This is a genomic window from Thalassospira sp. MBR-102 (assembly GCF_040549275.1).
Classification (GTDB): domain Bacteria; phylum Pseudomonadota; class Alphaproteobacteria; order Rhodospirillales; family Thalassospiraceae; genus Thalassospira; species Thalassospira xiamenensis.
Genome location: NZ_JBEPTC010000003.1, coordinates 1 through 115343 on the forward strand (window position 1 = coordinate 1; position 115343 = coordinate 115343).

At 53.4% G+C, this 115343-nt stretch carries 107 protein-coding genes, 4 tRNA genes and 1 riboswitch (1 of these 112 running past the window's edge); of the genes, 42 read left to right on the top strand and 69 right to left on the bottom strand.

Annotation, left to right across the window (positions count from 1 at the left end; translation table 11 throughout):
• Window positions 1–1035 (top strand): IS1182 family transposase (locus ABIE64_RS06550; protein WP_354376932.1); only part of this gene is annotated, 1035 nt, incomplete at its 5' end.
• A gap of 116 nt (window positions 1036–1151) precedes the next feature.
• On the opposite strand, the gene ABIE64_RS06555 is transcribed toward ABIE64_RS06550, so the two are convergent.
• From ABIE64_RS06555 to argS, 14 genes are all read right to left on the bottom strand, one after another.
• Window positions 1152–2246, bottom strand: a complete 1095-nt coding sequence (locus ABIE64_RS06555) for a peptidoglycan DD-metalloendopeptidase family protein (RefSeq protein WP_247643560.1) — start codon at window positions 2244–2246, stop codon at window positions 1152–1154.
• Between the two features lie 57 nt (window positions 2247–2303).
• The gene (locus ABIE64_RS06560; RefSeq protein WP_354376933.1) at window positions 2304–2957 is read right to left on the bottom strand and encodes a protein-L-isoaspartate(D-aspartate) O-methyltransferase; all 654 of its coding nucleotides are present in this window, start codon (window positions 2955–2957) and stop codon (window positions 2304–2306) included.
• Complete coding sequence (gene surE, locus ABIE64_RS06565; RefSeq protein WP_354376934.1) at window positions 2954–3721, bottom strand: 5'/3'-nucleotidase SurE; 768 nt, start codon at window positions 3719–3721, stop codon at window positions 2954–2956. The genes ABIE64_RS06560 and surE overlap by 4 nt, the downstream gene beginning before the upstream one ends.
• Before the next feature lie 9 nt (window positions 3722–3730).
• The gene (serS, locus tag ABIE64_RS06570; protein ID WP_354376935.1) at window positions 3731–5008 is read right to left on the bottom strand and encodes a serine--tRNA ligase; all 1278 of its coding nucleotides are present in this window, start codon (window positions 5006–5008) and stop codon (window positions 3731–3733) included.
• Between the two features lie 112 nt (window positions 5009–5120).
• Window positions 5121–6119, bottom strand: coding sequence for a twin-arginine translocase subunit TatC (gene tatC, locus ABIE64_RS06575; RefSeq protein ID WP_354377171.1), 999 nt, complete (start codon window positions 6117–6119; stop codon window positions 5121–5123).
• 2 nt (window positions 6120–6121) lie between these two features.
• Complete coding sequence (tatB, locus tag ABIE64_RS06580; RefSeq protein WP_354376936.1) at window positions 6122–6535, bottom strand: Sec-independent protein translocase protein TatB; 414 nt, start codon at window positions 6533–6535, stop codon at window positions 6122–6124.
• A gap of 35 nt (window positions 6536–6570) precedes the next feature.
• A complete protein-coding gene (gene tatA / locus ABIE64_RS06585; RefSeq protein WP_007089633.1) occupies window positions 6571–6801 on the bottom strand; it encodes a twin-arginine translocase TatA/TatE family subunit in 231 nt (76 codons plus the stop codon).
• 165 nt (window positions 6802–6966) lie between these two features.
• Window positions 6967–8010: an ABC transporter ATP-binding protein gene (locus tag ABIE64_RS06590; protein ID WP_354376937.1), complete on the bottom strand. Its 1044-nt coding sequence runs from the start codon at window positions 8008–8010 to the stop codon at window positions 6967–6969.
• Between the two features lie 135 nt (window positions 8011–8145).
• A complete protein-coding gene (gene scpB, locus ABIE64_RS06595) occupies window positions 8146–8916 on the bottom strand; it encodes an SMC-Scp complex subunit ScpB (RefSeq protein WP_354376938.1) in 771 nt (256 codons plus the stop codon).
• Window positions 8906–9814, bottom strand: a complete 909-nt coding sequence (locus ABIE64_RS06600; protein WP_354376939.1) for a segregation and condensation protein A — start codon at window positions 9812–9814, stop codon at window positions 8906–8908. Before ABIE64_RS06600 ends, scpB begins: the two co-directional genes overlap by 11 nt.
• Window positions 9815–9840: 26 nt before the next feature.
• Complete coding sequence (locus ABIE64_RS06605) at window positions 9841–10524, bottom strand: site-2 protease family protein (RefSeq protein ID WP_354376940.1); 684 nt, start codon at window positions 10522–10524, stop codon at window positions 9841–9843.
• A 14-nt stretch (window positions 10525–10538) separates the two neighbouring features.
• Window positions 10539–11606 carry a beta-N-acetylhexosaminidase gene (nagZ, locus tag ABIE64_RS06610; RefSeq protein WP_354376941.1) on the bottom strand — a complete coding sequence of 356 codons (1068 nt, stop codon included), beginning with the start codon at window positions 11604–11606 and terminating at the stop codon, window positions 10539–10541.
• Entirely contained in the window at window positions 11593–12438 is an 846-nt protein-coding gene (locus ABIE64_RS06615; protein ID WP_354376942.1) for an SPOR domain-containing protein, read from the bottom strand. Before ABIE64_RS06615 ends, nagZ begins: the two co-directional genes overlap by 14 nt.
• A 5-nt stretch (window positions 12439–12443) precedes the next feature.
• Window positions 12444–14195 (bottom strand): arginine--tRNA ligase, encoded by a 1752-nt coding sequence (gene argS / locus ABIE64_RS06620; protein ID WP_341364008.1) that lies wholly within the window; start codon window positions 14193–14195, stop codon window positions 12444–12446.
• Between the two features lie 269 nt (window positions 14196–14464).
• On the opposite strand from argS, the gene erpA reads away from it, so the two are divergent.
• Both erpA and xth read left to right on the top strand, forming a co-directional pair.
• Window positions 14465–14806 (top strand): iron-sulfur cluster insertion protein ErpA, encoded by a 342-nt coding sequence (erpA, locus tag ABIE64_RS06625; RefSeq protein ID WP_007089641.1) that lies wholly within the window; start codon window positions 14465–14467, stop codon window positions 14804–14806.
• 76 nt (window positions 14807–14882) lie between these two features.
• Window positions 14883–15710: an exodeoxyribonuclease III gene (xth, locus tag ABIE64_RS06630; protein WP_341364007.1), complete on the top strand. Its 828-nt coding sequence runs from the start codon at window positions 14883–14885 to the stop codon at window positions 15708–15710.
• A 202-nt stretch (window positions 15711–15912) separates the two neighbouring features.
• Here xth and ribB read toward each other — a convergent pair whose 3' ends face one another.
• From ribB to ABIE64_RS06680, 10 genes are all read right to left on the bottom strand, one after another.
• On the bottom strand, window positions 15913–16581 hold the full coding sequence (gene ribB, locus ABIE64_RS06635) for a 3,4-dihydroxy-2-butanone-4-phosphate synthase (RefSeq protein ID WP_341364006.1): 669 nt from the start codon (window positions 16579–16581) through the stop codon (window positions 15913–15915).
• A gap of 119 nt (window positions 16582–16700) precedes the next feature.
• Window positions 16701–16851: riboswitch (FMN riboswitch) on the bottom strand.
• 132 nt (window positions 16852–16983) lie between these two features.
• A complete protein-coding gene (locus ABIE64_RS06640) occupies window positions 16984–18261 on the bottom strand; it encodes an EAL domain-containing protein (protein ID WP_037992632.1) in 1278 nt (425 codons plus the stop codon).
• Between the two features lie 57 nt (window positions 18262–18318).
• Window positions 18319–19185: an aminotransferase class IV gene (locus tag ABIE64_RS06645; protein WP_071240063.1), complete on the bottom strand. Its 867-nt coding sequence runs from the start codon at window positions 19183–19185 to the stop codon at window positions 18319–18321.
• A complete protein-coding gene (locus ABIE64_RS06650) occupies window positions 19182–19775 on the bottom strand; it encodes an anthranilate synthase component II (protein ID WP_007089647.1) in 594 nt (197 codons plus the stop codon). Before ABIE64_RS06650 ends, ABIE64_RS06645 begins: the two co-directional genes overlap by 4 nt.
• A 54-nt stretch (window positions 19776–19829) precedes the next feature.
• Window positions 19830–21263: an aminodeoxychorismate synthase component I gene (pabB, locus tag ABIE64_RS06655; protein ID WP_247643561.1), complete on the bottom strand. Its 1434-nt coding sequence runs from the start codon at window positions 21261–21263 to the stop codon at window positions 19830–19832.
• A gap of 151 nt (window positions 21264–21414) precedes the next feature.
• Window positions 21415–24081, bottom strand: coding sequence for a valine--tRNA ligase (locus ABIE64_RS06660; protein ID WP_354376943.1), 2667 nt, complete (start codon window positions 24079–24081; stop codon window positions 21415–21417).
• A gap of 89 nt (window positions 24082–24170) precedes the next feature.
• The gene (locus ABIE64_RS06665; protein WP_007089650.1) at window positions 24171–24779 is read right to left on the bottom strand and encodes a DUF2497 domain-containing protein; all 609 of its coding nucleotides are present in this window, start codon (window positions 24777–24779) and stop codon (window positions 24171–24173) included.
• A 112-nt stretch (window positions 24780–24891) separates the two neighbouring features.
• Window positions 24892–26244 (bottom strand): TolC family outer membrane protein, encoded by a 1353-nt coding sequence (locus tag ABIE64_RS06670; RefSeq protein WP_063094069.1) that lies wholly within the window; start codon window positions 26242–26244, stop codon window positions 24892–24894.
• 142 nt (window positions 26245–26386) lie between these two features.
• Window positions 26387–26710 (bottom strand): rhodanese-like domain-containing protein, encoded by a 324-nt coding sequence (locus tag ABIE64_RS06675; protein WP_082822697.1) that lies wholly within the window; start codon window positions 26708–26710, stop codon window positions 26387–26389.
• 95 nt (window positions 26711–26805) lie between these two features.
• Window positions 26806–27459: a protein-L-isoaspartate O-methyltransferase family protein gene (locus ABIE64_RS06680; RefSeq protein ID WP_354376944.1), complete on the bottom strand. Its 654-nt coding sequence runs from the start codon at window positions 27457–27459 to the stop codon at window positions 26806–26808.
• Between the two features lie 294 nt (window positions 27460–27753).
• On the opposite strand from ABIE64_RS06680, the gene ABIE64_RS06685 reads away from it, so the two are divergent.
• The 6 genes from ABIE64_RS06685 (at window position 27754) to ABIE64_RS06710 (ending at window position 32513) form a co-directional block, all read left to right on the top strand.
• A tRNA-Cys gene (locus ABIE64_RS06685) sits at window positions 27754–27827 on the top strand.
• A 4-nt stretch (window positions 27828–27831) separates the two neighbouring features.
• A tRNA-Asn gene (locus tag ABIE64_RS06690) sits at window positions 27832–27907 on the top strand.
• A gap of 105 nt (window positions 27908–28012) precedes the next feature.
• The gene (locus tag ABIE64_RS06695) at window positions 28013–28936 is read left to right on the top strand and encodes an aldo/keto reductase (RefSeq protein WP_354376945.1); all 924 of its coding nucleotides are present in this window, start codon (window positions 28013–28015) and stop codon (window positions 28934–28936) included.
• A 169-nt stretch (window positions 28937–29105) separates the two neighbouring features.
• Window positions 29106–29181, top strand: a tRNA-Asn gene (locus ABIE64_RS06700).
• 82 nt (window positions 29182–29263) lie between these two features.
• The gene (locus tag ABIE64_RS06705) at window positions 29264–29581 is read left to right on the top strand and encodes a hypothetical protein (RefSeq protein ID WP_354376946.1); all 318 of its coding nucleotides are present in this window, start codon (window positions 29264–29266) and stop codon (window positions 29579–29581) included.
• Between the two features lie 241 nt (window positions 29582–29822).
• Window positions 29823–32513, top strand: a complete 2691-nt coding sequence (locus tag ABIE64_RS06710; protein ID WP_354376947.1) for a bifunctional acetate--CoA ligase family protein/GNAT family N-acetyltransferase — start codon at window positions 29823–29825, stop codon at window positions 32511–32513.
• A gap of 83 nt (window positions 32514–32596) precedes the next feature.
• On the opposite strand, the gene ABIE64_RS06715 is transcribed toward ABIE64_RS06710, so the two are convergent.
• Both ABIE64_RS06715 and ABIE64_RS06720 read right to left on the bottom strand, forming a co-directional pair.
• Window positions 32597–33034 carry a MerR family transcriptional regulator gene (locus tag ABIE64_RS06715; RefSeq protein WP_007092176.1) on the bottom strand — a complete coding sequence of 146 codons (438 nt, stop codon included), beginning with the start codon at window positions 33032–33034 and terminating at the stop codon, window positions 32597–32599.
• Window positions 33035–33160: 126 nt separating this feature from the next.
• Window positions 33161–34663, bottom strand: a complete 1503-nt coding sequence (locus ABIE64_RS06720; protein WP_354376948.1) for a right-handed parallel beta-helix repeat-containing protein — start codon at window positions 34661–34663, stop codon at window positions 33161–33163.
• Between the two features lie 108 nt (window positions 34664–34771).
• On the opposite strand from ABIE64_RS06720, the gene ABIE64_RS06725 reads away from it, so the two are divergent.
• From ABIE64_RS06725 to ABIE64_RS06760, 8 genes are all read left to right on the top strand, one after another.
• Window positions 34772–35215, top strand: coding sequence for a hypothetical protein (locus ABIE64_RS06725; RefSeq protein ID WP_354376949.1), 444 nt, complete (start codon window positions 34772–34774; stop codon window positions 35213–35215).
• A gap of 115 nt (window positions 35216–35330) precedes the next feature.
• The gene (gene secD / locus ABIE64_RS06730) at window positions 35331–37904 is read left to right on the top strand and encodes a protein translocase subunit SecD (protein WP_354376950.1); all 2574 of its coding nucleotides are present in this window, start codon (window positions 35331–35333) and stop codon (window positions 37902–37904) included.
• A 166-nt stretch (window positions 37905–38070) separates the two neighbouring features.
• Window positions 38071–38856: a DUF4198 domain-containing protein gene (locus ABIE64_RS06735; protein WP_354376951.1), complete on the top strand. Its 786-nt coding sequence runs from the start codon at window positions 38071–38073 to the stop codon at window positions 38854–38856.
• A 207-nt stretch (window positions 38857–39063) separates the two neighbouring features.
• The gene (gene cbiM, locus ABIE64_RS06740) at window positions 39064–39687 is read left to right on the top strand and encodes a cobalt transporter CbiM (RefSeq protein ID WP_354376952.1); all 624 of its coding nucleotides are present in this window, start codon (window positions 39064–39066) and stop codon (window positions 39685–39687) included.
• A gap of 3 nt (window positions 39688–39690) precedes the next feature.
• The gene (locus ABIE64_RS06745; protein ID WP_354376953.1) at window positions 39691–40359 is read left to right on the top strand and encodes a NikL family nickel/cobalt ECF transporter subunit; all 669 of its coding nucleotides are present in this window, start codon (window positions 39691–39693) and stop codon (window positions 40357–40359) included.
• Entirely contained in the window at window positions 40356–41132 is a 777-nt protein-coding gene (gene cbiQ / locus ABIE64_RS06750) for a cobalt ECF transporter T component CbiQ (RefSeq protein ID WP_354376954.1), read from the top strand. The genes ABIE64_RS06745 and cbiQ overlap by 4 nt, the downstream gene beginning before the upstream one ends.
• Window positions 41114–41773, top strand: coding sequence for an energy-coupling factor ABC transporter ATP-binding protein (locus ABIE64_RS06755; protein ID WP_063094044.1), 660 nt, complete (start codon window positions 41114–41116; stop codon window positions 41771–41773). The genes cbiQ and ABIE64_RS06755 overlap by 19 nt, the downstream gene beginning before the upstream one ends.
• A gap of 62 nt (window positions 41774–41835) precedes the next feature.
• Window positions 41836–42378 (top strand): DUF924 family protein, encoded by a 543-nt coding sequence (locus ABIE64_RS06760; protein WP_354376955.1) that lies wholly within the window; start codon window positions 41836–41838, stop codon window positions 42376–42378.
• Between the two features lie 71 nt (window positions 42379–42449).
• Here the strand turns inward: ABIE64_RS06760 and ABIE64_RS06765 are convergent, their stop codons facing one another.
• Complete coding sequence (locus ABIE64_RS06765) at window positions 42450–43514, bottom strand: glycosyl transferase family protein (protein ID WP_007092166.1); 1065 nt, start codon at window positions 43512–43514, stop codon at window positions 42450–42452.
• A 21-nt stretch (window positions 43515–43535) separates the two neighbouring features.
• A complete protein-coding gene (gene yaaA / locus ABIE64_RS06770) occupies window positions 43536–44309 on the bottom strand; it encodes a peroxide stress protein YaaA (RefSeq protein ID WP_071240079.1) in 774 nt (257 codons plus the stop codon).
• Between the two features lie 196 nt (window positions 44310–44505).
• Here yaaA and ABIE64_RS06775 point away from each other — a divergent pair, with 196 nt between their 5' ends.
• Complete coding sequence (locus ABIE64_RS06775) at window positions 44506–44826, top strand: peptidylprolyl isomerase (RefSeq protein ID WP_007092164.1); 321 nt, start codon at window positions 44506–44508, stop codon at window positions 44824–44826.
• 79 nt (window positions 44827–44905) lie between these two features.
• Here the strand turns inward: ABIE64_RS06775 and ABIE64_RS06780 are convergent, their stop codons facing one another.
• The 3 genes from ABIE64_RS06780 to ABIE64_RS06790 all read right to left on the bottom strand — a co-directional run bounded on the left by ABIE64_RS06780 (window position 44906) and on the right by ABIE64_RS06790 (window position 46624).
• Window positions 44906–45256, bottom strand: a complete 351-nt coding sequence (locus ABIE64_RS06780) for a DUF1491 family protein (RefSeq protein ID WP_007092163.1) — start codon at window positions 45254–45256, stop codon at window positions 44906–44908.
• Window positions 45256–46050, bottom strand: a complete 795-nt coding sequence (locus ABIE64_RS06785; RefSeq protein WP_071240080.1) for a peptidoglycan DD-metalloendopeptidase family protein — start codon at window positions 46048–46050, stop codon at window positions 45256–45258. Before ABIE64_RS06785 ends, ABIE64_RS06780 begins: the two co-directional genes overlap by 1 nt.
• A gap of 88 nt (window positions 46051–46138) precedes the next feature.
• Window positions 46139–46624, bottom strand: a complete 486-nt coding sequence (locus ABIE64_RS06790) for a hypothetical protein (protein WP_007092161.1) — start codon at window positions 46622–46624, stop codon at window positions 46139–46141.
• 216 nt (window positions 46625–46840) lie between these two features.
• Between ABIE64_RS06790 and ABIE64_RS06795 the strand changes: the two genes are divergently transcribed.
• Window positions 46841–47518 carry a DUF599 domain-containing protein gene (locus ABIE64_RS06795; protein ID WP_071240081.1) on the top strand — a complete coding sequence of 226 codons (678 nt, stop codon included), beginning with the start codon at window positions 46841–46843 and terminating at the stop codon, window positions 47516–47518.
• Window positions 47519–47556: 38 nt separating this feature from the next.
• On the opposite strand, the gene ABIE64_RS06800 is transcribed toward ABIE64_RS06795, so the two are convergent.
• Entirely contained in the window at window positions 47557–48744 is a 1188-nt protein-coding gene (locus ABIE64_RS06800) for an MFS transporter (RefSeq protein WP_071240082.1), read from the bottom strand.
• Window positions 48745–49130: 386 nt separating this feature from the next.
• Here ABIE64_RS06800 and thrS point away from each other — a divergent pair, with 386 nt between their 5' ends.
• The 6 genes from thrS to msrA all read left to right on the top strand — a co-directional run bounded on the left by thrS (window position 49131) and on the right by msrA (window position 54981).
• Window positions 49131–51068, top strand: coding sequence for a threonine--tRNA ligase (thrS, locus tag ABIE64_RS06805; protein ID WP_354376956.1), 1938 nt, complete (start codon window positions 49131–49133; stop codon window positions 51066–51068).
• 261 nt (window positions 51069–51329) lie between these two features.
• Window positions 51330–51791, top strand: a complete 462-nt coding sequence (locus ABIE64_RS06810; protein WP_354376957.1) for a tetratricopeptide repeat protein — start codon at window positions 51330–51332, stop codon at window positions 51789–51791.
• A 113-nt stretch (window positions 51792–51904) separates the two neighbouring features.
• Window positions 51905–52291 carry a hypothetical protein gene (locus tag ABIE64_RS06815; RefSeq protein WP_247643562.1) on the top strand — a complete coding sequence of 129 codons (387 nt, stop codon included), beginning with the start codon at window positions 51905–51907 and terminating at the stop codon, window positions 52289–52291.
• Between the two features lie 167 nt (window positions 52292–52458).
• The gene (locus ABIE64_RS06820) at window positions 52459–53787 is read left to right on the top strand and encodes an SPOR domain-containing protein (protein WP_139192105.1); all 1329 of its coding nucleotides are present in this window, start codon (window positions 52459–52461) and stop codon (window positions 53785–53787) included.
• 215 nt (window positions 53788–54002) lie between these two features.
• The gene (locus ABIE64_RS06825; RefSeq protein ID WP_139192106.1) at window positions 54003–54335 is read left to right on the top strand and encodes a hypothetical protein; all 333 of its coding nucleotides are present in this window, start codon (window positions 54003–54005) and stop codon (window positions 54333–54335) included.
• Window position 54336: 1 nt separating this feature from the next.
• Window positions 54337–54981 (top strand): peptide-methionine (S)-S-oxide reductase MsrA, encoded by a 645-nt coding sequence (gene msrA / locus ABIE64_RS06830; RefSeq protein ID WP_063094020.1) that lies wholly within the window; start codon window positions 54337–54339, stop codon window positions 54979–54981.
• Window positions 54982–55038: 57 nt separating this feature from the next.
• On the opposite strand, the gene ABIE64_RS06835 is transcribed toward msrA, so the two are convergent.
• The 5 genes from ABIE64_RS06835 to moaB all read right to left on the bottom strand — a co-directional run bounded on the left by ABIE64_RS06835 (window position 55039) and on the right by moaB (window position 59554).
• Complete coding sequence (locus ABIE64_RS06835; RefSeq protein ID WP_007092152.1) at window positions 55039–55800, bottom strand: IclR family transcriptional regulator; 762 nt, start codon at window positions 55798–55800, stop codon at window positions 55039–55041.
• 71 nt (window positions 55801–55871) lie between these two features.
• The gene (locus tag ABIE64_RS06840; RefSeq protein WP_071240087.1) at window positions 55872–56678 is read right to left on the bottom strand and encodes a hypothetical protein; all 807 of its coding nucleotides are present in this window, start codon (window positions 56676–56678) and stop codon (window positions 55872–55874) included.
• A 213-nt stretch (window positions 56679–56891) separates the two neighbouring features.
• Window positions 56892–57953 carry a methyl-accepting chemotaxis protein gene (locus ABIE64_RS06845; RefSeq protein WP_071240088.1) on the bottom strand — a complete coding sequence of 354 codons (1062 nt, stop codon included), beginning with the start codon at window positions 57951–57953 and terminating at the stop codon, window positions 56892–56894.
• Between the two features lie 249 nt (window positions 57954–58202).
• A complete protein-coding gene (locus ABIE64_RS06850) occupies window positions 58203–58973 on the bottom strand; it encodes a sulfite exporter TauE/SafE family protein (RefSeq protein ID WP_071240089.1) in 771 nt (256 codons plus the stop codon).
• A gap of 50 nt (window positions 58974–59023) precedes the next feature.
• The gene (gene moaB, locus ABIE64_RS06855) at window positions 59024–59554 is read right to left on the bottom strand and encodes a molybdenum cofactor biosynthesis protein B (RefSeq protein WP_007092148.1); all 531 of its coding nucleotides are present in this window, start codon (window positions 59552–59554) and stop codon (window positions 59024–59026) included.
• A 427-nt stretch (window positions 59555–59981) separates the two neighbouring features.
• Between moaB and ABIE64_RS06860 the strand changes: the two genes are divergently transcribed.
• From ABIE64_RS06860 to ABIE64_RS06885, 6 genes are all read left to right on the top strand, one after another.
• On the top strand, window positions 59982–61934 hold the full coding sequence (locus tag ABIE64_RS06860; RefSeq protein WP_354376958.1) for an acetoacetate--CoA ligase: 1953 nt from the start codon (window positions 59982–59984) through the stop codon (window positions 61932–61934).
• Between the two features lie 533 nt (window positions 61935–62467).
• A complete protein-coding gene (locus ABIE64_RS06865) occupies window positions 62468–63487 on the top strand; it encodes an amino acid ABC transporter substrate-binding protein (protein ID WP_007092146.1) in 1020 nt (339 codons plus the stop codon).
• A 115-nt stretch (window positions 63488–63602) separates the two neighbouring features.
• Window positions 63603–64799: an amino acid ABC transporter permease gene (locus ABIE64_RS06870; RefSeq protein ID WP_007092145.1), complete on the top strand. Its 1197-nt coding sequence runs from the start codon at window positions 63603–63605 to the stop codon at window positions 64797–64799.
• 1 nt (window position 64800) lies between these two features.
• Window positions 64801–65904 carry an amino acid ABC transporter permease gene (locus tag ABIE64_RS06875; RefSeq protein ID WP_354376959.1) on the top strand — a complete coding sequence of 368 codons (1104 nt, stop codon included), beginning with the start codon at window positions 64801–64803 and terminating at the stop codon, window positions 65902–65904.
• 18 nt (window positions 65905–65922) lie between these two features.
• Window positions 65923–66711 carry an amino acid ABC transporter ATP-binding protein gene (locus ABIE64_RS06880; protein WP_037987528.1) on the top strand — a complete coding sequence of 263 codons (789 nt, stop codon included), beginning with the start codon at window positions 65923–65925 and terminating at the stop codon, window positions 66709–66711.
• Window positions 66712–66858: 147 nt separating this feature from the next.
• Complete coding sequence (locus ABIE64_RS06885) at window positions 66859–67683, top strand: ABC transporter ATP-binding protein (RefSeq protein WP_071240092.1); 825 nt, start codon at window positions 66859–66861, stop codon at window positions 67681–67683.
• A gap of 20 nt (window positions 67684–67703) precedes the next feature.
• Here the strand turns inward: ABIE64_RS06885 and ABIE64_RS06890 are convergent, their stop codons facing one another.
• A complete protein-coding gene (locus ABIE64_RS06890; protein ID WP_037987529.1) occupies window positions 67704–68468 on the bottom strand; it encodes a DeoR/GlpR family DNA-binding transcription regulator in 765 nt (254 codons plus the stop codon).
• 106 nt (window positions 68469–68574) lie between these two features.
• Window positions 68575–70134 (bottom strand): SLC13 family permease, encoded by a 1560-nt coding sequence (locus ABIE64_RS06895; RefSeq protein ID WP_354376960.1) that lies wholly within the window; start codon window positions 70132–70134, stop codon window positions 68575–68577.
• 293 nt (window positions 70135–70427) lie between these two features.
• On the opposite strand from ABIE64_RS06895, the gene ABIE64_RS06900 reads away from it, so the two are divergent.
• Window positions 70428–72059: a GMC family oxidoreductase gene (locus ABIE64_RS06900; protein WP_354376961.1), complete on the top strand. Its 1632-nt coding sequence runs from the start codon at window positions 70428–70430 to the stop codon at window positions 72057–72059.
• A gap of 81 nt (window positions 72060–72140) precedes the next feature.
• On the opposite strand, the gene deoA is transcribed toward ABIE64_RS06900, so the two are convergent.
• The 8 genes from deoA to ABIE64_RS06940 form a co-directional block, all read right to left on the bottom strand.
• Window positions 72141–73481 carry a thymidine phosphorylase gene (deoA, locus tag ABIE64_RS06905; protein WP_354376962.1) on the bottom strand — a complete coding sequence of 447 codons (1341 nt, stop codon included), beginning with the start codon at window positions 73479–73481 and terminating at the stop codon, window positions 72141–72143.
• 58 nt (window positions 73482–73539) lie between these two features.
• Window positions 73540–74346 carry a purine-nucleoside phosphorylase gene (locus ABIE64_RS06910; protein ID WP_037987533.1) on the bottom strand — a complete coding sequence of 269 codons (807 nt, stop codon included), beginning with the start codon at window positions 74344–74346 and terminating at the stop codon, window positions 73540–73542.
• Entirely contained in the window at window positions 74343–74762 is a 420-nt protein-coding gene (gene cdd / locus ABIE64_RS06915) for a cytidine deaminase (RefSeq protein ID WP_037987534.1), read from the bottom strand. Before cdd ends, ABIE64_RS06910 begins: the two co-directional genes overlap by 4 nt.
• Before the next feature lie 26 nt (window positions 74763–74788).
• Entirely contained in the window at window positions 74789–75226 is a 438-nt protein-coding gene (locus tag ABIE64_RS06920) for a BMP family lipoprotein (RefSeq protein ID WP_354376963.1), read from the bottom strand.
• A 163-nt stretch (window positions 75227–75389) separates the two neighbouring features.
• On the bottom strand, window positions 75390–76361 hold the full coding sequence (locus ABIE64_RS06925) for an ABC transporter permease (RefSeq protein ID WP_354376964.1): 972 nt from the start codon (window positions 76359–76361) through the stop codon (window positions 75390–75392).
• Window positions 76361–77479: an ABC transporter permease gene (locus ABIE64_RS06930; RefSeq protein WP_354376965.1), complete on the bottom strand. Its 1119-nt coding sequence runs from the start codon at window positions 77477–77479 to the stop codon at window positions 76361–76363. The genes ABIE64_RS06925 and ABIE64_RS06930 overlap by 1 nt, the downstream gene beginning before the upstream one ends.
• Window positions 77476–79050, bottom strand: a complete 1575-nt coding sequence (locus tag ABIE64_RS06935; protein WP_354377172.1) for an ABC transporter ATP-binding protein — start codon at window positions 79048–79050, stop codon at window positions 77476–77478. The genes ABIE64_RS06930 and ABIE64_RS06935 overlap by 4 nt, the downstream gene beginning before the upstream one ends.
• A gap of 49 nt (window positions 79051–79099) precedes the next feature.
• Entirely contained in the window at window positions 79100–80095 is a 996-nt protein-coding gene (locus tag ABIE64_RS06940; RefSeq protein WP_037987537.1) for a BMP family lipoprotein, read from the bottom strand.
• A gap of 601 nt (window positions 80096–80696) precedes the next feature.
• Here ABIE64_RS06940 and ABIE64_RS06945 point away from each other — a divergent pair.
• Window positions 80697–82292, top strand: coding sequence for a bifunctional metallophosphatase/5'-nucleotidase (locus ABIE64_RS06945; protein WP_354376966.1), 1596 nt, complete (start codon window positions 80697–80699; stop codon window positions 82290–82292).
• Window positions 82293–82437: 145 nt separating this feature from the next.
• The gene (locus tag ABIE64_RS06950) at window positions 82438–83388 is read left to right on the top strand and encodes a carbohydrate kinase family protein (RefSeq protein WP_341363978.1); all 951 of its coding nucleotides are present in this window, start codon (window positions 82438–82440) and stop codon (window positions 83386–83388) included.
• Here ABIE64_RS06950 and ABIE64_RS06955 read toward each other — a convergent pair.
• From ABIE64_RS06955 to ABIE64_RS06985, 7 genes are all read right to left on the bottom strand, one after another.
• The gene (locus ABIE64_RS06955) at window positions 83385–84242 is read right to left on the bottom strand and encodes a type 1 glutamine amidotransferase (protein ID WP_354376967.1); all 858 of its coding nucleotides are present in this window, start codon (window positions 84240–84242) and stop codon (window positions 83385–83387) included. The two genes, ABIE64_RS06950 and ABIE64_RS06955, sit on opposite strands and share 4 nt — an antisense overlap.
• A gap of 46 nt (window positions 84243–84288) precedes the next feature.
• Window positions 84289–85458, bottom strand: coding sequence for an iron-containing alcohol dehydrogenase (locus ABIE64_RS06960; protein WP_354376968.1), 1170 nt, complete (start codon window positions 85456–85458; stop codon window positions 84289–84291).
• 29 nt (window positions 85459–85487) lie between these two features.
• A complete protein-coding gene (locus ABIE64_RS06965; protein ID WP_354376969.1) occupies window positions 85488–86879 on the bottom strand; it encodes an aldehyde dehydrogenase family protein in 1392 nt (463 codons plus the stop codon).
• 84 nt (window positions 86880–86963) lie between these two features.
• Complete coding sequence (locus ABIE64_RS06970; protein WP_354376970.1) at window positions 86964–88331, bottom strand: glutamine synthetase family protein; 1368 nt, start codon at window positions 88329–88331, stop codon at window positions 86964–86966.
• A gap of 256 nt (window positions 88332–88587) precedes the next feature.
• On the bottom strand, window positions 88588–89640 hold the full coding sequence (locus ABIE64_RS06975) for a TRAP transporter substrate-binding protein (protein ID WP_007089880.1): 1053 nt from the start codon (window positions 89638–89640) through the stop codon (window positions 88588–88590).
• Window positions 89641–89809: 169 nt separating this feature from the next.
• Window positions 89810–91135, bottom strand: coding sequence for a TRAP transporter large permease (locus tag ABIE64_RS06980; protein WP_354376971.1), 1326 nt, complete (start codon window positions 91133–91135; stop codon window positions 89810–89812).
• Window positions 91132–91641, bottom strand: coding sequence for a TRAP transporter small permease subunit (locus ABIE64_RS06985; protein WP_037987544.1), 510 nt, complete (start codon window positions 91639–91641; stop codon window positions 91132–91134). Before ABIE64_RS06985 ends, ABIE64_RS06980 begins: the two co-directional genes overlap by 4 nt.
• Before the next feature lie 508 nt (window positions 91642–92149).
• Here ABIE64_RS06985 and ABIE64_RS06990 point away from each other — a divergent pair.
• Together ABIE64_RS06990 and ABIE64_RS06995 are read left to right on the top strand one after the other, a co-directional pair.
• Entirely contained in the window at window positions 92150–93025 is an 876-nt protein-coding gene (locus tag ABIE64_RS06990) for a MurR/RpiR family transcriptional regulator (RefSeq protein ID WP_071240222.1), read from the top strand.
• A gap of 97 nt (window positions 93026–93122) precedes the next feature.
• Window positions 93123–93365, top strand: coding sequence for an Lrp/AsnC ligand binding domain-containing protein (locus ABIE64_RS06995; protein ID WP_007089884.1), 243 nt, complete (start codon window positions 93123–93125; stop codon window positions 93363–93365).
• 81 nt (window positions 93366–93446) lie between these two features.
• Here ABIE64_RS06995 and ABIE64_RS07000 read toward each other — a convergent pair whose 3' ends face one another.
• Complete coding sequence (locus tag ABIE64_RS07000) at window positions 93447–93926, bottom strand: hypothetical protein (protein ID WP_247643563.1); 480 nt, start codon at window positions 93924–93926, stop codon at window positions 93447–93449.
• 150 nt (window positions 93927–94076) lie between these two features.
• A tRNA-Ser gene (locus ABIE64_RS07005) sits at window positions 94077–94169 on the bottom strand.
• Window positions 94170–94456: 287 nt separating this feature from the next.
• On the opposite strand from ABIE64_RS07005, the gene ABIE64_RS07010 reads away from it, so the two are divergent.
• Window positions 94457–94678: a hypothetical protein gene (locus ABIE64_RS07010; RefSeq protein ID WP_071240155.1), complete on the top strand. Its 222-nt coding sequence runs from the start codon at window positions 94457–94459 to the stop codon at window positions 94676–94678.
• Between the two features lie 146 nt (window positions 94679–94824).
• On the opposite strand, the gene ABIE64_RS07015 is transcribed toward ABIE64_RS07010, so the two are convergent.
• The 7 genes from ABIE64_RS07015 to ABIE64_RS07045 form a co-directional block, all read right to left on the bottom strand.
• Entirely contained in the window at window positions 94825–96000 is a 1176-nt protein-coding gene (locus tag ABIE64_RS07015) for an MFS transporter (protein WP_071240156.1), read from the bottom strand.
• Window positions 96001–96052: 52 nt separating this feature from the next.
• Complete coding sequence (locus tag ABIE64_RS07020) at window positions 96053–97093, bottom strand: GlxA family transcriptional regulator (RefSeq protein ID WP_083379349.1); 1041 nt, start codon at window positions 97091–97093, stop codon at window positions 96053–96055.
• Between the two features lie 165 nt (window positions 97094–97258).
• On the bottom strand, window positions 97259–98947 hold the full coding sequence (locus tag ABIE64_RS07025) for a hypothetical protein (RefSeq protein ID WP_063092965.1): 1689 nt from the start codon (window positions 98945–98947) through the stop codon (window positions 97259–97261).
• 277 nt (window positions 98948–99224) lie between these two features.
• Entirely contained in the window at window positions 99225–99833 is a 609-nt protein-coding gene (locus ABIE64_RS07030) for a PqiC family protein (protein ID WP_278371614.1), read from the bottom strand.
• A gap of 8 nt (window positions 99834–99841) precedes the next feature.
• Window positions 99842–101527 (bottom strand): PqiB family protein, encoded by a 1686-nt coding sequence (locus tag ABIE64_RS07035; protein WP_037987548.1) that lies wholly within the window; start codon window positions 101525–101527, stop codon window positions 99842–99844.
• Window positions 101524–102810 carry a paraquat-inducible protein A gene (locus ABIE64_RS07040; protein WP_354376972.1) on the bottom strand — a complete coding sequence of 429 codons (1287 nt, stop codon included), beginning with the start codon at window positions 102808–102810 and terminating at the stop codon, window positions 101524–101526. Before ABIE64_RS07040 ends, ABIE64_RS07035 begins: the two co-directional genes overlap by 4 nt.
• A 151-nt stretch (window positions 102811–102961) precedes the next feature.
• On the bottom strand, window positions 102962–103861 hold the full coding sequence (locus tag ABIE64_RS07045; RefSeq protein ID WP_354376973.1) for a LysR family transcriptional regulator ArgP: 900 nt from the start codon (window positions 103859–103861) through the stop codon (window positions 102962–102964).
• Between the two features lie 283 nt (window positions 103862–104144).
• Between ABIE64_RS07045 and ABIE64_RS07050 the strand changes: the two genes are divergently transcribed.
• The gene (locus ABIE64_RS07050) at window positions 104145–104771 is read left to right on the top strand and encodes a LysE/ArgO family amino acid transporter (protein WP_354376974.1); all 627 of its coding nucleotides are present in this window, start codon (window positions 104145–104147) and stop codon (window positions 104769–104771) included.
• A gap of 60 nt (window positions 104772–104831) precedes the next feature.
• Here ABIE64_RS07050 and ABIE64_RS07055 read toward each other — a convergent pair whose 3' ends face one another.
• Window positions 104832–105410, bottom strand: coding sequence for a thymidine kinase (locus ABIE64_RS07055; RefSeq protein ID WP_341363966.1), 579 nt, complete (start codon window positions 105408–105410; stop codon window positions 104832–104834).
• Between the two features lie 78 nt (window positions 105411–105488).
• On the bottom strand, window positions 105489–106400 hold the full coding sequence (locus tag ABIE64_RS07060; protein WP_354376975.1) for a LysR family transcriptional regulator: 912 nt from the start codon (window positions 106398–106400) through the stop codon (window positions 105489–105491).
• A 110-nt stretch (window positions 106401–106510) separates the two neighbouring features.
• Between ABIE64_RS07060 and ABIE64_RS07065 the strand changes: the two genes are divergently transcribed.
• Window positions 106511–107191 (top strand): type 1 glutamine amidotransferase domain-containing protein, encoded by a 681-nt coding sequence (locus ABIE64_RS07065; RefSeq protein WP_354376976.1) that lies wholly within the window; start codon window positions 106511–106513, stop codon window positions 107189–107191.
• A gap of 70 nt (window positions 107192–107261) precedes the next feature.
• Window positions 107262–107462, top strand: a complete 201-nt coding sequence (locus tag ABIE64_RS07070) for a heavy-metal-associated domain-containing protein (RefSeq protein WP_007089898.1) — start codon at window positions 107262–107264, stop codon at window positions 107460–107462.
• 66 nt (window positions 107463–107528) lie between these two features.
• Here the strand turns inward: ABIE64_RS07070 and ABIE64_RS07075 are convergent, their stop codons facing one another.
• Window positions 107529–108734 (bottom strand): MFS transporter, encoded by a 1206-nt coding sequence (locus ABIE64_RS07075; protein WP_354376977.1) that lies wholly within the window; start codon window positions 108732–108734, stop codon window positions 107529–107531.
• A 135-nt stretch (window positions 108735–108869) separates the two neighbouring features.
• Between ABIE64_RS07075 and ABIE64_RS07080 the strand changes: the two genes are divergently transcribed.
• Window positions 108870–109628: an AraC family transcriptional regulator gene (locus tag ABIE64_RS07080; protein WP_354376978.1), complete on the top strand. Its 759-nt coding sequence runs from the start codon at window positions 108870–108872 to the stop codon at window positions 109626–109628.
• Between the two features lie 202 nt (window positions 109629–109830).
• Here ABIE64_RS07080 and ABIE64_RS07085 read toward each other — a convergent pair whose 3' ends face one another.
• Window positions 109831–111495: a methyl-accepting chemotaxis protein gene (locus ABIE64_RS07085; protein ID WP_354376979.1), complete on the bottom strand. Its 1665-nt coding sequence runs from the start codon at window positions 111493–111495 to the stop codon at window positions 109831–109833.
• A 653-nt stretch (window positions 111496–112148) separates the two neighbouring features.
• On the opposite strand from ABIE64_RS07085, the gene ABIE64_RS07090 reads away from it, so the two are divergent.
• Window positions 112149–112583: a helix-turn-helix domain-containing protein gene (locus tag ABIE64_RS07090; protein ID WP_354376980.1), complete on the top strand. Its 435-nt coding sequence runs from the start codon at window positions 112149–112151 to the stop codon at window positions 112581–112583.
• 175 nt (window positions 112584–112758) lie between these two features.
• Here the strand turns inward: ABIE64_RS07090 and gatB are convergent, their stop codons facing one another.
• Together gatB and gatA are read right to left on the bottom strand one after the other, a co-directional pair.
• Complete coding sequence (gene gatB / locus ABIE64_RS07095; RefSeq protein ID WP_354376981.1) at window positions 112759–114213, bottom strand: Asp-tRNA(Asn)/Glu-tRNA(Gln) amidotransferase subunit GatB; 1455 nt, start codon at window positions 114211–114213, stop codon at window positions 112759–112761.
• 3 nt (window positions 114214–114216) lie between these two features.
• Window positions 114217–115343 carry the 3' portion of an Asp-tRNA(Asn)/Glu-tRNA(Gln) amidotransferase subunit GatA gene (gatA, locus tag ABIE64_RS07100; RefSeq protein ID WP_354376982.1) on the bottom strand. The gene runs 352 nt beyond the window's last position, so only the last 1127 of its 1479 coding nucleotides appear in the window; the start codon falls outside the window, past its right edge; it ends in the stop codon at window positions 114217–114219.

Sequence of the window (115343 nt, forward strand, 5' to 3'; positions counted from 1 at the left end):
CAGAACCGGCGGCGTCGATATCATGATGCCAGTGTTGCGCAGGATATTTTTGACGAGATCGTCGAGCAGGCGATCAGGTACGGGCTGGTGGATGGTAAGGTTCTCTATACCGACAGCACGCATTTGAAGGCCGATGCCAACAAGAACAAATGGGACCGCGAAGTGGTTGCCAAATCGCGCGCGGCCTATTGGGATGATCTGGATCTGGCGATTGAGGAAGACCGGACGGCTCATGCGAAAAAGCCGCTCAAAGCCAAGGAACGCCAGCCGGTTGAGAAAGAAACCAAGATCAGCCGAACCGATCCCGACAGCGGATATATGGTGCGCGACGGTAAGCCCAAGGGCTTTTTCTATCTCGATCACCGCACGGTCGATGGCAAGCTTGGGATCATTACCGACAGTTACGCCACCCCGGCCAATCTGCATGACAGCATTCCCTATCTCGACCGTCTTGACCGACAAAGGCAGCTTGATGTTATCGCCGTCGGACTGGATGCGGGCTATGCGACCGCCGCGATTGCCAAAGGCCTTGAAGATCGTGACATCCTTGGCGTGACGGGCTATCGCCGCCCGAACCTTCGGGAAGGCTACATCCCCAAACGCAAATACGTTTATGACCCTGAACGTGATGCTTATCGCTGCCCCGAAGGTCAGCTTCTGTCTTATGCGACAACCGACCGAAATGGATACCGCCATTATCACAGCGACCCGGAAAAATGCCGCACCTGTCCTGTGCTGGCTTCCTGTACCGCCAATGCCCACCACCGAAAAACTGTCACGCGCCATGTCTGGCAAGACGCCAGAGACCGGGCTGACGCCTATCGTCTGACAGAGTGGGGCAAGCGGGTTTACAAGCGCCGAAAAGAGACGGTCGAACGCTCTTTTGCAGATGCCAAACAGCTTCACGGTCATCGATATGCAAGGTTCCGGGGACTGATCAATGTCAAATGCCAATGTCTGCTGGCCGCCGCCGCCCAAAACATCAAGAAAATAGCCCTGGCTTTGGGCCCCAAGGGGCCAATCGCCGAGGCATAATCCCCTCGGCACACTCAAGCCAGCTTTCAAACACCTCTAAAAGAAAAACCCCGCCAAAATATGACGGGGTTTGTCAGCGGTCTGACGCCCGGAACATCAAGGTCCGGGCGTTTTGTTTATCGCGATACCATCATCTGTGGCAGGTATTTCATCGGGTCGGTGGATTTTCGTCCACGACGGATTTCAAAATGAAGTTGTGGCTGGTTAACGGCACCCGTGCTGCCGACACTTGAAATCTTCTGACCGCGCTCGACAACGTCGCCGCGTGCGACCATCGGATTTTCCGTATGGGCATAGGCTGTCACATAATCATCGGCATGCTTGATCAGGATCAGATTGCCAAAGCCGCGCAACTCATTCCCGACATAGGTCACAACGCCATTATCCGCAGCAAGGATCGGCGTACCACGCGCAGCCCTGATGTTGATTCCGTCATTGTAAAGACCGCCCGTGCTGGCACCGTATTTAAGAACGATGTCACCGCGAACCGGCCAGACAAAGCCCTTGCGATTGTCGGGTTCGGCAATAACGACATTCTTACGAACTGCACTGCCTTGCCCCGCAACCGGTGTTGCTTCGGGCATCTGGCGGGTATCGTTATTCCAGCTATTGGCAGATGCGTAACGCTGTTCGGCGCGCGCAGCGAAATCCTGTGGCTTCAGGCCTGGCGTCGGGATGCTGCCGCCGTTATTCGGACTAATACGCGCGGTTTGAACCGTTGACGAGCGTTCGGGTGCTGCCGCCGTTTCAGATGTACCAAGCGGCACACTGACAACTTCGCGCTTGCCGCCGATGGTGACGGTCTTACGCGGCGCGGAGCTTGTTGAACTTGGTGTCGTCGATGACGACCGGCTCGCAACTGCAGTCTGGCTGTTGCTGTCATAAGACGGATCCCAAGGCGGCAGCACAAGCCGCTGCCCCGGATAGATCACATAAGGCTTCGCCAATTTGTTTCGCTCGGTAAAACGGCCAAAATCGGTGCGATACCGGTTGGCAAGCCCCGAAACAGTATCACCCGGTTCAACCGTAATAACCCGCTCACCATTTTTAAGCTTGGGCATGCTATAGGGGCTGTAAGTCGCACCTTCGCCGTAAACTACTGGCACAGGGACGGAATTAAGCAAACAGCCGCCAAGCGCTGCGGTTGTCCCACAGACAAGCGCCAGCGTCCGTATTCTTCGAACTGCCTGTTTGACACTATTTTCCATCATAGAAAACATTGTCTGCGATCAGCCGTTAACAATCCGTAATCAGATGCAGCAATCGGCTCAGAATTCTTCGGTACCCGGCAACATCGGAACGAAACGGACCGGCATCAGTTCTGTTACATCAATCCCGGTGGGGGTACGCAAAACCCGCAAAAGCAGTTGCGTATGGGATACCTCGCCCACCGGCACGACCATGATCCCGCCAATCGCCAACTGATCGACCAGCACAGGCGGCACATCTTGTGCTGCCGCAGTCACGATAATACGATCAAACGGTGCCTGCGCCTTCCAGCCAAGCCCGCCATCACCATGCAGGGTCGAAATCGTATGCAACCCCAATTCGCGGAATTTGTCTTCCGCCTCACGCAGAAGCGGCTTGTGCCGTTCAAGCGTGTAAACCCGGCGTGCCAGCTTGGCGAGGATGGCGGCCTGATAGCCCGATCCGGTACCGACCTCAAGCACCTTCATCCGGTCATTCAGCTCAAGCGCCTGCGTCATCAGGGCGACGATATAGGGCTGTGAAATCGTCTGGCCCTTGCTGATCGGAAGGGCGACATTTTCCCATGCCCGGCTGACAAACGGCTCGGCGACGAAAATTTCGCGCGGGATGCTGGCCAGCGCACGTAAAACGTCCTCGTCATGGATCCCGTCATTGCGCATGATCGCAAGCAGATGTTCGATTTCAGCTTCTCGGGCAATGACAGGCTCGTTCACGGAAATGCCTTCGTCAGTTTTGCGTGCGTCTCGTAATGCGTGAAATCGAGACTGATCGGAGTTACCGAAATATCGCCCCTCTCAATGACCCGCAAGTCCGCATTTTCATCTTTGGGCAATTCCGACTTGATTGCACCAATCCAATAATAAGGCTCTCCGCGCGGATCAAGGCGTTCGGCAATATGATCGCCAATCTTGCGCTGTCCCTGTCTGGAAACCTCGATACGGGCTCCGCCGTCACGTTCGGCTTCCGGAAAATTGACGTTAATCAGAACGCCACGTGGCCAAGTCGTGTGAATAAGGGTTTCCGCAACCGGTAAAAGATGCTTTTCCGCAACCGACCAGTCGATCAGATTGCCGGAAAAAAACTGGGAAAAGGCAATTGCAGGCACATTCAGCAACGTTGCTTCCATCGCGGCAGCAACCGTACCGGAATAGGTTACATCCTCGCCAAGGTTGCCACCCCGGTTGACCCCCGAAAGAACAATATCGGGCGGACTGTCACGCATGATTTGCTGAAGGGCCAGCAGAACGCAATCGGTTGGCGTTCCGTCGACAGAAAAATGTCGCTCGTCACGTTTGCGTATCCGCAACGGATGGCGCAGGGTAAGCGAATGCCCGGCCCCGCTTTGCTCGGTCGTCGGTGCGACAACCCAGACATCATCGGAAAGCGAACAGGCAAGCTTTTCCAAAAGCCGAATCCCCGGCGCATCAATCCCGTCATCGTTGCTGATCAGGATGCGGGCATTTTTCAGATCGACCATATCGCCCCCCTATCCGCGCGGTGAAATCACCTCGACACCGCCCATATAGGGCCTCAATTCATCCGGTACACGAATTGAACCATCTGCCTGCTGATAGTTTTCCATCACCGCAATCAGGCAACGTCCAACAGCAAGCCCCGACCCATTCAGGGTATGAACAAAACTGGTTTTCTTGTCGCCAGCGGCACGATAACGCGCATTCATGCGCCGTGCCTGGAAATCACCGGTGTTAGAACAGGATGAAATTTCACGATATTTACCCTGCCCCGGAAGCCAGACTTCAATATCAAATGTTTTGCGCGCGGCAAAACCGATATCGCCTGAACACAGAACCACCGTCCGGTAGGGAAGACCGAGACGTTCAAGAACGGTCTCCGCACAACGGGTTTTTCGATCAAGTTCCTCGTTCGATTTTTCGGCGGCCACAACCGACACCATTTCAACCTTTGAAAACTGATGCTGGCGGATCATGCCGCGCGTATCACGCCCGGCCGAACCGGCTTCCGAACGGAAACACTGGGTCAATGCGGTATAGCGCAGCGGCAATGCGGCTTCGTCGATAATCTCGCCCGCGACCTGATTGGTAAGCGTCACTTCCGACGTCGGGATCAGCCACATGTCATTGGTGGTTCTGAACGAATCTTCGGCAAACTTCGGCAACTGACCGGTGCCAAACATCGCATCATCGCGTACCAGCATCGGCGTGATGGTTTCTTCATAACCATGCTCGTTTACATGCAGGTCCAGCATGAACTGGCCCAATGCCCGTTCAAGCTTTGCCAGGCCACCACGCAGAATAACAAAACGCGAACCCGAAAGTTTAGCCGCAGTTTCGAAATCCATCATGCCAAGCTTGTCGCCGATCTCGAAATGCTCAAGCGGCTTGAAGTCAAATTCGCCGGGAGTTCCCCATTTGCGAACTTCAACATTGTCTTCTTCGCTTTCGCCTGCCGGAACTTCCGCATCGATAACGTTCGGAAGCGACGACAGCAAAAGATCAAGCTGCTCGTTTAAACCGGCCTGCCCGTCTTCGGCATCCTTGATCCGGTCTTTGAGCTTACCCATCTCGGCCATCAGTTCGTCAGCATCGCCGCCACTCTGGCGCAATTTGCCAATTTCACCGGAAATGGATTTGCGGCGCGCCAGCATTTCCTGATGTTCAGTCATCAGGCGACGACGGTCTGCATCGATATCGATCAGACGCTGGGCGGTCATTTCGACCTTGCGCGCGGTCATCGCCGCGTCAAAGGCCTCGGGGTTGTCACGAATCCATTTAATGTCGTGCATGAAACGGCACCTTGTTATTCAGCTATGCGGGCAATTATTCGGGCTTTTATACGATGGGGTGGACGCTTGGTCCACCCCGTCAGATCGATCATTCGAGAACGGGACAATTCAATCAGCGCGCGCTGTTGAAATCATCCTCGTCATCGTCGCCTTTCGCGGATCCCAAAGATCGGGATGACGAAGGCGTATCAGATTTTGGCGCAGAACCTGCAAGCGCTTTGAAATCGGTCTTGTCATCTGCTTTGCCATCATTGTCCCCGTAATCAGCAGCTGCCGCAGCCGAACTCTGGGTATCGACGTCGTCTTTATTGTGATCGGTATCCTCATCGTCACCGTCAAGCTCGGCATCTTCGTCAGCTTCGCGCAGGGCACGTTTACGTTCCGACATCCGCGCCATCAGGATCGAAATTTCATAAAGAATGATGATGGGGATCGCCAGGCCAACCTGCGAAATCAGATCCGGCGGCGTCAGCACTGCAGCAAACACAAAGGCGATCACAACCGCATATTTGCGCCGCTTGGCAAGCGAAGATGCGGTTACGATGCCAGCGCGCGCCATCAGTGTCAGCAATACCGGTAGTTGGAAACTCAGGCCAAACGCAAAAATAAGCTTCATCACCAGCGCAAGATATTCGCCGACCTTGGCTTCAAGCTGAATGGCAAGTCCCGATGCCCCGCCTGCACTTTCGAAACTGAGGAAGAATTTCCACGCCAGCGGCATGATCAGGTAGTAAACCAGTGCCCCGCCCGCAAGAAACAGGATCGGCGTCGCAAACAGGAACGGCATGAATGCCGAACGTTCATTCTTGTATAGTCCCGGCGCGACAAAGGCCCATAACTGGCCAAGAAAGACCGGTGCGGAAACAAAACAGGCCGCAAAGAACGAGACCTTCACATAGGTGAAGAACACCTCGGTCAATGCGGTATAGATCATGCGCCGGTCCGGCCCCATGACGTCAGCAAGGGGCTTTACGAGGAACCCGTAAATATCTTCGACGAAATAATAACAAATACCGAAAGTAATAAAGAGTGCCAGAACCGCCCATGTCAGACGGTTCCGAAGCTCGATCAGATGCTCCATGATCGGCATCTGCTTGTCATCCGACTGCATGTTCACGCCTGGCTCTCCGGATGATCAGTCTTCTTATCCGCAGCAGCAGGTTTTGCCGATGCCGCGGCATCGGTCTTCGGTGCCGTGGTTTTGGTTTCCGATTTGTTGTCGGTTTCGCTTTCGGCAGTTTTATCTGCCGGTTTTGCCTGTTTTGGCTTGGTTTTCGGCTCGGCAATCTTGTTTTCGATGAAGTCTGATGTGCTCGAACGTGTATCGGTGACCTGCTTGCGCAGATCATCAAGTTCGGCTTCACGAATCAGATTATCGATACCGCCCTGAAATTCGCGCGCCATACCGCGCACTTTTTTCCAGTACCCGGCAAGCTTGTAAAGCACATGGGGCAAGTCCTTGGGGCCGACGACGAACAACGCGACGACGGCCACAAGTGCCATTTCGGTCCAGCCGATATCAAACATGGAACACGCCTATCTGAAGGAAATCCGACAGACGATCAGGATTTCACGGAATCCTTGTCTTTGCTTTCAGCAGAAACCGAAGCAGACGTGTTGTTTTCGATGGTTTTGGCCGAAGCAGCGCTGTCTTCGTCTTTTTCGTTTATGCCTGCTTTGAAGCTCTTGATCCCTTTACCCATGTCACCCATGACTTTCGGCAGTTTGCCGGCACCAAAGATGATCAGGACAATCGCCAGAATCAGAACGATTTGCCAAACGCCAATACCCATAACTTCTATCTCCAAAGATCCAATCTGCCATCCGGCGAGAATGCCCGGATAATGGCAGAAAGCCCCCCACTGTGCAATGCAACGATTGTGAATATACCGTGCACCGCTACGAACCTGTATGTTTGTTTCTTAGTCTCATCGGACCTGTTTCGCGTTGAAATTGGCCTAATTCATAGGAAACACAAAGGTCATGTCAGGATCAAGCGTAATAGCGACCGACCCCTGATTTACTGACGAAAGTCTGCGTGGCACGCGCGCATGGACATGCCCGCCCGCATGAAGCGATAAATGCATCAGACTGATTTCACCAAGTGACCGCACAGCATCAACCCGCGCCAGAATATCATGTCCATTCATGGCATCGGCAATCTGCAATCCTTCCGGGCGCACCAGAACTTCAACCTGTGTTCCGTCATCAAGATCACCCTGCGCCACATCACCAAGCGGCGTCGTCACAATCCCACCCTGCACTGTTCCGGGGAAACGGTTAACCTCGCCAAAGAAAGATGCAACAAAACGATTTTGCGGATTGAAATAAAGGTCTTCGGGGGTGCCATCCTGCATCACCTGCCCTTCATTCATGATGATAATCCGATCCGCCATATACATCGCTTCTTCCGGATCATGGGTCACCATGATGGTTGCGATCCCGGCATTTTTCAAAACATGCAGCGTGGTATCACGAAGTTCGGCCCGGCGTGCGACATCAAGCCCCGAAAACGGCTCGTCCAGCAGCATCACGCGCGGTGTTGGCGCCAGAGCTCGGGCAAGTGCAATCCGCTGTTGCTGCCCACCGGATAATTCGTGGGGATAGGCATTGTAATAATCTGCCATACCGACCTGCCGAAGCGCACGTTCGACCGCTTCCTTGCGTTCAATCTCATTTGATGAACGCAGACCGAACCCGATATTCTTGGCAACGCTCAGATGCGGAAACAGGGCGTAATCCTGAAACACCATACCGACACCGCGTTTTTCGGGTTCAAGATATTCCCCGGGCCGGGCTACAAGCTGATCATTAATGGAAACGCTGCCTTGCTGAAGCTTTTCAAGCCCTGCGGCAATACGCAATGCAGTAGTCTTGCCACATCCCGAGGGCCCCAAAAGACAAACCAGTTCGCCGGGCGCAACGTCAAAGCTTATGTCTTTGAGAACCTTGGTACTGCCGAAATCATGGCTGACATTGGACATTCTCAAGCCGTCGGGCATCAGATCTCTCTTTATTCTTTTGCCGGGAAACCCTGCAATTAAGTTGCAAAATCTTTCCCAGATTTAATCCTACCCAACAGCGCATGCAAGAAGCTGGATCAAAGAAGCACGATAAAAGATGTGAATGGACCCGATTTAACGGTTCTCCGCGTCGTATTCTTCTTCCAGATTGGGATTATCGCTGTAGATGGTTTCATCAAGATCGGCCAGATTACGGGTCGTAAGAGCTTCTTCGACAACAGCATCGGTAACTTCGCCATCATCAACCAGATCGGGCAATGCTTCCTCGTCGGAACTGGCACCGTATCGGCCCATGCCAGGACGGCTATCAAGCAATCCAGCGGCTTTCAAATCGGCAAGTCCCGGCAGATCGTCACGATGTTCAAGTCCGAAATGATCCAGAAAATCATCCGTCGTCGCCCAAAGAACCGGACGGCCCGGCACACGTTTGCGCCCCTTCGGACGGATCCATTTCGCTTCCAGCAGAATATCAAGCGTCCCCTTGGACAGGGCCACACCACGAATTTCTTCAATTTCGGAACGTGTAACCGGCTCGTGATAGGCAATGATCGCCAGCGTTTCGAGCGTTGCACGCGTCATTTTCTTTGCTTTTTCGACCTCGATATGAAGATCACCTGCAAGGTCGGCCGCTGTGCGAAACGCCCATTTCTCGCCAACGCGGTTCAAATTTATTCCGCGTTCTGAATAATTTGCCTGTAATTCTTCAAGCAAAAGGGAAACATCTGAACCTTCGGGCAAACGCGCAGCAAGAACCCGTTCACTGACCGGTTCCGCAGACGCAAACAGCACAGCTTCAACAATTCGAAGGTGCTGAAAGTCGATTTGAGGACCGTGTTCGATACCATCGATTTCAAACTGCGGGTCGGTTACTGTCTCAGTCACCATTATTATCCATCCCTGCCCCGGATTTGGCTCTTAGCTTGTCCATATCGCTGTAATCCCCGGATGTGATGTTCAATTCAGGATCGCGTCTTTTTTGCGGTGACCTCAGCATGATCGGGCCAAACACCTGCTCTTGCGAGATTTCCAATTCGCCATCGCGGCACATTTCAAGGCTGGCAACAAAGTGCGCAGCCAGTGCCGACCGTGCCTTCAAAGGCGTGCCAAGACCATGTGGCATGAATTCCAGAAGCTTTGTCCATGTCGGTACAACCCGACGCCCGAATAGATCGCGCAACCTCCGGATTGCATCGTCCATCGCATAAAGATCGAATGCCTCAATCTCTAATGTCTTGGATTCAGATGTCAGCATGATCTGTGCATAGGCTCTCAACAGGTCATAAAGCGACGCATCATAAACCGACGCCGTCGTGACCCGGACTTCCTCCGGATCACCCCGGCCAAAGAAATCACGCCCGAGGTTGGGCCGCTCCAGCAGTTTCTCACCGGCCGCTTTCATCGCTTCCAGCCGCTTCAGCTGGAAGGCCAGAAGCTCTGCCATTTCCTCTGCACTGAGCTCTTCCTCATCGGACTCCTGCTTTGGCAGCAACAACCGAGATTTCAGATAAGCCAGCCACGCCGCCATCACCAGATAATCGGCCGCCAGTTCCAGTCGCAATTCACGCGCGGTATTAATGAAAATCAGATACTGCTCGGCAAGCTCCAGGATCGAAATCCTGATTATGTCGACTTTCTGGTCGCGTGCCAGCTCCAGCAAAAGGTCAAGCGGCCCTTCAAACCCGTCCAGATCCAGCATAAGGCGTTCAGCAAGACTTGGCCCATCATCAACGGGTGCCTTGTCAAATACCTCGTCCGGAATATCGAGTTCGAACTGTTTGGCCATAATCCCCCCGGGCCGTCCGCCTCATATCAGGCGAAAATACCGGCCAGAAAATCAACAAGTGCAGATGCAGGCTCAATCACCAGCCATTGGAATATCGGTAGATTAACGCCAAGAAGCCCCGTGACATAGGGCAACAGGAAGATCAGCGCAATCAGAAGGATCATGCCGGTTTTTTCCATGCGCGCCAAGACCCGCGCAATTGGCATTGGCGATATCGCTGTCAGAACCCGCCCTCCATCCAATGGCGGGATTGGCAGCATGTTAAACACCGCCAGAATGCAGTTCAGCCAGATCGACTGCTGTAACGTCTTTGCCAGCCAGTCATTGACCGCCGGCGAAAATGACGGCAACCCGACCAGTAATAGAATTGATGCAATTGCCAATGCGACGTTGGTTGCGGGCCCGGCAACCGCCACCCCGATTACGCCAAGACGTTGCGGATGCAAACGATGGAACGCGACCGGGACCGGCTTGGCATAACCAAACAGGAACGGCGCACCAGTCAGCAACAGCAAACCGGGAATCAGAATAGTCCCCACCGGATCAATATGGCGGATCGGGTTCAGGCTAAGCCGCCCGGCGCGTTGCGCTGTATCATCCCCGAACAGCTTGGCTGCAAAGCCGTGCGCGGCTTCGTGCAAAGTCACCGCCAGCAATACCGGCAACACCCACGTAGACGCGGAAATGATAATCTCGATAATGTCGTTCACCTATTCAGCTTCCCTTACGCCTGCTCGCCAGCCGACCAGACCGGTGATAGCAATTCAGCCAGTCGAGCCTGCCAATCGGCAATCTGCGCCGAGGGTGGCTGTGTAATATTAAAACCTGCGATCTGATTGCTCAGCAATTGCGAACGTGTCAGCGCCTCACCGGCAAGTTTCGGGGCCATGGATACGACTTCCTCCATTTCCGTGCGCTTGCCATTGCAATGAAGAGCAATGTCGCACCCGGCGGCAAGGCATTCGTGAGTCCGGCTAGCAATCGATCCACCAAGCGCTTCCATTGATAGATCATCACTGATCAGAAGGTTTTCAAACCCGATATCACCGCGGACAATTTCGGAAATGACCTTGGCCGATACGGTTCCCGGGCGTTGATCATCAATCGCGGTAAACAGCAAATGGGCCGACATCGCTACAACCACATCCTTCATCTGACGGAACGGTTCGAAATCAAGGCGACTCAGTTCTTCGCGCGACGCGGTCACGATCGGCAAATCCTTGTGACTGTCGACCGATGCACGCCCGTGACCTGGAATATGTTTGATGACCGGTGCGATCCCGCCGTCCAGCAACCCGGCGGCAACCGCACTTGCCAATGGCACAATCTGTTCCACCGTCGAACCATAGGAACGGTCGCCAACCACGTCGCTCATACCAGGGAATCGGATATCAAGTACCGGCGCACAGGTGATGTTAAACCCCGCACCACGCAAATCTGCCGCCATCAGGCGCGCATTAATATATGCGGCTTCGCGGGCATTTTCAGGTGCTGTTTCAAACAATTTACCAAACACACCCGCCGCAGGGATTTTGCGCCAGTGCGGCGGCTTGAGGCGCATGACGCGCCCACCTTCCTGATCGACAAAAATCGGCACATTGATATTGCCGACAACTTCGCGCAGTTGATTGTTCAACGCCTTGACCTGCTTCAGATCCGTGACATTACGGGCAAACAGGATAAAGCCATAGGGATCAGCTTCACGAAAGAAGCCCTTCTCCCAATTGCTTAACTCTGTACCTTCAACACCCAGAATACAGGCACGCGGTTTTCTTACCTCAAGGCCGGACAATCAGACACCCCACATTGCGTTGTTTCAAGTTGCGACAAAGCGTTTCAGCCGCAGCAGCGTCCGGCAAAGGACCGGCTTGCAAACGATAGAACACACCCTTGTCACCAAGGTCTGCACGTTTCAGATACATCTGAAGACTGCCAAGCAAGTCCTTGTTTTTAGAAGACAATCTTTTCCATTCCGCTTCGGCCCCCGACGTATCGCGAACTGAAGCCAACTGAATGCGGAAGTCTTTCTCCGATATGCCGCTGGCGCTGGTGGCAGCCGGTGCTATGGCCTGTTCCTTGGCCTTGGCAACAGCGATTGCTTTTTCTGCATCGCTTGGTGCGACAATTGCTGTTTCAGCTGGAGTTATCGCAGACGCATTTACATCTTTGCCCGAACCGATCTGCGCTGCATTTGCGACAATCTCGGCCTCCGGTGTCTGTTCGATCACCGCTGGTTCTCCCGTATTATCGGGGGATGGTATGACATCGGGCACCTTTGGCATATCAGGCAGTTCCTGAAGAACCACCTGATCCTCGGGCTGGTTACTATCAAGCTGTTCATAAATCGTTGTATCCCGGTGGGGAACTTCCATTCCGCCGGGATCATCCGGTCGCAACTTGATCGGCAGTGGATCTGGCAAAAGGATTGGCAATTTGCCTTCTTCCTGTGCTGGCTGCCCCTGATTATATAACCAGTAACCGGCCCCGCCCAGACCACCACCAATAATCACAAGACCAAGAACGATGGTTCCCACCCCTTTCGCCAAGCCGCCGCCTGGGGCTTTTTTGCCAGCCCCTTGATAACGCTGCTCCGCTCTAAGGCCGAAACCCTGTTCTTCGTTCATCGTGATTACATCTCCTCGACCGGGGCAACGCCCAGGACATCAAGACCGGACGCAATAACCAATGCGGCAGCACGGATCATGGCAAGGCGCGCCTGCGTCACCGCCAGATCATCGGCAACGATGAAACGCAATGCGGTATTGTCACGCCCCTTGTTCCACAAGGCGTGGAATTCGGCAGCAATTTCGCTCAGGAAGAATGCGATACGATGTGGCTCATGTGCAACGGCGGCCTGTTCAACAATACGCGGCCATTCAGCCATCCGACGCACCAGCATCTTTTCATCTTCCGACACCAAAGCCGATAGATCGGCCCCGACCAGTGCAGCATCCGAGAAATCCTGATTAGGGAACGCTTCGCGCGCCTGACGAAATACCGAATTAACGCGGGCATGGGCGTATTGAACGTAAAATACCGGGTTGTCTTTGGACTGTTCGGTTACTTTGGCAAAATCAAAATCAAGCGTCGCGTCGTTCTTGCGCGTCAACATGATGAACCGCACGACATCCTTACCAACGCGTTCAACCACATCACGCAGGGTCACGAACGTTCCGGCACGTTTGGACATTTTAACCGGCTCACCATTGTCAAATAGGCTGACCAATTGGCAAAGCTTGACATCAAGGTCGCCCTCGCCGCCCGTAATCGCCTTGGTCGCGGCTTTCATACGTTTGACGTACCCGCCATGATCAGCACCGAAAATATCGATCATGTGGTTGAAACCACGTTCGTATTTGTCAAAGTGATAGGCAATATCGGACGCAAAATAGGTCCAACTGCCATCCGACTTTTTCAGAGGGCGGTCAACATCATCACCAAATTCAGTCGCCCGGAACAGCGTCTGCGGGCGCGGTTCCCAATCATCGGGCGTTTTGCCTTTTGGCGGTTCCAGAACGCCGACATAAATGTCGCCCTTTTTCTCCAGATGCTCGAACGCGGCCTGCACCTTGCCTGCGGCAACAAGTCCGGCTTCAGACGTAAAGACGTCGTGATCAACGCCCAGAAGACTCAGGTCTTCCTTGATCAATGCCATCATCTCTACAATGGCAAAACCTCGGAACTCTTCCAGCCAATTTTCCTCGGGGGCTTCGACCCATTTGTTGCCGTCACGCGCCGCAAGCTTTTTGCCCGGTGCCACCAGATAATCGCCCGGATAAAGACCAGCCGGAATTTCATCGATGGTTTCACCAAGTGCTTCGCGGTAACGCAGATGCAGGGATCGCGCCAGAACATCGACCTGCGCACCGGCATCGTTGATGTAATATTCCTTGGTCACGTCGTAACCGGCCTTGGCCAGCAGATTTGCCAGAACATCACCGACAACCGCCCCGCGGCAATGGCCGACATGCATCGGGCCGGTCGGATTGGCCGAGACATATTCGACATTCATCTTGGTGTTTGCACCCAGATTGCTGTTGCCATAGGTCTTGCCGTTTTCAAGCACTTCGGTGATCTGCGACAACCAGAAATCATCGGCCATTCGCAGATTGATGAAACCGGGCCCGGCGATCTCGACCTGTTCGATATGATCTAGCATGCCGAGTTTTTCGGCAAGTTTTTCTGCCAGATCACGTGGCTTCATCCCCGCAGCCTTGGAAAGCAGCATCGCGGCATTGGTCGCGGCATCGCCATGCGCGGCATCGCGCGGCGGTTCGACCGTGATACGTGCGGTATCGCTGCCAGCGGGCAGAACGCCGTCTTTTTCAAGGGCGAGAATCTGGTTCTCGATGTCGCTTTTCAACAGGCTGAAAACATTCATCACTTTTGGTCTTTGCAAATTTCGTTCATGGTCCATCACAACCATTTTGATGTGGCTGTTTTGGGACATTTCGCATCAAAACGCAAGCAACCGCTTGGTTGCCCTGCTCTCAGGTTTTGACATTTCTGCCATGCACGCTAAATAGACCCTTAAGGAACGCGATCAGGCTGTGTTAAAGTTGCCACCATGATCGTCAATATACCCGTTGGGTTGCCCGTGAATATCCAGTAACTGGAATATTTCGGGATAGCACAATCAAGGAGTGTCGAATGACGGAAACTGCCCGGCAGGTCCAGATGACCGAAAGTGCCGCAAAACGTATTCAGGAACTGATTGCCAGCGATGGCAAGTCGGGCCTGATGTTGCGTCTTCAGGTTTCCGGTGGCGGGTGTAGCGGTTTTCAGTATGAATTTTCGCTTGATTCCGACAAGACCGATGAAGACCACATTTTCGAAAATCACGGCGCGAAAATGGTGATTGATGACGTATCGCTCGATCTTCTCGGTGGTGCGGAAATCGATTTTGTCCGCGAACTGGTTGGTGCAGCGTTTCGTGTGAATAATCCAAACGCAACATCATCGTGCGGTTGCGGATCCAGTTTCTCGGTTTGATCCGCATCGGAAAAACGATTTATAAAGCGGGGTTCGTGTTTCACGGACCCCGTTTTTGTTTGGACATAATGCTGTTATGTCTGTGCAGAAAGCCGCAAAATTCATCCTGAACATCGAGGCCCGCATGAAAATCGCCACCTGGAACGTCAACTCGATAAAGGCTCGCCTGCCCAATATCCTTGAATGGCTTGGCGACGCAAAGCCCGATGTTGTCCTGCTTCAGGAAACCAAAACTGTCGATGACGGCTTCCCGGCTATGGAAATCGAGGATCTTGGCTATAACATCGCCCTGCACGGCCAGAAGACCTATAATGGGGTGGCGATCCTGTCAAAATTCCCGATTGAAGATGTCGAACGCGGCCTGCCGGGCAATAACAACGACGAACAGGCACGCTATATCGAAGCCACTATATCGGGAAATCGTCCGATTCGTGTGGCATCGATCTACGTCCCGATGGGAAGCGAGGTCGGATCGGAGAAATTCGAATATAAGCTGAACTTCCTGGATCGCCTGATCAAGCGTTTTGAGAAAATCCGTGAAAGTGGCGACGCCGCCGTTATGGGCGGTGACTACAACATCGCGCCGGATGACTCGGATGTTTACGACCCGATCAAGCTGCACGAAACCGTTCTATGTTCGACCGTGGAACGCAAAAAACTGCGAACCATGATGAATATGGGCTACACCGACGCATTCCGGACCTTCAATCCGCAGGGCCACCAATATAGCTGGTGGGATTACCGTGCGGGGGCGTGGAACAAGGATAACGGGCTTCGCATCGATCACCTGCTGTTGACTCCGGCCGCAGCCGACCGGCTCAGCGCATCGGATATTGATCGCGACCCGCGCGCCAAGGAAAAGGCATCGGATCACACCCCGGTCTGGTGCATGATCGACGACTGATCAAGGATCGTTCGCGGCCCGGCAAGACAAAGTCATCGAACGCAAAAGGCAGCAGAAAAACTCTGCTGCCTTTCAGCTTGGGCAAAGCATGAAGCAAGCCTTGCCAAGTGCGCAAATTTGTCGTGCTACTCGCTCGCCAAGGGCCCAAGAAGCGCAAAGTCAGATTAAACTCTCACCCCCAGACGGTCCCTGTCTGACATATCTATTCCGCGGCAAGCTGTAAAACGCCGCGATAGGCAACGATATCTTCGATGCTGATCACAACAATGTCGTGCTGCTGTGCGTAGGCAATCAGTTCCGGTAAACGCGCCATGGTGCCGTCCGGATTGGTGACTTCGCAAAGAACACCTGCCGGTTTAAAGCCCACCAGACGCATCAGATCAACCGTTCCTTCGGTATGACCGCGACGTTCCAGAACACCCCCTGCACGCGCACGTAGCGGGAAGACGTGCCCCGGACGGGCAAGGTCATCCGGCTTTGCTCCATCGGCAATTGCGGTTTTGACCGTGGTCACGCGATCAGCAGCGGAAACACCGGTGGTCACGCCAACCTTTGCTTCGATGGAAACGGTAAAACCGGTTCCCATGCTCGACGTGTTGTTGGCAACCATCGGCGGTAAATCAAGTGCAGTTGCCATTTCATCGGTCAGACACAGGCAGACAATGCCGCTACAATCTCGGATCAGCATCGCCATCTGTTCATTGGTCAGATTTTCTGCGGAAAAAATAAGATCGCCTTCATTTTCGCGATCTTCATCATCGACAACCAGAACCCCCTTGCCATTGCGCAAATCCGAAAGTGCACGTTCCATACGTGCAATCGGATCGCCAAAGATCGAAAGTTCCGGTTCCTGATGAACACTCTGATTCATAACGGTTCTCCGTTTAAGGAGCTTACGAATCAAGGCATCAAAAGAAAGGTCTGCACGCACGGCAAAGCCGCACGACAGTCATAGGCTGACAACAACAGGTTCCCCCGTTATCCGCCACGCTTTATCCTCTCCCATCCGGACTGTTACCGTCGGCTCCGGAATCTCACCGGATCTGCTGACCCTGCCAAATTGCTTTGGCAGGCGCTCGCGGGCTTCCCTGAAATCAGGATTACCGCCGGTCAGGAATTTCACCCTGCCCTGAGAATAAGCGCCGTGTTTCAACGACATGCCTGACCACCTTGATCAGACCTCTTCACTTTAGAAAATGGAAAGATTGTTGTCAAACCCCCTATACAGGGTGTCAGTGGAAACACTGTGTTGCCGGGTAGTAGGGCGACAAGGTCAAATCTCGGCCAGAATTTTTCCAGCCCTGAAATGAAATTCGCAACCATTTTTGCGTAATTCGCGCGGTGCCCACTGACATACAGCACATTTACGATCCGAAGTGGTATTACGCGATTTACATTCCTTATGCAGGTATTTACCCAAAAGCGCGTCGATGTAGCTTCCCTGAAACGCATCCACACCAAGGCTTCGGCCCATGCGCAGTGCCGTGCGACTGTCACACCGGGTCAGAATCAGGTTGCGGTCGGCAAAAACAGAAGCAAATTCGCGAAGCCTGTCTGTCGCGTCAGCCCGTTTGGAGCCGATAATGTTCTGATCCCAGATCACCTTGACGAAATCGACATTGATCTTTTGAGGCGACAGGAATTCAAGCGATGGCAAGGTGATACGATCAAGCCCCACACGCACGCCAGCAGAATGCAGCAGATTGCAGGCATCTTCGAATTCCCACCAATCTGAAATCGCATTTTCAAGCGAGATTTCAATCGCCAGATTTTCAGCAAAACGACTGTCTTCCGAGCCCAGAAACTCGGCAAAGCGATCACTGAATACCGTTTGCACCATCATATTCAGATGCAAGGTATCCGGCAGCATTTGAGGGGCCAGACTTTTGGTGACATCCATCACCTTCTCATCAAGCACGCGCGACAGGATTTCAACCTCGCCCGGGCCTTCCAGAAGGAAACTGGCAAGATGGTGCTGACGCAGATAATCCAGCGAACAATAAAGTTCATGGCCAAGGATTTCGCGACGGCTGTCGTGAAATTCCAGAATAGCCTGACGGCGACAGGAATCGAAAACCGCTTCATCAGTGATGGCAGAACGCAGCATTTCGGCCATATCAAAGCGTTGCAGGCTTTCGTTTGGAAAATGGTTTTCTTCAGGAAGCCCCAACAAACCAAACATTGCCTTGCGGTCTTCTGGCCAGGAAAATTCGTTCCAAAGCTTTTGCGGGATGTCGCCCAAACCCTGTCGATGGATAACGTCCTTGAGCGTTTCGGTCACACTGGTCAAAAACGTATCGGTTTCACCAAACGATTTGGATGGACGAATAAAAGCGACCATACCGTTTTCAAGACGATATTCTTGGGTCTTTTCAGGCAGATGATGAAATGCATCACGCGAAATATCCTGATAATCCTGCGGTTCAAGGCGCAAGGATACGGGGATATTCAAAATTGCAACAATCGACCGCTTGCCATTGGCCCCGTGTTTGCGCAGGTTTTCAACGAACCTTGCTAAGGTCAGTTCCGATTTTGTTGAAGACGCGGTCATGTGCATTCCCGTCAAAAGGCGTGGGAAACGAAAATGCCCGATTGAAGTTAATTTTAGTTAAACATCTATACCAAAGCATAGTGATTTTTCAAAATCACTCACCAATTGCATAGCGTGATCGTGCTTCGCCTGATCAAAGTCAAAAGCAACGCCATCAATCGAGCGAACAAACCTTATTCCCTGCAATGCGTTACAGACAAAAACCAAATCCATTGACAGCAGGTCTTTCAGATCGATAGACGCCTCGTGGACGGCAACCGCCTGATCTCGACACCAATCAATGACGAATTTCCGTGCCAACCCGGCAAGAATTCCGCAATTGGCAGGTGCAGTATAAAACGTGTTGTCACGAATCCCGAACAGGTTGGCGATTGTTGTTTCCGCGACAGAACCATCAACAGAAAGAACGAGTGCCTCTTCCGCGCCACAAGCGGCGACTTCCTGTCGCGCCGCTATATTGTCGAGATAGTTAAGGCTTTTGACCTTGCCTGCAATCGACCACGGATTGCGCCGAACCCGTTTTGACGTCGCAAGGATCAATCCCTCATCCTTTGCCGCTTTGGCAAAGGGAGCCGCCGTTATCAGAACCGTGGGATGGCAATCCTGGGGTGGTAACAACCCGCGCGGGCCGCTACCACGCGTAACGGTCAGGCGGATAACCGCTTCATTCCCACCGAGTTCCATACAAAGCGATGCGATAGCCTGGGCAATTGTTTGGGCATTTGGCAATAATATCGGATCAAGCCCGATTAATTCGGCATGGCTGGTCAGACGATCAAGATGCCGATCAAGCCAGGCAACCCTGCCTTTATGGGCCCGCATGGTTTCAAAAAAACCATCTCCCAACAGCAATCCCCGATCCGTGACGGCAATATGCGCATCCGTCTGACCAATGATATTGCCATTAAGCCAGACTTTCGTCACGACGCAGCCTTTCGCGGAACGGTCGCACCGGCAATGGCAAGGAAGTTAGACAACAAATCATGTCCCTGCTCGGTCAAGACGGCTTCGGGATGGAATTGGACACCAAAGATCGGCAGATCCCGATGGGCAAAAGCCATGATTTCGCCGTCCGGTCCCGTCGCGGTCTGAACCAAAGTGCCATCCAGCGGAAGATCAACAACCAGCGAGTGATAGCGCGTTACCGTCAGCGGAGATTTGATACCGTTAAACAGTGCCGAACCATTGTGATCAATTGCCGATGTCATGCCATGTACCGGTCGGTTTGCGCGCTTTACGACGCCACCAAATGCCCGTGCAATCGACTGATGCCCCAGGCAGACCCCCAGCATCGGGTAATCGCCGGATAATTTGGTAATCAGGTCGATACTGTTTCCCGCTTCATCCGGGCCGCATGGTCCGGGGGAAAAGACGATGGCATCGGGATTCAACCGACGTACTTCATCAACATCGATCCGATCATTGCGCACGACATCAACCTTCTGTCCAAGCTCCACGAAATAGCGCGCCAGATTGAAAACAAAGGAATCGTAATTGTCGATCAGCAGGATCATTTCAACCCGATCCGTCCAGGAGTGCGTTGATGATAATGCATAAGGTCAACCATCTTACACCGCATAGGGCCGGATCCCCAATGCTTCGAATATCTTGGCGGCCTTGACCAGCGTCTCATCATATTCAGCAGCGGGAATGCTATCGGCGACGATTCCACCACCGACATTGAACGCCATACGACCGCCATTTACACAAATGCTTCGGATCGCAATATTGGTATCCATGCTGCCATTAAAGCTGATAAAGCCGATTGCCCCGCAATATGCACCACGCGTCGATCTTTCAAGTTCGGTAATGATTTCCATTGCGCGGATTTTTGGTGCGCCTGTAATCGAACCGCCTGGGAAACAGGCCGCTAGCAAATCGACAGCAGACTTGCCATCCTGCAATTCCCCGGTCACAGTCGAAACCAAATGATGGACATTTGCATAACTCTCAAGCGTACAAATCTGCGGCGTCTTTACGCTATGCGGCTTGCATACTTTCGATAAATCGTTACGCAGAAGGTCAACAATCATAATATTTTCTGCGCGATCTTTCGCAGATAACATCAATTCCTGTGCGAGTTCGGCATCCTCGACGGGCATGGCCCCGCGCCTGCGTGTGCCCTTGATCGGTCTGGTTTCCACCTGCCCATTCGCGACCTTCATAAACCGCTCGGGCGAATTGGACAGGACTGCCACATCGCCAAAATTCAGGAAAGCCCCGAATGGTGCCGGACTGGCAAGGCTGAGGCGGCGATAAAGGTCAAACCGTTTGGGAATGGCATCATAAGTATATTCGGCCCGGAAGCTTTGCGACAGATTCGCCTGAAAAATATCCCCGGCATGGATGTAATCAACGACGGTCTGCACGGCACCTTCGTAGCCGACACGATCAAAGTTCGACTGCCAAGGCATGATATCTGGCCTATGAGGAATTTCGGGCGTTTCAAGCATTGGCCGTGCAAGCCGAAGGTACTTACGAATAATCCCGATGCGATCAGCCGCACGTTTTTTCCGTGCAGTCGGCGATGTTTCGGGAATCCCCGTCGAAATAAGCCACATGCGGCGATCAAGCTGATCGAATGCGATAACAAGGTCATAGATGCCAACCGCCATGTCGGGCATGTTGAGCCAGTCCTGCGGAGCATGGGGAAGCGTTTCGAGCTGTTGGGCAAGCTCATAACCGAAATAACCGACAGCCCCGCCCTGAAACGGGGGTAAATCCGGATCGGCTTCCACACGATAGCGCGCCATCAGATCGGCTAGAACCCCGAACGGATCACCGGGAACGGGAAAACCGTCAAGCTTCACCTGCCCGTTCTTGGCAGTCAGTTTATGCAACGGCGATGCAACAACATAAGCAAAGCGGTCCCGGTCACCGGAATCAAGAAAATGACTGTCTGCGAACCCGGCAAAGGCACCGTAGGCATCAAGCGGTTCGATATAAGGGCATTCTTCAATCAGCATTTTACGGTTCGGCCCATCATCGGGATAAAGTTGCATCAGATCGCGAGATAACGGTTGGTCGCCAATTTATGCGATTCTATAACTCTGGCGAGGATGAATTTCAAAATTCGTCAAAGATCAGAGTGAATGAAACGCAAAAGGGCCAACCCGATGGACTGGCCCTTTGACGTGATTACAACAACCGGAATTACATCGCCGCGATGCGGGCGTGAGCTTCCTGAAGTTTGGCAAGGGTATCGCGCGCTTCTTCAAGCTTGGTTTTTTCGGTCGCGACAATATGTTCAGGCGCACGGCTGACGAAACTTTCGTTCGACAATTTGCCTTCCTGACCCTTGATATATTTGGTTTTGCCGTCGATTTCCTTTTCAAGGCGCGACTTTTCGGCCACGACATCGATGAAATCGGCAACCGAAACGAAGACGGTTACACCGTCAACGACGGTCTGAATGGCCCCTTTGGCGATGGCTTCAACATCGCCCTGCCCTTTGAATTCAACCACAGCCACACGTGCCAGACGTTTAACCTGGGCTTCCTGCGCGGACACGGCTGCCTTCATTGCATCGGATGCATCGACCAGATAGATCGGAACCTCAGCCGCAGGCGGTACGTTCATTTCGGAACGAACACCACGAATATTACCGATCAGGCGGATGGCAAGATCGATTTCATCTTCGGCGGCACGGTCAATCAGTGCATCGTCGAATTTCGGATAAGCCTGCGACATCAGAAGCGTCGCACGATTATCAGCCGACTTTTCCCAAAGTTCTTCGGTGATATAGGGCATGATCGGGTGCAGGATCAAAAGAATCTGATCCAGAACCCATGCAGTCACAGCCCGGATTTCGGCTTTGGCGTCTTCGTCCTGGCCCATAAGGACCGGTTTTGCAAGTTCCAGATACCAGTCGCAGAAAGTGCCCCAGACAAACTGATAAGCACCGTTCGCTGCATCATTGAAACGATAGCTTTCGATGCCCGATGAAACGGTTTTTGCCGCCTCGGCGGTCTTACCGACAATCCAGCGTGCCAGTGTCGAACTGACATTGGCAGGATTGAACCCGTCGACCGGTTTGCATTCGTTCATTTCAGCGAAACGTGCCGCATTCCAAAGCTTGGTCGCGAAGTTGCGGTAACCTTCAACGCGGGACGCTGCAAGCTTGATATCGCGACCCTGAGCCGCCAGTGCCGTCAGGGTCAGACGCAGCGCGTCACAGCCATATTCGTCAATCAGTTCCAGCGGATCAATTACGTTGCCCTTGGATTTCGACATCTTCTGACCATGTTCGTCACGGACCAGCGCATGGATATAGACATCCTTGAACGGAACTTTACCGTCCATGAAATGCATGCCCATCATGATCATGCGGGCAACCCAGAAGAAGATGATGTCAAAACCGGTAACCAGCACATCGCCCGGATAATATTTATCAAGTTCCGGCGTTTTATCCGGCCAGCCAAGGGTCGAGAATGGCCATAATGCCGATGAGAACCACGTATCAAGAACGTCGGTTTCCTGGGTAAGTTCAACATCCTTGCCGAAATGCGCTTTGGCTGCGGCCAATGCTTCTTCTTCGGTTTCCTCGACAAATATTTCACCGCCCGGACCGAACCATGCCGGAATGCGATGTCCCCACCAAAGCTGACGCGATATGCACCATGGCTGGATATTGCGCATCCATTCAAAATAGGTGTTTTCCCAGTTTTTGGGCACAAATTTGATACGACCGTCTTCAACTGCCTCGGTCGCCGGTTTGGCCAGAACTTCGGCATTCACGAACCACTGATCGGTCAGGTACGGCTCGATCACGACGTTTGACCGGTCACCATATGGCACCATGTGAACGGTGTCTTCGATCTTTTCCAGCAGACCGAGTTCTTCCATTTTGGCAACGATCAGTTCGCGTGCCTTGAACCGATCCAGACCACGATATTCTTCCGGCGCGTCATCATTGATGCGCGCATGATCATCCATGATGTTGATTTTTTCGAGATCATTGCGTTTGCCGACTTCAAAGTCGTTGAAATCATGCGCTGGGGTGATTTTAACGGCGCCCGATCCCTTTTCAGGATCGGCATATTCATCGGCAACGATTTTGATGCGGCGTCCCACGATTGGCAGAATGCAGTACTGACCAATCAGATCCTTGTAACGTTCATCATCAGGATGAACCGCAACACCGGTATCACCCAGCATGGTTTCCGGACGCGTGGTCGCAACGGTGATGAACTCGCCTTCCTTGCCCTCAATCGGGTATTTGAAGTGCCAGTAATGGCCTTTGACTTCTTTCTGAACGACTTCAAGATCGGAAATCGCGGTCAGAAGTTTCGGGTCCCAGTTGACCAGACGCTTGTCACGGTAAATAAGTCCCTGTTTGTGCAGGGTAACGAATACCTTGCGAACAGCAGCCGACAGACCATCGTCCATGGTAAAGCGTTCACGTGGCCAATCGGGCGATGCGCCAAGACGGCGAAGCTGATTGGTGATCGTGCCGCCGGATTTTTCTTTCCATTCCCAAACTTTTTCTATGAACTTTTCGCGGCCAAGGTCATGACGCGTCACGTTTTGTTCGCCAAGCTGGCGTTCAACGACCATCTGTGTCGCGATACCGGCATGGTCGGTACCGGGCTGCCACAGCGTATCCTTGCCCGACATCCGGTTATAGCGCACCAGAATATCCTGAAGCGTAAAGGTCAGTGCATGCCCCATATGGAGGCTGCCGGTTACGTTGGGCGGCGGCATCATGATGACATAGGGATTTGCACCTGATGCCGGATCGGCGGCAAACGCCCCCGATTTTTCCCATTTATCGTAAAGTCTGCCTTCAACGTCGGCCGGGCTGTATGTCTTCTCCAACATGGTCTTTTGATCCGCTGCGGGTTTTATCACTGTACAAAGAAAAAGCGGCGCACCGTTGGCGCGCCGCTGTAAATCATATTTCGGCTCGCCTACAGGTCTTCGGCGCGGTTCACAATCCGCTCGATTTCCTTTTTCACAAGGCGTTCGATCATATAGGGAAGGTTTTCGTCAAGCCATTCCTTAAGCAACGGACGCAGCATATCGCGCACAAGGTCTTCAAGCGTGATATGACCAGCGTTAAGGCCAAGGGCGACGGCACGTTTCTTTGCAACGGCTTGCGCCAAATCCGAGATGGTTCCGGTTGCCGTGTTTTCGGTAGCACGGGAAATCAGCGGCTCGTCATCTTCGTCGTCCTCGTAGACCGTAGGCATTGCCGGTTCGGGTTCCGGTTCGTCGAAGTCATCCATCAGATCGGGTTCAGGTTCTTCGAATTCGTCTTCTTCCGGGGTTTCATCGAAATCGAGCATATCGTCGAGTTCGAGCTCTTCCTCGGGCTCGTCAAGCTCAAGCTCTTCCGGTTCTTCATCGAATTCAAGTTCTTCGGGCTCTTCATCAAGTTCGAGCTCGTCGATCTCTTCTTCAATTTCCGGTTCGGGCTCTGGTTCCGGCATCGGTTCTGGTTCAGGAGCGGCCTGTTTCTTGTCATCATCCCCTTCATCAGCAAGAATCTTGCGGATGGACTGGAGGATGTCCTCCATTGAAGGTTCTTGTTGCCCGTCACTCATTTTTTATCTTCCGCACTAGATTTCATTACCGAACCTACCCTTCCCCAAGGCCTGACAGGGCCTAAAGGCCCTGTCAGCAATCAGGTCAATCCGTTCCCCACCACTGATCCTTGACTTTGTTATAGTTGGATTCAGTGTCATAAATTTCGACCGGAAGGCCGAGAACCTGCGCATTCAAGGCTCCCATCGCCGCCTTGACCTGGAATTCGGCAACCGCTGCGTCACGGCGCGAACCAACAAGGTTCACACGTGCCTGAAGCAGTTCCTGTTCCTGATCAAGAACGTCAAGGACAGTACGCGAACCAACAGAAGCTTCGCGCTGCACACCATCAAGGGCGACCTCGGCAGATGATACCTGCGCCTGCTGGGATTCGATGCTCGCACGTGCCGTCACGAGGGTTTCCCAAGAACTGGTCGCATTTTCAATCACGGCGCGACGGGCCTCATCAACCTGAACCCGGGCCTGACCGGCTGTTTGCTTGGCCGCACGAACAGATGAATAAACCGCACCTTTCTGATAAAGCGGAACGGTGACCTGTGCGAGTATTTCTGCACTGTCCGAGGTCAGATCCTCCTGCGAGGCTTCGTAAGCGCGCTGCACACCGGCACTCAGATTGACCTCCGGATAAAGCGACCCTTCGCTCAGCCGGATGTCAGACTTTGCCGCATCTTCGGTATACTGGGCCTGAACCACATCAGGATGCTGATCCTGGGCAATCGCCAGAACATCCGTAACACTGGTCGGAAGCCCCGACAGCGGATTCGGAATTTCAAGATTATCAGGCTTGTTACCCACCAGACGCTCGTACTGGGCACGGGTATTGGCAAGGTTACCCTGGGCTGAGATCAGGTCTGCCTTGGAACCGGCAAGACGGGCTTCGGCCTGTGAGACGTCGGTACGTGTCACTTCACCAACCGAGAAACGGTCACGCGTTGCTTCAAGCTGACGTTCAAGAACGCGGACGTTATTCTGATTAAGTTCGACAACTGCCGTATCACGCAAAACGTTGAAATAGGCCGTTGCAACCTGCAGCAGCACATCCTGTTCTGAAGAACGCAGGGCCGCACGTGCCGCACGGATACGCGCTTCCGCCCGATCAGTTTCAGCAACGGTACGACCACCACGATAGAGAGGCTGAACAACTTCTGCACCGACAGTATAAGGCGTCAGGCTATTGTCCGTTTCGGTACCATTTTGATCGGTATCCAAGTCCCGGAAGCCAGCTTCGCCCGAAAGCGAAACGTTCGGGCGCCAGTTTGACAGCGCCTGCGAAACCTGTTCATCCGTTGCACGAAGCGACGCACGACCGGCTTCCAGCGTCGGGTTGCTTTGATATGCCTTGATCAAAGCTTCTTCAAGGCTCTCTGCAGAGGCCCCATTGGCAACGATACCACCAGTGGCCAGAATACTGCAGGTCAGCAAGAACCGTTTTAACATTTATCTACCCTTGTAAGATCCTACACCAAGTCCCGACCCCGGCGCAGTTTCGCATATGGTAACGACGGAACGAATATTTTCCAACAAAAGAGGCATTTGTTTGAGAAAAAATAAAAATGCCGACCTTTTCGCCATCAAATTATCAATTGTAACGTGTCATATCCGGGTCGATTTCCAACGCCCAGACATCTATACCGCCAGCAACATTAAAAACATCTTTAAATCCGCGATCCTCAAGCAGCATTGCGGCATGGCGACTGCGAACGCCATGATGGCAAAGAAGTGCAACCGGTTTTTCGGGGGCAAGTTCCCCTGCCCGATCCGCCAATTCGCCCAAAGGTATATGGATCGCGCCCGCGATTGCGCAAATCTCCAATTCCCAATCTTCGCGCACATCAACAAGTACGAGGGGATTGTTTCCTTCAAGACTTGATGCCAGTTCGCTGCATCGAAGATCGCGCACCATTTACCTGCCTACCTGCTCTATTTTCCTGATCGGGTTGCTGAACCGGTTTACATAAAATTTTGCCCGGAGTTTTCCCCGGGCAAAACAAAATCATATCAGAACACGAAACTTTCTGCCGGTTCGAACCCGGGAAGATAGGGAATGTTGGCATCGAACAGATCACGATGCCCAACGACCCCGTTTTCACGTTCGTAAAGACGCGCAACACCAACCTTGCCAGGTGCCCGAACGACAACCAGCAAACGACCACCCTCGGAAAGCTGATCAAGAATGTTGGCAGGAACTTCGGCAACCGCACCGTCAAAGACGATCACATTATACGGCGACTGCTTGGCGTAACCCTCGTCAAGATCGCCTTCCACCACGATGACATTGTCATAGCTGTGCGCCTGGAATGTCTTTTCAGCGATGGATGCCATTTCCTTGTCGCTTTCAACCGCAACTACGGTTTCGGCAACGCGCGAAAGAACTGCACCCGTATAGCCATAGCCTGCGCCAATCACCAGCGCGACGTCGCTACGTGCAATCTCGGCAGACTGCATCATGCGTGCGATTACCATCGGCTCCATCGCATATCGGCCATTTCCGACAGGAATATCTTCATCGACATAGGCAATGCCACGCTTGCCTTCCGGCAGGAACAGCTCGCGTGGAACCTCCTCCATCGCAGCGATGACCAAGGGATCGGTAACCTTGTTGGTCCGAACCTGATTTTCCACCATGTTATGGCGCGCGATTTGGTAATCCATGTTTATCTGACCTGAAAATTCTCGCGAGAAAAAGCCTGCAACCGGTCTTTGTCCCCAAAACCACGTCACAGATGTTGTCCTGTTTATAGTCAGCACATGGGCAACTGACAACAACGGATCAACGGCAGAGCGGCAATTATTCGCGAAAACATATTGAAAACATATCCAGAATGGATTTATCCGCGCACAAATTGTTTGTTGGCGATCTTCAGATTGTTTTCTGTTTAAAAATCTAAAATTGGGTGCTTGACGGCCTGTATTCGATAGGGCTATACACCGGCCAGCCAACGCGAAGGCGCGATGGCGGAGTGGTTACGCAGAGGACTGCAAATCCTTGCACGCCGGTTCGATTCCGGCTCGCGCCTCCACTAATCCGGCATAGCTCAGTTGGTAGAGCAAATGACTGTTAATCATTGGGTCGCAGGTTCGAGTCCTGCTGCCGGAGCCACAAACCCCTGGAACTCTGTTCCGGGGGTTTTTGCTTTTGTGCCCTGCCCTGCAAATTGCTACCAATAGCGCATCATCCGCCCTGAACTTCGATTAGGATCAATATATGTCATCCCCTGTTTCGCGCCGTCACATGGCCAAGGATTTGAGTTTCTCGCAATTGGCGTGGGGCGCATGGCGATTGCGCGACAGCACGGACATCAAAAATGTCGGTGATATTCTGGCATTGATCCACGCCTGCCTTGATGCTGGGATTACCACATTTGATCATGCAGACATTTATGGGGGCTACGGATGCGAAACCTATTTTGGCGAGGCATTGGCAAAAGCACCAGAACTGCGCAAGAGAATGGAAATCGTGACCAAGTGCGATGTCGCACTGGTCAAGGATGCGCGGCCTGACAACCGGATCAATCATTACAACACCAGCAAGGCGCATATTCTGGCATCGGTTGAAGATTCGCTTCGTAACCTGACAACCGACAGTATCGACATGCTTTTGATCCACCGTCCCGATCCACTGATGATCGCCGACGAGGTTGCGGATGCATTCAACACACTCCGTCAATCCGGCAAGGTTCGTCATTTCGGTGTTTCAAACTTTACGCCGTCACAATTCAATCTGTTACAAAGCCGCCTTGATTCACCGCTCGCCAGCAATCAGGTGGAATGTTCGGTTCTGGAACTTGCCCCGATCTTTGATGGCACGTTTGATCAGATGCAGCAAAAGCGGATCCATCCGATGATCTGGTCACCACTTGGTGGCGCACGACTGTTCAACGCGCAAAATGATGTGACAGCCGACCGCTTGCGCCCCGTTCTAGAACGAATGCGTGACAAATATAACCTGCCCGGCATCGCCGAAGTTGCAATTGCATGGTTGTTGCGCCTGCCCTGTCAGCCGGTGCCGGTCCTTGGCACCATGAAGACACACCGCATTATTGATGCAACAACATCCTGCGGCGTTCAATTTGATCGGCAGGACTGGTTTGAAATTCTGGTCGCGGCACAGGGGCATCCGGTCCCCTAAGCATTTACAGGCACAGGAAACAGGCGTTCAATTAACCGGAAGGCGACGGGCGATACGATACCGTGAAAAAAGATGGATTTCGGATCATTTTTTCTCAAAAAGGTCTTGCGGGATCAAAGCTGTTTTATTATACCCCTGCCACGCGCTTCAAACGGAGTGCCAACCCTGATCCGGCATAGCTCAGTTGGTAGAGCAAATGACTGTTAATCATTGGGTCGCAGGTTCGAGTCCTGCTGCCGGAGCCAATTAAAAAGGGACCGAACAATTTGTTCGGTCCCTTTTTCTTTTGATATTGCTTTATCCGCCCCAAAACCGGACCTAACGACCATGAAAACAGCCAAAATCGAATTGAAACAAGTGAAACTTGGCACGCTTTCCGGTGCGACTGAGGGCTGGATGATTGTCTGCGAAGATGATGTCATTCATGGCCTTGTGCACCGGATAGATGGTGATTTGTTTACAATTTCCTCTACGACCGATGAACGTATCCAGGCATTTGGCTGGTGCCCGATGTTTGACAGCCTTGCCCATGTTCAAAATGATCTGGAAATAGCGCTGGCCATGCAAAGTGCCAGAGAAGTCGAGGAATGGATTGAACAGTCCGAGCGTTTCGATGACGAAAGTCATAATGGGCATCTGCATTAAGTAAAGCAGATTAAATAAACTTGCCGATCAGCGGATGTTTGCATGGCATATGACGGTTGTGCGAAACTGTTATGTCCACAATGCTTTATTGATCCACAGCAAAACAATATATGCTTTAATAAAATATGATCTCGCATCTGCGAAAGCGGATTTTGACAGGTGGCCCGAACAAAGATGATGGCCATTCAATTGCCACCGGCCGCGTCATCGCGTGCCCCATGGAAAAAGCGGGAATTCGGTCATGAGCACGATCAATCTGGACCATCTTTTCAAACCAAAATCGGTCGCAGTCATCGGCGCATCCAATCGGTCCCATTCCGTTGGACAGGTGATCATGCGCAATCTGCTGGCAGGCGGTTTTGACGGACCGATCATGCCGGTTAATCCGCACAGCCAGTCAATTGGTGGTGTTCTGGCCTACCCTGATGTTGAAAACCTGCCGGTTGTTCCCGAACTTGCCGTTATTTGCGTCCCCCCCAAAGCCGTTGTGCCAACCATGGAATGCCTTGCCGCCAAAGGCTGCATGGCCGCCATTGTGCTGACCGCGGGTCTTGGTGCCGAACAATATGACGATCACCGCAGCGTGAAACAGGCGATGCTTGAAATTGCCGCAAGCCATAAAATGCGCCTGCTGGGCCCAAACTGTCTTGGCCTGATGGTGCCGGGTATCGGACTCAATGCCAGTTTCAGTCATCAAAGCATCGGCAGTGGCAAAATCGCTTTTGTGTCGCAGTCGGGCGCGCTTTGCACCGCTGTTCTCGACTGGGCGGCGGCACGCGGCATCGGTTTTTCGCACTTTATATCGTTAGGCGAATGCGACGATGTCGATTTCGGCGACGTGATCGATTATCTGGGGTCGGATCCGAATACGCGTGCGATCATGCTTTATATCGAATCCATTCAGGAACGCCGCGGTTTCATTTCCGCAGCACGCGCCGCATCGCGCAATAAGCCGATCCTTTGCATCAAATCGGGCCGCTTTGCCGAGGGTGCAGCCGCAGCCGCATCGCATACCGGCGCGCTGGCCGGAGCCGATGACGTGTTTGATGCCGCCATCAAACGTGCGGGCGTTCTGCGCGTTTATACAGTTTCGGAAATGTTCTCCGCCGCAGAAACCTTGTCACGTATGCGCCCGTTCCGGGGCGACAAACTTGGCATTATCACCAATGGGGGCGGTATTGGCGTTTTGGCCGTTGATGCCCTGATTGAACGCCAAGGCCATCTTGCCAAGCTTGAAGACAGCACGATCGAGGCCCTTAACGGTGTCTTGCCATCAACCTGGTCACATGCAAACCCGATCGACATTATCGGCGATGCCCCGGGCGAACGATATGCAAAGTCGATTGATGCGGTCCTGAAAGATCCCAATATCGACAGCCTTCTGGTCATGCATGCCCCAACCGCTATCACCGATCCGGTGGAAGTTGCCCAAGGCGTGATTGATGCGATCAAGGACAGTCGCAAAAACATCCTGACCAACTGGGTTGGCGAGGCAACCGTCGCCAAGGCACGCAATCTGTTTTATGCCGCTGGGATCCCGACATATCGTACCCCGGAAAATGCCGTTGCCGCCTTCCAGCACATGGTGAATTACCGCAAATTGCAGGAAGTCCTGATGGAAACGCCGCCATCAGTTCCGCAGGATTTCACGCCGGAAACCGACAAGGCGCGCCAGATAATCCACACAGCCATTCATTCGGGGCGCGATATGTTGACCGAGCCAGAGGCAAAAGCCGTTCTGGAATGCTATGGCATCAATACGGTCAAAACCGTAGCCGCAGAATCGGTTGATGACGCCATCGAAACGGCGAATGCCATCGGTTATCCGGTCGCGCTCAAGATTCTCTCGGATGATATCAGCCACAAGTCCGACGTTGGCGGTGTGGTTCTGAATATCGACAGTGACGAAGAGCTCCGAGCTGCCGGCAATAAGATGCTGCGGACCGTCAAACAGAAATTCCCAAATGCGCGGGTACGAGGCTTTACCGTTCAGGAAATGATCAAACGTGCTGGTGCGCGTGAATTGATCGTTGGCATGACCACCGATCCAATTTTTGGCCCGGTGATCCTGTTTGGTCATGGCGGGGTCGAAGTTGAAGTAGTCCGCGACCGGGCCATGGCGCTACCACCGCTGAATATGAAGCTGGCGCGCGAGCTTGTGGAAGGAACGCGTATCTATAATCTGCTGCGCGGTTATCGCGATGTGCCGCCGGTCAACCTGGAACAGCTTTACGTCACGCTGGTGCGGCTGTCACAGTTGGTTGTGCATCTTGGGGAGGTGCTTGAACTCGACATGAACCCGCTTCTGATTGATCAGACCGGGGTGATAGCACTGGACGCACGGATCAAGGTGACACCAAAAGTGGTTAGCGATGATCAACGTCTGGCAATTCATCCCTATCCGCGCCACCTGAAACAGGAACTGATCCTTGAAGACGGGACAAAATACCTTCTGCGTCCGATCAAGCCGGAAGACGAGCCGAAGCACTATGAATTCATGTCGAAACTGACACCGGAAGACATTCATTTCCGGTTCTTTGGCTCGGTCCGTGAATTGCCGCATTCGGAAATGGCCCGCCAGACACAACTTGATTACGATAGGGATATGGCATTCCTTGCCATCGTGCCAGAGGGGCCAGAAGCAGGCGATATCCATGGCATTGTTCAGGTCGTAATCGATCCGAATAACGAGCATGCCGAATATGCGATTATGGTTCGCTCAGACATCAAAGGGCGCGGGCTTGGCCGCATATTAATGGAAAAGATGATCGAATTCTGCCGCCAGAAAGGGACAGAAACCTTTATCGGGCAGGTTCTACCAGATAACCGCCGTATGCTGACGCTTTGCGAAAAACTGGGCTTCTCGCGCAAATATCTTGCCGATGAGGAAGTGTTTGAAGTCACCCTGCCCTTGCAACGCGACGTCGCCTGATATCGGGTTGATAAATCATGAAAAAAGCCCGGTCACATTGAATTGGCCGGGTTTTTATTTTGCCATCAGACGACATCCAAAAATTACGCGGTTTCAGGCGTCAGTTTGGATTTGATGTGTGCCAATGCCTTTTCTGGGTCAATCCCCTTTTCGCGCAAGGCGTCGGCGGCCTCGCTTTCGATTTTGCGAAGTTCGCCCAAGGTTGTCTGAACGTCTTCAAGCTGTTGTTCCAGTTCGGAAATGCGACGACGCCCGACCAGCATCAGATGCGCCAGTTGATCTGCACCCGACCGTTCAGCGTCATAAAGATCAATATATTCCTTGATGTCTTCAAGCGAAAAACCAAGACGTTTGCCACGCAGCACCAGCATAAGGCGCGCGCGATCACGATAGTTATATACACGCGTCGCACCTGCCCGCTGCGGTGATAGCAGGCATTTGGTTTCATAAAATCGGATAGCGCGCGGCGTGATGTCGAACTCTTCGGCAAGCTCGGTAATGCTGTACAGCTTATCGTTCATGGTTTTTCTTATTGAATGAATGCAATGGTGCAACATCGCAACATTGGTACTTACAAGTCAATATATTTACGCTTACGTCACTTCGCTGCAGGCCATTCCCAAGATTACGACAACGTCGCCAATTCCCTAGTCCCTTGCATTCGAGTTACTTTCGTTCGTCTTGGTACGAATAAATGCCAAATCAACCGGCACATAGTCCGGACCGTTAAATAGCTTTTTGCCGGTCAATGCCCCGGGCCAGCTTTGGGGATCGGATTTCCAGACGGTGCCATCGGGCATTGGGACTTCAAGCGGATCACGGAAACCTTCGGCATATTCGGGCACCAGTTCCAGGTCACCACAAATACCCGCCTTGAATATCGGCCCTGCTGCCGGCCGTGGATTGCTCAGCACACCGGGCCAGGCATCAAATATTGCGGGATAAGTCGCGTGATTGCACACATCACCGGAAAACCGCACACCGCGATCTTCATCCCTGCCAAGATCAAGTTCGTCAGTAGGACCAAACAATGTCTGATCAAGCGGCATCAGGTTGATGGGCAAAGTCGCCGGATTGGCATACCCAATGGCATTACGCCGGTTTTGCCACATCCTAGTTGCGCCCTTTTTGACGTATTTCTGACGCAGGAAGAAGCTGTTGTGGAAGCATTCAAAAGGCATACTTGGCTGCGCATGGCTTGACTTGCCGAATTTGAAAACGGCACCACCGTTGTTTTCATCCCCCTCCGGCCCCGGGCGGCTATCAAACCAGCCGCGATTGCCGAAATAATACCAGTACCCGCCAGCCAGATTATCCTGCGAGAAAAGCTTATGACAGTTATAGAACTGGTTATAGGCCACCCACCAGCCCACGGCAGTTGCTTCGGGTTCAATCGGATTGTCGCGCACGAAACTGAATCGGTTATCAATGATGCGGACATTGCGGTTAAAGCTGCCGATCGGCTTTTGCAGATTGGTCGCGGATACATCCATTCGAACGGCGTTATAGCAGTGGCGCACATCGTTTCCACGGATTACGATATCGCCCGCAATGTCATCCGCCCCAAAAAATGCACCGTTCAGGTATCGATATGGTGCTTCCTTGCCCGGAATGATTTCGCCGTCATGGATCATCGCCCAGTTAAGGTACCGCCAGATCACATCATCCTGAATCCAGTCGCAATTTTCGATGATGATGCGTGATGTGTGCTCGCCCGTCGCATAAAAAGCATATGTTCCGCCGCGGATTTGAAGGTTTTTGAATATCAGATCATTGCTGTCGCGGATATAGACGGCACTCGGCCATGCACGTTCGATACGGATATTATCAAGACGAATATGGCGCTTTCCAATGATGCGAAACGCCGCGTATTTGGCACATCCGGGATCGATTGCCGAAACTTCGGGATCGGGCGGACGGCGACCGTCAAGAATGGCACCATATTCACCGCGAATGATGATCGGCTGATCTTCAAGGCCGCTTATCGGGATATCAACCGGTTCCGGCAGGAAATAGTTTCCCGGCATCAAACGGATCAAATCACCAGGCGCACAATTGGCCACCGCATTATGAAGTGTTGAGGTTTCGCGCCAGGTAGAATCGACCCAATGACGCCCGCCATCCGGCGTGACATAAACCATCCTGAGCATTTCATGTTCCCCTTGTTACCCCGATGCCCGATTAGATTTTATTGCCGGGCTTGTGTTTTATAAGACGTCACGCCATATCTGTCGCTGTTTCACCGCTGCCGGACCAATATGAACCAACCACCGAGCCAAGCCGCAAAGGCAATAGATCATCGTGATCGTAGTCAATCCCTGTCGGGTTTGTTGCGCCATGCTGCATTTTGCCTGATTGCTTGCGCGCTTATCCTGTTTGGTGGCGGCACATCCGTTACTGACACGCCAATTTCCGACGGGTTGACTTTCCCCTATCCGTTTAATACCGTCAATCATGATAGCGGCCCGTCGCAGGCAGTCCTTCCGGTGGCACCGGATCGTGCCATTGCCGGTCCCCGCCAAACCCCGGACGATTTACCAGACCATAAGCCAACCTTCCCCGATGATGCCGTTGTTGTACCGTCGGTCACACAGCATACAGCCGCCCAACGGGCAAAATGCATCTTTGTGGCAAGTGCAATCGCCACTCATGGCGCTGAAATTCTTCCATTTTCCCCGCGCGCTCCGCCCTTTCGGGTCTGATTTCTCCTACTCATAATCGCGGCACGATATGCGCCGTGTTTCCAGAAATATCAGATGACAGCATAACCGGGTATCAGGTTGGCCCGGTCTGACTGCTGTGCGGAGTTTATTTTTCATGCGTACATCAAGATGGCGCGTGGTTGTCTATAGCCTTGTCCTTCTGACAGGTTTTCTGACAGCCCTGCCAAACCTTTTCACCCCGGCTCAGCTTGCAGACTGGCCCTCATTTTTACCAACACGCCAGGTTGCCCTTGGCCTTGATCTGCGCGGCGGATCGCACCTTGTGCTTGAAATCGATACTGCGGCAATGATCGCCGAATGCCTTGAAATAACGCGCGATGATGTCACAAACGCCCTTCGCAAGGCCAATGTCGACACCAACAGCATTCAGATCAGTAATGATCAGGTGATTATAAGCCTGTCTGATACCAAGGACCACGACGGTGCCCTTGATGCTCTGGAAGACCTTGCCAATGTGCAGGTTGAAACACCACGACACGGATCAACGGCAGAATTTGTCATTACCGCGCCATCCGATAACAGCATCCATATCGCACTTAGCGAACAGGGCATTCGCAACCGGGTCGACGCCAGCGCCCAGCAAAGCCTTGAGATCATTCGAAGCCGCATCGACCAGATCGGCGTATCGGAACCAACGATCCAACGGATTGGCAGTGATCGTGTTCTGGTTCAGTTGCCCGGCGTTCAGGACCCGTCACAGGTCCGAAAACTTCTGGGCAGCACCGCAAAACTTGGCTTCTATATGCTCGCGGATCGCAGCAGGACCGATAAACGCGACAGCGTACTAACTTTGCAGGACAAGGACGGGCAAAGCTATCACTTGCATCGTACTCCAGCCCTTTCGGGCGATCATCTGACAGATGCCCATGCCGGATTTGATCCGCAAAGCCATCAACCAGTTGTCAATTTCCGGTTTGATACGGCCGGTGCGGCAAAGTTCGCCGATATCACACGCGCCAATGTTGGAAAACCCTTTGCCATTGTTCTGGACAACGAAGTCCTTAGCGCACCAGTCATCCGGGAAGCGATAACCGGTGGTTCGGGCCAGATCAGCGGCAGCTTCACGGTTGGTGAAACGGTAACACTTTCTGCACTTCTTCGTGCCGGGTCCCTGCCCGCACCAATGACCGTGATCGAAGAACGAACCGTCGGCCCCGACCTTGGTGCAGATGCCATCGAGATGGGCCTTTATACCGGCCTGATCGGGTTGGGACTGGTCACCGGATTGATGTTTTTCCTGTATGGGCGATGGGGCATGATCGCCAATCTGGCACTTGGCCTTAACGTCATGCTGACATTCGGCGCACTGAGCCTGATGGGAGCAACACTGACCCTGCCCGGTATTGCCGGGATTGTTTTGGGGATCGGGCTTGCAGTTGATGCCAACGTTCTGATCAACGAACGTATCAGGGAAGAAACCAAAAGGGGCCTTTCGGCGTTCATGGCGCTCGATTCCGGGTTCAAGCGTGCTTATGCCACGATTGTTGATTCCAACATAACAACCCTTATCGCAACCGCCCTTTTGTTTGAGTTCGGGTCCGGCCCGGTGCGTGGCTTTGCCATCACCATGGGTCTTGGCATCGTGATTTCGATGTTTACCGCGGTTGCCGTGGTTCGGGTCATCATGACCGAAATCGTCTGGCGCACCCGTATGAAAAAGCTCGTCATTGAACCGCTTTGGCGTTTCATGCCCGAAAAAACCAGCATTTCTTTCATGCGGGCACGTTTTCTCGGCATCGGAATGTCGCTTTTGCTGTCTGCTATTTCAATCGGATTGTTCTTCAAACCCGGTCTTGATTACGGGGTTGATTTCAAGGGCGGCATTCAGGTTGAAGTTGCCAGTAGCAGTGGGAATGACGGTAACAGCCCGCTTGACCTTGGAGCCTTGCGACAGGAACTTTCGACATTGGGGCTTGGCGATGTCAGCCTTCAGGATATCGGCAAGGATGGCCATATCCTGATCCGGGTTGAACGTCAGCCGGGCGGCGAACAGACACAGACAGCAGCCGTCGAGACAGTTAAGAAAGCCGTACAATCAATTGATCCGGCAGCAGATTTTGAACGCACAGAAGTCGTTGGTCCCAAAGTCAGCGGTGAATTGGCCCAATCTGGTGTCAGCGCTGTCATCTTCGCAAGCCTCGCGATGCTCTGCTATATCTGGTGGCGGTTTGAATGGCCATTTGCCGTTGGCGCGATTGTGACATTGATCCTTGATGTGACCAAGACCATCGGCTTTTTCGCGATTATGGGGCTCGACTTCAACCTGACGGCCATTGCAGCCCTGCTCACCCTGATCGGCTATTCGGTCAATGATAAGGTGGTGGTTTATGACCGGATGCGCGAAAACCTGCGGCTTTATCGAAAAATGCCGATGCGTGAAATCATCGACATGTCGATCAACCAGTCACTTGCCCGGTGCCTTTTCACATCTCTTACAACCCTTTTTGCGATGGTGCCAATGGCGATCTGGGGCGGGTCTGCCGTTGAAAGTTTTGCCGTTCCGATGGTGTTCGGCGTTGTGATTGCCACGACATCGTCGATCTATATAGCGGCACCAATCCTGCTGTTCCTCGACACATGGCGACAGAAACAACGCCAGAAGCATGCGCGACTGGCATCAGAAACCGACATTGATGACAATCCCCTGATAAAAAAGTCATCCAGTTAACAATACCATATGACCATATCGAAACCGGCTTTCATCGTCGGTTTCGATAAATCCCAGATAATCATACGTTTTAAAATATTTTATGAAATATCTTGTTTCAATGGATTGACCCGGCAAATCGGTCACCATAGGGTACGGCATCACTCCAGTTTCACAGGACAGAAAGATGTTGATTCCTTTCCGGTTTATCGTGACCGCGGGCTTTTCATTTGGGTTGCTGATCAGTGCCCAGCATGCTGCACAGGCTCACTTCCAGAAGATGATCCCGTCAACCAACGTGGTCACTCAGGAAACAGGTCGCGATATCGAGGTCGACCTGACCTTTACCCATCCAATGACCAATGGCCCGGCAATGGAAATGGCACGGCCGGTTCGGTTTGGCATTCAGACCGACGGCAATAAAACCGATCTTCGCGACAGTCTGGTGGCAAAGACGGTCGATGGCAAAGCAGCCTTCGACGTCACAGTCCGCATTGATCGTCCCGGCGGATACGCGCTTTATGTCGAACCGATTCCCTATTTCGAACCCTCCGAGGGTAAATACATCGTCCAGTACACCAAAACGATCATTGATGCGTTTGGTGCCGGTGAAGAATGGGACCAGATGGTCGGCTTCCCGGTCGAGATAGAGCCCCTGACACGCCCCTATGGCATCTGGACAGGTAATGTATTCAGCGGGATTGTCCGTCATAACGGCGAACCGGTACCGTTTGCCGAGGTCGAGGTTGAATATGCCAATGACGGCAGCATCACACTACCAAACGAAAGTTTTTCAACGCAGGTCATCAAAGCCGATGGCAATGGTGTTTTCAACTATGCCATGCCCCATGATGGTTGGTGGGCGTTTGCCGCCTTGGTCGAAGATGGCACGATGACGGCCCCAGGATCGGATAATCAGGTCCCAGTTGAACGCGGCGGTGTTATCTGGGTCAAAACCGACCCAATGGACTGACGTTCAAGCAACACGCTAGACCTGTCATACTTATTTGTAAAAAATATGAAACCTGCTTGACTTCGCGACTGCGAAATCGCTACGATTTTCAGGTAGGATTTATGATCTGCTTGCCCCACCAGAACAAAATGCACACTTAAATTGATCCGTTTGCAGGCCAGTCCTGTAGACCTCAGGATTGCAAATGCACTTAACAGGGATTTGACCATGCACATCGTCGATGGAGCCCTATCGAGTCAAGTCGTTGTAACCGGCGCCGTTTTTGCGGTTGCAGGTATCGGTTACGGACTTCGTAAAATCGATATTGATGCGATGCCCCGTGTGGCGATGATGAGTGCGGTTTTCTTTATTGCCTCCCTGATCCATGTTCCTGTCGGGCCAAGCAGCGCACATCTTATCGTAAATGGCTTGGCAGGTTTGATGCTGGGCTGGGCTGTTTTCCCGGCAATATTCATCGGACTGTTATTGCAGGCCGTTTTCTTTGGTTTCGGCGGCATCACCGTTCTGGGTGTAAATACAATCAACATCGCCCTGCCTGCGGTTTTGATGTGGTGGCTGGTTTCACCGTTTCTGGTACGTGCCGAAGGTAAATCGATCTTGCTGGCAGGTTTTGTCGCCGGGTGCGGTGCCATTGCCCTTTCAAGCATAATGGTTGGCCTGTCACTTGCTGCTAGCGGGCAGGAATTTGTTCCAACCGCAAAGCTTGTGGTCATGAGCCATATACCGGTCATGGTGGTTGAAGGTATCCTGACCGCAGCAGCCGTGCATCTTGTCAAAAAAGTCCGTCCGGTCATGTTGGCCCCCGTCGGCTCGCTTCGAAGTGCTGCCTGATCGATGCCGCGATTTCCCGTTTTATACGTATTTTCTGTTCTGATCGGCACGCTGTTCATATCCGTCAACGCCCAGGCACATAGCCTGCATGTTTTTGCGATGGGAAACGGCGACGTCATCGACGGCTATGCCTATTTCGGGGGCGGTGCCCGGCCACATGCTGCGGAAATCCAGCTTCTCGATGATACAGGTCGCGTTATTTTTGCCGGAAAGACCGATGATCAGGGTGAATTCAAACTTCGCGTCAGCCACAAACAGGATTATGTCATCGAAGCCAATTCCGGTGATGGCCATATCGCAAGCTTCGAAATCAATGGTGATGAGCTTTCCAGTCAATTGCCCTCAGGAAATGAAGGTATAGACGTTCAGGTCAGCCAAATTGGCACAGCATCCTCGTCTCAAAGCGAAAAAACACATCCCCCATCGTCAATCATTGCCACGGATAGTTCCAACACAACGGTCACCCTTTCGCGGGACGAGTTGGACAACCTGATCGATGCGGCTGTATCCCGTCATGTTCGGCCCTTGCGCGAACAGGTGGTTGCCTATGAGGACAAAGTCCGATTCTCCGATCTTCTGGGTGGGATTGGTGTCATCGTCGGAATATTCGGGGCCTTTGCATGGTTCAGGGCCGGAAAATCAAGGCCCGATCAGCAGAATGAAAAACCATGATCGGCGCGACAAATGTCCTTGTACCGTCACGATCCAATTCAGTTCTGTCACGGATTGATCCACGCTGTCGTTTGCTGGCAGCTCTCGCACTGATCGTAACAGCCGTCAGTTTTTCAAGCTGGCAACCATTAGCAATGCTGGTTCTGGTCGCTGCGATCATTACCGGCTTTGCCAAACCCGACTGGTCCAGAACACTTAAAATGGTTTTGACCATGGATGGCTTCATCCTTGTGATGCTGACCATGTTGCCCTTTACCGTGCCCGGTGATGTGATATTCACCCTTTGGAGTTTTGACGCCAGCTATCAGGGCCTCTTTCAGGCCGTGCTGATCGCGCTTAAGGCAAATGCTGCGATCCTTGTTCTGATTGCACTGGTGGGCGGAATGGATGCAATCCTTCTGGGGCGAGGTTTGCAGGGGATATACGTTCCGGCAAAGCTGGTGACGCTTTTCATGTTTACCATTCGCTATATCGATCTTTTGCGGCGGGAATATCTGCGCCTGCGTGTTGCCATGCGGGCACGCGCCTTTGTCGCGCGTAACAATCGTCATAGCTGGCGCAGTTTTGGATATTTACTTGGGATGCTGCTGGTGCGCAGCCATGATCGTTCAGAACGCATTCTTTGGGCGATGAAATGTCGTGCCTATCACGGTCATATGCATTTCGGCTCCCTGCCCCGGTTCAGTCCTCAGGATTATCTGTTTGCCAGTGCCCTCATCCTTTTCACCGCTGCCCTGATCGGGTTGGAGGTCGCATGTCCGCCGCTGATCTGATCACAGTCAAAAACCTGCATTTCACCTTCCCCACCGGGCGCAAGGTCTTGAATGGTGTGGACCTGTACCTGCGGACCGGTGAAAGATTGGCCCTGATCGGGGCGAATGGCGCTGGAAAAAGCAGCCTGTTGCATTGTCTGATGGGTTTGGTCACAGCAGAGAATGGCGAGATCGCCATTCTTGGGTCAAGATGCGAAACAGAATCAGAATTTCGCGCCGTTCGCGGCCGGGTTGGGTTGCTGTTTCAAGATTCCGATGATCAGCTTTTCTGCCCGACCGTTCTTGAAGACGTGATCTTTGGCCCGCTTAACCTTGGTCAATCGCGCGATGATGCGCGAAAAATAGCGATGCAAACGCTAGCTGATCTTGGACTGGATGGATTTGAAACCCGGATCACTTATCAGCTTTCCGGTGGTGAAAAGCGACTGGTTGCACTTGCAACAGTTCTGGCGATGTCGCCCGAAATCCTTCTGCTTGACGAACCAACCAATGGGCTTGATGCCGATGTAGAGCAACGTCTGATCGCAATTTTGCGCTCTTTACCACAAGCGATGGTGATCATTTCCCATGATCATCTGTTTCTTGATCAGGTCGCAACACGTTCCGTTCGCCTTCAGGATGGCGTTATATCCAAAGCCTGACTTGCCTAGCATTTGCAAGCTCGCCTATGCTGCAGCAACATTAAAAGAACGGGAAATGCCCCATGAAACCTGAATCCATTCTTGTGTTCTGGTTCAAGGAACTTGAGCCTAAACAATGGTTTGAAAAAGACACTGCAATTGACCGTCATATCGCGGAACGATTTGCCGATTTTCATGCCGCAGCAGCAGCCGGGGAATTGTATGGCTGGCGCAAAACCGCATATGGCCGACTGGCTGAAATCATTATTCTGGATCAGTTTTCTCGCAACATCTATCGCGACAAACCGGAATCATTTGCCGCCGACCCTATGGCACTCGCTCTGGCACAGGAAGCCGTTGCACATGGCTTTGATATCAAACTGACCAAGCCCGCCGAAAAATCCTTCCTGTATATGCCCTACATGCATTCGGAATCAGAAGCCATTCACGAGATCGCACTGGATTTGTTTAACCAGCCGGGCCTTGAAAACAATCATGGCTACGAAATCAAACACAAACGGATCATCGATCGTTTCGGTCGCTATCCGCACCGTAATGACATTCTGGGGCGGACATCAACGCCAGATGAAATTGCGTTCCTAAAAGAACCAAACTCTTCATTCTAAAAATAACAAAAGGGGATGATTCGTCTCACCATCCCCTGATTTGATTTGGCAGTCACTCACCCCTGCGATTTTCAACCGATCTTGCGGTCACGCTTTTCCCACCAGCCATCAACCAGTGCTTCGGCTTCGTCCATGTAGTCGGCCTTGCCTGCAAGGAACGCCCCCATTGCCGCACTGCCTTTGATGCGCGCAATCGCGGCACTGTCTTCGACCTCGCCGCGCCATACGGCCATAAAATGCTGCAAGGTCACCGGGCTGTTGTCTTCATCGTCCTTTTCAGTCCGCGCCAGAAGTGCCGGCCAGCGAACGTCGCTAAGCTCGCCATTGTCAAGCATACGAAGATCGACATGCTTGAACGGTGTGCGTTCCGCCTCACCGCCGCCGCCCTTGATGACGCCAATACGCGGTAATTCCAGAAGCTTTCCGGTTTCCCGATGAACATCAAGAAACGCCGGATGGAATACGCCAAGAAACGCCGCACGCGCCTGCAACGGATTAAGCAGACGCAGCAGGGTATTGACCGGACTGCGCAACCCCAATAAAGGCCGCAGACCAATCAGCTCCTGCAATTTCGGATGGATGTGGCGCAGCGGCAAATAGGCAAAGCCCTTCGACGCAATATCGGAACGTGCTTCGTCGGCCGACATCGCCAAGGGCAATTTTAGCGTCTTGACCGCAACCTCGGTGCTCACACCGTTGGTCAGGTGCGAATTATAGCCATGCATCAGAACCGGAATACCATTCCGCGACAGCAACATCGCAGACAGCACGAACCACGGCAAACCGCGCGAACGCCCTGCCGCATAGGATGGCCAATCCAGCATCGGATGACATTTTTCCGGAATCAGGCTTTCATCGTCCAGCTCAAGCCGCGCGGCCTTGCGAACGGCTTCGATCATGCCTGCCAGTTCTTCGGGCGTTTCGGCACGATAACGCAGCATCAAAAGAAACGCGCCCAGTTGGATCGGTTCCACCTCGTCACGCAGGATCATTGAAAAGGCTTCAAATGCCTCTTCGCGCGTCAGGCTGCGTGAACGCCCCGGTCCACGGAAGAAAGTCCGCAGATATCCGGAAAACGGATGAGCTTCCGGCAGATGGTTGTCATCTTCAAGCTGCTCAAGATGGTCGTCGGTCATACGATCGCACCACTTCTGTTATCAGTTATGTTCGCGTGTAAATATCCACTCGTTATCATTTGACTGATCTTTTTGATAGCGATAACCGTCCATATCGAACGATTTAAGGTCCTCGGGCTTTTCCAGACGATTGTCGATCATGTAACGCGCCATCATGCCACGTGCACGTTTGGCCGAGAAACCAATGACCTTGCCAACACCGGCTTTGACTTCCTTGAAGACCGGCGTGATCACCGGACCGTCAAGCACATCTTCTTTCACCGACTTGAAGTATTCATGCGATGCCAGATTGATCAGGCTGCGGTTCTTGTGATCAGCGGTAATAGTATTGATCTGTCTGGCAATCTTATCACCCCAGAATGCATAAAGATCCTTGCCACGTGGGTTCGAAAGTCGGGTTCCCATTTCAAGACGATAGGGCTGCATCAAATCACGCGGTTTCAAAAGACCATAAAGGCCCGAAAGCATCCGGAAATGGTTTTCGGCCCAGTCGATATCTTTTTGATCCATCGTGTCGGCATCAAGACCGACATAGGTATCACCACGGAACGCGTAAATTGCAGGCTTGGCGTTTGTGCGATCAAAAGGCCGTGAAAAATGCGCAAAGCGCTGATAATTCAGATCAGCAAGATTTTCACTGATCCCCATCAGCTTCATCAAATCGCTGCGGCTTTTTTTACGCGCAACTTCAATAAGTTCTTCAGTATCGTCGAGAAATTGCGGTTCTGAAACGGCCATTTCAGGTGCATCCGTTTCGAAATCAAGTTTCTTTGCCGGAGAAACAACAGCAAGCATTAAAACGCCTCTTCTCTTTCATCTCTGATCATTTTGTCGTAACAAGCCACAAGGCATGGAGAAAGTCTAGGGCCAAGCCCATGTACACGCGTATATACGTTTGTGCATCGGTTTGGACCCTTTGCATTCCCCATAGATTTCTAATCTTGCAGAAAATCCGCAGGGTACAACCCACCTGTGGAAGAAAGGACGAGTTATGAGTGAACAAGTTCGCGCGTCGCACATTCTTCTGATGTATGCTGGTTCGGCACGCTCCAGTGCAACCCGCACCAAAGAAGAAGCGCTTACCGAAATCAACGCGCTCAAAGACCAGATCGCCAATGGTGCTGACTTCGGTGAAGTCGCCAAAGCAAACTCTGACTGTCCGTCCGGTCAGCAGGGCGGTGACCTTGGCTTCTTTGGACGTGGCATGATGGTTCCGGAATTCGATGCCGCTGCTTTCAACATGGAAGTCGGCACTACGTCCGACGTGGTGGAAACCGATTTCGGTTACCACCTGCTGCAGCGCACCGCCTGATTGGCGCTCACCAAAATACCAAAGGGCTCGCAACAACTTGCGGGCCCTTCTTGATTTAGCACTTCGGAAATCTCATCCATCAAAAATCGACCAGTGGCGCATCAAGCTCGTATTCGCCCTTGTGATCCTCGATCTCCAGCACCCAGACATCTCGATCAAATTTCACCTGTTTGCGCCAGTATTCGTCGCAGGCGAACTCGGTCTCGCGTCCACCATCCGCGCCGCCGGCCACCTGCATCCAGCCCATATCGCCATCAAGTGTCGTCACCCGCGAAAAGACATAGCATCCGGCCGCAAAACGATTGAGCTTCAGCAGCACCGCACCGGCATCTTCATTGCCCATGTGCACCACCATCGCCGTAATCAGCTTTGATTGGCAGATCGCAATCTGCCCGCGAACCCAGATGCCAGCCTTAAGCCGTGGCTGCATTACTGGCCACCCCGCTTTGCCGTCACATTTTCAGGCATTTGCAGGATCAGATTGGCATTTGGACAGATGCTTTCCCAGATGTCCCATTCCGATGGCTTTGCCGCCCCGAAATAATCGCCCTTTTTACCCAGCATATCGAAAATGATCTGAAAATGAAGATGCGGAATCCAGTCGCCATTAATCGGGAAATCGCCAAAAGCACATAGAAGATGGTCTTTTTCCACGGGCTGTCCGATATAAAGACCTTCAAGCGAATCACGGCTTAGGTGACCATACAATGTATAGAAAGTCACATCCGGTTCCGGATTGTGTTCAAGGATGATGGTCGGCCCATAATCAAGATGCAGATTGTTATCGCCAAAGCTGTGGACGACGCCATCAAGTGGCACATAAACGGGCGTACCCGCCGGGGCGAAAAGATCAATGCCAAGATGCTGGCTGCGCGCCTCGCCATCATTTTTGAATTGATCGGATTGATAACATATCCGGTCTTCGCGATAACGACCGACACCTACCGGCGCATTGGCATCCGCCATCTGCTGCCACATGATTTCGGTCTGGCGCGCCGGATCGCTGGTACCACCAATCACCACATCGCCATTGCTTGAAAAGTCATAAACGATTTTAGCACAGCTTTTCAGATCGCAATCCAGGACCGACGCGAAATCAGCCTGATGATCAATGATCCATTGGCGAAGTCGCGGTGCATCAGCCACCGGTTCCTGCCCCTTTGCGTAACGATCAAGATAAGACTGAAAACGTGCAGACGCATCATCAAGAATGGCTGTGCTCACAATGGTGGCTCCGGCAAAGAAAAAGGCAGGATGAAAACACCCTGCCTTTGCCTACATGATATTTTGTCATAAGGGCAAGTCCCAAGACTTACCAGTTGGTGACTTCGTACTCGCACGCGACATCGTCATCATCGGTATCGGTCAGTGCCACCGTCAGGCGACGCATCTGCGGATTAAAGCGTTTAACGAAATTCAAAAGCACCAGCGCTTCTTCGGAAAGATCGCCGGCATCTTCATCGTCTTCATCAAGTTCGCACAGCTCTACCAATTCAAGGAATAGAGCCGCAAGTGCACGTTTGACGTCTTCGCCGCCTTTAAGACCACCGGTCAATTCACCAAGCGGCCCCAGATCAACATCAAGCTTGCGAAGCGTCTTGCTCATCTGGTCGATGGCATCTTCGTCAAGAACCATCTCGGCCGCGATCATGTGCGTGCCGACTTCATTGATGTTCAGGAAACCGATAAATTCGAACAGATCGTCCTTGTTACGGCCTTCGGCCAGAAGCTGTTCGGTATGCGCTTCGAATTCTTCGAAGTCGATGTCTTCGCCAAGATCGTTTTCGAGGTCGCTCATGTCGCTCTCCAGTGAAAATTTGCGCCGCTCATACTCTGTATCGGTGAAAAATACAACCCGCACCGGGTCAATAGGGATCAGACATGCATGGATCACAGATCGGAATGAATACAGGAAACATTAAACCCGATTGCGAAGAAACATGTATCCTCAGTAGGATGACGTTACAGGCCGCCGTGTTTTATGGTCGAAACGAATTTAAAGACGGATCACACTATGCCCGAATTTACGTTACTGGACATCGCCGCTGTTAGTTGGGCATTTCTCTGGTGGGTGGGCTATACCATCTTTGCCGATGCAAGTTCGCGACGGCGTAATTCGATTTCGGCCCATATGGCGCGCAATCGGCATCGCTGGATGGAACAGATGCTTCAACGCAATCTGCGCATGGTTGATACCTCCATCGCGGGTAACCTGATCACCGGCATCAGTTTCTTTTCATCGACCACCATTCTGGTCCTGATTGGTTTGATCGCACTTCTTGGCTACACCGAAAAAGCAATCCAAACGGTATCCGCCCTGCCCTTTGCCGTCGAAACAACGGCAGCAGTCTGGGAATGCAAGGTCGTGCTGCTGATTCTGATCTTTATCTATGCGTTCTTCAAGTTCACATGGGCATTCCGTCTGTCGAACTATTGTTCGATCCTGATCGGTGCTGCCCCGGACCCAAGCGCACCGGATGCGGTCAGGGCAGCCGCCCGGGCATCACGCATGAGCATGATGTCAGCGCACAATTTCAATCGCGGCATTCGCGCCTATTTCTTCGCGCTGTCAGCACTTGCGTGGTTCTATCATCCGGTCGCGTTCATCATCGGCGCCGCATGGGTTACGCTGGTTTTATACAATCGGGAATTTCGGTCCCACGCACTTGATATTCTTGCCGGGCATCACTGACACGAAAAAGGCCGCATCAATTGGCCTTTTTGCATTTTTCAAGCTGGTTGACGACGGCGGCGCAACGCGTATCCGGCAAGCACCAACATCACCAACCCAACCGGCAAGGCCGCCGAATACAGCAAGGTTGACCATCCTGCCCCAGCATATATCGAGCCAGCTGACAATGATGCAATGGCAACAGTGCCAAACACCACAAATTCATTGATCGCCTGTACGCGGGCCTGCTCCGCCGGGCGATAGTTTTCGGTCAGGAAGGTGGTCGCGCCAACGAACATAAAGTTCCATCCAACCCCAAGCAGCACAAGAGACGGCCAGAAATTGCCGATCAAATCCTCCCCGCCCAGACCAAATGCCAGACAGATCAGGTTCAGCACCGCCCCCGCCTGAATGATGCCGAGGGCACCAAACCGGCGGATCAGGTTGCCGGTAAAGAAACCCGGCGCATACATACCCACCACATGCCACTGAATGATGAAGGCGGCATCGCCGAACTCGTAATTGCAATCAAGGATCGCAAGTGGTGTTGCAGTCATGACAAAGCTCATGACCGCATAGCCAAGTGCCCCGGCAATCATTGCAACGATCACGGCAGGTTGCCCTATCACCACTCTGAGCGGACGCGCCGGTTCATCATGCTTGGTGCCACGCATATCAGGAAGGCGCAACTGGCTGATCGCCAGAACCAGCAGAAATTGAATCCCGATCAGTGCCAGGAAAGTTCCGAGAAATGGCACCGTATCAAACCAGTTGCGTGCAAAACTTGCCAGGTTTGGTCCGACGAAGGCAGCAGCAAGCCCGCCCAGCATGGTCAGTGAAATCGCACGAGAACGGAATTCCGGCGGCGCGGCCTCGGCTGCGGCGAAACGATATTGCATGGCGATGGCATTGGCAGACCCGATGCAGGCGCAAGCTACACACAGCAACCAGAAATTCCCCCAATAGACCGTCCCCATGCCTGCCACGGCACCGACCATGCCGATACCAGATCCGATCCAGAATCCGACACGGCGACCGAACCTGCTCATCATCAATGCCGACGGAGCGGTCGTCGCCATCATTGCAATCATGGTGAACGCAACCGGTAACGTAGAAAGTGATTTATCTGGCGCCAGCGAATAACCGATTACGGCTGCAACCGTAAACAGCAGTGACATCGCGCTGGCCGACAGGGCAACACATAAACTTAAAAACAGAACATTTCGGCGCACTTCGGGACTGGACATACGGGGCGTACCTTCATCAGGCTCTGGCGTGGTGGCGCCGTTTCAATCTGGTGTTTTTGCAAACTACAAGAACAAGGAACTGCTGTAAAATCTTAACCGGGTTACGGCTTGCCCTGCTCTCTTTTGATGCTATATTGGCTTTTCAATTAACGGGATAGCATCAATGCACGGCATGGCCGACAATAAATTGATGGAATGCACAATCACCGCATGTCTTTCGGGCAACGCGGCTTTGTGTGTTGTTTCCCCGGTCGCTTTTTTCAAAGAGCGAACTTGACCTCATCCTGAAATTCCTTTTCTTGTGCCTAAAGCCCGCGTAAATATGCGGGTTTGAAAAATGCGCACATGACATTTATGCCCGCAGATAAAGCAGAGTTGAGCCAGACATGATTGCCCTCACCCTTCCGGACGGCGCCGTACGCGAATTTGACGGCCCTGTATCGGGTTTCGATGTTGCCAAAAGCATCAGTCCCTCGCTGGCAAAGAAATCCTTTGCCATCATCGTTAACGGCGAATTGCGCGACCTGTCGCGCGAAATCGATACTGATGCCGCCATCGAAATCGTGACCAAGGGGCACAAGGAGGTTCTGCCGCTGATCCGGCATGACTGCGCCCATGTCATGGCCGAAGCGGTTCAGGAACTCTATCCGGACACGCAGGTCACGATCGGCCCGTCCATCGAAAACGGTTTCTATTACGACTTTGCCCGCAAGACACCCTTTACGCCGGACGATCTGATCAAGATCGAAAAGCAGATGCACAAGATCGTCGAGCGGAACGAGAAAATCGAACGCGAAGTCTGGGATCGTAACGAAGCGATCAAATTCTTCCTCGACAAGGGTGAAGACTATAAAGCGGAGATCATTCGCGATCTTCCGGAAACCGAAACCATCACCTGCTATCGCCAGGGCAATTTCATTGACCTGTGCCGTGGCCCGCATGCCCCGTCGACCGGCAAGATCGGCAAAGCCTTCAAACTGATGAAGGTTGCCGGTGCCTATTGGCGTGGCAACTCGGATAACGAGATGCTGCAACGTATCTATGGCACCTGCTGGGAAACGCAGGAAGACCTCGATGCCTATCTGCACATGCTTGAAGAAGCCGAAAAGCGTGATCATCGCCGCCTTGGCCGCGAAATGGACCTCTTCCACATGCAGGAAGAAGCACAGGGTTCGGTTTTCTGGCACGACAAGGGCCTGAAGCTGTATCGCAAGGTAGAAACATATATCCGTGAACGTCTTGATGCAGAAGGTTATCAGGAAGTGCGCACACCGCAGCTTGTTGACCGTATCCTTTGGGAAAAATCCGGCCACTGGGAAAAGTTCCGCGAGAACATGTTCACCACGACCCCGGATGAGGACGACCCGGAAAAGGTTCTGGCTCTCAAGCCGATGAACTGCCCGTGCCACGTGCAGATTTTCCGTATGGGCAGCAAGTCCTATCGTGACCTGCCGCTGCGTATGGCTGAATTCGGCTGCTGCCACCGTAATGAGCCGTCCGGCGGCCTGCATGGCATCATGCGCGTGCGTCAGTTCATTCAAGATGACGCGCATATCTTCTGCACCGAAGACCAGATTGTCTCGGAAACCAAGATTTTCTGTGACCTTCTGAAATCGGTTTACAAGGATTTTGGCTTTACCGACATCCTCGTCAAATTCTCGGACCGTCCGGAAGTCCGTGCCGGTTCCGATGAAATCTGGGACAAGGCAGAAGCCGCCCTTCGCGAAGCCGCCGAAGAAGCTGGTCTGACGCTTGAAATTAACCCGGGCGAAGGCGCGTTCTATGGGCCGAAGCTTGAGTTTGTTCTGCGTGATGCGATTGGTCGTGACTGGCAGTGTGGCACCCTTCAGGCCGACTTCGTGCTACCTGAACGCCTTGACGCGTCTTATATGGGCGAAGATGGTGAAAAGCATCGTCCGGTCATGCTGCATCGCGCGATCCTTGGCTCGCTTGAACGCTTCATTGGCATTCTGATCGAAAACTATGCCGGTCGCCTGCCGCTTTGGCTGTCACCTGTTCATGCCGTGATCTGCTCGATCACCAACGAAGCCGATAGCTACGCAGAGGACGTCAAAAAAGCACTTCAGGCCAAAGGTTTGAATGTTGAGCTTGACCTTCGAAATGAGAAGATCAGCTACAAGGTTCGCGAACACAGCCACGCGAAAATCCCGCTGATCCTTGCTCTTGGCAAACGCGAAGCAGAGGAAAAAACAGCGTCGGTCCGTCGTCTCGGTTTTCAGCATCAGAAAACCATGGGGATTGATGAGCTGGCCGAAAACATGGCGACCGAAATCCGTGATCGCGTAATCGAAGCCGATTTCTGATCGCCTGCCCACTTCAAGGCGAAACCACAAAGGCCCGCATGTTTTATTGCGGGCCTTCGCATTTTGCGTATTTCAGGACGGCACAGCGGAACCAAAGGTTTCAACATTCGTTTGGCAATCGCCACCTAATTCAGGGCTTTGGAATATAGTTCTTTCACCAACTCGTGACTGCACTTAACGCAAAGTTGTGCTAAATCCGAAACTGATCCCAAGCTCCCAACGTATCTGGTGCATATGTTTTTTCAGGAAAAGGTAGCGACAATGAATTCCAAAGGTAAAACCCGTTATTTTATTGCATCGCTGGCGATGACGCTTGCATTGGGTACTGCATCCTCCGCAGCTTTGGCGATGGGCAGCGGCAGCAGTTGGGGCAGCGATACACCCGATCTGTCCGAAGTCGTCGAAATGATTGATGCTGGCAAATACGACACAGCTATCGCAAGCCTTGAAGGCATGCTCGAAGATGATCCGAAAAATGCCGATATCCTTAACTATCTTGCTTATAGTCAGCGGAAATCAGGCGATCTTGAAAGTGCGTCCCAAAACTACGAACGCGCATTGATGATTGATCCGGAACACAAGGGTGCTTTGGAATATCAGGGCGAACTGTTCCTTCAGACCGGAAAGCCCGACATGGCGCGTGAAAACCTTGCGCGACTGGAGAAAGTCTGCGGTATGGATTGCGACGAATACAAAGAGCTGTCAGCAAAAATTCCGCAATAGATTTGCACCGCAAAAAACCTTCCGAAACTATTCGTTAGGATAGCTTTGCAACACACACATTTGTCGCCATGTATTACCCCTCTTGTGGGTAATACATGGAACTGGACTTGGTCATGCCTGACGCTGTGCTGCGGAAAAGTTATACTGTTGTTGTCGTGCGCAGCACCGGACAGCAAATGGACCTGGAAACGCTTTCGGATTATCAAAGCGCGATCAATTCTGCGAAAAACGCATTGACCAACAATAACAATTCCGAAGTTCGCGTTGTCGAAAACAAATATGACGACGCCACAAAACGCGACAAAAAACAGGTTGTGAAAATCCTGACCCGTCAGAAAAGTGGCGCAGGAAATGGCGGCGCGGCAAAATCACGCGCAAAGGATTCCGGCGTCAGCCACGAAGTGGCCAACCAGTTTAGCAAGGGGATCGTCAACATCGTTCTGGCGATTACCGTTCTGGTGCTTCTTGCCGGGATTGTCATCCCATTGATGAACCGCTGATAGTGCATAACACCGCTAATCGCATCGAAACGACGATATCCCACGAGACGCTGAGATAAATCGATCATCTGTTTTCTCTGACTGCTTGACAGTGTGCCGCCCGGTTGCAAAATTGGTGAAGTCCATGCAATGGACCTTTGGGGGCTCAAAGGGAAATCAGGTGCCAATTGATCAATAAAAGCGCCAAATCCGTCATATCGTCGCGCTGGAAATACGGCTGCCTGACGATTGCCCTATTCGTCCCCCTGCTCTCCGGATGCTCTTCTGACGATATGATGTCGCTGTTTGGCAGCGAAACTGGGGCCAAACAAATCAAGATCAGCGATACGGACAGCCAGTCGCAAACGGCAATAGCAGCTGGCATCGATAGTGCTGCCTGCGGCCTTTTCTTTGATAATGCATCTGCCGGGACAGTTTCGAACCAGGCCCTGAATGACAATGCAGCAGAACCGATATCGCTGCAGGGCAATCCGGCCGATGACCTGCGTCAGGCCGTGGCACTTGATCTTGCCAACGAACATGCAAAGGCGCGGCGCCTTTATCTCTGGTTGACCGCGGTCGATCCGAATGCCTCGATCTCGATCAATTGCGGTAACGGCATTATGCTAAGCGGTACGATCACAAGCCTTGCACAAAAGCGCATCAAGGCGATGGATATCAGCAATCCTGATCTTGCCCGCTCGCGCGAAATTGATGCGGTGGTTGCTTCGGCAATCGTTGCGCCCGGCCCGGAACTTCCCGATCCGCCGACGGTGCAACGAAATCGCGATTTTTACAAAAACACTGTCGCGGTCGACATTCCGCCCGAGGATTCAACGGCTGCACGTCCTGCAATGGAAATGGATGTCAGCAGCAATACAGCACGCCTGACCTCTGTTGACCGACCAGCAAGGAAAATTGCCGCACCGTCTGTTGCCCCTCAAACAGAGCCACTAACCGCGGCAACGACACCACCTACGATCAAAGGCGATGCGGTTACGCCAAGCGCGTCACACAAGGCTCTGATTTCAACAACGCGTCCCATTGAAAGCGGCACGCTGGAACTGATAGATGAAACACCTGCATCGCAAAGCACCTTGATCGAAGTTCCAATGGTGGATGCGCCAAACAAAGCACAAGCTGAAGAGAGCGCGGAGAAAATTCCAACCGAGCCAGCAAAGATTGCTGAAGCCCCTGCACCTTCGATCCGTGAACAGGAACCCAAGCAAGAAGCGTCTCAATCGGTTCAAACAAGCAGTTCTTCTTATTACGCGGTGCAATTGGCGGCCTATCGTTCGCGTGAAATGGCTGAATCCCGTTGGTTGAAATTTGAAACTATGGGCGACGGCATCCTTCGTGGCGCAAGCCACGAGGTCCAAAGCATTGCGATTGAAGGTCAAGGTCTGTTTTTCCGTCTTATGACCGGACAGTATTCCAGCCAGTCCGAAGCACAGTCAGCGTGTGGCGGCCTGAAACGCGCCGGAATTGACTGTCTGATCCGTCACATAAAACCCTGAAATCACATCTTCGGAAAAAGCTTCAGGGTTTTGACTTATCGTCGGGTGGCATACCCACCCCGGATGCTTTACCTGCCCAGTGACCGAATGACCGGTGCCGATGAAGCGCTTCCGGCCTTGTCTTACGGCCATGCCTGCGAAGAAACCCCGGCAGGCGCTTCAGAACCGCCTCGATTCTGGTGTTATGCCGATAATATCGCCAACGCAAATACTGGATGAAACGCCTTGTGCGTTTTGACCCGGCCGCCAGCATCGGGATGCCAATCGCAATAAAAACCATCCCGAAAAACGGGGGCGGCAGAGGCAGGAATACGAACCCGATGAACAGGTTGATTACACCGCCACCAATCAGCAAGGATGATTTCAAATGTCTTGCGCGTCGCAAATCAGCGGCTTCCAGCGATAATGACATGCAGTATTCTTATTATCGCGTCCCGCGCGGCCCTTACCAAAAGAATGTTCGAAGACAATTTACCGTGAAGGCAATTGCCAAAGCATCGATCTGGGTTAAATTGCAACTCAGTCCATTAACTCAAGGCAGGTTCTGACATGTTCTCTTCGATCGCCCCAGAAAAAGTCTCTATCCCGTCTGCCGAAACAGCCCTGCCCGGTCGCGCCGAGAAATTGCAGGTCGCAGACCGTCACGCGGTTACCGGAAATCCGATGACCGGCCCGTTTCCCGACAACCTTGAAACAGCTGTCTTTGGTATGGGCTGCTTCTGGGGGGCGGAGCGTCTTTTCTGGAAGCAGGATGGCGTCTTTACCACAGCAGCAGGTTACGCGGGTGGCCACACTGAAAACCCCACATATCGCGAGGTTTGCAGCGGCATGACGGGCCATGCGGAAGTTGTGCAGATCGTCTTTGATCCGACAGTGATATCCTATCAGGCATTGCTGCGACTGTTCTGGGAAAATCATGACCCGACCCAGGGAATGCGCCAAGGGAATGATATCGGCACACAGTACCGGTCGGTAATCTATACCCTGAACGACACACAGAAAGAAGCCGCCGAGACGTCGAGAAAACAATATCTTGATGCGCTCAAATCCGCCGGGCGCAATGCCATCACAACCGAAATCAAAGACGCCCCGCCATTCTTCTATGCAGAAGACTTCCATCAGCAGTATCTGCACAAGAACCCGGATGGTTACTGCGGCCTTGGCGGAACCGGCATTTCGTGCCCGGGATTATAAAACGCAATACAAGGTTTAATGATCAGCCTGCATGAACACCAATGCGGGCTGATCATCTTACACCGGTTTGCCGCCATATTCACGGCTAAGATCTGCACAAACCCGCCGGACTTTCAATCCGAACTGTTCAATCCGTTCGTTCGGTATGCGGGCAGCGGGGCCCGACAAGGATAGTGCCGCAATCGGCAGTCCTGTCTCATCACGTACAACGCCTGCAACACAGCGCAAGCCAATGGCATGTTCTTCATCGTCAAGTGCGTATCCACGCTGTCTTGACCGGTTCAGATCACTTTTCAGCGTATCGGCACTGATCAGTGTACGTTCGGTGATTTTTGGCAGACCATGCTGCGTGATTACCGCATTCACCTCTTCATCAGGCAGAAATGCAAGCAGTGCCTTCCCCACCCCCGAGCAATGCATCAGCGCCCGGCGGCCTGGCGTTACCAATGCCCGCATCATCTTGCGGCATTCCACCTGCGACAGGAAAATAACTTCGCCGCCATCAGCCACAGCCAGATTGACCGTTTCGCCACTGTCTTCCATCAAGGCGCGCATATAGGGGCGCGCGATCTGGCTAAGATTACGGTTTTTCGTAAAGGCATTACCCACACTGAACGCCTGCACGCCGATCGACCACAGCGTTCGTTCACCATCGAATGTGACATAGCGTTCATGCTGCATCGTCGTCAATAACCGGTGCACGGTAGAGGGCGGCAAATGCACCTGATGGGCGATTTCGGTCAAGGTCATCCCGTACTCGCTATCCGCAAGCGTGTTCAGAATGCTGATTGCCCTTACCAATGACTGAACCTGCTGCATGCAGATCATCCTTCCGGTCGCAGGCTTTGGAGCCTTGGGAACTGATATATTGTAATATTATGGGATCGGCTTCAGACACGCACGGACTTTTCGCGCATCCAGACCAAAGTGGAATAAGCGATCAAATAAACTGTCGCTGCCGCGAAGCTAAGCAATGTACCAACATTAACACCCCAAACCGGATACGTGAACGTCACCGCAAGAATATAAATCCAAAGCGATCCCATACCTCTTGGGAAGTTACGGATTACCGTGTGCAATGGACCAATGCCATAAGATGCATGCAGGATCAGCATCATCGGATAAAGCGTCACCGGGAACCCTGAAAAAAGCCCGGCCCATTTCGGTCCGATCCATGCCGCAATACCGCTGATGCCAAGAACAATCAGGGCGGCAAGAACAGCTCTAAACAGCACGATGCGTCGGGTCAACCGCACCCGGTTCAATATGCGAACATTCTCGATCCCCCGAAACAGTATCAGAGCGACGATCATGGCAGCCAACAGGGTAACGGCACCTGAAATCCGGGTAAACTGGATCTGCTGGCAAATCCATGAAACGAACATGAATGCGCCAAAGGCCGCGACGGAACTTACCGGTATCTGCAATATCATCCGGCAGTCTGACAACAACCGTGACGTCAGGTAATAGGCATATAGAAAGGCAAGTGTTGCGATCAGCCCCGGCAGGGCATAGACGGCGCTTTCTGTCGCAAACACAACGCCCTGCTCCAGCCCGATGAAATACAGCAGGATCGCCGTTCCAAGCGGGTAACCGGAAAGCACCCCGGCGGCACGCGGGCCTGTACGCTCCGCAAGGATGGATAACCCCAGCACAACAGAAATTGATACTGCAAGCTTGGCAAACAGCAACGTCAAGGTAACCTCCCGCGGCTTATTTTAACAATTCATCGATGAATTGTCGTAATATTATATTTTACCGCTATCTCCTTTTTCCAGCCTGCGCAAGCAGGAACCAATTTTAGGATGTTTCACGAACACCAGGCGCATAAGCAAAAAAGCGAGCCCCGACGGTGCCCGCTTTTCTGGTTGCTATGCTTTTCTTGGTCTGGCTTTGCTGCCGACCCGGCCCTATGACGCCATTGAAAGCTTTGCCCCCGGCTTATCAACTGCTTTGGTGGCATTTCGGGGTTGTTGAACAATCACCCCGCGCCAACCAAGCCCCTTATATGTCTCATAACCGGGCGTTAGCGCATAAGCAACCAGTGACCCATCCGCCAGTAGATAGGAACCACGATTGGGGTCCTTGACCTCCAACCGGATCTGCTCGCTCAAGACGCCCTGATTATCGGACGCCGCGATGATGCGATTTTGCGAGTCAATCAGCATTACACGCGTGCGTGCACGCTCTTCATCGCTGAAGTTCAATGCCTTTACCACCATCGGCGCCTGGTTTTCCCAATCAAAGAAAACCCCCATAACACCGATAACGTCGCCTTTTGCCTTACCGCCCCGTCGAACAGCCGTCGCATAGGTCGCCGTAGCCGCGTTATTTAGCAGCTCACTGTGCGCGATATCCGCAACCGCATACGCCCCGCCATCCCGACATCGCATAGCTTCGCGGAACCACGGCATGTGACCGATATCTGTACCGATAAGACGGTATTTATCCGGACGCCCGGTGGCAATGATCCGGCCGTTACAATCCGCAATCCAAAGGTCAAGATAGACGGTATAGGAATCAAGGATCACGCCAAGGCGCTGCGATGTCTGGCTGGCGATTTCACCGTTGTCCGGGTTCTCGCAAACATCAACAACCGCGGCGTCTGTGGCCCACCATCGAACATCACAAGACCGCTCAAACAGGTTTCGGTCCATAAGCTCGACAACATATCGTGACAGGTCGGCAAAGCGGTCGCCACGCGCCGTTTGCGCCGTTCGCTCAAGATCAAGCGCCAGACTTTCAAACATATGTTCGAGTTCTTCGGTAATGACGGTTACGCGCTGCGAGATTTCCTTAACCTCGTTGGCAACGACGCCAAACCCGCGGCCTACTTCCCCCGCACGTGCTGCTTCGATCAACGCATTCAGCGCCAATGTCCGCGTAGCCCGGGTTACACCTTTTATTTCTGTGATCTTCTCATTGGCAAGTTGCGACATCTCTGTTGCCACCTGCAAAATTCGTTCGGGCATTCCCGCAAGCTCCCCTTGCAAAATTTGGTTTCACCCCGTGTTGATGCTTTTTTTTTATGCATCATTCTTAAGCGTGCAATTTATATGCAATTCATGCCCGATTGGTTAATGAAAAAATGCTTACATAGTGCGTTTGAGATAATTTTCCCGATTAAATCACGCCAAAAGAAAAAGGGCAGGAAATTTCCCGCCCTAAAATTCAACCTGATGAACACAAAAATTACCGCATCAATCACACCAGAACGTCATTCAAATCTCGGCAAAGTGGATAACGGCATCAGACAGCAGTTTTAAACCGGTAATAAACAGCAAGGTGTAGCACACCCGATAAAACAGCTTTTCATTGACCTTGTCATGCGCCCAAAGCCCCAGCCACGTCCCGAGAATCGCCACCGGAACCAGAACAAGCGCGGTTCCGAAATTGGCACCACCGAATTGCCCTAGATACCAGTAAGGAATCAGCTTCACATAATTGACAACGATGAAGAACATGACGGTCGTACCGACAAAAACCGTTTTATCCATTCGTTGCGGCAACAGGAAAACAGAAACCGGCGGACCACCAGCATGCGCAACAAAGCTGGTGAAACCAGCAATGGTTCCCCAAAACGATCCCTTACCCCAATTCGCGCGCCTGGCTTCATCGCCGCGTTTTTTTCCGCGGAACCAATGATCAAGGGTAAAGCCGATGGCAATGAGTGCAATGATCATCTTCACGGCATACTCATTCAGATAGCTGAACGATAATGTGCCGACCAGGATACCAAGAAGTGCGGCCGGTATCAGAATCATCATATTGCGACGATCCCAGTTCTTCCGGTATGCCCAGACATTGGCAACATCCATCAGACACAATATCGGCAACATAATTGCCGCAGCCGCCTGCGGCGACAACGCCAATGCCATCAGTGGCACTGCCATAACACCAAGCCCACCCCCAAACCCGCTTTTTGACACACCAGCAATCAAAACTGCCGGAATTGCAACAAGGTAAAAGAAGGGATCGGTGATAATTTCCATAAAATCGTCCTACGGAAGGTGATCGTCTCGTCTAAAACCTGAGCGGCAGATTACTTTTCGGTCAACCGCGGCATCAGTTCGACGAAGTTGCATGGACGGTGACGAATGTCGAGTTGATAGAACAGGATATCATCCCAGGCATCCTTGCACGCACCATTCGACCCTGGCAGGGCAAACATGTAAGTTCCGCAAGATACGCCAGCGGTTGCACGCGATTGAACAGTCGATGTGCCAATCTTGGCATATGACAGCCAGCGAAACAACTCGCCAAACCCTGGGATCTCCTTGTCATAAACCTTCTGGTGGGCCTCTGTCGTAACATCGCGCCCGGTCACACCAGTCCCGCCCGTACTGATGATCACGTCAACCTTCGGATCATCGCACCACTGCCGGAGCTGCGAAACAATCGTGTCGAAATCATCCTTTACGATAGTCCGCGCCGCGACCTTGTGACCTTTGGCTTCGATCCGATCGGCAAGGATCTGGCCAGAGGTATCATTCCCCAGCGTTCTGGTATCGCTCACCGTCAGAACAGCAATATTTACAGATACAAACGGGCGATTTTCATCGATTCTGGACATGCTATCAACTCCGGATGGTGGCTTCATTTCCGACAGAGTAGTCAGCATGCAGACAAGCGCAAGCCGTTTCGAAATACCGCACCGCACAACACACCCTCGGCACATCACAATCGAACAAAACATCGCAAATTTTGGTTATTTAATTACCGAAAAACGCCTGAATTTCCCGAAGCCCGATCACCCTCCATTCAAAAAACAGGCAACAAACCCAATAAAATTAATGTTAATTTTCATAACACTAAGAAGAAAACCTGAAACTCTTAAACTTGACTTTCAGCAAGATAGTTCACACCTCGCCCACTCTGCCCCATGACTTTTCTTGCCGTGCAACATAATTCACCGTAAAAAAGTGGTAGGGAGATACCGATTTGAGCCTTAAAAATGGTCGGTAATTGCAAGAAAACAGGCAGGAAACAAAGGATCCATCATGAGCGATTTGCTTTGGCAGCCCAGTCCAGCGCGCGTTGAAAACGCCAATGTCACCCGGTTCCGCAACTGGGTGAACGAAAAGCACAGCCTGAAACTGGACAGCTTCCCCGCGCTCTATGACTGGTCGGTTGCCAGCAAGGAAGATTTCTGGCCCGCAATTATCGACTATGTCGGTCTGAAGGCAGAAAGCTGGGGTGACGCAGTACTTGTTGACGGCAACAAAATGCCCGGTGCAAAGTTCTTCCCGAATGCCCGACTGAATTTTTCAGAAAACCTGCTGGTCCGCGATGACGACACCGACGCGCTCGTTTTCTGGGGGGAAGACAAGGTCAAAACCCGTATCTCATGGTGCGACCTGAATATCGCGGTATCGAAATTCTCGCAGGCACTTCGCGCCGAAGGCATCAAAAAGGGTGATCGCGTATGCGGATATATGCCCAACATGATCGAAACCGTGATCGCAATGCTGGGTACAGCCGCAATCGGCGCCACTTGGTCATCGGCCTCCCCCGACTTCGGGGTTCAGGGCGTCGTTGACAGGTTCGGCCAGATCGAACCCAAATTAATGATTACGGTTGACGGCTATCACTATAATGGCAAAAGCCACGACATTCGCGAAAAAGTCCGTGATGTTGTCGACAGGATCACGACGATCCAGAAAGTTGTCATCGTCAAATATGCCTTTGATGGCGCCAACACGACCGGCATTCGCAATGGCATTTCCTACGATAATTTCCTTGCCCCCTTCAGTCCGGAAAAGATCGTATTTGAACAGGTCGAATTCAATCACCCGCTTTATGTGATGTTTTCGTCCGGCACGACAGGCAAACCGAAATGCATTGTGCATGGCGCTGGCGGAACACTTCTTAAACAGGTTTCCGAACATGTCCTGCATTGCGATGTAGTGCCAGGCGATCGGGTATTCTACTTCACCACCTGTGGCTGGATGATGTGGAACTGGTTGATGGGTGGCCTTGCCGCTGGCGCGACACTGCTGCTTTACGATGGATCACCGTTCTACCCCAGCGGCAATATATTGTTTGACTATGCCGATGCCGAGGGCATGACCCTGTTCGGGACATCGGCCAAATATATCGATGCATTGGCAAAGGCCGAACTTAAACCACGGGAAACCCATGATCTATCGACGGTGCGTGCCATGACATCCACCGGATCGCCCCTGGCCCCCGAAAGTTTCGATTATGTCTATCGCGATATAAAATCCGATATCCATTTGGCCTCCATCTCTGGCGGGACCGACATTCTGGGCTGCTTTGTTCTTGCTTGTCCGGTCTTACCGGTGAAGCGCGGCATCATTCAGACCCGCGCGCTGGGTCTTGCCGTTGATGTTTTTGACGATGACGGCAAATCAATCCGCAATCAAAAGGGCGAACTGGTCTGCACCGCCCCCTTCCCCTCCATGCCGATCGGTTTCTGGAATGACCCCGATGGCGCACGCTATAAAGAAGCCTATTTCAACCGTTTCGATAACATCTGGTGCCACGGCGACTATGTCGAGCTTGACGATGACGGCGGTATGGTCATCTACGGCCGATCAGACGCGACACTTAACCCGGGCGGTGTCCGGATCGGCACCGCCGAGATTTATCGTCAGGTCGAAAAGCTTCCCGAAATTCAAGAATCCATCGTTATCGGTCAGGAATGGGATAACGATGTTCGGGTCATCCTTTTCGTTGTGCTGCGCGAAAAATATCAGCTGGATGAACTTCTGATCGACCGTATACGCAAACAGATCAGGAACAATTGTACGCCCCGTCACGTCCCGGCAAAGATCATTGCCGTGGCCGATATTCCCCGCACAAAGTCAGGAAAAATCACCGAACTGGCCGTCCGGGATGTTGTGCATGGGCGCCCGGTGAAGAATCAGGAAGCACTCGCAAACCCCACAGCACTTGAACTTTTTTCCAATTTACCGGAACTGCGCAGCTAGGCCGAGACGTCCGGCTCAAAACATCAAAGCCCCGTCGCGTGATCGACGGGGCTTTCGTTTTTGCAAAAGATTAATCAGAACCATAAAGCGTGCCGATTTGATTTCAGCGCACATCGCAAGTCGATTCCGCGCCGCAACAGAGTTTATTTTTTGAGCAACAGTTACAATTGGTTAAAAAACGCTCATTTCATTGCTGGCAACAAAAAAATTTTGAGATTTGTTGCTTTTCAGAACCTGACCATTCGAACAGGTTTTTAACCTTTTGAAATATGGTGTTTTTTAACAGCAAAAAGGCTCTGTAGTCGTCAAAACAACGTTTTTCAGTACATCACCAAAGCGTGGAAATGGCGTGAATTTGAAGAACAAGCCCCCAGCGTAAAATTTTTCAGGCTTGACACATACCAGCCGAAAATTTCTTAATTTGGTGGTCCGATAAAAACAGGACAGTAGGATATGCTGCTCTGGCATATCCAGGGTGGCATAAAAGTTACCAAAGCCATAAAGAATGCTTTGCTAATGAGGGAGCTCATCTAATGAAAATCAAAACGATCCTGGCCGCTGGCGCAATGTCTGTTGCAGCCATCGCCGCAAACAATGCCCACGCGGGCGCTGTGCTTGACGGCATCAAGGCTAAAGGTTTCGTTCAGTGTGGCGTGAACACCGGTCTTCCGGGTTTCTCCGCTGCCAACGCCGAAGGCAAATGGGAAGGTATTGACGTTGACGTTTGCCGTGGCATTGCTGCTGCACTTCTGGGCGACGCTAACAAGGTTCAGTACACCCCATTGACCGCTGCGCAGCGTTTCACCGCTCTGCAGTCTGGCGAAATCGACATCCTTTCGCGTAACACCACGGCGACCCTGACGCGCGACGTCAAGCTTGGCCTGACCTTCCTTGGTATCAACTACTATGATGGCCAGGGCTTCCTGATTCCGAAAGCCCTGGGCGTATCCAGCGCAACGGAACTTGACGGCGCAACCGTTTGCGTCGAGCCGGGCACCACCACCGAACTCAACCTAGCTGATTACTTCCGTGCCAAAGGCATGAGCTTCGAGCCGGTCGTTATCGAAAACATCAACGAAGCAACCGCTGCCTTCTTCTCTGGCCGTTGCGACGTTTACACCACTGACGCATCGGGCCTTGCCTCGATCCGTACCACCATGGCGCCGAACCCGGACGACTATATGATTCTTCCGGAAATCATTTCCAAAGAACCGCTTGGACCGGCTGTCGCACAGGGTGACGAACAGTGGGCTGATATCGGTCGCTGGGCTCTTGCCGCCATGATCGAAGCCGAAGAATACGGTGTCACGATGGCAAATGTTGACGAAATGAAGAGCAGCACCAACCCCGGCATCCAGCGTCTTTTGGGCGTTTCCCCGGGCATGGGCGAAGCTCTTGGTCTTGACGAAGAGTGGGCATACCGCATCATCAAGCAGGTTGGTAACTATGGCGAAAGCTATGAGAAAAACGTTACCGCGAAACTGGGTGTCGAGCGCGGCCTGAACGCTCTCTGGACCGACGGTGGTCTGCAATATGCTTGGCCGGTTCGCTAATATCTAGCGTCGGCTAAAAATCGCCTAACGAAGCTCCGCCCCACTGCCTGAACGCATGGGCGGAGCTTTTCGTTAAGGCAACTCACATTGGATACAATCTACACCTGAGGGTCAGATGAGTAAGACTCAAAATGCCCCGGGAGGTGTTCGTTCCAAGACCGTCGTCGATTACCTGAATGACGAGAATGTTCGCGCAATACTGTATCAAATCATTGCGATCGGACTTGTCATATTGGCGGGCTGGTATCTGGTTTCCAATACGCTGGTAAACCTGGAACGACAAAACATCTCAACCGGTTATGGCTTCCTTGATCTCGAAGCTTCGTTCGAAATCAGTGAAAGCATGGTCCAGTACAGTGCACAAAGCAGCTATGCAACCGCACTGTTGGTTGGCCTTCTGAACACCGTAAAGGTGTCTTTACTCGGGATTATCCTGTGTACCATTATCGGTACCATTTTCGGGATTGCGCGCCTGTCGTCGAACTGGATCGTTCGGAAACTGGCGACTGTTTACGTGGAAATTTTCCGGAATATCCCGGTCCTGTTGCAACTTTTCTTCTGGTATGCCGTCATTCCGAACGCGTTCCCGCATCCGCGCGACGCATTCGAACCCCTGCCCGGCGTCCTGCTGACGTCACGTGGCATGTATATGCCGGTTCCGGTTGCCGATAATGCCTATACTCTGATGGGGATTGCTGCGATTATCGCCTTCGTTGCCATCTTTCTTATCAAAAAATGGGCCAAAAAACGCCAGGATGAAACCGGTCAGCCATTCCCGGTATTTCTTGTCGGAACGGGCATTTTTGTCGGCCTGGTCTTTATTGCCTATCTGATCGGCGGTGCGCCGACCGATATGGACATACCGGAACTCAAAGGCTTCAACATCCGTGGTGGCACAAATGTTTCACCCGAATTCCTTGCCGTGCTCATTGGCCTGACGGTTTACACGTCAACCTATGTTGCCGAAGTTGTCCGGTCCGGTATTCAGGCCGTCCCTCACGGCCAGTGGGAAGCTGCCGATAGTCTTGGCATCAAGCGTTCGGTTGCCCTTCGCAAGGTGATCCTGCCGCAATCCATGCGCGTCGCCATTCCGCCACTGACCAACCAGTATCTGAACCTGACCAAAAACAGCTCGCTTGCTGTCGCGGTCGGTTATCCCGATCTGGTGTCGGTATCAAACACGACCATGAACCAGACCGGTCAGGCGATCGAGGCAATCTCGATCTTCATGTCGATCTATCTTGGTCTGTCCTTGTTGACCTCGCTCTTTATGAACTGGTTCAACAAGAAAATGGCACTGGTGGAGAGGTAAGATGGCAGATAAGGCAAAATTACCTCCGCTTCCTACAGGCACTTTTTCTGCCCGTGCAGTTACATGGTCAAAAAAGAACCTGTTTGACGGTTGGTTCAACACCCTCCTGACACTAGGCTCCATCGCATTTCTTGTGTGGCTTATTCCGCCACTCGTGAACTGGGGGATCCTCAATGCAACGCTGACGCCCTCCATCGAAGGTTGTGCCGAAGTCACCGGCGCATGCTGGGGCTTTGTAAACGCCAACTTGCGTCTCATTCTGTTTGGAACCTATCCGTACGACGAACAATGGCGTCCGCTTTTGGCAATGATTGTCCTGATGGGCATCATTTGCTTCAGCCTTGGCGGGGTTAAATATCCTTCCTTCCGCAAGGCAATCATCCCGATGTGGGTGATCGGAGTTCCGATCATTGCCATCCTGATGTGGGGCGGTGCACTTGGCCTGACCTATGTGCAGAACAGCTATTGGGGCGGACTTCCGCTGACTCTGATCCTGTCGGCTATCGGCATCATCTTTGCCTTCCCGCTGGGCTTGCTTCTGGCACTGGGACGTCAGTCGAATATGCCTGCGATCAAGACGATCTCGGTTGTCTATATCGAAGTGATCCGTGGTGTGCCGCTGATTACGGTTCTGTTCATGGCATCTGTCATGTTCCCGCTGTTTCTTCCGGACGGTGTGACCATAGACAAACTGCTGCGCGCGCAAATCGGTATCATTCTGTTCACCGCGGCCTATCTTGCCGAGGTGTTCCGTGGCGGTCTCCAGGCTGTGCCGCGGGGCCAGTTCGAAGCCGGCGACAGCCTTGGCCTGTCCTATTGGCAGTCCATGCGCCTGATCATCCTGCCGCAGGCTTTGCGTCTGGTAATCCCGCCGACCGTGAACAGCTTCATTTCGATGCTCAAGGATACGACACTGGTGGTCATCATCGGTCTGTTCGACTTCCTTGGCACCGTCAAGCTGGCACTGCGCAGCGACCCGGCATGGACGAAATACTACGTCGAGGGTTATGCCTTCGCCTCGGCAATTTTCTTCCTGATCTGTTTCTCCATGGCCAAATATTCGGCCTATCTTGAAAAAGAGCTCCGCAAGGGCGAGCAACGGTAAGGAGAGAGGAAAAAAACAATGACAGCTACAGAAGCACAAACCACCAATGGCGTTGTCCCTCCTCCGTCGAACGAGGAAGTGATTACCGTCAGCAAGGCCAACAAATGGTATGGCAATTTCCATGTTCTCAAGGATATCGACCTGCATGTCCGCAAGGGCGAGCGCATCGTTATCTGCGGGCCGTCCGGTTCGGGTAAATCGACCCTGATCCGTACACTCAACCGTCTTGAAACCTATCAGAGCGGCGAAATCACCGTTGATGGCATTCTGCTTGGCGACGATGTCAAAAACATCGAAGCCGTGCGCCGCGAAGTCTGCATGGTGTTCCAGCACTTCAACCTTTTCCCGCACATGACCGTGCTGGAAAACCTGACGCTGGCCCCGATCTGGGTTCGCAAAATGCCCAAGAAAGAAGCCATTGATCTAGCAATGCACTATCTGGAACGTGTCAGGATTGCAGAGCAGGCCCATAAATTCCCCGGCCAGCTTTCCGGCGGTCAGCAACAGCGTGTGGCAATCGCCCGCTCGCTCTGCATGCAGCCGAAAATCATGCTGTTCGATGAACCGACTTCGGCCCTTGACCCGGAAATGGTCAAGGAAGTGCTCGACGTTATGGTCGAACTCGCCAAGGAAGGCATGACCATGCTTTGCGTGACCCACGAAATGGGCTTCGCCAAAGAAGTCGCCGACCGCGTCGTGTTCATGGACGCCGGTGAAATCGTTGAAATGGCGGGACCGCAGGAATTCTTTGCGAACCCGAAAAGCGAACGGACCAAGCTGTTTCTCAGCCAGATCCTGTCTCACTAGGCAAAACGCCCGGTGGACTTCCACAGATTGCGTACCGAAAACGGCCCCCCGAAACGGGGCCGTTTTCTTTTTTGCAAATTTCGGGCTTGCCCCCTGCCCGTCAAATGCCGAAGATCGGCGGGCAAACAGCAATGGATAAACATCTTCATGACCACGCCCTCCACACCTGCTACCGCTGCGTCAACATCGGGCTTCATCACGGTTCAGTCACTGACCAAAAAGTTCGGTCCGAATACTGCGCTTGATGATGTCAGCCTGTCGCTCGGCAAGGGTGAAACCATGGCGATCATCGGCCCGTCGGCGGCGGGTAAAAGCGTGCTTTTGAAATGTATCGTCGGTCTTCACGGAGCCGACAGCGGTAAGATCATGCTGGGCGGTGACGATGTCAGCCAGGTCAGTTCGCCTGCGCGAAAACATTGGGCCGAACGGATTGGCATGCTGTTTCAGCAAAACGCCCTGTTTGACAGCATGAAGGTTTGGGAAAATATCTGTTTTCGCCAGATAGAGCGCGGAACCATGACCCGCAAAGAAGCCAAGGATCATGCAGTGGACCTGCTTGGTCATGTTGGCCTGTCCGAAGACAGTGCCTTTCTTTCCCCGGGTGATCTTTCCGGCGGCATGCAAAAGCGCGTTGGCATTGCGCGTGCCATTTCAACCGATCCGGAAATTCTGCTGCTTGATAATCCGACCGCAGGTCTTGATCCGGTTCTGTCGAACCATATCGAACTGATGATCAGCAAGATCGCGACCCAGCGCGGTACCACCGTCATTACCATTACCAATGATATGCAGATCGCACGCACGCGTTACGCTAACCTTGTGATGATGCACGCGGGCAAAGTTTACTGGTCGGGTCCGACAAACGATATTAATGACGCCCATAATGAACATCTGACCCAGATGCTCAATGGTTCGTCCCAAGGTCCGATCACCATGCGGATGGGCAAGCGCGGCGACCATATGGTTGCCTGATCGCAAATCGTTGTTGCCGGTCAATTCGCGGTATAAACCGACAAATCCGCTTCACGGATGACATCGGCCCAAACCGGGCCGGGATGACGGTCGGTAAACAGGGCGTCAATTTCCGAAAGATGCCCCAACCGCACCATCGCGCGACGCCCGAATTTCGATGCATCGGTACACAGGAACGTCTGGCGGGCATTGGAAATGATCGCACGCGCCACCCGGACTTCGCGATAGTCGAAATCCATCAGACTACCATCTTCGTCAACGCCGGAAATCCCGACAATCGCGTAATCCACCTTGAACTGGTTGATAAAATCGATGGTCGCCTCACCAATCACGCCAAAGTCACGCTGACGAACAACGCCACCGGCAATAATCACCTCAAAGCCCGGGTTGGCGGCACAAATCTGGGCGACATGCAGGTTATTGGTGATGATTTTCAGGCTCTTGTGTGACGATAACGCGCGCGCAACCTCTTCATTCGTGGTGCCAATATTGATGAATATCGACGCCCCTTCGGGGATATGCTGCGCCACCAGCTTGGCAATCTCGCGCTTGCTGCCAAGGTTAAGAACCTGACGATCAGTATATGCCGTGTTTTCCGTGGTCGAAAGGCTGGCCGCCCCGCCATGATAACGCGCAACAAGCCCTTCTTCGGCCATCTCGTTGATATCACGTCGAATGGTCTGGGGGGTAACGGCAAAATGATCGGCCAATGTGTCAATCGTCATGAAACTGTTCGCCGCGACCAGTTCAAGAATTTCGCGACGCCGCCGATCAAGCTTGCCCATATTGTTTCCTTCCGCCCTGAATTTTCGTCTTTGATTGTTAATTTTCGTTACCGATCAAAATGCTTTCTAATTAACGGCAATGCAAGCCCTGCGCACAAAGAAGTTGTTATTTAAACAGAATGGGCACCAGAATCATGGAAAACACCACCAGCAGAGCAAGCCCGGCAAGGTTCACAACCGCACCGGCGCGAACCATATCGCCAATTTTCAGATAGCCGCTGGCAAAAACAATAGCATTCGGGGGCGTTGCCACCGGCAACATGAAGGCACAGCTCGCGGCAATCGCCACCGGCACGGCAAGCAATAGCGGGTCGATGCCCTCGCCCAACGCATAAGTTGCCACCAGAGGCAAAAAGGTTGCAGCCGTCGCCGTATTGGATGTCAGATGGCTGATCAGGATCACCATCAAGGCAATCAGACCGATCTGCACGAACACCGGCAGGTCTGGTAAAGCACCGGCATTTCCGGCAATCCAGGCCGCAAGGCCGCTGTCATTGATCAACGCCCCTAACGCCAGTCCGCCGCCAACCAAAAGCAAAACGCCCCAAGGCAACCGCAATGTCGCCTTCCAATCCAGGACATAAAGATTTTCACGTGCCTTGACCGGGATCGCAAACAAGGCAATCGCAGCAAACATCGCAATTGATGCATCGCTGATCGGGACATCGGGCAAAGCCACCTCGATCAGCGGTCGGAAAAGCCACAGGCAGGCCGTCGTCACAAAGACGATGGCAACCGACTTCTCCCCGCGTGACATCGGTCCCAGTGCGGCAATATCACGCGCCAAAGCATGTCGTGCATTTTCCGGAAGATCATCCGCATGCGGATAGACAACAGATGTCAGTATCCACCAGCAAAACAGCAAAAGGACCGCAGCAAACGGAACCCCCAACATCATCCATTGCCCGAACCCGATGTTGACATCAAAATTACTGGCAAGATAACCGGCAAGCAACGCATTCGGCGGCGTCCCGATCAGGGTCCCGATCCCGCCGACGCTCGCACCAAAGGCAATCCCGAATAGAAGCGCCAGCGCAAAATTGCGCGTCAGCGGAGCAAGCTTTTCCGTCACACTTTCATCGTCGTCCTCAATGCCTCTGGACGGTTCCGTTTCATTGTCGCGAAGCAAATTCACAATCGAAAGCGCAATCGGCAACATCATCGTCGCGGTTGCGGTATTACTGACCCACATCGAAAGGAATGCCGTGGCGGTTATGAAGCCCCCGACAAGAGCACGCGGCCTAAACCCTACCTTTTTCAGGATCATCAGCGCAATGCGTCGATGCAGGTTCCAGCGCTCCATGGCGATCGCAATGATGAATCCCCCCAAAAACATGAATAGCAGGGGATTGGCATAGTGCGGCGTTACCTGTGCAACCGATGCCAAACCAAATACCGGCGCCAGGGCGACCGGCACCAGTGCTGTTGCCGCTATCGGGATCGCTTCCGACAACCACCAAACGGCCATCAAGGCGGCAAGGGATGCCGTGTACCAGGCAATCGAACTCATACCACTTGGTGGCTCCATCAGCACCATGGCAACAAACAGGATCATCCCGCCCCAAAGCCCGGCCTGCCGCCGTAATGCGCCGGGTCGGCGGGGCGATGCTGGGTTGGCACCCGTCGACGAGATCGGAAGCCTGTCAATCAGAGGAAATCGGATCATCGGATGCTCCGGCCATAAGGCAGCATATGTGCTGTGAAACGCTGTGATATGCCATCAACTTACGACATCACAATCTCTTCGCAACAGTTTGATTTTTATATAATTATTCCAATTTTCAATTACTTTCGGAGTTTTCCGTATCGCGGAACGCATCCCACCATCGATTATATTTCCGATCCCGGCGATCAATGATAGCGTTACAACCAAAATCAAATGCAGCCAATTGTGCTGCCAAAACAACGATACCACTGGGAGGATAGAAAACATGATCACACGACCTTACCCTGTCCGGAATGATCCCCGCGTCACGCAACGGAGTTCGATCATTGGATAGCTTCGATTACATTATCATTGGCGCCGGTTCTGCCGGATGCACATTGGCCAATCGCCTCTCGGAAATGGGCGATGCCAGCATTCTTCTGCTAGAGGCCGGCGGCAAGGATACCAATCCATGGATTCATATTCCCGTGGGTTACCTTTATTGCATTGGCAATCCGAATGTCGACTGGTGCTTCAAAACCGAGGCAGAGAACGGCCTGAATGGCCGATCACTGGGATATCCGCGCGGCAAGGTTCTGGGCGGATGTTCGTCGATCAACGGCATGATCTATATGCGTGGTCAGGCTGCCGATTATGATCACTGGCGGCAATCTGGATGTAACGATTGGGGCTGGGATGATGTCTTGCCGCATTTCATAAAATCCGAAGATTACTATCTCGGCTCAGATGATATGCACGGGTCAGGCGGCGAATGGCGGGTTGAACAGGCGCGCGTACGCTGGGAAATCCTTGATGCGTTTCAGGATGCCGCCGAACAGGCAGGCATCCCGAAGATCGCCGACTTCAACCGCGGCAATAACGAAGGGTCGGGCTATTTCGCCGTCAACCAGAAACGCGGCATTCGCTGGAATACCTCAAAGGCATTTCTGAAACCTGCCCTGTCGCGCAAGAACCTGGAACTGCGCACGCATGCGCAAGTTCGTCGCCTGATCATTGAAAACGGTCGCGTCACGGGCGTTGAATATGACCGCAATGGTCAGGTTGAAACCGTCACGGCACGTCGTGAAATCGTTCTGTCGGCCGGTGCCGTCGGATCGCCACATATTCTGGAATTGTCGGGTATTGGTCGCGGCGATGTTTTGCAAAAACATGGCATCCAGACTATCCATGAAAGCGCACAGGTCGGTGAAAACCTTCAGGACCACCTGCAACTGCGCTGCGCCTTCAAGGTCTATGGCATTCGGACCTTGAACGAACAGGCCAGCAACCTTGTCGGCAAGGCCGGGATCGCGCTGGAATACCTGTTTAATCAATCAGGGCCGATGTCGATGGCCCCAAGCCAGCTTGGCATCTTCACCAAATCCGATGCATCATTCGAAACGGCAAACCTGCAATATCATGTGCAGCCGCTGTCGCTTGAAAAGTTCGGTGATCCTGTCCATCCCTTCCCGGCCTTTACGGCAAGTGTCTGTAACCTGCGGCCACAAAGTCGCGGTAGCATCCATCTGAAATCACCCGATTTCCGCAATCAACCGGCCATCGCCCCCAATTACCTGAGCGCGGATGCCGATAAAAAGGTTGCGGCAGACTCAATCCGGCTGACCCGCAAAATTGCCAATCAGCCCGCACTTGCCCCGTACCGACCCGAAGAATTCAAACCTGGCCCGTCATACGAGACAGAGGATGATCTGGTCAAAGCCGCGGGCAATATCGGCACGACAATTTTCCACCCTGTGGGCACATGTCGCATGGGTGCGGACCCGGCATCGGTGGTTGACCCGCAATTGCGCCTGCGCGGGCTTGACGGGCTTCGGATTGCGGATGCCTCAATCATGCCCACCATTACATCGGGCAACACCAATTCACCGACCATCATGATCGCGGAAAAAGCCGCCGCCATGATCATGGAAAGCGCACGCAACTAGCCTCAAAGACCAAACAAAAAGGGCCGGACAGTCACCCTGTCTGGCCCTTTGCATTTTCAGTCTCCGTGTATCAGGCCCTGATCACCCTTTGGCGCGGGCAACGATCCGTTCGCGGACTGCGGCGGCTGAACCGGTTCTGGCGACCTCGCCATCGCCAATGACTATTGCCTCGCGCAAAAGGGTAGTCGCTTCGTCAAGCTGTACCTGATCACGGACATGAGCGTTACAAAGCGGCGTTTCGGCTGAAACCGCCTGTCCGACCTTGATGAAATCGGTAAAGCCGACAGCAAAGTCGATCTTCTGATCGGCACGCGTCCGGCCACCTTTCAACGCAACCAGCGCAAGCCCCACCTTGCGCGCATCCATTGATACCACCCGCCCGGTCTTTGCGGCACGTACCGGCTTGATCATCGGTGCCATCTCAAGATGGGCCGATGTGTTTTCAACAAAATCGACCGGTCCGCCAAGGGCCGACACCATTTTACCAAACACCTCGGCAGCCTTGCCCGATGTCAGGGCGTCGCTGGCTTTTTGCAGCCCATCGGCAACATCGGTTGCAACACCGGTCAGTGCCAGCATTTCCGCTGCCAACGCCATCGTGACATCATAAACACGCTGTTCCTGATGTTTGCCCGTCAGGAAATCAACCGCTTCGTGCATTTCAAGCGCGTTACCGACCGTATCGCCCAGAACCTGCTCCATATCGGTCAAAAGGGCCGTTGTCGGTACACCATTGCGGGTTGCGACTTCGGTGATGCTTTCGGCCAGTTCGCGCGCACGATCATATTCATTCATGAACGCACCCGATCCGAATTTGACATCCATCACCAGCGCATCCAGACCCGCCGCCAGTTTTTTCGACAGGATCGATGCTGTAATCAACGGAATGCTTTCCACCGTCGCGGTAACATCACGAATGCCATAGAAACGCTTGTCCGCAGGGGCAAGATCCGCGGTCTGCCCGATGATGGCGCAACCGACTTCACGGGTGACCTTGGCAAATTCATCCAGGGTCGGCGCGGTGCGATAGCCGGGAATGGAATCAAATTTGTCCAGCGTCCCGCCCGTATGGCCCAATCCGCGTCCCGAAATCATCGGAACAAATGCACCGCACGCGCCAACAATCGGCCCCAGCATCAAACTGACCTTGTCGCCAACACCACCGGTCGAATGCTTGTCCACAACCGGCCCATCAAGGCCAAGCGCCTTCCAATCAAGAACGGTCCCAGAATCACGCATATTGCGTGTAAGGGCTGCGCGTTCATCCATGGTCATGCCGTTAAAGAATACCGCCATGGCAAGGGCTGCAACCTGCCCCTCGCTTATGCTTTCATCCGCAATGCCTTTGACGAAAAAGGCGATTTCGGCGTCTGTCAGAACTTCGCCTTCACGTTTCCGGCGAATGATTTCCTGCGGCAGCATATGCTGTCTCCTGCGCGCTTATTATTGAATTACGTTTCCAAACCCGATCAAAACATCTTCATGCATCACTTGAAAAATAACGCAGCAGTATTTTGATTAAATTGGCAGATCCTTCTTTTGCCATTTCAAGGGTCTGTTCATGACTAAGGGCGGTCGGGCTCATACCCGCGGCCAGATTGGTGATGTTTGAAACAGCCGCCACCCGGAATCCCAGACGCCGGGCAAGAATGTTTTCCGGCACCGTCGACATGCCCACCGCATCCGCCCCCAGAACCTTAAGCGCGCGAATTTCGGCCGGCGTTTCGAAACTCGGCCCGGTGCACCAGCAATAAGTGCCTTCAAACAGATTAATGCCAAGCTCCGCCGCAGTATTTTTCAAGCCCGATCCGATTTCAGGATCATAAGGCACATCCATTCCGACAAAACGATCATTGCCATGATATCCGATCAACGGATTGGGCCCAAACAGGCTGATATGATCCGTAATCAGCATCAGGTTCCCCGGTGATGCCTCGGGGATAAGCGATCCTGCCGCATTGGTGAGGATAAGCCGCTCTGCCCCCAATTCACGCAATGTTTCAAGCGGCTCGCTCATCAAATCCGAACGGCCATGTTCATAATAATGCGCCCGACCCTGCATGACGGCAACGGAAACGCCCGCGATACGGCCCAGAACCAGTTGCCCGCCGTGGCCCACTACCGTCGGCTTGGGAAATCCCGGCAGGTCGGTATAGGAAATTTTGATTGCATCACTGACGGCGTCAACAACGCCCCCCAGCCCACTGCCAAGAACAAGTGCGACCTCGGCCTTAAAGCCCGGTGCCTTGGCGGCAATGATGTCCAATGCGGTTTTGACGTTGCTCATTTCAAATTCTCCGGCCCGAAGGAATGGGGAATAAGTTCTTCACGCGTCAGGGTCAGAAGCGTTTTGCCAGCATCATTGATGATATAAATCGTTGCATCCGATCCGGTGAATTCTCGGATTTTCTGACGACACCCGCCACATGGCGTACAGGCAACATCCCCCAGCCCCACAACGACGATTTCGTCAAACTTGGTTTCACCCGACAGAACCATCGCCGAAATTGCCCCAGCCTCGGCACAAACACCTTCGGGATAGGCCGCGTTTTCAACATTGCATCCGGCAATGATCTGCCCGCGCTCCGTCCGAAGGGCTGCGCCGACGTGGAATTTCGAATATGGCGCATATGCCTTGTCGCGCGCGGCAAGTGCCGCGTCAATCAAATCGCGCGGGGCGTCGGCTACAGTTTGCAATGTCATATGTCTTATCCTGTTTTTCCTGCCGCTTATCGCGGGCAGGTTCCATTCTGCATATAGTCGTGAATCGTAATCCTGCCGTTGATGATGTCGTTGCGCGCCGCATCTGCCGCATCCTTCATCGCAGGCGTGATCAGGTCCCTGTTAAAATCGTCTAACGTCCAGTCAACCCTTTCTTCGGCAAGGCCAAGACTGAGAATACCCGGTTTCCAGTCCCCATCTAGTGCCGCCGCTAATGCCTCGAAAACGGCGCCCTCGACATGCTTGACCATCGATGTCAGAACCGATTCCGAATGCAGTCCGTTCTGGTTTGCATCCGATACAATCCCAAGCTTTCCGGCATCCGCTGTTACCTGCAAAATGCCAATTCCCGTGCCACCGACCAGCTGCAAAACAAAATCCGCACCAAGACCGATCTGTGTGGTTGCCAGTTCGGCGCCACGGGTCGTGGTCGTTCCTCGCTGCACTGGTCGAATAAACAACTGTCGGCGTAATTTCGGCGGCCTGCACGGCACAAACCTTGGCAGGCAGCGAAACAGCTAGAAAGGCAATGATGAAAAAGACCTGTTTGCAATTCATCACAGCCTCGTTTGCCAGATATGCCAAACCAGAAAGCTGATCGCAGCGCGATCAGCGTTCCTTCACATACGGACGACCAAGCGATTTTGGCGGCGTGGCGCGGCCAATAAAGCCCGCCAGCAGGATCACCGTCAGAACATAGGGCAATGCCTGCACCAATTGCACCGGCACCTCGCCGATTCCCGGCAGGATAACACCCTGCATGCGGGTTGCTGCGGCATCAAGGAAACCAAACAGCAGGCACGCAAACAGTGCCGGGAAAGGCCGCCATTTACCAAATACCATCGCGGCCAATGCAATATAGCCCTTGCCCGCCGTCATATCCTGCAGGAAGGATGCACCTTGCGCGGTTGAAAGATACGCCCCCGACATGCCGACAAGAACGCCACTGCAGATCACCGCGCGATAACGCATGCCAACCACGCCGATACCGGCGGTATCAACGGCCCCCGGGTTTTCACCAACCGCGCGCAGACGCAAACCGAAACGGGTGCGATACATCACCCACCACGCGGCTGGTACTGCCAGAAACGCGACATAAACAAGAATGTTATGACCGCTCAGCAATTCCGAATATATGGATCCCAGAACCGGGACATCGGCAACGGTATCCGCGCCAGGCAAGGTAATCGGCTGGAACCGGGAAGCATGATCAAGCGACGGCGTCTTGCCGCCTTGCGCAAACAGCGCAATCCCGACAAGTGCCGTCAGGCCCGACATCAGGATATTGATCGCCATGCCCGAAACGACCTGATTGCCCTTATGCGTGATGCAGGCAAAACCATGCAGAAGCGAAAGGCAGATCGTCGTTGCGATTGCCGCCAGCAACCCGGCCCAGGGATTTCCGACATAATAAGCCACGGCAGCAGCCGAAAACGCCCCGCCCAGCATCATGCCTTCAAGTGCCAGGTTGATCGTACCCGACCGTTCCGAAAACATCCCGGCCAGTGCGGCAAGAATAAGCGGGGTCGATGTCCGAAGTGTCGCATCCAGAAGCAGGATAACCAGTTCAAAATTATCCATTATGCGGCCTCCTGCGCACGGCGGCGCAAATGCCACGCTGTATAAATCCGGGTCACGCGCGGACGGAACATATGTTCCATCGCACCGGTAAACAGGATCACAAGCCCCTGAATAACCACGACCATATCGTTCGAAATCGTCGGGATTTCAAAGCTGAGCTCCGCCCCGCCCTGATACAGCATCCCAAACAGCAACGCCGCCAGGAAAATACCAAACGGATGATTGCGCCCCATCAGGGCAACCGCAATCCCGACAAAGCCGTAACCGGCCGTAAAATCGATCAGTAACCGGTGCTGAACACCCATTACTTCGTTAAGCGCCATGAAGGCCGAAAGCGCACCTGAAATCATCATCGCCATGATGATATATCGCCCCGGCTCGATCCCGGCATAGGTCGCGGCCACCGCATTGGCCCCCACAGTGCGGATCGCATAACCCCATCTTGTATGCCAGATGAACAGCCAGACCAAAATACTGCAGACAAGCGCATAAACAAACGACAGGTTCAGCGGGCTGCTTGCCATCTCCAGACCAAGGCCCGCGGCGATGTCATGAATGAACGGTAAACGCAGATGTTCAGCGATCTGTTCGCTTTCCGGGGTCATGGACCCTTGCGGGCGCAGAACATTGACCAGAAGATAAACCATCAGCGACGACGCAATGAAATTGAACATGATCGTGGTAATCACGACATGCGACCCGCGACGTGCCTGCAAATAAGCAGGTATATAGGACCACGCCGCACCGAAAACTGCCGCGGCCAGAACTGCAACGATCAGCATGATCGGGAATGGCAGGAAATCAAGGTAAAGGGTCGCCAGAATAACACCAAGCCCCCCGACATATGCCTGGCCTTCGGCACCGATATTGAACAGACCGCAATGGAATGCCACCGCAAAAGCCAGACCGGTAAAAATGAAGTTGGTGGTGTAATAAAGCGTATAACCCCACGCCTCTTCATAGCCGAACGCACCATAAAGCAGGATTTCAACGACTTTCGTCGGACTTTCACCAATCGCCAGAACAACAAGCCCCGAAACAACGAGTGCCAGCAAAAGATTAAGCAGCGGCAACGCGCCGACATCAATCCAGCGCGGCAGTTGAACACTGTCACTCATGCCTGCCCCTCCGCAGCTTTGGCTTCATGGGGATCAACCCCGGCCATCATCAGGCCAAGCACCCGTTCATTGGCATCAGCAGCACAAACTTCGCCGATGATGGCTCCATCACACATCACCAGTATGCGGTCGGCAAGAGACATGATTTCGTCCAGTTCGACGGATACCAGCAAAACGGCCTTGCCAGCGTCACGCATCGCAACAATACGTTTGTGAATGAATTCGATGGCACCGATATCGACACCGCGCGTCGGCTGTCCGACCAGAAGAAGCTCTGGATCGCGCATAATTTCACGCGCCAGAACCAGCTTCTGCTGGTTGCCGCCGGAAAAATTGGCTGCTTTCAGATCGGGATCATTCGGTCGCACATCGAATTCTGACATCAGATGCTTCGTCGCATCGGAAATCGCATGCCAGTTCAGGAAAAGCCCCTTCTGATAGGCAGCGTCATCCTCATACCCCAGAATGGCGGCTTCCTTGGCCGAAAATGACGTCACCATTGCCATACGATGGCGGTCTTCCGGCACATGGGCCACACCGCGTTTACGCAGCTCGGCAGCATCAACACCACGCCCCGGTGTCACATCCTGCCCGTTCAACAGGACCTGTCCCTCGGTTACGGCACGGATCCCGCCAAGCGCTTCAAGAAGTTCGCTTTGCCCGTTGCCGGAAACCCCGGCAATACCGACGATTTCGCCGGCGCGCACCTTAAAGCTGGCATTCTTGACCTTGCGCACACCCTGCGATGTTTCAAGACACAGATTATCAACCTCAAGAACAGTTTCCGCCGGTGCGGCTTCACCCTTTTCAAGGCGCAAAAGCACCTTGCGGCCGACCATCAGTTCGGAAAGTTCTTCGGGGCTGGTTTCGGCCGTTTTGCGATGGGCCACCATTTCACCCTGGCGCATCACGGAAACATTGTCCGTTGCCGCCATGATTTCGCGCAGTTTATGCGTGATCAGAACAACCGTTTTACCCTGCTGTTTCAGGGTTTCAAGAATGCGGAACAGATGATCGGCTTCCTGCGGGGTCAGAACCCCGGTCGGCTCGTCCAAAATTAGAATTTCGGCCCCCCGATAAAGGGCTTTCAGAATTTCAACGCGCTGCTGCAAGCCAACAGACAGATCACCCACAATCGCATCGGGATTAACGTCGAGCGCATATTCACGCTCCAGACGTTTAAGCTCCCCGCGGGCTTTATCAACGCCCTCGCGCAGGATCGCCCCACCCTCGACACCCAGAATAACGTTTTCAAGAACCGTAAAGGGCTCAACCAGCATGAAGTGCTGATGAACCATGCCGATCCCGACCGCAATGGCGTCTTCGGATCCCTTTATATCGCAAAGCCTGCCATCGACATGGATGGTGCCCGCATCAGCCTGATAAAAACCGTACAGAATACTCATCAAGGTCGATTTCCCTGCACCGTTTTCCCCGACGATGCCGTGAATCGTACCCTTTTCGACTTTCAGATCGATTGATTTATTCGCGTGTACCGCACCGAACCGCTTGTCTATACCGCGCAGTTCAATAGCGGGTTGCACGGCACCGGTCTCCCCGGCGCCGTGCATTTGATGCATCGTATCCGACACTACAAATCCCCGGTTTGTTCGTCCTGCCTTACATCGGGCAGGCGCTGTCGCTCATGTAATCGTGGACTTCAAGGTTGCCGGAAATGATTTCTTCCTTGGCTTTGGCCACAGCCGCTTTCATGTCGTCGGTGATAAGCTTTTCGTTGTTCTCGTCAAGAGCCCAGTCAACGCCGCCTTCTGCAAGACCAAGAACGGTGACGCCCGGCTTCCATGTATCGTTGGCTGCCGCGTCGAACGCTTCGTAAACAGCAACGTCAACACGTTTGAGCATTGAGGTCAGAACCGAACCCGGATGCAGGGCATTCTGGTTGGAGTCAACACCAATGCCAAGTTTGCCGGCATCCGCTGCAGCCTGCAGAACACCGACACCGGTGCCGCCTGCTGCGTGATAGACAACGTCAGCCCCCCGGTCGAACTGCGATTTCGCAAGCTCACCACCTTTAACCGGGTCATTCCAAGCCGCACCGGTGGTGCCGGTCATGTTCTGGAAAACTTCGGCATCGCCATTGGCGTGTTTAACGCCCTGTGCATAACCGCAGGCAAATTTGCGGATCAGCGGAATGTCCATGCCACCGATGAAGCCGACCTTGCCGGTTTCCGATGCCATGGCTGCCAGAACACCAACCAGGAACGAACCTTCATGTTCCTTGAAAACCACCGACTGAACGTTCGGCAGGTCAACAACCATATCAACGATCGTGAACTTGGTGTCGGGAAATTCGGTTGCAACTTTCTCAAGGGCGGACGCCTGCGAGAAGCCGATTGCAACAATCGGGTTCATGCCACGGCGTGCAAAGTTGCGCATTGCCTGTTCGCGCTGCGAATCGTTCTGGATCTCGAAATCGCGATACTCGACGCCTTTGTCGGCCTTGTATTTTTCGGCACCGTTATATGCGCCCTGGTTAAACGAACGGTCAAAACGGCCACCCATGTCGTAAACGACTGCCGGTTTGATTTCTGCTGCGCTCGCTACACCTGCATAGCATGCAACAGCCGCGACCATGGAGGTCAGAAGCTTTTTCATTCCGATGCCCTTCTATTGCTTGATTCTCTTTTATATCCCGCCAGCGCCCTTAACCGGCAGGACTCCCTCATCGAAAAAGTGTTTCATGCAGCAGCACCGCTTTTTTTTGCCCCGGATACCGGTGCCTCTTGTGCGTATCTGCTACAGAACGCCTATGGTAACTACAAAATACGGTACTCTGTAAATAGCAGAGCACGGACCATTGACACAAAACCTGTCCATTCGGTCAGAATTCATTCTACCCCAGCTTGTCATTTTGGCGTCTATCTGCGGGGTTTCCCTTAGTTTTTACCGCATTAGCAAACGCTGACATTTTAGCCGCTGCCGATACTATTTCTTAAAGAATTTCATAATTGCACCGCGCGCCATTTCTACAATTCGGCCTACTGCCCCGAAAACGGCGCCGTCCGATTCTGCATTGAAATGAAAATACAACGCCCCGCCCAGACAAATTCAGATCGACAATTTAACCGTCACGTCATCAACCGGGCGTACCCCCGCCGGAATTTTAATGCTAGGATCGCGTGCGTTCAGGGATTTGACTTTTCATGCCACACCGGGTCGAGGGATGCCGGTGCAACGGCTTGTTCGGAGATAAAAAATGAAACGGAAAATTGCCGGGCTTCTTTCGGCCTGCACGATGCTGACTTTTGGTGCCGGTTCGGCACTTGCGGATTATGATCTTCGTATCCTGCATACCAACGACGTTCATGATCGCGTTGAATCAGTTACCAAATACAACAACAGCTGCAGCGCAGAAGACGAAACCGAAGGTAAATGCTTTGGCGGTTACGCGCGCCTTGCAACCGCCATTCGCGACAATCGCGCCATGGGCGGCAATGTCCTTGTTCTGGACGGCGGTGATCAGTTCCAGGGGTCGCTTTATTATTCGACCTACAAGGGCAAACTGACCGCCGAACTGATGGCAATGGCGGGTTATGATGCCATGACGATTGGCAACCACGAATTCGACGATGGTCCCGATGTTCTTGCCGCCTTCATCAAAGCCAGCAAAATTCCGGTTCTGTCGGCCAACGTCAAGCCGCTTGGCGGTTCCGGCCTTGAAGGCTTCATCAAGCCCGACACCATCGTCGAAGTCGGGGGCGAGAAAATCGGCCTGATCGGTATCACGACCGAAGAAACCCCGGATATTTCAAGCCCGGGTGATCATGTCAGCATCACCGATTCCGAAATGGCGTTGCGCTATTCCGTTGCCCGCCTGCGCCTGAAGGGCATCAACAAAATTATCGTTATGAGCCATTCCGGGTCCTACAAGGATTTTGAACTGGCAAAAACCGTCAGCGGCATCGATGTCATCGTTGGCGGACATGACAACCAGCTCTTCTCGAACACCAATGAAAAGGCCGACTATCCCTACCCGGTCGTTGAAACCGCACCGGATGGCAAACCAGTTCTGGTCGTTCAGGCCTACGCCTATAGCCGCTATCTCGGCGCGCTTGAGGTCACCTTTGACGATGACGGCGTTGCAAAGGCATGGTCGGGCGAACCGATCACCCTTGATGCCAGTATCAAACCGGCCGAAGACGTTCTGGCGAAAATAGCCGAAGTCAGCGGTGCGGTCGATGCCATTCGCACGGTTGAGGTCGGAAGCTTCACCACGGCCGCCGATGGATCGCGTGAAAGCTGCCGCGCGATGGAATGCGCCATGGGTTCCCTGATTGCCGATGCCATGCTGTGGAAAGCTGGCGAAGGGTATCAGATCGCCATCCAGAATGGTGGCGGTATCCGTGCCAGCATTGACGAAGGTACCGTGACAATGGGCGAAGTCCTGACGGTTCTGCCGTTCCAGAATGCTCTGGCAACCTTCAAACTGACCGGTGCCGATGTCGTGGCGTCCCTTGAACATGGCGTATCAATGGTGTCCGAGGGCAAAGGCCAGTTCCCGCAGGTTTCCGGTCTGAAATTCGATCTGGACCTTAACGCACCGGTCGGATCGCGCATATCCAACGTTATGGTCGATGAAGGCGGTACTTTCGTTCCGATTGATCCGGCCAAAACGTATGGCGTTGTTTCGAACGACTTCATGCGCAATGGCGGGGATGGTTATGCCCTGTTCCGCGATAACGCAACCGATGTCTATGATTTCGGTCCGAACCTTGAACAGGCAGTGGCGGAATATATCGGCATGAATTCGCCGATGATCCCGGCAACCCATGATCGTATCATGATGAAATAAACCCGAACTAACCAGGTTAGCCAAAGGGCGGCGCACGATGATCCCGTACGCCGCCCTTCTTGTTTTGCTTGCGTTGAATTGACCCCGCAGCTTATGACTTTGCGCCAGCCATCAAAGACCGTTTAACAATAAACAGAGCATCATCTTGATCAACCCTGCCAGCAACATCCTTTGCCTTGGCGCAGCCCATTTTGACCGAACCCTGCAATGCACGGAAACATTCGTGCCTGCGGCGTCAAACCCTGTCCGGACCCTGCACCGAAAACCCGGTGGCGTCAGTCGCAATATCGCGGTTCACCTGCGGTTGCTGGGATGTAATGTCGGTATGCTGGGTGCGGTCGGCGACGATGGCGACGGCGATCAGATCATCCGCTCCTTATCGGAAATCGGTATCGATACCCGGCAAATCCGCAAAATCCCCGGCGGCCATACCGCGGGTTACACCGCCATCCTTGACGAAACCGGCGAACTGGCCCTCGGCCTGATGGATGCCGAAATCTATGACCGCCTGACATACGATCTTCTGGCTGATCAACTGGCAAATATTCAAAACTGGCCCTGGTGGATGGTCGATGCCAATCTGCCGACCGAAACGCTGATCTGGCTAGCCGACCAGAAAGGCACATCACGCTTTTGTGCCGCGACCGTATCCCCGTCAAAATCGGCACGCTTCAAGCCACTTCTGGACAAACTTGATGTCCTGATCGCCAACCGGGCCGAAGCAAAAGTTTTATCCGGTATTGAAATCAACGACATTGATGATGCCAAAAACGCAATCACGGTTCTACGCGATCATGGCATTCCCCATATTGTCATAACGCTGGGTGCCAAGGGTGTCGTATCTGCCGATGGCCGTGAAACTGCCTTCTGGCGTCCTTTGCCCACCAAGGTCGTTGACGTCAATGGAGCCGGGGATGCGTTTTATTCGGGCTTCCTGTCGGCGTTCAGCAAACTGGAAACCGGCTTTGACGCCGCGATTGGTACCGGCCTTGCCATGGCAAGTCTGACGGCGGAAACCCACGGCACAACTGTCTGGAACCTTGATAGCAAAACGGTTCAGGAACGTGCGTTAAACGCCTACAAAGAAACGATCTAACTGCGAATTTTACCGACTGAATACTTCAACCAGTTGCCAAGTTCCAGCAATCTGCGTTCATAGCGCAGCGCATCATTATCAATCCCGTATTGCCACGCAAGATCGCGCCGATCCGGGTCCTGATGCAGCGTCATCCAGTTGGTCGCCATGGTTTCAAGCGCCCCCTGATCGGCGAACAATCCGGCATCAATCAGGCGCTGCCCGTACCGCCGGAAAATGGCGGCAAGTTCCGCCAGCGTATATTCGGGATGATATTGCACGCCCCAGAATTTCAGGCCGTCATTTTCCATCACAAACGCCTGAATATGGCTGTGTTCGTTCCCGGCAAGGATCACCGCCCCCTTGGGCGGAACCGATACTTCGTCCATATGCACGGTCAGTGCAGAAAAACAGACCGATTTCCCGCGATACATCGGATGCGCAACCCCTGCCCGGTTCAGGCGGATCATGCGGCCCACGCCGATCTCGCGCCCATTGGGCGATGCGCGCACTTCACCGCCAAACGCACGGGCAACAATCTGCATGCCCCAGCAACTGCCAAATACCGGCACACCGGATTCAACCGTTGCCCTTGCCAATGGCAACTGGTTTAAAACCGCGTCTTCATCGATATAGGCATTCAGCGCCGAACCGGTCCACGCAATGCCGTCAAAATCGGTAAGCTTCACACCGTCGGGAAGACAGTCCGGCCCATCATCCGCAGGCCGGACAATCGTAACATCAAGTTCAGGATCAAGGCGTCTCAGGGCCGCTTCATATCCCTCGCCCGATGGCGATCCCCCCAGTGAACGGTTCAATTCATTCACTTCGTGGCGATTGCCATCGACAATCAGGATTTTTCTGACGTTTTCCATGATAACACCCTGATCCTGTGATTGTTCTGGTTATCGTTTCTTGAACTTAGCCAAGCTCGCCGACACAGGCCCGACGGAAGATTTCGGCATAATCAGCCACCGAAAGTTCAATCGGGTTGCCTCCATCGGACGGATCACCCTTGGCTTTGGTCGCGACTTCGTCGGCTCGGTTTACGTCGACACCGATTTCCGCCAGCGTATTGACGATGCCAAGACGGGTACGGAACGCCAGAACCCATTCAAACAGGGTGTCAAAGCCCGGTGCGGCAAGGCCCAGCAAACGGCAAATCGTTTCACAATTGCCTTCAATCGCACGGCGGTTGGCCCGCATGACATACGGCAAAAGGATGGCATTGGTCAGGCCGTGGTGGGTATCGAAAATCGCCCCGATCGGATGGGCCAGTGCGTGAACACCGCCAAGCCCCTTCTGGAAGGCTGTTGCCCCCATCGACGCTGCCGAAAGCATATCGGCACGTGCCTCGATATCCTTGCCATTGTCATAGGCACGCGGCAGCGCGTCGGCAATCAAACGCATACCTTCAAGGGCAACACCATCCGCCATCGGATGATAACCCGGCGCACAATGGGCTTCGAAACAATGAACAAACGCATCAACACCGGTGGCTGCCGTCACATGCGGCGGCAGGCCAATGGTCAGTTCCGGATCGGAAATCACGATTGCTGGCAACATCTTCGGATGGAAGATGATTTTCTTTTCATGCGTGTCTTCTTTGGTAATCACGCTGGCACGGCCCACTTCGGAACCGGTCCCTGATGTGGTCGGAACCGCAACAATCGGGGCGATACCAGCCGGATCGGCGCGGGTCCACCAATCACCGACATCCTCGAAATCCCACATCGGGCGGGTCTGCCCGGCCATTAGGGCAACGGCCTTGGCCGCGTCAAGGCCCGAACCGCCACCAAAGGCAATCACACCGTCATGACCGCCGGCACGATAGACCGCCAGACCGTCTTCAACGTTTTTGCCCGTCGGGTTGCCTTTGACTCCGGCAAACAGCCCGGTCGGAAGCCATGCAGCTTCGTTTGCTGCAATTGCGTCACGCACCATCGGCAGGTCCTTAAGACCCTCGTCGGTGATCAGCAACGGCTTTTTCATGCCGGTTGCCTTGCAGGCATCTGCCAGTTCTGAAATACGGCCCGGACCAAAACGCACGGAGGTCGGGAAGTTCCAGTTTCCAACAATCTTCTTGGTCATTTCTGTATCCTTTGCGCGCAAACGCGTCGTTAAATCTTGGTCCGCAGGTGGAAGCTTTTCGGCCGGGTCAGGGATTCGTAACCCAGTTTCGAAAGCGTGCATCCACGTCCCGAATTTTTCACACCCGTCCAGGCCAGTGCCGGATCAAGGTAATCTGCACGGTTCATGAAAACCGTTCCGGTCTGAAGCCGGTCCCCAATCGAAAGGGCGGCATCCTCATCCGCTGTCCAGATCGATGCCGTCAGCCCGAATTCACTGTCATTCATCAGGGCAATGGCTTCCTCGTCGGATGTCACCTTCATGATGCCGACAACCGGGCCAAAGCTTTCCTCGCTCATGACGCGCATCGAATGATCGACATTGATCAAGACCTGCGGCGCAAGATACGGGGTGCCTTCCTTGTTGGCGGCAAATTTCGACGGATCAATCAATGCCTTGGCGCCGTCGCGGATGGCATCGGCAATCTGGCCACGCACAAAGGCCGCCGATGACGCCCGCACCATAGGGCCAAGGTTGGTTTCCGTATCAATCGGGCTGCCAAGGCGGTATTGCGATACAAGATCGGCAGCCTTCTCTACAAAGGCATCAAAAACGCTTTCATGGGCGTAAATCCGTTCAATCCCGCAGCAGGACTGTCCGCTGTTAAAGAACGCGCCATCAATGACGTTTTCCACCGCATGATCGATATTGACGTCCGAACGCAGATAAGCCGGGTCCTTGCCGCCAAGCTCCATACCGGTCGCGATGAACTTGCCACCAACCGCTTTCTGAACCGCATGGCCGCCCGGCACCGAGCCGGTGAAATTGACGAAATCAACACGGATGTCGCCCATCAGTTTTTCCGCATCCGCATGGCTCAGATGCAGATACTGGAACAATCCCTTGGGTAGACCGGCGGCTTCGAACGCCTCGGCAAAGCGTTCGGCACAAAGCGGGGTCTGGTGCGAATGTTTCAACACCACCGCATTCCCCGCCATAAGGGCAGGAACAACACCGTTCACCGCCGTCAGATACGGGAAGTTCCACGGTGCGATGATCGCAACGACGCCCAGCGGTTCGCGACGGATGAAACGGTTAAAACCGGTCTTCTCGCCCGGATTGTAATCGCCAAGCGCCTCAGGTGCGATGTCGATCATATAATCGGCGCGTTCCTTGAAACCGTTAACCTCGCCACCGGCTTGCGAAATCGGACGGCCCATCTGCCAGCTGATCTCAGCGGCAATTTCATCCTTTTTCGCAACAAAGGCGGCAACCGCCTTGCGCAGGATTTCCTGACGTGTCGCGACCGGCACATTGCGCCATTCGGCCTGTGCGGCACGGGCAACATCAAGTACCTTGTTGATCTCGGCGGCACCGGCAAGCGGACGCTCGACATAAACGGATCCATCAACGGGCGAGATGGTGCGTAAACTCTCAGACATGATGCCTCACAATTGGAGAATGAGTTAGGGCGCGAAGATATGTGACCAGGCGCGAAGCGACGATTCGTCGCCGCGTGCAACAGATCAAATGATTTCGAAGTAACGCTGCATTTCCCAGTCGGTAATCGCCTTGCGGAACTCGCGTTCTTCCCATTCGCGCGACTGGGCGTAATGGGTCACGAATTCTTCACCAAACAGCGATTTTGCCGCCTCGGATTTGCGTAAACGTCCGGCTGCCTCGTAAAGCGTTGCAGGTAAGCTCGTATCTTCGGGGAATTCCTGCGCATAGGCGTTGCCGACGACCATTTCGCCCGGCTCCACCTTGTTTTCAATGCCCCAAAGCCCCGAGCCGATTGCAGCCGAAAGCGCGATATAGGGGTTAATATCCGCCGCCGCAATGCGATATTCAATACGCTGCGATTTGGCACTACCCGGAATGACACGAAGAGCCGTGGTACGGTTTTCAACACCCCACGTTGCCGTCGTCGGTGCCCAGAAACCCGGGATCAGTCGCGAATAACTGTTTACCGTGCAGGCCACCATCGACAGCAGTTCCGGCATCAATTTCTGCTGACCGCCAAGGAACCAGCGCATTTCATCGGACATATTGTGCGGCTTGTTGGCGTCATAAAATGCCGCCCGGCCATCCTTGCCCTTGATCGAAACATGCATATGCCCCGACTGCCCCGGCCAATCAGGTGACCATTTCGCCATAAAGGTCGCCATCCATCCGGCACGCTGGGCCAGAACCTTGGTAAAAGTTTTGAACAATGCGGCTTTATCGGCGGCTCTTAATGCTTCGTCATGACCGATGGCGGCTTCCAGCACACCCGGACCGGTTTCGGTATGAAGTCCCTCAATCGGGAAATCCATGCTTTCACCCAGTTCAAGCAGGTCATGATAGAATTCCGAATGCACGGAATTGCGCAGCATTGAATAACCGTAAAAGCCCGGTGTGATGTTCTTCAGATTGCGATAGTTTTTCTCGCGCACGGAATGCGGGTCTTCCTCGAAAAGGAAAAACTCGAACTCGCAGGCGGCCGAAACGTCATATCCCATCTTATCGGCTTTATCGAGGACACGGCGCAATGTGCCACGCGGGCACACGGTTTCCGCCCGTCCCTCGAACTCGCCAAGGAACAGAACGGTATCGTCTTCCATCGGCAATTCGCGGCAGCTTTCGGGGATCACGCGCACCGGTGCATCCGGATATGCCGTGTGCCATCCTGTAAACTCGGATTTGTCATAGAGCTGGTCATTTGAATCCCAACCCAGAACCACATCACAAAAGGCAAAACCGGAATCGAGTGCCGACAGGAATTTTTCGCGATGCATGTATTTGCCGCGCATGATTCCGTCGACGTCGAAAATACCGATTTTGACGAATTTGATGTCTCGTTCCTTAATCAGTTTTCGTGCGTCATCGGCGGTTTTGACATCCTTCGCCTGCATCGGCGGCCTCCTGTGATTTGGGCTTTGTTTTTGTATCGGACTGACCGGTTCCTGCCCGTTTTTGGTCATCGCGTCTTGTGACGTCTTGTTGCGTAATATAAATTACACTATACAACAAATAAACATAAATTTTGCTTATTTGTATTATTTGTTACAAATTGGAACATCAACTAAACCCTAGGGAATGCAAGGAACACAGACACAAATGATGCGCCTGCGCCCCCTGCCCGGTCAAATGTGACCATTCCCGAGTGGCTTAGCTGTAACGATACGGCTTGCCCGCTTTTTCCATCACGGCAGCATACTGTTTGAAGATGTCCACAACTCTGGCGCAACGCGGGCTGGTCTGTGCAATCTCGTCCCAGAATTTATGTGCTTCGGCTTCAACCGTCGCCCATTCCGCATCGGGGATCGAAGTCAGCTTCAGCTTCGTACCCTGGGTCCGAAGCTTGGCTTCACCACCCCAGTACCAATGCTGGCGATAATAGTGCGAACTATCCATGCACAGCTTGAACAGAACTTTCAGATGTTCCGGAAGTTCGTTCCAACGTTCTTCGTTGGCAAAGAAAGAACCACACCATGCACCGGAAATGTTGTTGGTCAGGAAGTAGTTGGTCACATCGGCCCAACCGACCGTGTAATCCTCGGTGATGCCCGACCATGCAATCCCGTCAAGCTCGCCGGTCTGAACGGCAACCTCGATATCTTCCCACGGCAGGGTGACCGGTACAACGCCAAAGCGCGACAGGAATTTACCCGCCGTCGGGAAGGTAAAGACGCGTTTGCCTTTAAGGTCTTCCAGACTGTTGATCGGATCAACGGTTGCAAAATGGCACGGGTCCCATGAACCGGCCGAAAGCCATTTGACACCTTCAACTTCGCCATATGCCTCGTCCCAGATTTCATTCAGGCCGTATTCTTCAAACAAGACCGGAACGTCAAGGCTGTAACGGGTCGCAAACGGGAAATAGCCGCCAAAGACCGAAATATCGACCGGGGCCGCAATCGAGTCATCATCGGACTGAACCGCATCAATGGTACCGCGCTGCATGGCACGGAACAGCTCGCCGGTCGGAACCAGCTGATCGGCGTAATAAAGTTCGATTTCCATTTCACCGTTGGCGACCTTGTTAAAGGCATCAATCGCTGGCTTGATAACATGCTCGCCCAGTGCCGGACCGGCATAGGTCTGCAAACGCCAGGTGATCTTGGCATTCTGCGCCTTGACATAAGGTGCGGCAAAGGCGGTCGTACCCGCTGCTGCGGTTGCAACACCGGCTTTTTTCATAAAGTCGCGTCTCGTCGTCATTGTATCATCTCCCTGATCGATGAAGTTCGTTAACGCATTCATTAACTGCCCTGCCCGCCTAACGGGTCTGGCAGCGCCTCCTGTTGTTGGAAATTCAAACCTCCCCTGAATTGATTTTGTTTTGAACGGCGGGGCCTTCTGCGACCCCGCCGGTATCGGATTCGTATTGTTACCGGGCGTAATGCCATTCCGGCAGCCACAGCGCGATCTGCGGGAACACCATCACAATGCCAAGCGCCATCGCCATGATGATCACAAACGGTGTGATGGATTTATAGATGTCCTTTAACGTCACCTCTGGCGGTGCCATGGCACGCATCAGGAACAGGTTGTAGCCGAACGGCGGCGTCATATAGGCGATCTGGCAGGTGATGGTATAAAGCACGCCATACCAGACCAGATCGAAACCAAGTGCGCCGACCAGCGGCACATAAAGCGGCGCCACGATCACCAGCATCGCCGTGTCATCAAGGAACATGCCCATCAGGATGAAGGAAATCTGCATCATGATCAGGATCTGCCACGGGCCAAGTCCAAGCTGATCGACAAAGAAACTTTCAATCGCCTTGACCGCACCCAGCCCGTCAAACACCGCACCAAATGCCAGTGCTGCCAGAATAATCCACATGAACATGCAGCTGATCGAAAGCGTCTTGCGAAGGGTTTCTTCCATGACCCCACGGGTCAGGCGACGCTTGGCAAAGGCGGCAATGGTCGCGGCAAGTGCCCCCACCGCCGAACTTTCCACAAGCGACGTAATCCCTATCAGGAACAGACCAGTCATCGAGAAAAAGATGAACAGCGGAACAATCCCCGCCTTCAGCAATCCGATCTTGTCACCCCAGGTGATTTCCGCGCGTTCTTCCTTGCTCAGCGCCGGGCCCATATCGGGCTGCAGCCAGCAGCGAATGGCGATATAAACGATGAACATCCCGGCCATCAGCAGCCCGGGGAACACCCCCGCCAGCCAAAGCTGTCCGACAGGCTGACGCGCAATCATGCCATACAGCACCAGAACCACACTTGGCGGCACAAGAATGCCAAGCGAACTGCCCGCCTGAATAACCCCGGTCACCATGATCTTGTCATAGCCGCGTCGCAAAAGTTCCGGCAGCGCGATACTCGCCCCGATCGCCATGCCCGCAACGCTCAGCCCGTTCATGGCCGAGACCGCCACCATCAAAACAATCGTCCCGATGGCAAGGCCACCGCGGACCGGCCCCATCCAAACATGGAACATCCGGTAAAGATCGTCTGCCAGACCGGATTCGGAAAGCATGTAACCCATATAGACAAACAGCGGCAGTGTGAGAAGCGGATACCACTTCATCAGCTTCATCGCTGCACTGAACGCCATTTCAGAACCGCCATCCCCCCACATGCCAAGCGCGAAGACAACGGCAACAAAACCAATGGCACCAAAAACCCGTTTCCCAGTCAGAAGCATCAGCATCATCGTGGAAAACATCAGAAGAGCGATCATCTCATAACTCATGAAAGGCTCTCCCCGCGGGCGGCTGCCACATCTTTGAAGAAGGTTGCAATCGCCTGCAGCAACATCATGAACACGCCAAAGGTCATAATCGCCTTGATCGGCGACATCGGCGGCGACCAAGCTGAATAACTGGTTTCACCATACTCGAACGCATAGGCGGTCGATGAAACGCCGCCATACAGCAGAAACGCCAGATAGAAGATCAGAAACAGGATTGTGATTGCATCAAGCCCGGCCTGTTTGCGCGGCGACAAGGCGCCATACAGCAAATCCATCCGAACGTGCGAGTCCAGCTGCATGGAATATCCCCCACCCAGTAGGAAATACGACACCATCAGGAACTGCGCGGTTTCCAGCGTCCAAAGGGCCGGAAATTCCATAAGCTTGGTGGCCGCGGAATATAAAAGCACCGCAAGCATCGCAAAGATCAGATACATCGCAAACCGGCCGATGATCCGGTTCACGCAATCGACCCATCTGACGTAGGTCTTGATAAATTCAGGCATCTAACGCCACCCCAACATCTCCCTGTTCTATCGGTCGCAACAGCGGCTGGCCTGTCATCTGCAAATACGATCCCCTCCGTTCGCATCCGGTGGACACGAACGGTGATCCGAAATGCCTTACCGCCCGGAAAAACCCGACAGGTCGAACATCGACACCAAATCTGGATGGAAGTATCCGCAGCCCTGACAACCCATATTGCATCCCCTTGTCTGCACTACCTTTTGCAAGGCCGTACCGTGTGATGAACCGCCTCCCGGGCGACCGACTTTTGCCAAGCCGTTGAATTGTTGCACCGCTTTTTGCGGCACGGGTTTTATCCCTTCTGTAACGAACGTTACATGATTTCAATTTTGATGACAAGAATATCAAATATTGTAAAATTCATTACAATCATTGTATTTGTATGTCAGACAAGGTAAACCGCGCCCGAACAATGCATAAGCGCACTTTGCGGGTGTTTGGCCATTTCATGCGGATGGCATAACCGGGGAAATCTCGCCTTTGAATGTGAAGCAGCAGGCTACAAAGCCAACGGTCGCCGAACAGATCACGCAAAAAGCCGATACACTGACCGCATCGGAACGCAAGCTCGCTCAGGCTCTGCTTGGCAACTATCCGATGGCCGGCCTTGAAACGGTGGCGACCTTCGCCGAACGGTGTGGTGTTTCTGCCCCAACGGTGCTGCGTTTTGCCAGCAAGATCGGCTTTGACAGCTATCCCGACATGCAGGCGCGTCTGCGCGGCGAACTCGAAGCCCGCCTGCAATCGCCTTTAACGCGAAGCAGCCTGCCCCGCTCGCGCAATCATTCCGGTCATCCGATGGGGGAATTGCTTCATGAAATGACTGAGGCCACCATCAGCAACATCCGCACAAGCCTTGCCAATATCAATCCGGCCGAACTGCAAAGTGCCATCGAACTGATCGGCGACTGCAAGGGATCGGTCTATATCCTTGGCGGGCGGTTCACCTCCGCCCTTGCGGTCTATGCCTATGAACATCTGCGCACCATGCGAAGCCACGTTAGGCGCGTTTCGGGGCAAAGTGCCAAATGGGCCGAAGACCTTCTGGATATCGGCAAGCGCGATGTTTTACTGGTCTTTGACGTCCGGCGTTATCAGGCCGATGTCATCGCCTTTTCCGAAGCCGCCGCCAAACAGGACGCCAAAATCATCCTGTTTACCGATCAGTGGCTCAGTCCGATTGCGCAATTCGCCCGGCATGTCTTTCCGGTGCGCATCGAAACCGGCACGACATGGGATAGCTCGGCGGCCAGCATGGTGATGCTTGAAACCCTGCTTGAAGGGGTCGGGCAGCATAACCCGGAACAGGTGCGTGCGCGCATCAAACATCTTGAAATGCTGCGCCGCCCGCCGCAATCGTAATACGCAGCGTATATTCGCCGCAGTAATGATTGAAACCACCGCCGCACCGCGATAGCTTGGGGCATAATTTTTATCCCCAAATACCGGAGCCGCACCGATGCATCCCTTTTTCATTTTCGTGAAATGCGATCTGGGCAAAGCCTATGACGTTGCCACAGCACTGGTCGAGGAAATCGAAGGGGTCTCGGAAGTCTATTCGATCTCCGGCCCGTTCGAACTGCTGGTCAAGGTCTATATCGAGGACGGGCAGGATATCGGGCGCTATGTGAACGAAAAAATCCATCTGCTGCCCCATATCAAGGACACCCAGACAATCATTACCTTCAACGCTTTCACCTGATTTTCTGCAAAGATAAAAGATATACTAACAAAAAACGCGGTGAGATTTTCGCCGCGTTTTTTGTCGGTACCGCATCTGATGCTAGTTGCGCACCACATCGCGGATCACATCAAGGATGATATCGGTCCCCTTTTCAATCAGGACCACATCATTGCCGACAATCTGGCGAATGGCATCCGAACGATATGGCAGACGCGACTGCAAATCCGCCGGAAGATCGCGCTTGGCAATCCCCGGGGGTAAGGTGCCGCCGCGCTCAAGCTTCATGGCAATGCCTGGTGGCAATCCGTCTTGGCCGTTGCCGTTGCCGTTGTCCTTGCTCTTGCCACCTTTGCCTCGATTTTCGTCATCGCCAATATTGCGGTCAACCGCATCAAGCACGTCATAAATGATACGCCGTTCTTCTTGGCTAAAACCACCCGATTGCGCGATTTCGTAAACTGGCGCAGCAGCCGGTTTGCTCGCTGCCGCCGTTGCCGTCAGAACCATCACTGCCAGCAAGGTCGAACCCGCAAGTAACAATGGTTTGGCGATGGACTTGAACGGATCGAAATACATCATCGCAACCTCGTCGGATTATTAAAGCTGATCCATCATAGATGATGTTCGAGAACGCCATTAGCGAGCCCGCCTGATACGATAACGTTTGAAATGATTGTTTTATTCCCGGCTCAAAAGAAAAAAGCACCCGTTTTGGGGTGCTTTGATCAATGGCGGACAAGGAGGGATTCGAACCCTCGATGGGGCTTTTGACCCCATACTCCCTTAGCAGGGGAGCGCCTTCAGCCACTCGGCCACTTGCCCTTATCTCTTTGCTGTTCCGTGCGGAACGACGCCTTTCTTAAACATCGCATCATCCCATGTCAATGCCGGAAACAGGCGATCTGGTCGTTTTCTTTTATCAAATCGGGCGAATGAAACCACCAGCTTTTTGAAGGGCTTTGCCATTGCCTTTTGCGGTTGAGGATCAAAAGAGTCTTCAAACCATCATATTGCTGTCATCGCAGCGAAAAACTTGGCTGTCATAAGGGCACTGTAAGCTTCTTTTTCCGGTTTGAACCCGTCAGAGACAGAAAGCAGGTTAAAGCATCATGCGCACCATCTATCAGAGCACGGATGACAACGGTCATACCCTTCGCGCCCTGAAACTCAGCAAGGAAGGCCACACAAGCCCGGTCTATCTCGGTCTTGTCATTCATGATGGCGAAGTGCTGTTTCGCACCCGTGAAAACTCATCTCGTGAATTTGTCCTGCAAAAGATCAAGGAATTCGTCGCGGCCCACAGCCCGACAATGAATGCACAACCGGCCTGAGGGCCGGTTTTTTATTGCCCGGATACAGCGGCGCGGTCATTCCCGCCCGTGACACCACGCGATACGAGATCGCGCCGGGGCGACACTCCCCGTTCGCCCTGCAACTCGAACCGCCGGTCGTTTGACCGGCGGTTTCTTTATGTACGTCATACGCCTTGCGTCACCGGTTTGCGGCCCCCAGCCCACATCAGGAAAATGGCAACCAGAAGCACCGGCAAAACACCGAAATTGATGATGTTCCACCCCGCCCCGGCAATCAGCGCACCTGCCACCAGCGATGCCACGGTTCCGGTAATGCTGTTGCCAAGCTCCATCAGGCTTTGCGCATGGCCGCGTTCCGATGCGTCATGCCCCTCGCCCAAAAGAGTCGTCCCCGCCAGAAGCATCAGGTTCCAACCGATCCCAAGCAAAAACGAACTGATGAGAAACGCCGAAAAACTGATCCCCGACACGGCAAAGACCACACTGAACACCAGCGCCAGCGCGCCGACCACCGCCATCAAACGCGCGCCAAACCGGTCAATCATCGGGCCGGCGACAAAGGCCGGTAAAAACATGCCGATAATGTGCCAGCGAATAATATTCGCCGCCGTATCAACATCAAACCCGCAAAACTTCATGGCAAGCGGTGTTGCCGTCATCACAAGGATCATGATGCCATGCCCCGCCGCACTGATGGCAATCGCCCCGCGCAACCTTGGACGGCGCAACAGTTCCAGCATGACCGCACCACCGGTGCGCGTTTTTGCAGGAACCCCGCCATCACGCAACATCAACATGATCAGGGCTGCGATGGTCGCCAACCCGGCCAATGCCAGATACGATCCGGCAAATGGAATCGCGACCATGTTACGCGTATAGCTGGCAATTTCCGGCGCGATCAGCGCCGCCAGAACACCGCCACCAACCACAAGTGCCGCCGCACGACCTTTCTGATCATCTCGGACCGCCTCAAGGGCGGTATAACGGTAATACATTGCCGATGCCTGATATCCGCCAATCAAAAACGTGCCCAGACACACCAGCAAAAATTCCGCCTGATACACACCACCCGCCACGACAGCACCGCCAACCACGCCGCTCGCCGCTCCCAGAAACAATCCCGTGCGCCTGCCATAATGCTGCATGATCATCGACAGCGGATGCACACAAACCAGATTGCCCACAACCAGCAAGGCCAATGGCAGGGTCGCCAGTTCCGCCATCGGTGCCAGATCAATCCCGATCAGTGATGTCAGGGTTATCCCGATCAGCGAACAGGACCAGTACAATGCCTGGGCAATAAATAGCAGACGCACTGATCCATTGGTCAGTAACAGCATGTTGCCAACTCCAATAAAAACAGATGATTACGAAAATATCTTCGCCGTTCACCTAAACCGGAACGGCCACCGGCCTTCGTCCGAAACGATCAGCGTATTCCTGCGGACTGACAGATAAATGGCGTTGAAAGGCCCGGCGCAGGGTTTCCGGATGGCCAAAACCGCAAAGCCGCGCCACACGCGTCACCGTCATGCCATCATCATGCAAAAGGGCACGCGCGGCTTCGATCCGGACCCGTTCAACATAACGTGCCGGTGTCATGCCCAGATCACGGGTGAATACCCGTGAAAATGTCCGTGCTGACATCCCCGCACGATTTGCCAGAACTTCCAGCGACAGATCACCATCCAGATTGCCCGGTATCCATTCCAGCAATCCGGCAAGCTGTGCCGTGGTTCCGATGGCGGGTGTCAGATAGGCAGAAAACTGTGCCTGCCCGCCCGGCCGTTTTAAGAACATCACCAGACGTCGTGCTACGGCAAGAGCAATTACCCGCCCGTGATCCGCCTCCACCAGTGCTAGCGCCAGATCAATACCCGCCGTCACCCCGGCTGAGGTAAAGATATGTGGATCACCATCCAGGCCCTGCGCATCATAACTGTACAAACGATCTTCGGTTACATCGACCTTGGGGAAACATTTGCGCATCTCATCACATCGCGACCAATGCGTGGTTGCCAGACGCCCGTCCAACAATCCTGCCTCGGCAAGGATCAACGCTCCGGAACAGACCGAACCAAGCCTTGGCACGCACATTTCGACCTGTACCAGCCAATCCAGTATATCCCGCCGCTCGCGCACCCGATTGACACCATCGCCCCCGGCAATCAGCACCGTATCGGTCGCTTGCAGCTCCAACTCCCGCCAATCCAGATCGGCATACAGCCTGAAACCGCCCGATGTCGGCACTGGCCCTGCCGCATCGGCAATCACCAGCACCTCATAGCCGCGTTCACGCCCCTGCCGCTCCAGTTCGGCATTGGCGGATGCAAAAACCTGTAAGGGCCCGACAACATCAAGACTCATGACATCGTCAAAGGCAAAACAGGCAATCATTCTGATGCTTGTGGTGTTGGTAATGCGCTCTGGCATGGCGATCCCCTTTATTCAGGAATGCAGCATGCCTCACGAAACGAATGGCAACAATGACAAACACCCCACGAATCTTGCCACAGCATATGCTGCAACAATCTTCGCGGGGTGTGTCTCTTCGCAGTTTTTACTGCGTCTCCCCACCAAACACGGGTTCAGCCCCCCCTAAAAACCGCTTCGCTGCAGCAGGGCATAGAAGTCACGAATCGTGCCTTCCTTGGCCGTCATGTCCTTGATGTCATCAACCAGCTTGTCGGTGAAATTGGGCTGCTTCAAATATCCGACGACCCTTTTTCGCGCCATCGATGCCGATTTGCCTTCGATCAGAACGCCACTCGAACAGAATTGCACCAGCATATAGGCGCGTTTGCGCAGATGAAGCGACGGATTGTCGATCCGCTCGATCACCTTTTCACGCACCAGATAATCGGCCAGTCCCTCGTCCAGCTTGTCACCAATGCGTTGTTTCTGCTCGTCGGAAAGGTTCGATGCCTGAAGCGCATCATTCATCACCGTGACCGTCGCCATCTTGTCGCGCGGTTTGGCTTCACTGTCGCAGAAAGCGCGCAATGCCCGCATATCCTTGACCGTATCCATCAGCATGTCGAAAACTTCTTCGCCAAAATCCTCGACAATCCCCGAATTAACAACCGCCAGAAGCCAGGCCATCTTGCGGCAATTCGGCCCCATGCGGCCGTTGATTTCTGCAACACCGTCAATCAATGCCCGTGGGCCGCCAACATTTCGCAGACGTGCGCCACGCTCGGCAATGGCCGTTACCATCGGTGCGCCGTAAACGACCCCCTTCTCACTAATCAGACGATCCAGAATACCGACCAGCGGATCATGATCCCCTTCATGACGGGTCAGGCTGTTTGCACTGCGCAACTCGCGAACGATATAGTCAAACAGCGCATCCTGCGATGTCGAAAGCAATCCCGACCCGAACAGCGGGTTAAGCAGTTCAAGAATATCATCCGCCGCCCCGCGATTGCCGTGTGCACGCCCCATCGCCAGATCAATATGCAGGATAACCGCGTCGCCAAAGCTTCGCGAACTGCCAAGCAGTTCTTTCAGCGCCACCGGCGATCCAAGGATATCGGCAATAACATCGTCAAGCAGCTTACGCGCTGCCTCGTCTTTCTCGTCCCCCTTGACCTTCAGCGCCAGATCAAGCTTACCCACCCAGTTGCGGCTTGATGATAGAACGCGCGTAAGCGCAACCATCGTCAGGAAGTCGGTGTCTTCCGCAAGGTTCAGACGGCGAATTTCATCACGGACTTCGGAAATGGTCGCATCTTCAAACGCCGGCAGGTCGACCTTTTCAACCTCGCGCGCACGGGCTGCCAACTGTTCAATTGCGCCATGCAGCTTGTTCATGGCCTCAATATGGTCGCCGTCGGTCGCCTTGGCATGAATGCCGGCCACCTTGTCGACTGCGGTCGGCATCAATGTATCATGGAACATCAATTTGCGCAGGTTCTGGTAATTATACATCACCTCGCAAGGTGTCAGGATTTCCTGTTCGAAATATTTGCGTAGCAGACGATTGATCGTCGCGCGGCTTTCCGACTGCAACAGGTCGTTATCGGAATCACAAAGCGGCGCATCTTCAATGGCTGAGACACGAACATCCTTGTCGTCGTCTTCACCAGCACCCTGTTTTTCCAGAAGGACCTTTTCAATATGACGACCGTCGGCGCGTTCCCAATCACGAACAACCCGAACCGCAGAGATCTTGGTCTTTAAAAGCTTCTCAGCTTCGTTAACCGCCTCTTTCTCGACATCAAAGGTCGAATGAATGATCCAGCGTTCCCCACGCTGGACTCGTACTTCAAACGTCGTATCCGACATAACGCGCACTGGCTCCCTAACTTCCTGTTTGGGGCGGCATTTGCATGCCATTTCTCAGTCAGGCGCGTGTCCCGTTTTTTTTATATTTATACTTCTTTATAAGGCAATTCTGATGCTGAAAACAATAGGGCGAATTCGAACTTCTCAAATGAGCCCAAAAATCCCCGTATTGCGCGACAGAAAACGCAATCCACAACACATGCGACGCCATCAACACAACCATAGATGCATATACATTGATTTAAGGACCCTATCCAAGTTCTGCTTTGACGAGAACTCAGCGATACGACCGGGCAATAGAATCACTAAGCCGTCCCAAAAGGACACTCATGGCTGCAACCGTTGCCTCGGTTGTTGTATCCTTGGGAACCACGGAATCGGTAAACCGTTCGGATACGGCGGTTTCACCCGAATTGAAATTGACAATTTTCCAGCGCGCTGCGATCTGCACCGAACCGTCCGGCTGACGTTCGAACTGTCCCAGATCGACCACGATCTGCCAGACAACCCCGTCGCGCGAGTTCCACGGGAATGTCTCGATCCGCTGCGGGCTCAACCGATGGTCAAGGTTTTCGATCAACACCCGCTGAATGTTTTCATCCAGCGGCTCGGCCCAGCGATCAAACTGGTTGATCACCAGCCGGTTGTCACTTCTGCGCGTCACAATCTGGCTGCGATCAAGATGGCTTGGGATGGTAATCGGTCCCACCCCCATCACCGCCGTTCGGGTGGCCCCCGATGGGGCTGCAACATCGTCGGGGGATAACAGATAATAACGTTCCTGAACCGGTGTGCTGCACGCGGACAGGAAGCCAAGCGATGCCAAGAACACCCCCGCGATCAGTCGCTTGCGAATTGTCGCCGTTGTTTTCAGTTTGATTTGCATTTCCCGCATCATTCTTCCTCCCGGCGGCCCGGTTTGCCCAGGATCAGAGCATTCGGATTTTGTTCAAGGAAATCGGCCAGATCCCGCAACGACCTGGCTGCCGCCGAGAGCTCTTTCAGAGTTTCCTCAAAATTATAGCGGATCGGCGAATTCGGCGATGTCACGTCACGTACACCGCCAAGTGCAACCTGCGCGGATTCCAGCGCCTTCTGAGTGGCTGGCAACACGCTGGTATCAAGGTTCGTCACAAGCTGGTTCACCCCGGCAGCTGCCTGTTTCAGGCTATCCATGCTCTCAATGATCGCAGGCGATGTAACAATGTTCTCCATCCCCTCGACAGTCCCCAACAGTCGAATGCCGATTTCCTCAATCGGGAATGTTTCAACCTTTTCAAGCAACGAGGACAGGGAATTGCTGATCTCATCGATCTTTTGCGGCAATGTCGGCAATTCTGGAATTTTCCCCTGCGCATCGCCCAGATAGCGGGGCGGTGTCACCGGATACATGCCCAGATCAACAAACAGCTGGCCGGTTATAAAGCTCCCGGTTTTCAGACGTGCCCGCAAACCACGTTCGACCAGAACATCCATGATCTTCGCATAATCGACATCGGCGGTGTCCTGATTGCCGACCATTTGCACCCGTTCGGGCTCCAGCGTCACTTCAACAGGCACCCGGAACGATTGATTGGGAACGACATATTCCAGATTGACGCTGTTGACCGTGCCGACGCGAATGCCATTGAATTCAACCGGCGCGCCGGGCGAAAGCCCGCGTACAGAGGAATCAAAATACAGCATGTATTTCTGCGTGATGCCATACGCCAGAATTTCCGCCTGTTTACGGCTGTCATTTAACCGGAACACCGTATCGGGTTTCGCTGTTTCCGAATTCAGGCTTTCGTCAGGCGTATAGAAATTGATGCCACCGGCCAAAACTGATCGAACAGATTGGGCACGCACCGATACGCCTTCCGCATTCAGATCAAGACTGATGCCGCTGGAATTCCAGAAACGCGTATCGCGCTTGACCAATCCATCAAACGGCTTGCGGACATAGATCGGGATCGACACCTTTTCGGCCGCGGAATCCAGATTGGTATCAAGGACCTCGCCAACCTCTACCCCGCGCAGAAGAACCGGCGTTCCCGACGCGACTGAACCAAGTTCCTCCGCCATCAGGATAAACCGTGTTCCGTCCGATCCATCAGGCACATATTCCGGTTCTTCCGATCCGGTAAACTCGCGGGCCTCTTGGCCAGACCTGTCTGGAACCGCTTCGATATAAGCCCCTGAAACGATGGTCTGAAGGCCGGAAATCCCCTGTGCGGAAACGCGCGGGCGTACCACCCAGAATTTGGTTTTATCGGTCAGATAGGGTTCAAAATCCGAATTCATCCGCATCGTCAGAACCACATGCCCGAAATCCTCGCTCAGATTGATTTCGGTAACCTGTCCGACATCAACATCACGATACCGCACGGCGGTTTTGCCCGCGGTCAGTCCCTCGGCCGTTTCGAACGTCACGGTAACTTCTGGTCCTTTGGCTGCCGCATCGCGCCACAAAAGCCAACCGCCGATGATCAACGCGACAATCGGCACGATCCAGATGACCGGCAGGTTCTGAAATGCCTTTTTCACATCGGGCCTGCCTGGCTGCCCCTGACCGGCATTCCGGCTGGTGTCGTCCGTCATGATGACATCCCCTGTTCCTTTTGCATTCCCGCCCGATCCCAGATCAGCCGCGGATCAAATGCCATTGCCGACAGCATGGTCAGAATGACCACGGCACAGAAGGCCACAGCACCAAAGCCCGGTGCAACGGTTGCTATGTTACCCAATTTCACAAGTGCTGCCAGTATCGACACCATAAACACGTCGATCATCGACCAGCGCCCGATCAGTTCGGTCACGCGATAGATCAATGTCCGTTCGCGAAGCGGCCCGGCAAGCCCCAGACCCGTTGCGGCATAAACCCAGCCCAGCAGCACAATCTTCATGATCGGCACTACGATACTGGCTGTGAAGACAACAATGGCAATCGGCCATTGCCCGGATTGCAGCAGCACCACCACCCCGGAAAGGATCGTATCGGATTCCGCCCGCCCCAGATAGGTGATCGTCATGATCGGAAAAATGTTGGCCGGGATATACAAAACGACCGCCGTCACCAGCAGTGCCCAGGCCCGCGACAGGCTGCCCGACTTGCGATGATGCAGATGCGTCCCGCAACGCGGGCATTTGCCCCCGGTTTCCCGTGCGGCACTGTCCGTTACGACAAACGCACAGGTCTCGCAGGTCATCCAGCCCGTTGCATTTTCCTGCGCGGTACCGGCACGCAATTCTTCCAGATCCTCTAACATCGCATAACGCAAATTTTCCGGCGCCAGTCGCCGCCAGATCGTCCTTGGATCCAGCGTCGTGCTCATCAGCAATGTCGTCGGGATCAGAAAACAAACTGCATAAAAGGCTGGCCCCGCAATGACATCGGCAAAATCCGTCAGCTTCGTCAGCGCGACCAGAAGTCCGATCAGAAACACATCAAGCATCGACCAGGGCCGAATAACAGCCAAAACACGCCAGACTGCGCGCAAGCCCGGCACCACGAACCCGAAATAAAGCGGCGCCAGCACATAGATATAAGCCCCGATCAGCATCAGCGGGGCAGCAATCGACGTCAACGCGACCATAAAGGCCAGAAACGGGAACCCCTCCTGCCAGAAGGTCACAACCCCGCTCAGCAACGTATTGCTTTCGGTGCGTCCTTCCATGGCAAAGGTCAAGATCGGAAATGAATTGGCAATCAGAAACAGGACAAGTGCCGTAATGGCAAAGGCCAGAGGCCGTTCAACCGTACCCTTCTGCGCCTGATACAAGGGCGACCCACACCGGATGCAACGTGCCACAAAGCCCGGTGGAATGTCGTCTTCGACATGCAGGTAATCGCAATGTTCACAGGCAACAAGGCGATGCGACATTCAATCTTCCTGTTTCCATAAGGTATTAGCGCACAATCTGGAAGTCATATGAGTAAGTGGCAGAATTCATCCCCTGTCAAATCCGATTGGCAAAGCCGATGGGTCGGCATGCCATATCGCCAAACCCGAAAACAAACGCGATCCCAACCGTTTAGTTCCCGATTTTGGGTAAATAATGGCGCGCTTCGCCCAGAACAATCTCATTCACCTGCGACAGCAACCCGCTCTGCATGTTCCAGTGATGCCAATAAAGCGGCCGCTCAATCACATGCGGGCCTGGCTGTACCAACCGTCCACTCTGCAAACCTTCTGCCGCCTGATGTTCCTCGACCACGGCATAGGCAATACCCTGCTCAGCCACGGTGACGAAGCCTTGTGAACTTGGCACAGTATGGGCCGGAAACTCGCCCGGCACCAATCCGAAATACCGGTTTAAAAACTGGTTTTGCAATTCGTCATGGCGTGAAAAATTCACCGCCGGGCAGGATCGCAACGCATCCGCTGTTACACCATCGCCAAAATACCGGTCGCGGAATTCCGGCGACACCACCATGATATAACGCATCGCGCCCAGTGGCCGCACCCGGCATCCCTGTATCGGATCAGACCGTAAGCTGACCGCGCCCAGCACGGTGCCGGCCTGAAGTGCCTCGTGATTAAGTGCCTCGTCCTCGACCGTCAGATGCACCAGCAGGTCAAGCTCATCAAACAGCTTCTTGGGCACATTGACAAACCATGTCGCCAGACTGTCGGCATTCACCGCAATCGCGATCTGGCCAAACCGGTTGGCCGAATGCAGCTTTGGTAATTCCTCATATAATTCCTGCTCAAGCAAACTGACCCGCTGATAATGCTGCAAAAGCCGCTTTCCGGCATCGGTCGCGGCAATCGGTTTGGACCGGATGATCAAAGGCTGTCCCAGCCGGTCTTCCAGCAACTTGACCCGCTGCGATATCGCCGACTGCGTCAGACCAAGATCACGCGCCGCCTTTTCGAAACTGCCATGACGAATCACTTCGGCACTGGCCCGCAACAGTTTGTAATCGATCATTTTATTATCCCCGCCTCATCCACCAGCCACGCATCCCCTTCATCGATGTATCGCCTACCACCAAAGATGTATCGCCCCCATCAGGGTATATCACCTGTCGTCACGACGATGCTTCCATGCTGCTTAAACAAGCTTGCGAGCCAAACGATACCAGGGCAGGCCATACGCTGCCTCGCGCACTCCTGCCATAAAATTTACTAATACTATATCATGATAATTCGATTTTCTTATTTCTTAAAACTGCTATCCCTGCCCCATCAACAGCGATTTTGCAGGATGAAAAATGCTTCTGACCTTTGCGACCGGATTTGGCCTTGGCGGCGGACTGATCATTGCGATTGGCGCGCAGAATGCCTTTGTTCTCGGGCAAGGATTGCGTCGCAACCATCCGGTGATGGTGGCATTTGTCTGCGCGCTATGTGATGCCATCCTGATCGCCGCCGGTGTTGCCGGGCTGGGAACGCTGGTTGCCACCTACCCGATCTTAACCAAAATCGCTGCATGGGGCGGTGCGGCCTTCCTGATCTGGTACGGGTTTGCAGCGCTCAGGCGTCTGTTTGAAACCGAAACCCTGTCAGAAAGCGATGTCAAACAAGCCGGATGGAAGGCTGTGCTGACAACGACGCTTGCCGTAACCCTTCTGAACCCGCATGTTTATCTTGATACCGTTATCATGCTGGGCGGGATTGGTGGACAGTTCCCCGCCGACGAACGGCTAACCTTTGCGCTTGGGGCGATGAGTGCGAGCTTTGTGTGGTTCTTTGCCATCGCCCTTGGGGCGGCGTGGCTTGCCCCCTATGTGGCGCGGCCGATCACGTGGAAAATCATTGATGGGGTCACCTGTGCGGTGATGTGGCTGGTGGCTTACACGCTGATCGCACCGGAAATCACGTCCCTGACTTATTCCTGAGTAAAAATGAATAATCGATGTGATTAAACATTTTTTGTGAAAAATAGGGATTCGGGCGGCTTATTTGCCCATCGCTTCCTTGAAATGCTGCCGGCAGACCGAGACATAGCGATCATTGCCACCGATTTCGACCTGGGCCCCCTCGCGCACCGTATTGCCGTTTTCATCAACGCGCAGAACCATCCCGGCCTTGCGTCCGCAATGACAGATTGTCTTAAGTTCGCTTAGCTTGTCCGCCCAGGCCAGAAGCCATTTCGAACCTTCAAAAAGCTGCCCCTGAAAATCGGTACGGATGCCATAGCACAGCACCGGCACGCCAAGCTTGTCGGCGACATCGGAAAGCTGCCAGACCTGATCCTTGGTCAGAAACTGCGCCTCGTCCACCAACACGCAATCAATACGGCCTTCATCCAGCTTTTCCTCGATCAGGGCGCACAGGTCGGTATTGCCGTCAAACAGAACCGCCGGGGCTTCAAGGCCAATGCGCGATGCGATCTTGCCGACACCAAACCGATCATCAAACGCCACGGTCAGCAGAAGCGTCTGCATGCCGCGTTCCTGATAGTTGAAGCTGGATTGCAAAAGCGTCGTCGATTTGCCCGCATTCATCGACGAATAATAAAAGAACAGCTTGGCCATGGTTTCCCCCGAAAATCGTTATTGGGGAATAGCCTATCAATCGGGATTGATCAATATGACAACGGCAGCCAAAAACGGTTATCCGCCATTGCGGCCAATATCGATGTCACGCAATTCGCGGCGCATGAAATCAAGCAGCGACTGGATTTTGGCACTGCGCGTCACTCCGGCGGGAAACACGGCAAAAACTTCAAGATCGGGCAATTTGCAGTTCGGCAGAACATGCACGACATCGCCGCGCTCAATTTCATCGGCAATATCGCAAAACGGCACAACCGCAAGCCCGTGCCCGCCGCGCAGGAATTGAAGACGGGCGGTTGCATTATCAACCCGGACACTACCCGATACCCGAATGGATTTTTCCTGATCATCGCAGATCAGGCGCAGGGTTTCAGGAACCCGGCTATACATCACCCAGTCATGATCGGCGAGCTGTTCGGGGGTTTCGGGCAAGCCCACCCGTGCAACATACCCCGACGACGCCGCAATGATCCGGTGGGTCTGATAGAGCTTGAAGCTTTTAAGCTCCGAGCTTTTGAGCGGCCCGGACCGGATGCCGATATCAATCCCCCGCCCGATCAGATCGACAACCTCGTCAGACAGATGAACATCAATCGCCACCCCGGGATAGGTTTGACGAAACCGGTCAAGGATCGGCACGATGCGAAGCGTGCCCAGATGCACCGATGAAGTGATCGATATTTTGCCGACCGGCTCGTCACGCAGGATTTCGACCCGCTTGCGGGCGGCCTCGGCCTCCAGCGCAATCGTCCGGCAACTGTCGTAATAACGCGTCCCGGCATCGGTCAGACTGAAATTGCGCGTACTGCGCCGAAGCAGCGGCACGCCAAGCTTGGCTTCAAGCTGCCTGATCTGATGAGACACCGCAGCACGGCTCAGCCCCATCTTGCGCGCCGCGGCAGAAAACCCGCCATCCTCGACCACACGGGCGAAAATCATCATCGCCCGAACTTCATCCAGTGCCGACATTTCATGCGCTCATTTAATTTGACAATCTGTCCGATTCTTCGATCTGGCGCAAATTAGATCAGCATCCTATGCTTGGTGCAAATCCTATTCACATAGCAAGGACCAAAACAATGCGTATTCTGATGATTGTGACGTCGCATGACAAAATGGGAGATACCGGCCATAAAACCGGTATCTGGCTGGAAGAACTTGCCGCCCCCTATTTCCGGTTCCGCGATGCCGGTGCCGATATCACGCTGGCTTCCCCCAAGGGCGGTCAGCCACCACTTGATCCCAACAGTCAGGTTCCCGATGCCCTGACCGAGGCAACCAAACGGTTTGAAGGTGACGAGGAAGCGCAAAAAGCATTCGCCAATACCGTGACGCTTGATGGCCTGAAAGCCGATGATTACGACGCGCTGTTTTATCCCGGCGGTCACGGGCCGCTTTGGGATCTGGCAACAGATGTCAAATCCATCGCACTGATCGAGGCATTCGTCGCACAGGACAAACCGGTGGCCGCTGTCTGCCACGGCCCGGCAGCATTCGTGAATGCCAAAACCAAAGACGGCAAGCCGCTGGTGGCGGGCAAAAAAGTCACCGGCTTCACCAATGACGAGGAAAAGGCCGTCGGCCTTGAAAAGGTCGTGCCGCTTCTGATCGAGGACGAATTCACCAAACAGGGCGGTCTTTATGAACGCGCTGACATTTGGGCGTCCCATGCGGTTGTCGATGGCAAACTGGTAACTGGCCAGAACCCTGCATCCAGCGATGCGGCCGCCGACGCGGTCGTCAAACTACTCGGTAAATAATCGCTTGACCTTCCAGCAACTGGAAGCCCCATAGTCGGATTATCGAATCCAACCTGACGGAGCAACCGGAATGCTGAAACTGAAAGTCGATGAAATGAGCTGCGGCCATTGCGCTGCCACTGTTACCAAAGCTGTCGAGGGCGTTTCGGGGGTTGAAAAAGCCGATATCGACCTTGCAAAGGGTGAAGTAACCGTGACCGGCAATCCCGATGTCGCAGCCCTGATCGCCGCCATTGACGATGCCGGTTATCCGGCCCGCGAACTGGCCTGATCGATCAAGATATCCACGCGGAAGGCCGCCCAGATGGGCGGTCTTTTGCGTTTCGGTTTCCCGCATTCAGGCTTTGTCGACATGTTCGATATCAGGCAGGAAAATCGCAAGGAAACCAATGGCCGGCAACCATGCGCAAACCTGATAGACCAGCTCCAGCCCGAAATGATCAGCCATCACGCCAAGAATGGCCGCACCAAGCCCGCCAAGCCCAAAGGCCAGGCCAAAGAACAGGCCGGAAATCATGCCAATACGTCCCGGCACAAGTTCCTGCGCATAGACAACAATCGCCGAAAATGCCGATGACAGGATCAGACCGATGGCAATCGAGAGCATCACGGTCGCCCCCAATCCAACATAAGGCAGGATCAGTGCAAAGGGCAGTGCTCCAAGGATCGATCCCCATATCACTTTTTTGCGACCAATCCGGTCGCCCACCGATCCGCCGATCAGGGTTCCTGCCGCGACCGAAGCCAGGAAAATGAACAGATAAATCTGCGCATCGCCTTCGGAGAGCGGGAATTTTTCCATGAGGTAAAAGACGTAATAGCTGGTGAAGCTGGCGAGATAGAACCATTTCGACAGCATCAGGCAGAACAGAACCGTCAAGCCGCCAATCACCTGGCGTCGGGCCGGAAGATTTGCCGCCAGATGAACAACACGCGGGCGGCGCACGGCATGGCCGTTGCGTTTATACCAGCGCCCGAGAAGGGTCAGGATGACGACCCCAGCCAATGCGGCAAAGGCAAACCATGCCAGACTGCCCTGTCCGTGCGGCAAAACCACTGCGACCACCAGCAACGGCCCGATGGCTGAACCGACATTGCCGCCCACCTGAAACAGCGACTGCGCAAAGCCATGCGCCCCGCCCGATGCCAGACGCGCCAGACGCGAGGATTCCGGGTGAAAGATCGACGATCCCACACCCAGCATCGCACTGCCCACAAGCAGCATCGCAAAACTGGTTGCCGAGGACAGCACCAGAAGCCCCGCCATCGACATCCCCATACCAAACGGCAAGGAATAGGGTTGCGGCCGACGGTCCGTGAAATGACCAATGAAAGGTTGCAGCAACGATGCCGTCACCTGATAGGTCAGGGTCAATAGACCGAGCTGCGCAAAGGATAGATCAAAGCCGCCCCTAAACACCGGATAAGCCGCGACAAATAGCGACTGGATCATATCGTTCAGCAAATGGCAGAAACTGGCCGCACCCAGAACCGGCAAAACGGTTCGGGTCACTTGCGGACGGTTAAGGAAGGCTTCGTTCATCGGAGACCTCGTTGAAATAACATTAAACGCAAGCCTTGGTGCGTTGATCGTCATTATAAAAATTGCAAAACGGCCCACCACCGCGTTAGGGTCAATTTATTACGAGACTGGGCCAATCACGCAAGACAGGCATCGATGTCATCTTTTCGCGAAGTTCCAAGACCGGTTATCGCATTGGGTACGGATTATCCCGACGGTCATGTAATTGCCGCCCATCGCCATGATCGCGATCAGTTGCTATATGGCTTGACTGGGGTTTTGATGGCATCAACCCAGCACGGCGCATGGATGATGCCACCCCAGCGCGGCATGCTGATCCCCGCCGGGGTCATCCACGAGGTCCGGCTGTTTGGCGATGTCAAAATGCGCTCGCTTTATCTGCGCCCGAACCGGCTTGGTGCGGCGGACAACCAGTGCAAGGTGGTCGGTATTTCATCGCTGATGCGTCATTTATTGATCGAAGCGGTTGCCGTCCCGGCGGAATATGACATGGCGGGTCGTGATGGTGCATTGATGGCGCTGATTGAACATGAAATCAAACGGTTGCCGGTCCTGCCGCTGTCGCTTCTGCTACCGGAACAGGCCGCATTACGGGAAAAATGCCGTGCCTTTCTGGCATCTCCGACCCCGCATGAAACCATCGATGACTGGTGCCATCATCTGGGCATGAGCCGCCGAAGCTTTACCCGGCAGTTTCGCAAGGAAACCGGATCAAGCTTTGTTGAATGGCGTCAACAGGCCTGCATCCTTGCCGCCCTGCCAAGACTGGCCGCCGGTGAAGCCGTGACAACGATTGCGATGGACCTTGGCTATGACAATCCCGCCGCGTTCAGCAACATGTTCAAACGCATCCTTGGCGCATCACCACGCGATTACCGGACTGCGGGCACGTAGGAAAATATTTCGCCTCTGAGCTTGCAAAAAAATGGAACATCAGGATCACTTCATCGGGCACCAAGCAAATTGCACATAGAAAAATGGTTAAGCCCGCATGCTAAATCGGACTTAACCATTGAAAGATAACGCCGAAACAAGATCGGTTGGCATTCATGATGCCATATCAGCGCCCGAGCCTTGGCGAAACGGAGCAGACAGCCTAAGCAGCCTTTACCGCCGACAAGAAAGCTTCGACTTTCTGAAGCAGGATATCTGCCTGCTGAGACATATTATTTGAGGCAGAAAGGACTTGCTCGGCCGCAGCCCCGGTTGATGCCGCGGCTTGGTTGACACCGTGAATATTGGCCGTTACTTCGCCGGTACCCGCAGAAGCCTCCTGTACGTTCCGATTGATTTCATCGGTTGCGGCACCTTGCTGTTCAACCGCACTGGCTATTGCCGATGCAATTTCACTAATTTCGGTGATGGTTGTTCCGATGGAATCAATGGCAACAACAGCGCCCTCTGTTTCGCTTTGGATTGCGGTTATCTGATTTGTGATTTCCTCGGTGGCCTTGGAGGTCGCATTAGCAAGGTTTTTCACCTCGGCCGCGACAACGGCAAAACCTTTGCCTGCTTCACCTGCGCGGGCAGCCTCGATCGTGGCATTCAGAGCCAAAAGATTGGTCTGTGCCGCAATATCACTGATCAAACCGACGACATCACCAATTTTCTGAGCCGCTTCTGCAAGTCCACGAACCTGTGCATTCGTACTTTGCGCTTCCACAACAGCCTTATCCGCCACACGGGATGACTGTGTAACCTGATGGCTGATTTCAGAGATCGATGCACTTAGTTCTTCGGATGCGCTGGCAACGGTTTGAACATTATTTGATGCCTGCTCGGCCGCCGCAGCAACAACCGTTGACTGACGACTGGTTTCTTCCGCGGTTGCCGTCATTGACGTTGCAGTATGCTGCATTTCGGTCGCTGCATCCGAGACCGTTTTCAGAACGACCGATACATCACCTTCAAAATCACCGGTCAGTTTTTCGATCAACCTGGCGCGGGATTCACGCTGTTTCTGGGCTTCGACTTCCTGGGCGGCCAGTTCCTCTGCCTTGATCATGTTTTCTTTAAACACGAGCACCGCCTTGGCCATATCACCAATTTCATCCTTGTGATCCTGTCCGGGGATATCAACGGTTTTGTCGCCTCCGGCAAGAACCCGCATCGCGTTTGTAATGGTAATAATCGGACGCGAAATACCAACACCGATCAGCCACGCTGCTGCCAAACCGACCACCACAGCAATTGCAGAAATAATTGCGGCAAGCGAAATGGCAAAAGCGTTTTCTGCTTTTGCTCTAGGACCAATCTCATCCTGTTTGGCTTTGAAGGACAGTTTGAGTTCTTCGATGTCGCTTGCGACCTTTGGCCCCAGAACGTTCAAGGTCTTTTCAGCGATACGTTGTTGTTCCGCAGGATCCTTGGTTGCGCTTAACGCACGAACCGCCGCAGCATACGCCGCAATATCCTGATCCACAGCTTTCGCACTTTCGAGATAGTCAGGGTCTTTAATAAGAGACAAAAATTCGGCGTTAAGCTTTTTGGTTGTTACCAATCTTTGATTTGCGTTTTCAAGTGCTTCAGGAGACTGCCTCATCTGAAAATTCAAAACCGAGACACGAGCTTCAAGCATATTGGCCTGAACACGTGAAGCTTGGTTTGATTGCAGTGCAATCTGCCGATACTCGTTGAAATTACTGTCTGCATCCATCAATGCAATAACGCAGATCGCCGACACCGTGATCATCAAAACCAACATCACGCCAAAACCGCCAGCAACTTTGATGGCAATTTTAATTCGCTTTAGAAGCCCCATATTACTACCCCACACCCCAATAACTATCCTTTAGTATTGTTCCCCCAAAAAAGAACCACACATCTAGAGGGAGCCTTGATACAAAAGAATGAATTCATTTCACGCCGCAATCAGAGGAAACTGTTTCGCTCTGAGCAAAATTGTCCCATGCAATCAATGGCTTTGAATGAACATGACCTGCCCGCACGCAACCTGAGATGAAATATGCGACATTGCCTCAAGTCATCACGAAGGTTTTCTAAGGTTTCAGAATGCTTACAGGAAATAAACACTGTGCGACGATCATCCTGAGCACTTCGCAAAGCTGCGTATAATCACGTCTCAAACTTTGCTTGAGATTAATCAACACCCCAGTCGGAAAGTTAACAGTCAAGCGCAGATAGATCGCGAATGCCAAACATCGCCCGGGCAAAACATCGCTTATGCACGGATACGGGCGATCATTTCAGTTTGGCACTGAAGTTCACTCTGTACACACCATCAAAGACAGAGAAATAGTGGTACAAAAATGAACCAAAATCAAGAAAAAACACCTTTAGTGGTATTTTTTTAGACCATTAAACCCAAAAGTATCAATTTTGAGAATCTAAATAAATCAAAGGTTCATTTTTTTTTGATTCTTCACACTCCAATTCCATACAGGAACAGCAGTTATGATAACCAACCTTAGTGAGCGAATAAGAGAGGCAAGAAAGCATATAGGGCTTAGTGCATCGGAAGCAGCAGACCTTGCCGGACTTACACGCAAATCGTGGGAACGTTACGAGCTGGACAAAAATGAACCAAAAGCATCATCTTTGGCTGTACTGGTTGATAAGGGCATAGACGCAAGCTGGTTGCTGACAGGAAGGGGCAGCATGCTGAGAAGCGAAGTGCGGGATCAAGTGCGCGTGATTGACGCCGATTTACTACGCATGATTCTCGAGGAAATTGAATACTATCGCTCACAAAACAATAGGACATGGGGCATATCGGAGGCGGCTCGCGTTATTGTTCTAAGCTATGAAATGCTGCAAGCAGAAAGAGATCGGGGTATTGAGCCATCTCCAAGAAACCTGAACCTACTCTTACAGGCAGCAAATTTGTGATTTAAAGACAAAAGTTCCGACGCCTCCCAATTCTACAACAGTATGTTTTATGAAATCTTCAGGCAACATTTGGCTCATTAACGTTGAAGATGATTAGCGACACATAGAACCCAACAAAAAGCCGCCTGTTTCAGATCGAAACGGGCGGCTTTTGCTCATCTTCTGATGATTGAAATCAGCCGAGGATTTTGTCGCGGAGCATCTGGTTGACCATGCCCGGGTTGGCTTTGCCACCCGTGGATTTCATGACCTGGCCAACGAACCAACCCAGCATGCGGTCCTTGCCGTCGCGGATTTCCTGAACCTTGTCCGGGTTGGCCGCAATGACTTCGTCGATTGCTGTTTCAATCGCACCGGTATCGGTGATCTGCTTCAGACCTTTTTCTTCCACGATCTTTTCCGGGTCATTGCCGGTTTCGATCATGATTTCAAAGACGTCCTTGGCGATACGGCCTGAAATGGTGTCATCCGAAATCAGGTCCAGAAGTTTGCCGAGATTTTCGGCCGTGACCGGGCTTTCGGTGACGGGAACTTCCAGCTTGTTGAGCGCACCAAACAGGTTGGTGATCACCCAGTTCGCGGCAAGTTTGCCGTCGCGGCCCTTGGCAACGACTTCGTAATAGGCGGCCTTTTCCTGATCGGCAACGAGAACACCGGAATCATAAGCCGACAGGCCGTTTTCACGCATGAAACGGGCTTTTTTCTCGTCCGGGAGTTCCGGCAGGGTCTTTTCGATTTCGGAAACGAATGCCTGATCGAATACTAGCGGCAGCAGATCCGGGTCCGGGAAATAGCGGTAATCATGTGCCATTTCCTTGGACCGCATCGAACGGGTTTCACCCAGACGCGGATCATAAAGACGGGTTTCCTGAACGATTTCGCCACCGGCTTCGATGACTTCGACCTGACGTTTTGCTTCGATCTCGATCGCCTGCATCACATAACGGATGGAGTTGACGTTCTTGATTTCGCAACGCGTGCCAAATTCGGCACCCGGACGACGGACCGAAACGTTGGCATCGCAACGCATCGAACCTTCGTTCATGTTGCCATCGCATGTGCCAAGGTAACGCACAATCGCGCGCAACTTGGTCAGGTAGGCACCGGCTTCTTCCGGGGTACGGATATCAGGCTTGGACACGATTTCCATCAGAGCAACGCCCGAACGGTTCAAATCGATATGCGAATATTTCGGGTCCTGATCGTGCATCGATTTACCGGCATCCTGTTCAAGATGCAGGCGTTCAATGCCGACCGATTTGGTCGAGCCATCAGGCATGTCGAGGATAATGGTCCCCTCGCCGACAATCGGTTTGTCAAACTGTGAAATCTGATAGCCCTGCGGCAGATCGGCATAGAAGTAGTTCTTGCGTGCAAAGACGCTTTCAAGATTGATCCTGGCTTTAAGGCCAAGGCCGGTCTTGACGGCTTGCCGCACGCATTCCTCGTTGATGACCGGCAACATGCCCGGCATGGCCGCGTCAACAAGGCTGACATTGGTGTTCGGATCGTTACCGAATGTGGTCGATGCGCCCGAGAAAAGCTTGGACTTGGAAACCACCTGACAGTGGACTTCCAGACCGACAACGATTTCCCAAGGGCCGGTTGAACCTTCGATGATATAGGTCATGGATCAGCCCTCCTGCCCGGCCGGTTTCGCGGTAAAGTTGGCGGCAGTTTCAAGCACGCCACCGACACGCAGAACGGTTTCTTCGTCAAACGGTTTGCCAATAAGCTGCAAACCAAGCGGCAGACCTTCGGCAGACAGGCCCGTCGGAACGGACAGACCCGGAAGACCCGCAAGACTTGCCGGAACGGTAAAGACGTCGTTCAAATACATTTTGACCGGATCGTCTTCGTTTTCACCAATCGCAAAGGCCGCCGACGGAGCGGTCGGTGCCAGAATGGCATCAACGGTGCCAAATGCGGTTGCGAAATCCTCGTAAATGCGACGACGGACTTTAAGCGCCTTGTTGTAATAGGCGTCATAGTAACCAGCCGACAGCACATAGGTGCCGATCATGATGCGGCGCTGGACTTCCTTGCCGAAACCAGCCGCACGGGACTTCATATACATGTCGTCCAGGCTGTCACCTTCATCCATGACGCGCTGGCCGTAACGCAGGCCGTCATAACGCGCAAGGTTCGAGGATGCCTCGGCCGGGGCGACGATATAATAGGTGCCAAGCGCATATTTGGTGTGCGGCAGGGTCACATCGACCACTTCGGCACCTGCATCGCGCAGCATCGCAATACCGTTATCCCACAGCTTGTTGATTTCTTCGGGCATGTTATCGACACGATATTCTTTCGGAATACCGATTTTCATGCCGCGAATGTCACCCGTCAGGGCGGCCTCGAAATCAGGAACCGCAACCGGGGCGGATGTGCTGTCCTTGGCATCGTGTCCGGCCATTGCGCCCAGCATGATCGCAGCGTCGCGAACGGTTTTGGTCATTGGACCAGCCTGATCAAGCGAGCTTGCAAAGGCGACAATGCCCCAGCGCGAGCAACGGCCATAGGTTGGCTTCAGGCCGACAATACCGCAATAGGATGCCGGTTGACGGATCGAGCCGCCGGTATCGGTACCGGTCGCCGCCAGCGCCATGCCCGCAGCAACAGTAGCCGCCGAACCACCAGACGAGCCACCCGGAACCAGATCCTTGCCATCCTTGCCCTTCCACGGGTTGATGACATTGCCGTAATAGGACGAGGTATTGGACGACCCCATGGCGAATTCATCAAGGTTGGCCTTGCCGA

What these genes read in the sequence shown, in the direction of transcription:
- ABIE64_RS06555 (WP_247643560.1), bottom strand. Translation starts at nt 2,246, where the DNA reads ATGATGGAAAATAGTGTCAAACAGGCAGTTCGAAGAATACGGACGCTG.
- surE (WP_354376934.1), bottom strand. Translation starts at nt 3,721, where the DNA reads ATGGTCGATCTGAAAAATGCCCGCATCCTGATCAGCAACGATGACGGG.
- serS (WP_354376935.1), bottom strand. Translation starts at nt 5,008, where the DNA reads ATGCACGACATTAAATGGATTCGTGACAACCCCGAGGCCTTTGACGCG.
- tatC (WP_354377171.1), bottom strand. Translation starts at nt 6,119, where the DNA reads ATGCAGTCGGATGACAAGCAGATGCCGATCATGGAGCATCTGATCGAG.
- tatB (WP_354376936.1), bottom strand. Translation starts at nt 6,535, where the DNA reads ATGTTTGATATCGGCTGGACCGAAATGGCACTTGTGGCCGTCGTCGCG.
- tatA (WP_007089633.1), bottom strand. Translation starts at nt 6,801, where the DNA reads ATGGGTATTGGCGTTTGGCAAATCGTTCTGATTCTGGCGATTGTCCTG.
- ABIE64_RS06590 (WP_354376937.1), bottom strand. Translation starts at nt 8,010, where the DNA reads ATGCCCGACGGCTTGAGAATGTCCAATGTCAGCCATGATTTCGGCAGT.
- scpB (WP_354376938.1), bottom strand. Translation starts at nt 8,916, where the DNA reads ATGGTGACTGAGACAGTAACCGACCCGCAGTTTGAAATCGATGGTATC.
- ABIE64_RS06600 (WP_354376939.1), bottom strand. Translation starts at nt 9,814, where the DNA reads ATGGCCAAACAGTTCGAACTCGATATTCCGGACGAGGTATTTGACAAG.
- ABIE64_RS06615 (WP_354376942.1), bottom strand. Translation starts at nt 12,438, where the DNA reads ATGAACGAAGAACAGGGTTTCGGCCTTAGAGCGGAGCAGCGTTATCAA.
- argS (WP_341364008.1), bottom strand. Translation starts at nt 14,195, where the DNA reads ATGAATGTTTTCAGCCTGTTGAAAAGCGACATCGAGAACCAGATTCTC.
- erpA (WP_007089641.1), top strand. Translation starts at nt 14,465, where the DNA reads ATGACGGAAACTGCCCGGCAGGTCCAGATGACCGAAAGTGCCGCAAAA.
- xth (WP_341364007.1), top strand. Translation starts at nt 14,883, where the DNA reads ATGTCTGTGCAGAAAGCCGCAAAATTCATCCTGAACATCGAGGCCCGC.
- ribB (WP_341364006.1), bottom strand. Translation starts at nt 16,581, where the DNA reads ATGAATCAGAGTGTTCATCAGGAACCGGAACTTTCGATCTTTGGCGAT.
- ABIE64_RS06640 (WP_037992632.1), bottom strand. Translation starts at nt 18,261, where the DNA reads ATGACCGCGTCTTCAACAAAATCGGAACTGACCTTAGCAAGGTTCGTT.
- ABIE64_RS06650 (WP_007089647.1), bottom strand. Translation starts at nt 19,775, where the DNA reads ATGATCCTGCTGATCGACAATTACGATTCCTTTGTTTTCAATCTGGCG.
- pabB (WP_247643561.1), bottom strand. Translation starts at nt 21,263, where the DNA reads ATGCAACTTTATCCCGATGATGGGCCGAACCGTAAAATGCTGATTGAA.
- ABIE64_RS06660 (WP_354376943.1), bottom strand. Translation starts at nt 24,081, where the DNA reads ATGTTGGAGAAGACATACAGCCCGGCCGACGTTGAAGGCAGACTTTAC.
- ABIE64_RS06665 (WP_007089650.1), bottom strand. Translation starts at nt 24,779, where the DNA reads ATGGAGGACATCCTCCAGTCCATCCGCAAGATTCTTGCTGATGAAGGG.
- ABIE64_RS06670 (WP_063094069.1), bottom strand. Translation starts at nt 26,244, where the DNA reads ATGTTAAAACGGTTCTTGCTGACCTGCAGTATTCTGGCCACTGGTGGT.
- ABIE64_RS06675 (WP_082822697.1), bottom strand. Translation starts at nt 26,710, where the DNA reads ATGGTGCGCGATCTTCGATGCAGCGAACTGGCATCAAGTCTTGAAGGA.
- ABIE64_RS06680 (WP_354376944.1), bottom strand. Translation starts at nt 27,459, where the DNA reads ATGGATTACCAAATCGCGCGCCATAACATGGTGGAAAATCAGGTTCGG.
- ABIE64_RS06695 (WP_354376945.1), top strand. Translation starts at nt 28,013, where the DNA reads ATGTCATCCCCTGTTTCGCGCCGTCACATGGCCAAGGATTTGAGTTTC.
- ABIE64_RS06705 (WP_354376946.1), top strand. Translation starts at nt 29,264, where the DNA reads ATGAAAACAGCCAAAATCGAATTGAAACAAGTGAAACTTGGCACGCTT.
- ABIE64_RS06710 (WP_354376947.1), top strand. Translation starts at nt 29,823, where the DNA reads ATGAGCACGATCAATCTGGACCATCTTTTCAAACCAAAATCGGTCGCA.
- ABIE64_RS06715 (WP_007092176.1), bottom strand. Translation starts at nt 33,034, where the DNA reads ATGAACGATAAGCTGTACAGCATTACCGAGCTTGCCGAAGAGTTCGAC.
- ABIE64_RS06720 (WP_354376948.1), bottom strand. Translation starts at nt 34,663, where the DNA reads ATGCTCAGGATGGTTTATGTCACGCCGGATGGCGGGCGTCATTGGGTC.
- ABIE64_RS06725 (WP_354376949.1), top strand. Translation starts at nt 34,772, where the DNA reads ATGAACCAACCACCGAGCCAAGCCGCAAAGGCAATAGATCATCGTGAT.
- secD (WP_354376950.1), top strand. Translation starts at nt 35,331, where the DNA reads ATGCGTACATCAAGATGGCGCGTGGTTGTCTATAGCCTTGTCCTTCTG.
- ABIE64_RS06735 (WP_354376951.1), top strand. Translation starts at nt 38,071, where the DNA reads ATGTTGATTCCTTTCCGGTTTATCGTGACCGCGGGCTTTTCATTTGGG.
- cbiM (WP_354376952.1), top strand. Translation starts at nt 39,064, where the DNA reads ATGCACATCGTCGATGGAGCCCTATCGAGTCAAGTCGTTGTAACCGGC.
- ABIE64_RS06745 (WP_354376953.1), top strand. Translation starts at nt 39,691, where the DNA reads ATGCCGCGATTTCCCGTTTTATACGTATTTTCTGTTCTGATCGGCACG.
- cbiQ (WP_354376954.1), top strand. Translation starts at nt 40,356, where the DNA reads ATGATCGGCGCGACAAATGTCCTTGTACCGTCACGATCCAATTCAGTT.
- ABIE64_RS06755 (WP_063094044.1), top strand. Translation starts at nt 41,114, where the DNA reads ATGTCCGCCGCTGATCTGATCACAGTCAAAAACCTGCATTTCACCTTC.
- ABIE64_RS06760 (WP_354376955.1), top strand. Translation starts at nt 41,836, where the DNA reads ATGAAACCTGAATCCATTCTTGTGTTCTGGTTCAAGGAACTTGAGCCT.
- ABIE64_RS06765 (WP_007092166.1), bottom strand. Translation starts at nt 43,514, where the DNA reads ATGACCGACGACCATCTTGAGCAGCTTGAAGATGACAACCATCTGCCG.
- yaaA (WP_071240079.1), bottom strand. Translation starts at nt 44,309, where the DNA reads ATGCTTGCTGTTGTTTCTCCGGCAAAGAAACTTGATTTCGAAACGGAT.
- ABIE64_RS06775 (WP_007092164.1), top strand. Translation starts at nt 44,506, where the DNA reads ATGAGTGAACAAGTTCGCGCGTCGCACATTCTTCTGATGTATGCTGGT.
- ABIE64_RS06780 (WP_007092163.1), bottom strand. Translation starts at nt 45,256, where the DNA reads ATGCAGCCACGGCTTAAGGCTGGCATCTGGGTTCGCGGGCAGATTGCG.
- ABIE64_RS06790 (WP_007092161.1), bottom strand. Translation starts at nt 46,624, where the DNA reads ATGAGCGACCTCGAAAACGATCTTGGCGAAGACATCGACTTCGAAGAA.
- ABIE64_RS06795 (WP_071240081.1), top strand. Translation starts at nt 46,841, where the DNA reads ATGCCCGAATTTACGTTACTGGACATCGCCGCTGTTAGTTGGGCATTT.
- ABIE64_RS06800 (WP_071240082.1), bottom strand. Translation starts at nt 48,744, where the DNA reads ATGTCCAGTCCCGAAGTGCGCCGAAATGTTCTGTTTTTAAGTTTATGT.
- thrS (WP_354376956.1), top strand. Translation starts at nt 49,131, where the DNA reads ATGATTGCCCTCACCCTTCCGGACGGCGCCGTACGCGAATTTGACGGC.
- ABIE64_RS06810 (WP_354376957.1), top strand. Translation starts at nt 51,330, where the DNA reads ATGAATTCCAAAGGTAAAACCCGTTATTTTATTGCATCGCTGGCGATG.
- ABIE64_RS06815 (WP_247643562.1), top strand. Translation starts at nt 51,905, where the DNA reads ATGCCTGACGCTGTGCTGCGGAAAAGTTATACTGTTGTTGTCGTGCGC.
- ABIE64_RS06825 (WP_139192106.1), top strand. Translation starts at nt 54,003, where the DNA reads ATGAAACGCCTTGTGCGTTTTGACCCGGCCGCCAGCATCGGGATGCCA.
- msrA (WP_063094020.1), top strand. Translation starts at nt 54,337, where the DNA reads ATGTTCTCTTCGATCGCCCCAGAAAAAGTCTCTATCCCGTCTGCCGAA.
- ABIE64_RS06835 (WP_007092152.1), bottom strand. Translation starts at nt 55,800, where the DNA reads ATGCAGCAGGTTCAGTCATTGGTAAGGGCAATCAGCATTCTGAACACG.
- ABIE64_RS06845 (WP_071240088.1), bottom strand. Translation starts at nt 57,953, where the DNA reads ATGCCCGAACGAATTTTGCAGGTGGCAACAGAGATGTCGCAACTTGCC.
- ABIE64_RS06850 (WP_071240089.1), bottom strand. Translation starts at nt 58,973, where the DNA reads ATGGAAATTATCACCGATCCCTTCTTTTACCTTGTTGCAATTCCGGCA.
- moaB (WP_007092148.1), bottom strand. Translation starts at nt 59,554, where the DNA reads ATGTCCAGAATCGATGAAAATCGCCCGTTTGTATCTGTAAATATTGCT.
- ABIE64_RS06860 (WP_354376958.1), top strand. Translation starts at nt 59,982, where the DNA reads ATGAGCGATTTGCTTTGGCAGCCCAGTCCAGCGCGCGTTGAAAACGCC.
- ABIE64_RS06865 (WP_007092146.1), top strand. Translation starts at nt 62,468, where the DNA reads ATGAAAATCAAAACGATCCTGGCCGCTGGCGCAATGTCTGTTGCAGCC.
- ABIE64_RS06870 (WP_007092145.1), top strand. Translation starts at nt 63,603, where the DNA reads ATGAGTAAGACTCAAAATGCCCCGGGAGGTGTTCGTTCCAAGACCGTC.
- ABIE64_RS06875 (WP_354376959.1), top strand. Translation starts at nt 64,801, where the DNA reads ATGGCAGATAAGGCAAAATTACCTCCGCTTCCTACAGGCACTTTTTCT.
- ABIE64_RS06880 (WP_037987528.1), top strand. Translation starts at nt 65,923, where the DNA reads ATGACAGCTACAGAAGCACAAACCACCAATGGCGTTGTCCCTCCTCCG.
- ABIE64_RS06885 (WP_071240092.1), top strand. Translation starts at nt 66,859, where the DNA reads ATGACCACGCCCTCCACACCTGCTACCGCTGCGTCAACATCGGGCTTC.
- ABIE64_RS06890 (WP_037987529.1), bottom strand. Translation starts at nt 68,468, where the DNA reads ATGGGCAAGCTTGATCGGCGGCGTCGCGAAATTCTTGAACTGGTCGCG.
- ABIE64_RS06895 (WP_354376960.1), bottom strand. Translation starts at nt 70,134, where the DNA reads ATGATCCGATTTCCTCTGATTGACAGGCTTCCGATCTCGTCGACGGGT.
- ABIE64_RS06900 (WP_354376961.1), top strand. Translation starts at nt 70,428, where the DNA reads ATGATCCCCGCGTCACGCAACGGAGTTCGATCATTGGATAGCTTCGAT.
- deoA (WP_354376962.1), bottom strand. Translation starts at nt 73,481, where the DNA reads ATGCTGCCGCAGGAAATCATTCGCCGGAAACGTGAAGGCGAAGTTCTG.
- ABIE64_RS06910 (WP_037987533.1), bottom strand. Translation starts at nt 74,346, where the DNA reads ATGAGCAACGTCAAAACCGCATTGGACATCATTGCCGCCAAGGCACCG.
- cdd (WP_037987534.1), bottom strand. Translation starts at nt 74,762, where the DNA reads ATGACATTGCAAACTGTAGCCGACGCCCCGCGCGATTTGATTGACGCG.
- ABIE64_RS06925 (WP_354376964.1), bottom strand. Translation starts at nt 76,361, where the DNA reads ATGGATAATTTTGAACTGGTTATCCTGCTTCTGGATGCGACACTTCGG.
- ABIE64_RS06930 (WP_354376965.1), bottom strand. Translation starts at nt 77,479, where the DNA reads ATGAGTGACAGTGTTCAACTGCCGCGCTGGATTGATGTCGGCGCGTTG.
- ABIE64_RS06935 (WP_354377172.1), bottom strand. Translation starts at nt 79,050, where the DNA reads ATGCACGGCGCCGGGGAGACCGGTGCCGTGCAACCCGCTATTGAACTG.
- ABIE64_RS06940 (WP_037987537.1), bottom strand. Translation starts at nt 80,095, where the DNA reads ATGAAAAAGCTTCTGACCTCCATGGTCGCGGCTGTTGCATGCTATGCA.
- ABIE64_RS06945 (WP_354376966.1), top strand. Translation starts at nt 80,697, where the DNA reads ATGAAACGGAAAATTGCCGGGCTTCTTTCGGCCTGCACGATGCTGACT.
- ABIE64_RS06955 (WP_354376967.1), bottom strand. Translation starts at nt 84,242, where the DNA reads ATGGAAAACGTCAGAAAAATCCTGATTGTCGATGGCAATCGCCACGAA.
- ABIE64_RS06960 (WP_354376968.1), bottom strand. Translation starts at nt 85,458, where the DNA reads ATGACCAAGAAGATTGTTGGAAACTGGAACTTCCCGACCTCCGTGCGT.
- ABIE64_RS06965 (WP_354376969.1), bottom strand. Translation starts at nt 86,879, where the DNA reads ATGTCTGAGAGTTTACGCACCATCTCGCCCGTTGATGGATCCGTTTAT.
- ABIE64_RS06970 (WP_354376970.1), bottom strand. Translation starts at nt 88,331, where the DNA reads ATGCAGGCGAAGGATGTCAAAACCGCCGATGACGCACGAAAACTGATT.
- ABIE64_RS06975 (WP_007089880.1), bottom strand. Translation starts at nt 89,640, where the DNA reads ATGACGACGAGACGCGACTTTATGAAAAAAGCCGGTGTTGCAACCGCA.
- ABIE64_RS06980 (WP_354376971.1), bottom strand. Translation starts at nt 91,135, where the DNA reads ATGAGTTATGAGATGATCGCTCTTCTGATGTTTTCCACGATGATGCTG.
- ABIE64_RS06985 (WP_037987544.1), bottom strand. Translation starts at nt 91,641, where the DNA reads ATGCCTGAATTTATCAAGACCTACGTCAGATGGGTCGATTGCGTGAAC.
- ABIE64_RS06995 (WP_007089884.1), top strand. Translation starts at nt 93,123, where the DNA reads ATGCATCCCTTTTTCATTTTCGTGAAATGCGATCTGGGCAAAGCCTAT.
- ABIE64_RS07000 (WP_247643563.1), bottom strand. Translation starts at nt 93,926, where the DNA reads ATGATGTATTTCGATCCGTTCAAGTCCATCGCCAAACCATTGTTACTT.
- ABIE64_RS07010 (WP_071240155.1), top strand. Translation starts at nt 94,457, where the DNA reads ATGCGCACCATCTATCAGAGCACGGATGACAACGGTCATACCCTTCGC.
- ABIE64_RS07015 (WP_071240156.1), bottom strand. Translation starts at nt 96,000, where the DNA reads ATGCTGTTACTGACCAATGGATCAGTGCGTCTGCTATTTATTGCCCAG.
- ABIE64_RS07020 (WP_083379349.1), bottom strand. Translation starts at nt 97,093, where the DNA reads ATGCCAGAGCGCATTACCAACACCACAAGCATCAGAATGATTGCCTGT.
- ABIE64_RS07025 (WP_063092965.1), bottom strand. Translation starts at nt 98,947, where the DNA reads ATGTCGGATACGACGTTTGAAGTACGAGTCCAGCGTGGGGAACGCTGG.
- ABIE64_RS07030 (WP_278371614.1), bottom strand. Translation starts at nt 99,833, where the DNA reads ATGCAAATCAAACTGAAAACAACGGCGACAATTCGCAAGCGACTGATC.
- ABIE64_RS07035 (WP_037987548.1), bottom strand. Translation starts at nt 101,527, where the DNA reads ATGACGGACGACACCAGCCGGAATGCCGGTCAGGGGCAGCCAGGCAGG.
- ABIE64_RS07040 (WP_354376972.1), bottom strand. Translation starts at nt 102,810, where the DNA reads ATGTCGCATCGCCTTGTTGCCTGTGAACATTGCGATTACCTGCATGTC.
- ABIE64_RS07045 (WP_354376973.1), bottom strand. Translation starts at nt 103,861, where the DNA reads ATGATCGATTACAAACTGTTGCGGGCCAGTGCCGAAGTGATTCGTCAT.
- ABIE64_RS07050 (WP_354376974.1), top strand. Translation starts at nt 104,145, where the DNA reads ATGCTTCTGACCTTTGCGACCGGATTTGGCCTTGGCGGCGGACTGATC.
- ABIE64_RS07055 (WP_341363966.1), bottom strand. Translation starts at nt 105,410, where the DNA reads ATGGCCAAGCTGTTCTTTTATTATTCGTCGATGAATGCGGGCAAATCG.
- ABIE64_RS07060 (WP_354376975.1), bottom strand. Translation starts at nt 106,400, where the DNA reads ATGTCGGCACTGGATGAAGTTCGGGCGATGATGATTTTCGCCCGTGTG.
- ABIE64_RS07065 (WP_354376976.1), top strand. Translation starts at nt 106,511, where the DNA reads ATGCGTATTCTGATGATTGTGACGTCGCATGACAAAATGGGAGATACC.
- ABIE64_RS07070 (WP_007089898.1), top strand. Translation starts at nt 107,262, where the DNA reads ATGCTGAAACTGAAAGTCGATGAAATGAGCTGCGGCCATTGCGCTGCC.
- ABIE64_RS07075 (WP_354376977.1), bottom strand. Translation starts at nt 108,734, where the DNA reads ATGAACGAAGCCTTCCTTAACCGTCCGCAAGTGACCCGAACCGTTTTG.
- ABIE64_RS07080 (WP_354376978.1), top strand. Translation starts at nt 108,870, where the DNA reads ATGTCATCTTTTCGCGAAGTTCCAAGACCGGTTATCGCATTGGGTACG.
- ABIE64_RS07085 (WP_354376979.1), bottom strand. Translation starts at nt 111,495, where the DNA reads ATGGGGCTTCTAAAGCGAATTAAAATTGCCATCAAAGTTGCTGGCGGT.
- ABIE64_RS07090 (WP_354376980.1), top strand. Translation starts at nt 112,149, where the DNA reads ATGATAACCAACCTTAGTGAGCGAATAAGAGAGGCAAGAAAGCATATA.
- gatB (WP_354376981.1), bottom strand. Translation starts at nt 114,213, where the DNA reads ATGACCTATATCATCGAAGGTTCAACCGGCCCTTGGGAAATCGTTGTC.